Genomic DNA, 115343 nt, shown 5'->3' with positions numbered 1-115343 from the left:
CGCACCTGCGACGGGTACGGGGAAGGGGGCCGGCAAGGCTCCCTCCTCCCCTTCCGCCACTCCCTCGCCGAAGCCGTCGAAGACCACCGCGTCCCCGACGCCGAAGAAGCCGGCCCCGCAGCCGTCGAAGACCGCGCCGCCGAAGACGACGCAGCCGAAGCCGAAGCCGGCCCCCACGACCTCGAAGCCGGTCGTACGCACCGAGGCCCCGTCCCTCGTCAGCCGCGACGCGGCGGCCGAGGCGGAGGTCGTCCGGCTGGTCAACGAGGAGCGGGCCAAGGTGGGCTGCACGGCGGTGCGGTCCGACAGCGCTCTCTCCGCACTGGCGGGCGCCTTCAGCCAGGACATGGCGCAGCGCGGCTTCTTCGACCACACGGACCCGGACGGCGACACCCCCTGGGAGCGCGCCCGTCAGGCCGGCGTCACCGGTCTCGGCGGCGAGAACATCGCCCGCGGCCAGGCCGACGCCGCGGCCGTGATGGAGTCGTGGATGAACAGCGACGGACACCGCGCGAACATCCTGAACTGCGACTACACGACGCTGGGCGTCGGCGTGCACTTCGCGGACGGCGGTCCGTGGTGGACGCAGGACTTCGGCTTCTGAGATTTCCGCAGGTCAGCGACCTATGAGCTTTCGTGGGCCGTCTCGGGGCCGTCATCGGCGACCGGGGCGGCCCACACTGCGTCTACAGCGGCCCGCGTACGGGTCTGGCTCGACGGCATGAGGTGGGTGTAGGTCCGCAGCGTGAAGCCCGGATCATGGTGGCCGAGGTACTCGCTCAGGGCCGCCCCGCATCGCTCAGCCCGTCTCGGCCGCTTCATGCGGCGAGATGTTGAACATGCGCAGGGTGCCAGTGAGCTGGAAGAGCCGGCGGAGTTCGGACGGCAGGGAGCCAGCGACGTAAGTAACTCCACGCGTACCTAAGAAATCACCCAGTCGCTGCACTCGCGCGTCGGCAGCCGGCGGAACTGCGCACCGCCGGTCCGCGCCTCGACTGGCCTCGGCGTCCTCGACTGAGCCGCGCCGCTCCGCTGGAATGTCAGCGCCTGGTCTTACGATCCGGCCGTGGCGATCGAACTGAGTGACGAGCTGATCCAACTCGAAGAGAAGGCGTGGGCAGAGATCCAGGCCATGGAGCTGACGGTGGAGACCGCGGCCGCGGTGCAGGCGGCGATCACGGCGCACGCCGAGGCGACCGAGCAGTCTCGGTACGACGTCGAGAAAGAGCTGAAGAAGCGCGTGCGGCACCCGGAGCCGCCCGCGGCCGACTGATCCCTGAGCGCGGTAGGACTCTCGTCACTTCATCAAGCACCCGGCTCCGCGCGACGCTCCTGCCTTCGACCTGCTCCGCACGCGCTGCGCCGACGCCCGCCCCTGCAAGTCGGGACAGGCCCGAGGGCATGAGTCGAGCCCCAACGGCCCGCGGTTTCCATCTGTCCCCGATATACCTCCGGCGGGGCCTCAGGCTCCGGGATGGGAGTTGGGGCGAGTGGCGGGTTGCGGACGTTTCCCCGGGTCCGAGTGTTGATGGCGATATTTGAAATTGGCTCTGACCGCAGTTCCGTGAAACCTGGCCATGACGTCGGTGATGGCCAGGGTCCCACTCCTGGACCGCGCTCCTCGCCCTTCGGGCGGAGGCGGATCGTCCGTGGAGTTGATCCGGGCTCGTGGGTTGCCCAGACACTGTGGAGGCATGACAACCCATACGGCGCACCTCGACACGACAGCGACAGAACGGCCCGTTCCCCGGTGGGCTGCTGCCGCAGCCCATGCGATGCCCTTGGTCGCGCTGCCTGTGTGCCTGTGGCGTCTTCCCATCGCCTTCGGCTACGGCATGGGCGGGGAGGTCCTGCCGCCGTCCCCGTGGAACATTCCCTACGTCGTCGGACTCAGCGTTCTGTCCGAGATATTCGCCCTGCTCAGCCTCGGCCTGGTCCGCCGGTGGGGCGAGGTCGTGCCCACCTGGGTCCCCAAGTTGGGCGGCAGACGCATCCCGCCCTTCGTGGTCATCCTCCCTGCGACGACAGGCGGCCTCTTCTTCTCCGCCCTGATGGTCCACTGGGTGTTCGGGGCCTTCCGCCTGGGCGGTGCGGACGGCTTCCCGTACGCCGAGGGGTGGGACGTGCTGGCGATGACGGTCAGTGGTCTGTTCACGTTGTGGGGCCCTCTACTGCTGGCCCTGGCGTTCGCGTATCACCGTCGCCGGCGCTCTCACTGAGCTGCCACCAACGCCATTCACGGAATCGCGGTAAGCCCAACGGGCGCTCGGGGCGGCCTCAGAGTTGCTCGGCTTGATTCCCCAGACCCGCGCCGACTTGCTGTGGTCGGCTTCTCCCTGGGCGCCTCCCGCGGACGGGCCTTGCCGGGCTACGGCAGGTGGAGGGTCACGCAGGTGGGGCCAAGCGATGAACGGGCCTGGCAGGTCACTTCGCCGCCCGCGGTGAGTGCGCTGACCTGGACGCCCAGGCGTTCTGCGGGACCGTGACGGGCACGCTGACCCTCTGGTCGACCTCGCCCTTGTCGTTGGGGCAGGGGCGCCCGTTACCGCCTGCCGCCTCGGCTGCGCCGACGACGGCGGCCGTTCGGGCCTAGCCCGAAGGGGCGTAGACCGAACGGGCGGCCACAGATCGTGAAGGTCACCGTTCCAACCCGGTAAATCCGTCCTCTACAGCGGCATCCCCACGAGAAAAGGGCCAAGGAGCGGGCAGCCCCGGTTTGTTGAGAACCGAACAAAGCGGGCGTGGAGTAGCCCTGGTCGTTTCCACCTTCGGCTTCGTAGCCGACGGACGTACGCGAGGAAGGGCCCCGTCACCGGGTGGTGACGGGGCCCTTCGTCCGTGGCGCGGTCGGTGACCGGTCTGTGGCGCGATGGGCGATCAGGCGGCGGCGCGGCCGGCCGCGAAGGTGCGGGCGGTCTCGGCGACGCGGCGGCCGAGGTGTTCGGCGGTGGCGAGGTCGGCCTTGTGGACGCCCTCGGGGCCCAGGTCGTTGTGGGTCTGGGCGGCCGCGCCGGAGAAGAAGCCGAGGCGGTTGATGTCGTTCTCGGACGCCGCCGAGGTGTTCCAGCCCGGCTTCAGGCCCAGGTTGACCCAGGTCATGCCGTGCTGGGCGGCGAGGGTCTGGAAGAACTGCAGGGTGTGCAGCTTGTCGCCGCTCTTGGAGGCGGAGTTGGTGAAGCCCGCGGCCAGCTTGTCGATCCAGGAGTCGGTGAACCAGCGCTTCGAGCTGTCCTCGGCGAACTTGTGGAACGCGCCGGACGCCGTACCCATGTAGGTCGGCGAGCCGAAGACGATCGCGTCGGAGGCGTCGAGCAGCTCCCACTGGGCGTCGGTGATCTCGTCGACCTTGATCAGGTGGACGGTGGCGCCCGCCTCGGCGGCGCCGGCACGGACAGCCTCGGCGACGACGGCGGTGTGGCCGAAGCCGGAGTGATAGGCGATGGAGACGACGGGCGTGGACATGGTGGGACTCCTCATCGGCAGGGGGAACGACAAGAAGTAGAGCACTAACTTTCAGAAAGTGCAATCTCCTGGTTAGCGCATGCCAGCGGTAAGCGCTGTGCCGAGTATGGTAGAGGCATGACTGACGACCTCGTGTTCAACGTGTTCGCCCGGGCCTGTACCTCGCGCGAGACGCTGGAGCATGTGACCGGCCGGTGGGGCACCCTCACCCTCGGCGCGCTCCACGAGGGCACGTTCCGCTTCAACGAGCTTCGCCGCCGGGTCGACGGGGTCAGCGAGAAGATGCTGTCGCAGACCCTGCACGCGCTGGAGCGCGACGGGCTCGTCCACCGGGAGGCGCAGCCGACCAACCCGCCGCGGGTGGACTACCGCCTGACGCCGCTGGGCCGCGAGATCGCGGAGCGGCTGCGCGCGCTGATCGACCTGGTCGAGGGCCGGATGCCGGAGGTCCTCTCGGCGCGCGAAAGCTACGACGAGGAGCGCGCCGCTCCCGCGAACGTCACGCCGTAGCGCGGAAGGTCACGCCGTAGCGCCGAAGCTCAATGCCCTGGCGCGGAATGATCACGCCGTAGCGGAAGCTCACGCCGTGGCGCGCGGCGGGCGCTGACAGCGCGGGCAGAAGTAGCTGGACCGGTTCATCCACGGACGGCGGCGCATCGGTGTGCCGCAGCGGCGGCACGGCTCGTCCTCGCGCCCGTAGGCGTCCAGCGACCGGTCGAAGTAGCCGGACTCGCCGTTCACGTTCACGTAGAGGCTGTCGAAGCTGGTCCCGCCCGCGGCGAGGGCCGCGTTCATGACGTCCCGTACATGGCCGAGAAGCTCGGCGGAGCGCGGCCGGGTCAGCGTGGCGGTGGGACGTTCGTAGTGCAGCTTGGCGCGCCACAGCGCCTCGTCGGCGTAGATGTTGCCGACCCCGCTGATCAGCGTCTGGTCGAGCAGCGCGCGCTTGACGGTCGTACGGCGCAGGCGGAGCGCCGTCTGGAAGGCCGCGTCGTCGAACGCCGGGTCCAGCGGATCGCGGGCGATGTGCGCGATCACATCGGGAAGGCCGTCCGCCGTGTTGTCGTGGAGCGAGAGCCCGCCGAAGGTGCGCTGGTCGACGAAGCGCAGCTCGGTGCCGAGGTCGTCCTCGAAGCGGACGCGGATGCGCAGGTGTTTCTCGTCGGGGGCGTCCTCGGGCTGGACGAGCAGCTGCCCGCTCATGCCGAGATGGCCGAGGACGGAGACGTCGGAGTCCGCGAGCGGGATCCACAGATACTTGCCGCGCCGGCGCGCGGTCCCGAAGCGGTGCCCCTTGAGCCGCGCGGCGAAGTCCGATCCGCCGGCCGGGTGCCGGCGCACGGCCCGCGGATGCAGCACCTCGACCTCGCCCACGGTGCGCCCGCCGACCCAGCGCTCAAGACCGCGCCGTACGACCTCGACCTCGGGCAACTCGGGCACAGGACTCCTCCGGAGGGGTACGAGAACGATGCCCGAAGCCTACCGCTCGGACGAGCGGCCCCGGGGCGACGGGAACCGCCCCCTCGACCGGTCCCGAGCGGCCCCGACCGGGCCCGACCGACGCCGAGCCGGGACGGTCCGCACCACATGGCGCCCGGGCACGCGAACGACCCCGCCCGGGACCCTGTGCAGGGTTCCGGGCGGGGTCGTCGAAGAAAGAGGGCCTCAGGCCGGAGTCTGATCGGCGGGCGAAGAGGTGTCGGCGACCTCTTCCGTTCCCGCCTCGGCCGCGGCCTTCGCCGCCGCCGCGCGCTCGTCCGCCGCCGCGCGAATCGCGCGCCAGGCGGACTCCGCCGCCTGCTGCTCGGCCTCCTTCTTGCTGCGGCCGGTGCCGGTGCCGTACGAGACACCACCGACGCGGGCGGCAGCAGTGAAGGTCTTCTCGTGGTCCGGACCCGTCTCGGTGACGAGGTACTCCGGAACACCCAGACCCTCGGCCGCGGTGAGTTCCTGGAGGCTGGTCTTCCAGTCCAGTCCTGCACCGAGGTTCGAGGACTTCTCGATCAGCGGGTCGAAGAGCCGGTGCACCAGCTCCGAGGCCGCGTCGAGGCCCTGGTCGAGATAGACCGCACCGATCACCGCTTCAAGGGTGTCGGCGAGGATGGACGCCTTGTCCCGGCCACCCGTGCCCTCTTCGCCCCGGCCGAGCCGGATGAAGGAGCCGAGTTCGAGGCCGCGGCCGACCTCCGCCAGCGCACGCGAGTTGACCACCGCGGCCCGCAGCTTGGCCAGCTGGCCTTCGGGCAGGTCGGGGTGGGTGCGGTACAGCGTGTCCGTGACCACCAGGCCGAGCACGGAGTCCCCGAGGAACTCGAGACGCTCGTTGGTGGGCAGACCGCCGTTCTCGTACGCGTACGAGCGATGCGTCAGCGCACGCACCAGAAGGGCGGACTCGAGCTGATACCCGAGCCGCCCTTCCAGAAGCGTGTGGGACGAGGCATTGTCCGTCTTGTTGGACTCAGACATTGCGCCTCTCACCAGCCACTCAGACCGAGAGGACCTGGCGCTTGTTGTAGGTGCCGCAGCTCGGGCACGCGATGTGCTGCTGCTTCGGCTCCTGGCAACGCTCACACGAAACCAGGGTGGGGACCGCAGCCTTCCACTGCGACCGGCGGTGGCGCGTGTTGCTGCGCGACATCTTCCGCTTCGGAACAGCCACGGCTACTTCTCCTGCTTCTCGTCGACGCCAGCTTCGGCGCCGCTCATGTTGTCCTTCTCATCGGTTCCCAGCGAACCGGCGAGTCCCTGCAGTGCCGCCCAACGAATGTCGACGGCGTCGTGGTGGTGGTCCGGGTTCTCGTTCAGGTTGGTTCCGCACTGGGAACACAGACCCGCACAATCCTCCCGGCACACCGGCTGCATCGGCAGTGCGAGCACCACCGCATCACGCAGCACGGGTTCGAGGTCGAACATGCCGTCCTCGAGGGGGATCATGTCCTCGTCGTCCTCGGCTTCGTCGTCCGCGGCCGCCTTGGAGCGGCCCCGGTCGTCGGAGTCGGGGTACGAGAACATCTCCTGGAAGTCCACGTCGAGCTCGAGCTCGACGGGCTCCAGACACCTTACGCACTCCCCCTCGGCCGATGCACGGGCGGTGCCTGTGACGAGCACCCCTTCCATGACCGACTCGAGGCGGAGGTCGATTTCCACCGGCGCGCCTTCCGGCACACCGACGACCCCTTCGACACCGAAGTTCTTGGGGGCCTCCACCGAACGGGAGATCCGCTGCAGGGCACCAGGACGCCGCCCCAGCTCGTGTGTGTCGAACACGAGGGGGTTGCGGTGGTCGAGGCGCGTGCTCAGGGCTCTTCCTGCTTTCGGATCGTGAGGGGGCTGCCGTGTTCGAATCGAGAGACGAAGCGGGCAGCATGGATCGCGGGCATACGCGCGACCGAAGAGCCAGGATACTGGACGCTTCGCCCAGGGCCCAATCCGGCCTTGGCCGACCTCGCTCAGTGGCCTTGGCCGTGGCCCTGCTCGTACTGCCGCAGCTGCTCCAGGTCGATCATGCTCGTGTCGAAGAAGCTGGTCTCGTCGAGCGCGGCGGCCTGCGGCTGCTGGACCTGGGGCTGCTGGTCGTAGCTGTACTGCTGCTGATACGCGTAGGGGTCCTGCTGGTACGCGTACGGGTCCTGCGCATCGTAAGGCGCGGCGTAAGCCGCTCCGGTTGAGCCGTTGCCTGCAACGGAGTAGGCGTCCTGCTGCTGGGGCTGCTGGTACCCGTACGGGTCCGGCTGCTGCGCCGGGATCTGCGGGGCCTGCTGCATGACGGGCTGCTGCACCGGCGCGGGGTCGGCGAGCTCCGCGAGCCCGGCCAGGTAGTCCGCGTCGCTGGTGTGCACCGCGCCGCCCGCCGCGTCCTGGGCCGCCATGTGCGCGCCGAGTTCGTCGGTGGCGATCCGGCCGTGCAGCTTCTGCCGGCCGCGGCCGACCGCCTCCAGGGTCTTGGACAGCACGGCCTCGAAGGCGCCCAGCTTGGCGTCGACGTACTCGTCGGCCCGGTGGATCAGGGTCTGCGGGTCCGCGCTGTACTCGGGGGCGTCCTCGTCGGCGTAGCCCTGCTCGTCCAGGCCGGGGCCGCGGCCGAGGAGCTTCTCGCGGCCGCGGTCGACGGAGCCGATGGTCTTGTTGAGGACGACCTCGAAGTTGGCGAGCTTGGAGTCGACGTAGTCGTCGGCCTCCGCCCTGATCTCCTCGGCCTCCCGGCGGGCCTCGGTGAGGATCCGGTCGGCCTCGTCCTGGGACTGGCGGGCGACCTGGGTGTCGGAGATCAGCGAGCCGCGCTCGGCGTGGGCGGCCTCGATGATCCGCTCGGCCTCCTGCCGGGCCTGCTCGACCATCTGCTCCCGGCCCCCGATGAGCTCCTGGGCCTGGGCCAGGGAGCCCGGCAGGGCCTCCCGTACCTCTTCGAGCATGGCGAGCAGCTCGGCGCGGTTGACCACGCAGGACGCCGACATGGGCATGGAGCGGGCGTTTGTGACCGTCGAAACGATCTCGTCGAGCTTCTTCTGCACGTCCACCGGGTGCTCGCCACTCTCTACAGCTGGATGGAGACGGACGGGACGACTGTAAGGGCAGTCGTCCCCCGTCCGACACCAGGTGACGGACCGTCAGCGACGGTCGCTCGGGGTCACTGCTGAGCGCGCTGCTCGGCGAGGCGCTCGGTGAGCCTGCCGAGGACGGCCGGCGGCACCAGGTGGGAGACGTCGCCGCCCCAGGCGGCGACCTCCTTGACCAGGGAGGACGACAGGAAGCTGTACGTGGGGTTGGTGGGGACGAACAGCGTCTCCACGCCAGAGAGCCCGTTGTTCATCTGCGCCATCTGCAGCTCGTAGTCGAAGTCGCTGACCGCGCGCAGGCCCTTGACGATGGCGGGGATGTCGCGCTGCTTGCAGAAGTCGACGAGCAGGCCGTGGAAGGACTCCACCTCGACGTTGCCGAAGTCGGCCGTGACCTCGCGGATCAGCTCGATCCGCTCGTCGACGGTGAACAGCCCCTTCTTGGACTGGTTGATCATCACCGCGACATGCACGACGTCGTACAGCTTGGAGGCGCGGGCGATGATGTCGAGATGTCCGTTGGTGATGGGGTCGAATGACCCCGGACAGACGGCGCGGCGCAACTTGGGTCCCTCGCTCTCCGGTCCGGTCATCGTGCGTCTTCGCACGTAGAGGCGGCGCGACCGTACCAAAACGTTCCCTCGCCATAGCGACGGGCCCGCAGTGGCTCGAAACCGGCCGGCCAGCCGAATTCCCCGCCTCGGGTGCTGCGCTCCACGGTGACGAGAGCGTCCTCGCCGATCCAGCCCCCGGAGCGGAGTGTGAGGAGTATCTCGCGAAGATCGTCGTCCGAGACGGCGTACGGGGGGTCGAGGAAAACCAGGTCATAAGGGGCGGCGGGGGCCGGTCCCGTCACGATCTGTTCCGCTTTGCCCGTACGCACCTCGGCGCCGGGCAGCCCGAGGGCGCGCACGTTCTCGCGGACGGTCTTCGCGGCGCGGGCGTCGGCCTCGACCAGGAGGGCGTGGGAGGCGCCGCGGGAGAGCGCCTCGAGACCGACGGCGCCCGAGCCCGCGTAGAGATCGGCGACCCTGGTGCCGTCGAGGGTGCCGAGGAGCGACTCCCAGGTGGAGAAGAGGCCCTCGCGCGCCCGGTCGGAGGTGGGGCGGGTGCCGGTGCCGGGGGGCACGGCCAGTCGGCGTCCGCCGGCGGTACCGGCGATCACGCGGGTCATGGGAGTCCTCGTCCTTCGCAGAGTCTGTGCCTCCACGATATGGCGGGTGGGGCGGGTCTGACGTCACCCCTTCTCCAGGAACTCCTCCCGCTCCTTGTCCAGGAGGGCGTCCAGGGCGGTACGCAGCTCGGGGTGGTCGGTGAGGTCCGGGTCGGCGAGGACGACGGCGGTCGCCTCCTCGCGGGCGGCGGCGATGACCTCCTCGTCCTCGATGACGGTGAGCATCCGCAGCGAGGAGCGGACGCCGGACTGGGCCTGGCCGAGGACGTCTCCCTCACGGCGCTGCTCCAGGTCGATCCGGGAGAGCTCGAAGCCGTCGAGGGTGGACGCGACGGCGGCGAGACGCTGCCGGGCCGGACTGGCCTCGGGCATCTCGGTGACGAGCAGGCAGAGGCCGGCGGCGGATCCCCGGCCGACGCGGCCGCGGAGCTGGTGGAGCTGGGAGACGCCGAAGCGGTCGGCGTCCATGATCACCATGGCGGTGGCGTTGGGGACGTTGACGCCGACCTCGATGACCGTGGTGGCGACCAGGACGTCCACCTCGCCGGCGGCGAAGCGGCGCATGACGTCGTCCTTGTCGTCCGGGTGCATCCGGCCGTGCAGGACCTCGACGCGGAGTCCGGCGAGAGGTCCCTCGGTGAGCTGCTCGGCGATCTCGACGACGGCGAGCGGCGGGCGCTTCTCGGCCTCGTCCTCGGGGGACGGCTTCTTCTTCGACCCCTTGCCGTTCTCGTCCTCGCCGTCGCCGATGCGCGGGCAGACCACGTACGCCTGGTGCCCGTTCTCCACCTCCTCGCGCACCCGCTCCCACGCGCGCGTGAGGAAGTGCGGCTTGTCGGCGGCCGGCACGACATGGCTGGCGATCGGCGAGCGCCCGGCGGGCAGCTGATCGAGGACGGAGGTCTCCAGGTCGCCGAAGACGGTCATGGCGACCGTCCGCGGGATGGGGGTGGCCGTCATGACGAGCAGGTGGGGCGGCTGCTTGCCCTTGCCCCGCAGGGCGTCGCGCTGCTCGACGCCGAAGCGGTGCTGCTCGTCCACCACGACCAGACCGAGGTCGTGGAACTGCACCTTGTCCTCGATCAGCGCGTGCGTACCGATGACGATCCCGGCCTCGCCGGTGACCAGGTCGAGCAGGGCCTGGCGGCGGGCGGCGGCGCCCATCGAACCCGTGAGCAGCACGACCTTGGTGGCGTGCTCGGCCCCGCCGAGCATCCCTCCCTCGGCGAGTTCGCCCATCATCTCGGTGACGGACCGGTGGTGCTGCTGTGCGAGCACCTCGGTGGGCGCGAGCATCGCGGCCTGTCCCCCGGCGTCCACGACGGCGAGCATGGCGCGCAGCGCGACCATCGTCTTACCGGACCCGACCTCGCCCTGGAGGAGGCGGTGCATGGGGTGCTCGGTGGCGAGGTCGTCGAAGATCTCGCGGGTGACCTTCTGCTGGCCGTCGGTGAGCGTGAAGGGCAGCTTGGCGTCGAAGGCGTCGAGGAGGCCGTCCGGGACGGGTCTGCGGGCGACGGCGGGCAGTTGGGTGTCCGCGTACCGGCGGCGGGCCAGGGCCACCTGGAGGACGAAGGCCTCGTCCCACTTCAGCCGCTGCCTGGCGTCCTCGATGTCCGCCTTCGTGCGGGGGCGGTGGACCTTCTGGAGCGCCTCCGGCAGGTCGGTGAGGCCGCGGCCCTCGCGCAGGGCGGGCGGCAGCGGGTCGGCGAGCCCGGCCCAGCCGGTGGCGGCCAGGGAGTCCAGGGCGATGGAGACGGACTGCTCGATGGTCCAGGACTCCAGTTGCTTGCAGGCGGGGTAGATCGGCAGCAGCTCGTTGGCGAACGCCCTGACCGTCTCGTCGCTGCTCTCGGCGTCCAGGAGCTTGTACTCGGGGTGGGTGAGCTGGAGCTTGCGGTTGAAGACCCCCACCTTGCCGGCGAACATCCCGCGGCGGCCCGGCAGCAGCTCCTTCTGGTGGAAGTGGACGGCCCGGCCGAAGAAGACCAGCTGCATCCGGCCGCTGCCGTCGGTGATCGTGACCTCCAGGCGCTGGCCCTTGCCCCGGCCGCCCTTGTTGAACGTCAGCAGCCGGGCGTCGGCCACCTGCGCCACCACCGTGACGTGCTCGTCCAGCGGCAGGTCGGCGAGGGCGGTGAGCTCGCCGCGCTCGGCGTACCGCCGGGGGTAGTGGTGGAGGAGGTCCCCGACCGTCCGCAGGTCGAGGTGCTCGGCCATCACCTTCGCGGTGGCGGCGCCGAGGAGGTTCTTGAGGGGTTCGTCGAGCACTGGCACGCGTTCCATTGCACACCACTCCACCGACACTCGTCCCGCAGGCTGTGGATATCCCCTGGTCACGTCGGCGCCGTGATGCCTAGGATGACGCTTCTCCCCCTCCTCCGCCGCGATCACCGCCTGCCGGGATCGCCCGACCCGCGCCGTCGCCCGTCCCCCCACCGGCGCAGCGACGATGACTGCTGATCAGACACCGCACACCTTCCAGGTCGACCTGCGCGGCCTCGTGGATCTTCTTTCCCACCACCTCTATTCGAGCCCCCGGGTCTATCTGCGCGAACTGCTGCAGAACGCCGTGGACGCGATCACCGCGCGCCGCGCCGAGCAGCCGGACGCCCCCGCGCGGGTCCTGCTGTCCGTGGACGGCGGCGGCCTGCGCGTCGAGGACAGCGGGATCGGGCTGACCGAGCACGACGTGCACAACCTGCTGGCCACCATCGGCCGCAGCTCGAAGCGGGCCGACGCCGAGGGCATCGCGAGCGCGCGGGCCGAGTTCCTGGGCCAGTTCGGCATCGGGCTGCTCGCCTGCTTCGTGGTCGCCGCCGAGATCCGGGTGGTCAGCCGCAGCGCCCGTACGCCCGCCGCTCCACCGGTGGAGTGGACGGCCCGCGACGACGGTTCGTACACCGTCCGTACGCTCCCGGACGAGGCGCGCACGGAGCCGGGCACCACGGTCCACCTCACCGCCCGCCCCGGCGCCGGCGAGTGGCTGACCGAGGAGAAGGTGCTCTCGCTGGCCCGCTCGTACGGCTCCCTCCTCCCGTACGAAGTACGGGTCGGGGACGAGCCGGTCACCGACCTGCCCGCCCCCTGGGACCGTTCGTACCCGAGCCCGGCCGCCCGGCGGGTGGCGCTCGCGGGCCACTGCCAGGAGCTGTTCGGCTTCACCCCGCTCGACTCGATCGACCTGGATCTGCCGCTGGCCGGCATCCGGGGTGTGGCGTACGTCCTGCCGTCGGCGGTCAGCCCCGCCCAGCGCGCGGGCCACCGGGTCCACCTCAAGGGCATGTTGCTCACCGAGCGGGCGGACGGGCTCCTGCCCGACTGGGCGTTCTTCGTACGGTGCGTGCTCGACACGGACAGCCTGCGGCCGACCGCCTCGCGCGAGTCGCTGTACGAGGACGAGACGCTGGCGGGCGTACGGGACGCGCTGGGCGCGGCGGTGCGGGACTGGCTCGGTTCGTTGGCCGCGGGCGCTCCCGAGCGCCTGGCGCAGTTCCTGTCGGTGCACCACCTCGGTGTGAAGTCGCTGGCCCGGCACGACGCCGAGATGCTGCGGACGATGCTGCCGTGGCTGCCGTTCGAGACGACGGACGGCCGCCTCTCGCTGGAGGAGTTCGCCCGCCGGCACCCGGTGGTGCACTACACCCGCACGGTCGAGGAGTACCGGCAGGTCGCCGCCATCGCCTCCGCGCAGGGCATCGGCGTGGTCAACGGCGGCTACACGTACGACACGGAGCTGGTCGAGCGGCTCCCCGAGGTCCGGCCGGGCACGGCGGTCGCCGAACTCGACGCGGACACGGTCACCGCCCATCTGGACTCCGTCGACGCGGCGCAGGAGTTGGCCCTCGCGCCGTTCCTGTCGGTGGCGCGGGCCACGCTCGATCCGCTCGGCTGCGATGTGGCCCTGCGGTCCTTCCACCCGCTGACCGTGCCCGCGCTGCACCTGGACGGCCGGGCGGCCCGCCACGAACAGGCCCGGGCGGACGCCGAGGAGCAGGCGGACGACCTGTGGGCGGGCATCCTCGGCTCGCTGCGCGGCAGCGCGCCGCGGGCCCGGCTGGTGCTCAACCATCTCCACCCGCTGATCCGCCGGATCGGCTCGCTCGACGACCCGCAGCTCGCCGGAACGGCCGTCGAGGCGCTGTACGGGCAGGCCCTGCTGATGGCGCAGCGGCCGCTGCGCCCGGCCGACTCGGCGCTGCTCAACCGGGCGTTCGCCGGACTGCTCGAATGGGCCACTCACGACGGGGAGAACGAGGCATGACCCTGACCTTCCAGGCCTTGCGCGAGGCCATGCGGGACAACTACGAGCAGCCCGAGGGGCCGGCCCGCAACGACCGTGCCGAGCGGCTGCTCGCGGAGGCCGAGCGGATCGGCGAGCCGCTGGCCGTCATCGAGGCGCTCGGGCACCAGCTGCAGGTGTACAACTACAGCTCCGAGAAGGCGAAGATGTTCGTGCCCTTCTCGCGGCTCCTGCGGATGTGGGACGAGAACCCCGCGGACTTCGACGCGTACGAGTCGCACTCCCTGCACTGGGTGTTCAAGTGGGTCTCCAGCGGGATGCTCGACCAGCCGCACATCCCGCTCGCCTCGATCGAGAAGTGGCTCGGCGAGATGGAGCACCGGTACCGGCTCGCGGGGTACTCCGAGCGGGCCGTGCGGCAGGGCGAGTTCCGGGTGGCCCGCCACATCGGCGACCTGGAGCGGGCGTCCCGGGCGTTCGCGGCCTGGCTGGCGGCGGACCGCGACCGGATGGCCGACTGCCACGCCTGTGAGCTGCACGGGCAGGGCCTGTGGCGCGCGGAGCTGGGTGAGGACGAGGAGGCCCTGGAGACCTGGGCGCCGGTCCTGGCGGGCGAGCACACCTGTGCCCACGAGCCGCACGCGGTCCTGGCGTCCTCGCTGCTGCCGCTGCTCCGGCTCGGCCGGGGCGAGCAGGCGCGCGCGAACCATCTGCGCGGCTACCGCCTGGTGCGGCCGATGGAGAGCATGCGTGGTGCGGTGGCGGAGCACATCGAGTTCTGCGCGCTGACCGGGAACGAGGCGCGGGGTCTGGAGATCCTGGCGGAGCGTCCGGCGTACTTCACGGACGCCGGTGACCCGGACAGCCACCTGGACTTCCTGGCCGTGACGGCGCTGTTGACGGACCGGCTGGTGGCGCTCGGGCACGGCGAGCAGTCCGTGCCGGGCCCGGCGGGGTCGTCGTGGACGGCGCGGGAACTCGCGGGCCACGCGCGCGTGGAGGCGCTGGCGCTCGCCCGCCGCTTCGACGAGCGCAACGGTACGGACCGGGTGAGCGAGGTCGTTCGGCGGCGGATGGACGCGGAGCCGCTCCTGGACCGGCTGCCGCTGGGCGTACGGGCGGCGCGCGTGGCTCCGGCGGCGCAGGCCGTGGCATCGACGGCGGCGCCGGTCGCGACGAATGTCCCGGCGCCGGTGGGCCTGGACGAGCTCCTCGCCGAGGCGCGGCAGCTCTCCGAGGACCGGCATCCGGACGCGCGGGGCGCGTGGGAGGCCGTCGGGCGGGCCGCGGAGGCGAGCGGGGCGGACCTGGACGATCTGGCCCGGGCCGAGCTGGCGGACCACCGAGCGATGGCGCTCAGGGACGAGCCGGCGGAAGCGGCGCGCCTCTTCCGGTGGGCGGCCGAGCGGTACGAGGCGGCGGGCGAACCGGGTGAGGCGGCGGCCGCACGGGCCCGGGCCGCCTACGCGCTGGCCCTGGACGGCCGGGGCGAAGAGGCTCTGGCGGCCGTGGAGGAGGCCTGCGCCCGGCTTCTCTCCCTCCACGAGGACGGGCGGAGGGCCGACGGCCGTCAGGTGGCCGGCGGGCTGCTCAACCGGGTCCGGATCCGGATGACGGGGGTGGACGGCGAGGAGGGGGTCGAGGAGGTGGAGCGGGCGCTCGACGCCCTCGACGGCTTCATCGACCGGACCGAGGTGGACGTCCGGGTCGTCGACCGGATGGCCGAGGCCGAGACCGTACGGGGCGACCTGGTGGCGATGCGGGGCGAACTCCCGGCCGCGGCCGAGCGCTACGCCGAGGCGGCGGAGATGTTCCACAGGGCCGAACTGCCCTGGTACGCGGTCGAACCGGAGGCCCGGCTGGTCGCGGTGGCCCGCCACCTGGAGGACCACGAGACCGCCGAGCGCGCGGCACGGGCGGCACTGGAGCACGGGGCGCCGTACGTCGAGGCGTCGGGGAACACCCGGCTCCACCTCCAGCTCGCCGAAGTCCTCGCCGCGACCGGACGGTTCGCGGAGGCGGCGGATCACGCCCTGGAGGCGGCGCACTGGGCCGACGAGGCCGGCGAGAGCCGGGGCATCGGCGCGTACGCCCGGCATCAGCTGGGCGGTTGGCTGCTGCGGGAGGGGCGGACGGAGGAGGCGGCGGCGATCCTGGAATCGGTGCTGCCGGACCTGTCCGTGGAGGACCACGGCGACGGGACGGTCGTCCAGACGCTGTGGTGGCTCGGCGACTGCCTCGCGGCGCTGGACGAGCCCCGGTCCGCGGCGGAGCAGTGGCTGCGGGCGGCGGAGCTCGCGAAGGAGTGGCCGGAGCAGCGGGACCACGCGATGCTCGCGAACCTGGCGGCGCAGGCGCTGCTCCGGGCGGAGCTGAAGCCGCAGGCCGCGGCGGCGTACGAGCGGGCCGGCGAGCTGTGGCGGGAGCTGGGCGACACGGCGGCGTACGTCAGGACGCTGCGGGTCCGGGCGTGGATCGCGGGCGCAGAGGAGGGGCGCGCGCTGATGGACGCGGCGGCGGAGGCGTGCGGGTCCGACGTGGTGGAGCTGGCGGACACGTACGCCCAGGCGGCGGAGCTGCTCGGGGAGACGGACGCGCGGGAGGCGCTGTCGTACGCGAAGCGGGCCGTGTCGGCGTTCGCCTCGGCCGGCCCCGAACTCCGCGACCGGCGGACGGCGGCAGAGCTGCTGGCGGGGTGGCTCCACCTGAACCTGGGAGAGCGCGCGGAGGCGGCGGCGCTGGCGCGGGGGGTGCTCGCGGAGAACGCTGACTCGGAGGAGGCGGCGGAACTGCTGTCCCGGGCGACGTCCTGACCCACCGTGGTGGGCATCCGGTCCTCCCGCGGGCGGAACGGATGCCCCCACCCCCCGGAGGGCTACTCCACGCCGATGAGCAGCGGCGGCGCCCCGACGCCCCCGCGGTACGTCGTCGTGTCGACCGCAAGGTACGTCTCGCGGACGTGGCGTTCGAGGGCCGTCGCCAGGGTCGGCGGGGTCTCGTCCGCCACGATCAGGGTCACCAGCTCGCCGCCCGCCGAAAGCATCCGGTCCAGGACCGTGCGGGCCGTCGTCGTCAGGTCCTGGCCGATGATCGCCACGTCGCCCTCGATCAGACCGAGGACGTCCCCGGCCTGGCAGACGCCGGCCGAGGTGAAGGACTGGCGTTCGGCGACGGCGAGTTCGGCGTACCGGGTCGCCCCCGCCGCCGCCGTCATCGCCACCACGTCCTCGTCGAAGCGCCGGTCCGGCTCATGGACGGCGAGCGCCGCGATGCCCTGGACGGCGGCCCTGGTCGGGATCAGGGCGACCCTGATTCCCTCCGCGCGCACCTGTTCGGCCGCGGCGCCCGCCGTGTGCCGCAGGTCGGTGTCGTTCGGCAGGAGCACGACCTCGCGCGCGTGGGCCCGCCGGATCGCGTCGACGAGCTCGCCGCTGGCCGGCGGCTCGCCGGGCCTGGCCAGCACCGTCGTCGCCCCGGCCTCCGCGCACAGGCCCGCGAGCCCCTCGCCCGGTACGACCGCCACGACCGCCCGCTGCGTCCGCTCCCGTACCTCGGTGACACCCGAGAAGTGGGTGATGCGGATCCGGTACGGCCGGCCCGCCTCCACGCCCGCCTCCACGGCCGCGCCCGCGTCGTCGACGTGGACGTGCACGTTCCACAGCCCGTCCCCGCCGACCACGACCAGGGAGTCCCCCAGCGCGTCCAGCCGGGCCTTCAGCCGTTCCACGGCCGCGTCCTCCGCCTCCAGGAGGTAGATCACCTCGAAGGCGGGTCCGGCGGATCCATCAGCGCCGTCGGTGGGGTCGCACACCTCGTCGGCGACGATCGGCCGGTGAGCCCCGGCCGGCCGTAGCTGCGCCTCTCCCGAGACGACCTCCACCAGCGCCCCCAGGACGGCCACCAGGCCCCGCCCGCCGGCGTCCACGACCCCGGCACGTTCGAGGACGGCCAGTTGTCCGGTGGTGGCCTCGAGGGCGGTCCTGGCCCCCTCGTACGCCCCTCTGGCCACCGCCACGAGGCTTCCGCCGCCCTCGCAGGCGTCGGCCGCCGCGCCCGCCACGCTCAGGATCGTTCCCTCGACGGGGTGCGCCACGGCCTCGCGGGCCGCCCGGGAGGCCGCCGCGAGGGACCGCGCGAGGTGGTCGCCGTCCCGGCCGTCCGCGAGCACGGACGCCATGCCGCGCAGCAGCTGCGAGAGAATCGTTCCGGAGTTGCCCCGGGCGCCGATCAGGGCGCCGTGCGCCATGGCCCGTATGGCGTCGCCCGCGTCAGGGTCGTCGGCCGCGAAGGCCGCTTCGACCGCCTGGGCGGCGGATTCCACCGTCAGATACAGGTTCGTGCCGGTGTCCCCGTCGGCGATCGGATAGACGTTGATCGCGTCGATCTCCTCGCGCTCCCTGCCGAGCGCGTCCAGCGCCCGTACGCACCAGGAGCGGACCGCTGCGGCGTCGAGGGTCTGCGCGGTCTGCGGCAACGGGTGATCCTCCTGCTAGGGGGCGTCTGCGGTGAGCTCACCGCAGGGTAGACCCGCTCGTGACCTGGGCCCGGGGCGGGGGCGGCGGTGGTCATGGTAGTTTCGTTCTACGGGAGCAGCCGTTGTATGCTGCTTCGGTTGCCCGGCGAGAGTCGGGCCATTCCCCCGGCAAGCCACTTCAGAACTCTGATTCCGGTGCGCCGGATTTCACTGTAAATCTGAAGTCTTTGGAGTGACCCGTGGCTGCCAACTGCGACGTCTGCGGCAAGGGGCCGGGCTTCGGCAACAACATTTCGCACTCGCACCGCCGTACGTCTCGTCGCTGGAACCCGAACATCCAGCGTGTGCGTGCCGTGGTCGGTCGGACGCCGAAGCGGCTCAACGTCTGCACCTCGTGCATCAAGGCCGGCAAGGTCTCGCGCTAACGCCGACGTTTCGTCGTAGCGCAGCCCCTGCGGTTGCCTTGAAAGGCCGGTTCACCTAGGTGAACCGGCCTTTTGCCATGCCCGGAAACGAAACCCGCTAGGCGCGGAATCGCCAGCCGTGGTCCACGGGGCCGATCCCGGCGCCCAGCGCGAACCCGGCCGCGATCGCGCCCGTCACGTACGCCTTCGCCTCCCGCACCGCCTCCGGCACGGTCAGCCCCTTCGCGAGGCCCGACGCCACCGCCGAGGCCAGCGTGCAGCCCGTGCCGTGCGTGTGCCGGTTGTCGTGCCGGGGAGCGCGCAGCCAGTGCTCCTCACTGCCGTCCGTGAGCAGGTCGACGGCGTCCCCTTCGAGATGGCCGCCCTTGATCAGCGCCCACCGCGGCCCGTACGACAGGATCGCCGCCGCGGCCTCCCGCAGATCGGACTCCTGCTCGACGACGACTCCCGTGAGCTGCGCCACCTCGTCGAGGTTGGGCGTGGCCACCGTCGCCACCGGCAGCAGCTTCGTCCGTACGGAATCCAGCGCCGAGGCCGCGAGGAGCGGGTCTCCGTGCTTGGAGACCCCGACCGGGTCGACGACCACGGGCGTGTCCGGGGTGCCCGCGAGCAGTTCCGCCACCGTCTCCACGAGCGCGGCGGAGGCCAGCATGCCGGTCTTCACGGCCTGAACGCCGATGTCGTCGACGACGGCCCGGTACTGGGCCCGAACGGCCTCCTCGGGCAGTTCCCACGCTCCCTGGACGCCCAGCGAGTTCTGGGCGGTGACGGCGGTGATGACGCTCATGCCGTGCACGCCGAGGGCGAGCATCGTCTTCAGGTCGGCCTGGATGCCGGCTCCGCCGCCGGAGTCGGATCCGGCGACGGTGAGGACCAGGGGCAGGCTCACTCGTGCCCCCCGAAGTGGTCCCAGCCGCCCTTGCTGTGCCAGGGCGCCCCGTCCACCGTCACCTGCGGCAGCGCGGAGGGGTTGAGGACCTCGCCGATGACCTTCCAGCGGGCCGGCAGCTTCACGTCCGGCGGGAAGGTGGCGACGATCGCGTGGTCCTCTCCCCCGGTGAGCACCCACTGCAGCGGGTCCACACCCACGGCCTGGCCGATGTCGTGCATCTGGGTCGGGATGTCGATGAGCCCGGAGCGCAGGTCGATGCGGACCTTGCTCGCCTCGGCGATGTGGCCGAGGTCGGCGATGAGTCCGTCGCTGACGTCGCACATGGCGGTGGCGCCGAGCCCGGCGGCCGCGGGGCCCGCGTGGTACGGCGGTTCGGGCCGCCGGTGGGCCTCGACGAAGGCGCGCGGGGAGCGGAAGCCGCGAGAGAGCACCGCGTATCCGGCGGCGGACCAGCCGAGCCAGCCGGTGTAGGCGACGACGTCGCCGGGCTGTGCGCCGCCCCGGGTCACCGGGTCGTGGTTGCGCAGGTCGCCGAGGGCGGTGATGGCGATGGTGATGGTGTCGCCGCGGACGACGTCGCCGCCCACGACGGCCGCCCCTGCGACCTGGCACTCGTCGCGCAGGCCGTCCATGAGTTCGACGGGCCAGGTGGCGGGAAGCTCCGCAGGGACGACCAGGCCAAGGAGCAGCGCGGTGGGGACGGCGCCCATGGCGGCGATGTCGGCGAGGTTCTGTGCGGCCGCCTTGCGGCCGACGTCGTACGCCGTCGACCAGTCGCGGCGGAAGTGACGTCCTTCGAGCAGGATGTCCGTACTGGCCACCACGCGCCGGTCGGGTGCGGAGACGACCGCGGCGTCGTCGCCGGGCCCGATCCGTACCGCCGGGGTGGAGGTGAGCCGGGAGGTGAGCTCTCTGATGAGCCCGAACTCCCCCAGTTCTCCTACTGTGCCCTTCACCGCGTCTCACCTCGTGTTGTCGTGCCGGCCGTGCGCGTCGCCCGCCGCTCGTTCCACCGCTCGCTCTGCGGGTCGCGAGCCGTCACCGCGCTGGGTACCGTCAAGTAGACCGTCAACTTCTGTCGTGCGTACGCCACACTGTGGGCGCCTCGGGGCGCGCAGGTCTCCCCGCGGCCCTCGGCGACGCGGTACCGTGGCGTCCCTTTCTCCCACAAGATCCTCGTGGCCGCCCTGGAGGTTCCGTGGTACAGGCGTACATCCTTATTCAGACCGAGGTGGGCAAGGCGTCGACCGTCGCCGAGACCATCTCCAAGATCCCGGGGGTGATCCAGGCGGAAGACGTGACGGGACCGTACGACGTGATCGTCCGCGCCCAGGCCGACACGGTCGACGAGCTGGGCCGCATGGTGGTCGCCAAGGTCCAGCAAGTGGACGGCATCACGCGCACCCTCACCTGCCCGGTCGTGCATCTGTAGCCCCCGTCTACCCTTGGCCGGTGATGTCTTCCCACCGGCCCTTCGGCCTGCCCGCCGCCGCAGCAGCGGCCGTTCTGCTGCTGACCGCCGCGGGCTGCTCCTCCACGGACGCGAAGGCGTCGGTCCCGGTTCCCAGCCCTTCGGCGGAGGAGGCCGTCCTCTGCCAGGCGCTGGCGAAGGAGCTTCCGGACACCGTGGCGGGGCTGGGACGGAACGATCCGGAGCCCGAGTCCGAGCTGACCGCCGGGTGGGGGGATGCGGCGATCGTACTGCGCTGCGGCGTCCCCCGGCCCGAAAAGATGACCGATCCCCAGTCCCAGGGCATCTCCGTGAACGGCGTGCGCTGGATGCTGGAACGGCAGGAGGGCGGCGCACCCCGCTTCACCACGGTGTACCGGAAGACGTACGTCGAGGTGACGCTGGACGAGCGGTACGCGCACGACGCCGCACCGCTCACCGATCTCGCCGCCCCCGTGGCGAAGACCGTTCCGTGCGCCCTGGAACCGGAGTGCGCCTAGCCCGGAGCGCGACCGCCCCGGAGTCTGCCTAGCGCAGGCCGGTCGAGCGGGTCAGCGCGGCCTGGATCAGCCGGTCGACGAGCTCGGGGTAGCTGACCCCGCTCTCCTGCCACATGCGCGGGTACATGGAGATCGGGGTGAAGCCCGGCATGGTGTTGATCTCGTTGATCACGAACTCGCCGTCCTCGGTGAGGAAGAAGTCCGCGCGGACCAGCCCCTCGCAGGACACGGCCTCGTACGCGGCGACCGCGAGCCGCTGGACCTCAGCGGTGGCCTCGTCACCGATCGGCGCGGGCACGATCCCGGACGCCGAGTCGATGTACTTGGCCTCGAAGTCGTAGAAGTCGTGGTCGGTGACGGGCGGGATCTCGGCCGGGACGCTGGCGCGCGGGCCGTCCTCGAACTCCAGGACGCCGCACTCGATCTCGCGGCCGCGCAGCAGCGACTCGACGAGGATCTTGGGGTCGTGGCGCCGCGCCTCCTCGATGGCCTCGTCCAGGCCGGAGAGGTCGTCGACCTTGGTGATGCCCATGGAGGAGCCGCCACGGGCGGGCTTCACGAAGAGCGGCCAGCCGTGTTCGGCGGCGAACTCGACGATCTTCTTGCGGGCGGCCGCGGGGTTGTGCTCCCACTCGCGGGGGCGGATGACCTCGTACGGGCCGACGGGCAGCCCGAAGGAGGTGAACACCCGCTTCATGTACTCCTTGTCCTGGCCGACGGCGGAGGCGAGGACGCCCGCGCCGACGTAGGGGACGCCGGAGAGCTCCAGGAGGCCCTGGAGGGTGCCGTCCTCGCCGTACGGGCCGTGCAACATCGGGAAGACGACGTCGACCTCGCCGAGCGCCTTGGGCACGGAGCCGGGCTCGGTGTACACGACCTCGCGGTTGGCCGGGTCGACGGAGAGGACGACGCCGCCCTGCTCGGACTCGGTCAGGTCGGCGACGTTCGGCAGGGAGCGCTCGGCGATGGCCATCCGCTCCGGGGCGTCGGCGGTCAGCGCCCAGCGCCCGTCCGTGGTGATGCCGATGGGCAGCACGTCGTACTTGGTCCGGTCGATGGCGCGCAGGACGGCGCCGGCCGTGACGACGGAGATGGCGTGCTCGGAGCTGCGTCCGCCGAAGACGACGGCCACGCGCGGCTTGCGGGGGCTCTGGGTGTTCTCGCTCATAACGCGTTGAGCGTACCTTGCGGGTTCGTTCCGCTTAAGAGCCCCGGCCCGCCGCGCGCGTCCGGGCTAGTGCGAGTGCCCGTGCCGCCGTCAGCGGCGCTCGGACTTGGCGCTGCGGGACATCAGTTCCTTGAGGGCGACGATCGGCGGCTTGCCCTCGTGGACGATCGAGACGACCGTCTCGGTGATCGGCATGTCGACGCCGTGGCGGCGGGCCAGATCGAGCACGGACTCGCAGGACTTGACGCCTTCGGCCGTCTGCTTGGTCGCGGCGATGGTCTCCTGGAGCGTCATCCCACGGCCCAGGTTGGTGCCGAAGGTGTGGTTCCGGGAGAGCGGCGACGAGCAGGTGGCCACCAGGTCGCCGAGGCCGGCGAGGCCGGAGAAGGTGAGCGGGTCGGCGCCCATGGCGAGGCCGAGCCGGGTGGTCTCGGCGAGGCCGCGGGTGATCAGCGTGGCCTTGGAGTTGTCGCCGAGCCCCATGCCGTCGGCGATGCCGACGGCGAGCCCGATGACGTTCTTGACCGCGCCGCCGAGTTCGCAGCCGACGACGTCGGTGTTGGTGTACGGGCGGAAGTACGGGGTCATGCAGGCGGTCTGGAGCCGCTGGGCGACCGCTTCGTCGGCGCAGGCGACGACGGCGGCGGCCGGCTGCCGGGCAGCGATCTCGGGAGCCAGGTTGGGGCCGGTGACGACGGCCACGCGCGCGACGGGCACGTCGGCGACCTCGGCGATGACCTCGCTCATGCGCTTGGCGGTGCCGAGTTCGACGCCCTTCATCAGGGAGACGAGAACGGTGTCGGGGGCCAGTTTCGGCGCCCAGTCGGCGAGGTTCGCGCGCAGGGTCTGCGAGGGGACGGCGAGGACGGTGAACTCGGCGTCGCGGGCGGCCTCGGCGGGGTCGGTGGTGGCCCGGATACCCGAAGGGAGCGCGACGCCCGGGAAGTAGTCGGGGTTGGTACGGGTGGTGTTGATGGCCTCGACGAGTTCTGCGCGGCGGCCCCAGAGGGTCACCTCGCAGCCCGCGTCGGCGAGCACCATCGCGAAGGCGGTGCCCCACGATCCCGTACCGAAGACGGCTACCTTGGTCACTTCGTACCTTCCCCGGCGGCCTTGCGCCGCTGTTCCAGACGGGCCTTGCGGTGGTCGTACGGCTCGGCCGGTGCCTTCTCGCCGCGTACGTCCTCCAGGATCGCGGTGATCGCGGCCATGATGACCTCGGTCGCCTCGCGCAGCACCTCGGGCGTCGGCTCCTGGTCGTAGAAGCGCGAGAGGTCGACGGGCGGGCCGGCCTGCACGATCAGCGTCTTGCGCGGGAACAGCTGGAGCTTGTTCTCCTTGGCGTACGGCGGCATCGCGAGGTTGGCGCCCCACTGGGCGACCGGGATGACCGGGGCCTTGGTGAGCAGAGCGACGCGGGCGGCGCCGGTCTTGCCGGCCATGGGCCACATCTCGGGGTCGCGGGTGAGGGTGCCCTCGGGGTAGAAGGCGACGCATTCACCGCGCTCGATGGCGTCGACGGCGGCGCGGAAGGCGTCCAGGGCGTTGGTCGTCTCGCGGTAGACGGGGATCTGTCCGGTGCCGCGCAGCATCGTGCCGACGAACGAGCCCTTGAAGAGGCCGGCCTTGGCGAGGAAGCGCGGTACGCGTCCGGTGTTGTACTGGTAGTGCGCGTAGGACAGCGGATCCAGATACGAGTTGTGATTGACGGCGGTGATGAATCCGCCGTCGGCCGGAATGTGTTCCGTTCCGCGCCAGTCCCGCTTGAACAGAACCACCAGCGGCGGTTTAGCGATGACCGCCGCCAGGCGGTACCAGAAGCCGATTCTGCGGCGGGACACTCGTGCACCTTCCTCTGGGACTGGCGTGCAGGGGGTCAAGTGTCGCCCCATGCTCCTGGTCTGTCGAGGACACCGTACGCCCCGGGCTCCCGCCGCCGCCGGGCACCGGCCCCTCCGGCCCGTCGGACGCGCGCGGGGGGTGTCGGGCCAGAATGGGCCCCGATGAACACCGATCCGGACGACGGCTGGTCCCTGATCGTCCCCCTGAAGCCCCTTGCGCGGGCGAAGAGCAGGCTCGCCGCGGCCACCGGGGCTCAGCTGCGCCCGCGGTTCGCGCTGGCGTTCGCGCAGGACACGGTGGCCGCGGCGCTGGAATGCGGACGTGTGCGGGATGTGGCGGTCGTCACGGATGATCCGGTGGCAGCGGCGGCGTTGGCTGCGCTCGGGGCGCGGGTCGTGCCCGACTCCCCGGCCGCCGGGCTCAACGCGGCGCTCGCGCACGGGGCGCGGACGGTACGGGAGTCCCGGCCGGACGCGTGGGTCGCGGCGCTCAACGCGGACCTGCCGGCCCTGCGTCCCGGGGAACTGGCCCGGGTCCTCCACGCCGCCGGGAAATTCCCCCGGACATTTCTCGCGGATGCGGCCGAAATCGGTACGACATTCCTCTCGGCCGGCCCGGGAGTGGAATTGGCACCTGCATTCGGGGGCGCTTCACGGAGACGGCATTTGTCTTCGGGGGCGGTGGAAATCCGGCTGACCGGGGTGGATTCCGTACGCCGGGACGTGGACACCGGCGAGGATCTGGCGGCCGCGCTGGCGCTCGGTGTCGGGCCGCGGACGGCGGCCCACCGCTACCTCACGGCCGGATAGGCTGCGGCCCATGCAGGCGACCGCGTACACGTACGACCCCGAGACCCGCAGCGGCAGTGTGCTGCTCGACGACGGCACCCCGGTGGAGTTCGGGGCCGAGGCCTTCGACGCGGGCGGGTTGTTGCTGCTGCGTCCGGGGCAGCGGGTGCGGATCGAGACGGAACCCGCGGCCGGCGGCACGGGCGGCGCGGGGCTGCGCATCACACTGGTGACCCTGCAGACCCTCTGAACTCGGCGAACCGACCGCACCGGACGGCCGCCACTGGGCCGAACAGGGCGTGAACGCGCCGCGGGCCGGGCTCCCCGAGGGGAGCCCGGCCCGGCGTGTGAGTTGCCCTTGGCCCCTGCGCCGCTTACTCCTACTTCGCGGCGGTCTTCTTGGCGGTGGTCTTGCGCGCCGTCGTCTTCTTGGCGGGCGCCTTCTTCGCCGTGGCCTTCTTCGCCGGCGCGGTCTTCTTGGCGACGGTCTTCTTGGCCGCGGCCGTGGTCTTCTTCGCCGGGGCCGCCTTCTTGGCCGCCGCCGTGGTCTTCTTGGCCGCCGCGGTGGTCTTCTTGGCGGGCGCCTTCTTCGCCGTGACCTTCTTCGCGGTGACCTTCTTCGCCGGCGCGGCCTTCTTGGCCGCGGCCTTCTTGGCGGTGGTGGCCTTCTTGGCCGCGGCCTTCTTCACGGTCGCGGAAGCACCGCCGGTCAGGCTGCCCTTGGGCGCCTTCTTGACGGAGACCTCGCCTCCCTTGGGGAGCTTCTTCGAGCCGCTGACCAGGTCCTTGAAGCCCTGACCCGCACGGAAGCGCGGCACCGAGGTCTTCTTGACCCGCACGCGCTCACCCGTCTGCGGGTTGCGGGCGTACCGGGCCGGACGGTCGACCTTCTCGAACGAGCCGAAGCCGGTGACCGAAACCCGGTCCCCGCCGACCACGGCACGCACGATCGCGTCCAGCACCGCGTCGACAGCGTCCGCGGCCTGCTGACGGCCGCCGAGCTTGTCGGCAATCGCTTCTACGAGCTGCGCCTTGTTCACGTCTTCCCCTTCGGAGACATTGCCAGAACGAAAGTGTTCAAGCTTTTTCGCACGTTAGGCATGTATATACCGCAAATCAAACACGAAACGGGCTAATCACCCTAGTGCCGCAACGCGGAAGTGCCGTTGCGGAGTTCCTGGTGTCAGTCGTCTTCAGGGAATCGGCCCTCATCGAGGTCCTTCATCAACCGGTCGAGACGCGCTGCCGCGTCCGCGAGATCGTGCTTCGCCGCTGCCGTGACGACCAGCAGCTTCCGGGACAGCGCCATCCTTACGCCCTCCGGGACTTGCAGTTCACGCACTCTTGTGTGCGCTTCTTTCAATCGGGCGGCGACTGCCTCGTAGAGCTCGAGTTGGCTGTCGCGTTCCATGCACCGATTGTGCCATCTAGGGCGAGTTGTCGCCCGACAGGGTCTCAACAAGCGACTGCGCCCCCCACCGGAGGGTGGGGGGCGCAGTCATGGAAAAGCGCTGCTCAGGCCGTAATTGTACGCGGTTTGAAGGCCGGCCTTGCCGCCTCGTAGGCCGCGATGTCGGCTTCGTTCTGAAGGGTGAGGCTGATGTCGTCCAGGCCGTTCAGCAGACGCCAGCGGGCGTTCTCGTCGAGCTCGAAGTCGGCGTCGATCCCGGCCGCCAGCACCTTGCGGCGCTCCAAGTCAACGGTGATTTCGGCCGTCGGGTCGGCCTCGGTCAGCTCCCAGAGCGCGTCCACGGTCTTCTGGTCCAGGACGACGGTCAGCAGGCCGTTCTTCAGCGAGTTGCCGCGGAAGATGTCGGCGAACCGGGAGGAGATGACGGTCTTGAAGCCGTAGTTCTGCAGCGCCCAGACGGCGTGCTCACGGGAGGAGCCGGTGCCGAAGTCGGGGCCGGCCACCAGGACCGTGGCGCCCTGCCGCTCAGGGCGGTTGAGCACGAACTCGGAGTCCTTGCGCCAGGCCTCGAACAGCCCGTCCTCGAAGCCGTCGCGGGTGACCTTCTTCAGCCAGTGCGCGGGGATGATCTGGTCGGTGTCGACGTTGCTGCGGCGCAGCGGGACGGCCCGGCCGGTGTGCGTGGTGAAAGCTTCCATGGTTCCTCAGACCCCCGCGGGCGTAGCGACGTCGGACAGATCGGCCGGGGAGGCCAGGTGGCCCAGTACGGCGGTGGCGGCGGCGACCTGGGGGGAGACCAGGTGGGTCCGACCGCCCTTGCCCTGCCGGCCCTCGAAGTTGCGGTTGGAGGTGGACGCGGAGCGCTCACCGGGCGCCAGTTGGTCGGGGTTCATGCCCAGGCACATCGAGCAGCCCGCATGCCGCCATTCGGCGCCGGACTCCTTGAAGACCTTGTCCAGGCCCTCCTCGACGGCCTGCAGGGCCACCCGGACCGAGCCGGGGACGACCAGCATCCGGACGCCCTCGGCGACCTTGCGGCCCTCCAGCAGGGCGGCGGCGTTGCGCAGGTCCTCGATGCGGCCGTTGGTGCAGGAGCCTACGAAGACGGTGTCGACCTTGATGTCCCGCAGCGGCTGCCCGGCGGTCAACCCCATGTACTCCAGGGCCTTTTCGGCGGCCAGGCGCTCCGAAGCGTCTTCGTACGAAGCCGGGTCGGGGACGTTCGCCGAAAGCGGCGCGCCCTGGCCGGGGTTGGTGCCCCAGGTGACGAACGGCGCCAGCGCGGCGGCGTCGATGACGACCTCGGCGTCGAAGACGGCGTCCTCGTCCGACTTCAGGGTCTTCCAGTACGCGACGGCGGCGTCCCAGTCCTCGCCCTCGGGGGCGTGGGCGCGGCCCTTCAGGTACGCGAAGGTGGTCTCGTCGGGGGCGATCATGCCCGCGCGGGCACCGGCCTCGATCGACATGTTGCAGATGGTCATCCGGGCCTCCATCGAGAGCTTCTCGATGGCGGAGCCGCGGTACTCCAGGATGTAGCCCTGACCGCCGCCGGTGCCGATCTTCGCGATGATCGCCAGGATCAGGTCCTTGGCGGTGACGTCCTCGGGCAGCTCGCCGTCGACGGTGATCGCCATGGTCTTGGGGCGGGCCAGCGGCAGCGTCTGGGTCGCCAGGACGTGCTCGACCTGGCTGGTGCCGATGCCGAACGCCAGCGCGCCGAACGCGCCGTGCGTGGAGGTGTGCGAGTCGCCGCAGACGACGGTGGTGCCGGGCTGGGTCAGACCCAGCTGCGGGCCCACGACGTGGACAACGCCCTGCTCGACGTCGCCCAGCGGGTGCAGCCGTACACCGAACTCGGCGCAGTTCTTGCGCAGGGTCTCCAACTGGGCGCGGGAGACCGGATCCGCGATCGGCTTGTCGATGTCGAGGGTCGGGGTGTTGTGGTCCTCGGTGGCGATGGTGAGGTCGAGGCGCCGCACCTGCCGGCCGTTCTGACGCAGGCCGTCGAACGCCTGGGGGCTGGTCACCTCGTGCAGCAGGTGCAGATCGATGAAGAGGAGGTCGGGCTCGCCCTCGGCGCGCCGGACGACGTGGTCGTCCCAGACCTTCTCCGCGAGTGTCCTACCCATCGCTTTCCCTCCGGCCGACGTGATCGCCGACACAACTAGAGACCCGTTTCGCGAGCCGTTGTGCGGCCGCCTCACCAGGGTCGCAAGATCCCAGGAAAATTGAACTTGCGTTTCACAGAGTGAGACGTGAATATCGTTGCATGGACAACTCTAGCGGCGTGGGCGTTCTCGACAAGGCAGCCCTTGTCCTGAGCGCCCTGGAGTCCGGTCCGGCCACCCTCGCAGGTCTGGTCGCGGCGACGGGACTCGCACGACCCACGGCACATCGCCTCGCCGTGGCACTGGAACACCACCGGATGGTGGCTCGCGACATGCAGGGCCGGTTCATCCTCGGACCGCGCCTGGCGGAGCTCGCCGCCGCGGCCGGTGAGGACCGCCTGCTCGCCACCGCGGGCCCCGTACTGACGCATCTGCGCGATGTCACCGGCGAGAGCGCCCAGCTCTACCGACGCCAGGGAGACATGCGCATCTGCGTGGCGGCCGCCGAGCGGCTGTCCGGCCTTCGGGACACGGTCCCGGTCGGCTCCACGCTGACCATGAAGGCCGGCTCCTCGGCGCAGATCCTGATGGCCTGGGAGGAGCCCGAGCGGCTCCACCGCGGCCTTCAGGGCGCCCGCTTCACGGCGACCGCGCTGTCGGGCGTACGGCGCCGCGGCTGGGCGCAGTCGATCGGCGAGCGGGAGCCGGGCGTGGCGTCCGTCTCCGCGCCCGTACGTGGCCCGTCGAACCGCGTGGTGGCCGCCGTGTCGGTCTCCGGGCCGATCGAGCGCCTGACGCGCCACCCTGGCCGCATGCACGCCCAGGCGGTCATCGACGCCGCCGCCCGCCTCTCCGAGGCGCTTCGCCGCAACGGCTGATCCTCTCCGTCCCTCCTGCACGAATCCGGCCCACCGCTTCAACGCCGCAGCGGTGGGCCGGAGTTGTGCGTGCGTGCCCGAACAGCGAAGAAGCCCTCCCCCGAAGGGAAGGGCTTCCTCTATGCGTACCCCCGACCGGATTCGAACCGGCGCTACCGCCTTGAGAGGGCGGCGTGCTAGGCCGCTACACAACGGGGGCAAGATCAATGACCACGCGACGGAGTCGCATGATGTTACTACGCTGGCCTACCAGGACTCGAACCTAGACTAACTGAACCAGAATCAGTCGTGCTGCCAATTACACCATAGGCCACTGGTGGTTTAGACCAGTTGGTACCCCCGACCGGATTCGAACCGGCGCTACCGCCTTGAGAGGGCGGCGTGCTAGGCCGCTACACAACGGGGGCCCTAGCGATCCCACCCGGCACCAGAGTGCCGGGTGATGTCACCGCGTGTTCACCGGGAGCGACCCTGGTGATCCGCAGGATGGATCTGTACCCCCGACCGGATTCGAACCGGCGCTACTGCCTTGAGAGGGCAGCGTGCTAGGCCGCTACACAACGGGGGCTTTGCGGATGAGATCCGCGTACATGCAGATGAGCTCTGCGAGCTGGCCTACCAGGACTCGAACCTAGACTAACTGAACCAGAATCAGTCGTGCTGCCAATTACACCATAGGCCACCAAAACTCGATCCCCGTCGAGGGGGATCTTGTTCGGGTTGTGCTCCGGGGGTTTCGGCCTTTCGGCTTGCTCCCCTCGGCGCAGGAAGAACATTACCCGAAGGTGTCCGGCGCTCCAAAACGGGTATCCCCGCGCAGCAGACCGGGGAGCTGGTGGAGGTCCGTGATGCGGGTCAGCTCGGGTCGCCCGCCGGTGCCGGCGCGGTCCAGCCAGATCCCGCTGAGCCCCGCCTCGGCCGCCCCGCGGGCGTCGATGTCCGGCTGGTCGCCGACGTACGCCACCTCCTCCGGAGCCAGCCCGAGGGCGGCACAGGCGGCATGGAAGGCCTCGGCGGCCGGTTTGGCGAACCCGAGCTCCGCGGCACAGACGACGGCCTCGAAGCGGTCCCGTACGCCGAGGACGCGCAGCTTGCGGTCCTGGTTGTGGATGCTGGAGTTCGACAGGACGGCGTGACGGTAGTCACGGGCCAGGACGTCGAGGACGGGCAGGGCGTCGGGGAAGAGCTCCCAGGCGGCCTCGTAGTGCGCGATGTACCGCTCGAACCAGTCGTCCGCCTCGGCGTCGGTGAGCCCCGGCGCGGCGAGGAAGTCGCGCACCCGCTCACGCCGCTGGTCCTGGAAGTCCACCCCGCCGGCCTCGAAGCGCCTCCAGTGGACGACGGTGAGCTCCTTCCACCGCGCCAGCGCCTCCTCGACGGTGCGGTAGCGGTCGATCAGCCCCTCGACGGACAGGTGGGCGCCCAGGGCGGCCGTGTCGGCGCGGGCGTAGTCGAAGAGGGTGTCGTCGATGTCCCACAGGACGGCGCGTATGGCCATGGCTCGACCGTACCCCCGCGCCCCGGTCAGACGCGGTCGATCCGGTCCGCGGGGACGACGAAGAAGTCGGTGACGAAGCAGGTGAGCGCGCCGTCGGCGCCCCGGCCGATCCACGTCGGATAGGCGCCGTCGCCCCAGCCGGAGGTGAAGCCGGCCAGGTTGTGGCTGTTCTCGCCCTCGGCCATGAAAACCCCGGGCCCGTGGCCGACGGTCTCCATCGCCGCCCACACGGCGCCTTCCTCGTCCTCGGTGCCGGGGAAGGCGCCGTCGGCCGAGGCGTCGTAGAAGCAGCCGGTCCCGGCGTCCACGCCGTAGCCGTAGAACTCGTCCTCGCCGAGTTCGGCGATGTCCTGGCCGGGGAGAAGGGCGAGTTCCCAGGAGACGGCAGGAGCGTCACGGACGGTGAGGCGGACGGCGGCGACCCGGGTGTGCGGGTGTGGGCCGGGCTCCGCTCCGGGGCGTACGAGCGTGGCGACGGCCGCCTGCACCGCGTACCGGCCAGGAGGCACCTCGGCGGTGAAGGGCTCTGTCTCGCCGCTCCCCAGGTACACGAAGGGGTCGCAGGCGACGACGCGGCCGGTGGGCAGGGCCAGTTCGCCGACCTCGACCACGGAGATCGTCCCGGCGAGGCCGTCCTCGTACGAGAAGGAGGTGCCCGGGGTGAAGATCCGGGCGTAGTCGCGGGCGGTCATCGGCACGGCAGGGGCCTTTCGCGGTAGGGCTCGACGGGACCGACCCTAGCCAGGGGGTGCGACAACGCCGTGGGGCGGCGGCCGGAAAGTCCGACCACCGCCCCACGGGACGTGTGCGAAGGGCTCAGCCCGCCAGCTTCGCCAGCGCCGCGTCGATGCGGGCGAGGGTCTTCTCCTTGCCCAGGATCTCCAGCGACTCGAAGAGCGGCAGGCCGACCGTGCGACCGGTGACCGCGACGCGGACCGGGGCCTGGGCCTTGCCGAGCTTCAGGCCGTGCTCCTCACCGGCGGCCAGGACAGCGCTCTTGAGGGACTCGGGGTCACTCCAGTCGGCGGTCTCCAGCTTGCCGCGCGCGGTGGTGAGCAGCGCGGCCGGCTCGCCCTTCATCGCCTTGTCCCACGAGGGCTGGTCGAAGACCGGCTCGGGCAGGAAGAGGAAGTCCACGTTGGCCGTGATGTCCGAGAGGACGGTGAGCCGGGTCTGGGCGTGCGGCGCGATGGCCTCCCAGGCGGCGCTGTCGAAGTCCTCGGGCGCCCAGTTGGCGTGCGGGGCCCGCAGCCAGGGCTCGCAGGCCGCGGCGAACGCCTTCACGTCCAGCATGCGGATGTGGTCGGCGTTGATCGACTCGGCCTTCTTCAGGTCGAAGCGCGCCGGATTGGCGTTGACGTCCGCGATGTCGAACTTCTCGACCATCTGCTCGATGGTGAAGATGTCCTCGTCCGCCGAGAACGACCAGCCCAGGAGGGAGAGGTAGTTCAGGAGGCCCTCGCGCAGGAAGCCGCGCTCCCGGTAGAGGTTGAGGGAGGCCTGCGGGTCGCGCTTGGAGAGCTTCTTGTTGCCCTCGCCCATCACGTACGGCAGGTGACCGAAGGCCGGGATCTCCTTGGCGACGCCCAGCTCGATCAGCGCCTTGTAGAGCGCGATCTGGCGCGGGGTGGAGGAGAGCAGGTCCTCGCCGCGCAGGACGTGGGTGATCTCCATCAGGGCGTCGTCGACCGGGTTGACCAGGGTGTACAGCGGGGCGCCGTTGGCGCGCACGATGCCGTAGTCCGGGACGTTGTCCGGGGTGAAGGTGAGCTCGCCGCGGACCAGGTCGGTGAAGGTGATCGGCTCGTCGGGCATCTTGAAGCGGACGATCGACTCCCGGCCCTCGGCCCGGTAGCGCTCGATGCGCTCGGCGCTCAGGTTGCGGCAGGTGCCGTCGTAGCCGGAGGGCTTGCCGGCCAGCCGCGCCGCGTCACGTCGGGCCTCGAGCTCCACGGCCGTGCAGAAGCAGTGGTAGGCGTGGCCTCCGGCGAGCAGCTTCTCGGCGACGTCCTTGTAGATGTCCATCCGCTGCGACTGGCGGTACGGCTCGTGGGGGCCGCCGATCTCGGGGCCCTCGTCCCAGTCGAGACCCAGCCAGCGCATCGAGTCGAGCAGCTGGTTGTACGACTCCTCGGAGTCCCGGGCCGCGTCGGTGTCCTCGATACGGAAGACCATGGTGCCCTGGTTGTGCCGGGCGAAGGCCCAGTTGAAGAGGGCGGTGCGGACCAGGCCCACGTGGGGGTTGCCGGTCGGGGAGGGACAGAAACGTACGCGGACGTTCGCGTTAGCCACGCTTGATCACCTTGTTGGTGAGAGTGCCGATGCCTTCGATGGTGACGGCGACCTCGTCGCCGACGTTGAGGGGGCCGACCCCGGCGGGGGTGCCGGTGAGGATGACGTCGCCCGGGAGCAGCGTCATGGCCTCGGTGATGTGGACGACCAGGTCCTCGATGGAGCGGATCATGTCGCTGGTGCGACCGAGCTGGCGCTGTTCGCCGTTGACGGTCGCCTGGATGGTGAGGTCGCTCGCGGCGGCCAGGTCCAGGCCCGTCTCCACCCAGGGGCCGAGCGGGCAGCTGGTGTCGAAGCCCTTGGCCCGGGCCCACTGCTTCTCGCGCGCCTGCGCGTCGCGGGCGGTGACGTCGTTGGCGCACGTGAAGCCGAAGATGACGTCCTTGACGCGGTCGCGGGGGACTTCACGGCACATGCGGCCGATGACCACGGCCAGTTCGGCCTCGTGGTGCAGCTCGTTGGAGAAGGAGGGGTACTCGATGGCGTCGCCGGGGCCGATCACCGAGGTGGTCGGCTTGAAGAAGGCGACGGGGACCTCCGGGACCTCGTTGCCGAGTTCGGCGGCGTGCTCCGCGTAGTTGCGGCCGATGGCCACGACCTTGTTCGGGAGCACGGGCGGCAGGAGCCGTACCTTGCTCAGCGGGACCTTGGTGCCGCTCAGCTCGAAGTCGGTGTACGGGATGCCCTTGATGATGTCGAGGACCAGGCCGCCGGACTCGACGGTTCCCTCGCCCTCGACGGCGCCGAAGGCGACATTGCCGTCGATGGAGAATCTGGCGATGCGCACGAGTGCTGTCGCCCCTCACTTGTACTGGCTGGAGTCTGACGGTCCAGGCTAACGCGGTGAGGGGCGGCTCCTGCCGTATTACTGTGCGGGCTGCGGCGCCTCGGGGACGGTCATGAGGACCGTACGACGGGGGTTGGCCGTCTGCGTGGGGAGCTCGGCGGCGTGCTCCGGCTGCACGCCCCGACCGAGCTGCTCGGCGTCCTCGAGGTGGGCGAGCGTGGTGCGGCGGGGGTTGGCCGTGGAGCGGAGCAGCATCGTCGTCTTCATGTTTTCGCGAGCCTCTACAGAACGGGGAGTCGTGTAAAGCGTCAGGCTAAACGTGCAATTCCCTTCGAATGCATGGGGAAGACAACGATCTAGGTGTGAGTTTGCTCACCACCGGACGGATAATTCCGGCATTACGGACCGCGGTGCAGGGTCACGGAAACGGACATTGCGCCACTGAACGAACCATTCCGCTCCTGATCATCGCGACTGGGACACTCGCCCCACGTGACTCTTTGGGATTAATAAGTCCGATTCCTCCATGATCATCTTCTACGTGGGGTGACACGATGTTCACGCGTTGTTATGCCACCCGATGCCCGACACGCGGCCCTTGTTGGAGATCCGGCACTGTGCTGGAATTCCACGCACCGCCGCGGGTTTCAAGCCGGCGCGCAGGGGGCGCAACGCAGCGCCGGGTGAGCGGCGGGGAAGGGGGAACTGCGCCGGTCATCGACGACCACCATGGGGCGCAATCGCGTCCCGAGACGCCGACACCGTCTTCTCCGTTCACGCGGAAGGACGCCTGGTCCAGAGGTTGCGACGCTAGTGCAGGGACGATTCAAGAGGGATGGCAGCAACGCTGCCGCGGAGCAGGAGCCTCGCGCCGGGACCGACCGCGGTTCCTCGGCCCAGCACGCCCAGAAGCCGGGCCAGGGTCCGGCGGGTGAGGGCGGTGACGGCTCCGCGCGCTCCGGCGCGACGACCTCTGCCACCGAGTCCACCGACGCCGCGAAGAAGCCCAGGGCCGAGAACGAGGTCGGGCCGCGAATAGCCCTGCGCAACTGGCGCATCTCGACGCGTCTGGTCGCCCTGCTGACCCTCCCCGTGGTCGCGGCCACCAGCCTCGGCGGCATCCGCATCAGCGAGTCGCTCCAGGACATGGAGCAGCTCGACCACATGCAGCTGCTCACCAAGCTGACCCAGGAGGCGACCGACCTCGCCCAGGCCCTCCAGACCGAGCGTGACCTGTCCGCCGGTCCGCTGGCCAACGGGAAGTCGGCCGGTGACTACCAGGTCGCCAACCCGCGCAAGGCGACGGACCGCGCCCAGAAGGCGTTCATGGACGCCACGGCGGACATCCCCGCCACCGAGGGCGACGAGGCGCTGCAGAGCATCCGCCAGAACGTCAGCCAGATCGCGTCCCAGGTCGTCCAGATCGGCGGCATCCGCCAGGAGGCGTACAAGCAGGGCGTCTCCCACTCGGTGACGGTCGAGGCGTACAGCCGTCTGATCCGCTCGCTGCTCAGCCTCTCCCAGGACATGGCGCAGGCGACCAGCAACCCGGAGATGATCAAGCGCACCCGCGCGCTCGCGGCGTTCTCGTCCGCCAAGGAGTACGCCTCCGTCCAGCAGGCGATCATCGCCTCCGCGCTGCCCTCGGGCGACAGCCGGGCGGGCAAGCTGGAGCAGGGCGACCGTCTCTACGGTTACGCCGCCCAGCAGGGCGAGAAGGTCGAGCTCAAGGCCTTCGAGACCATCTACGAGTCGGCCGGTGGCGACGCCGCCGAGCTGACCTCCTCGCTCTCCACCGGCAACCCCTCCATCGAGGCCGCCGACAAGTACGCGGACCGGGTGCTGAGCAACGACACCGGCATGGCCAGCCGCACTCCCCGCGGTCACCTGAACTTCACCGACGAGTACGGCACCAAGCTCCAGGCCATGAACGTCATCGAGGAGAGCCTCCTCGGCCAGATGGAGACCAAGGCCCGTGAGCTGCGCGCGGAGTCGCAGCGCGAGGCCATCATCAACGGTGCGCTGATCCTCCTCGTCCTCGGCGTCTCGCTCATCGGCGCCTTCGTCGTGGCCCGGTCCATGATCCGCTCGCTGCGCCGGCTCCAGGACACCGCGACCAAGGTCGCCCAGGACCGTCTGCCCGAGCTCGTCAAGCAGCTCTCCGAGGCCGACCCGCAGGACGTCGACACCTCCGTCGAGTCCGTCGGTGTGCACTCCCGGGACGAGATCGGCCAGGTGGCCGCGGCCTTCGACGACGTGCACCGCGAGGCGGTCCGCCTCGCCGCCGAGCAGGCCCTGCTGCGGGGCAACGTCAACGCGATGTTCACCAACCTCTCGCGCCGCTCCCAGGGTCTTATCCAGCGTCAGCTCTCGCTCATCTCCGAGCTGGAGTCCCGCGAGGCCGACCCGGACCAGCTGTCCTCGCTCTTCAAGCTCGACCACCTCGCCACCCGCATGCGGCGTAACGGTGAGAACCTCCTCGTCCTCGCCGGTGAGGAGCCCGGCCGTCGCTGGACCCGTCCGGTCCCGCTGGTCGACGTGCTCCGCGCCGCCGCCTCCGAGGTGGAGCAGTACGAGCGCATCGAGCTGGCCGCCGTCCCGGCGACCGAGGTCGCCGGCCGCGTCGTCAACGACCTCGTGCACCTCCTCGCCGAGCTGCTGGAGAACGCCACCTCGTTCTCCTCGCCGCAGACCAAGGTCCGCGTCACCGGTCACGCGCTGCCCGACGGCCGCGTCCTCGTCGAGATCCACGACACCGGCATCGGCCTCTCCCCCGAGGACCTCGCCGCGATCAACGAGCGGCTCGCCTCGCCGCCGACCGTGGACGTCTCCGTCTCCCGCCGCATGGGTCTGTTCGTGGTCGGCCGCCTGTCCCTGCGACACGGCATCCGGATCCAGCTGCGCCCGTCGGACTCCGGCGGCACCACCGCGCTCGTCATGCTCCCCGTCGACGTCGCCCACGGCGGCAAGAAGCCCGCGCCCAAGCAGGGCCCCGGCGGCCAGGGTGCGATGCCGCAGGGTCCCTCCGCTCCCGGTGGCCGCCTGACCGGTGGTCCGGGTGCGGCCGGTGGTCTCGGCTCGGCCGGCCGGCCGGGCATGGGTGGCGCGCCGTCGGCGTCGGCCGGCCGGCTCGGCGCCGGTGCGGGTGCCGCCCGCGGTCAGGTCGGTGCGGGCAGCGGCCCGCGTGCCGCACTGCCCGGCCGGGACGGCGGACCGCGCGCGAACGGTCCGCAGGGCCAGGCCCCGGGTCAGGGCGCTCCGCAGCAGCCGCAGTCGCACTCGCAGGGTCAGCAGACCTCGCAGATGCCGCAGGTCTCCCAGGAGCCGCAGCGTCCGGGGCTCGGCGCCGGTGGGTTCGGCGGTGCGCAGAGCGCCATTCCGTCCCGTACGGATGTCTGGGGCGGCCAGGGCAACCAGGGCCAGAACGCCCAGGGCAACCAGGGCAACCAGGGCAACCAGGCCCAGGCTCCCCAGCCGCAGCAGGGCCAGGGCAACCAGGCGCCGCAGGGCGGCCGCCCCGGTCAGAACGGCGTCCCGCGCGCCGAGCTGCCCGGCGGCGCCCCGCAGCAGCAGCGTCCGCAGACCACCAGCTGGGGCAACGACCAGGCGCAGCCGGTCCGCCGCCCGCAGCAGGAGATGTCGCCGCTGGACGCGCCGCGCGGTCACGAGGAGCCGGAGACCACGGGTCAGTACGCCCGTCCGACGGCTCCTCAGGGCCCCGGTTCCACCGGTCAGTTCCCGCGCCCGGACTTCGGACAGCCGCAGCAGAGGCCCCAGCAGGCTCCGCAGGCGTACCAGCCGCAGGCCGCGCAGGACCCGGCGTCCACCGCGCAGTTCCCGCGCCCGGACTTCGGACAGCCGCAGCAGGCGCCCCAGCAGGCCCAGGCCCCGCAGGGGTACCAGCCGCAGCAGCCCCCGGCCCAGCGCCAGCGCGGCGGAAGCGACTACGGTGCGCCCCGCCCGGCCGGAAACCTGCCTCAGCAGCCTCAGCAGCCCCAGTTGCAGCAGCCCCGCCAGCCCGAGGCCCTGCCTCCGGCGAGCGGCCCGAGCGACGCCCGGACCCCCCTGTACGACACGCTGGAGACCAACTGGTTCCACGGTCAGGGTCAGGGTCAGCAGCAGGACAACGGACGGGGTGCCGTCGACCAGACGATGCAGACCCCGGCCGTGCCTCAGCAGCCCGCGTCCCCGGCCCCGCGGCGCCCCGCCGCACAGGGCGGCGACGGCGGCCAGCAGGCCGGCGGGCCCGCCTCCTGGCGGACCTCGCCCAACGACGAGCTGGTGCGCCAGGCCGAGCGGGTCCGCAAGCCCGCGGCCGGCGGTGTCACCACCTCCGGACTGCCGCGACGGGTTCCGAAGGCCAACCTCGTACCCGGGACCGCGCAGGAGCAGGCCCACACGGCCGGCCCTCAGGTCTCGCGTGCACCCGACGACGTCCGCGGCCGGCTCACCAATCTGCGCCGCGGTATCCAACAGGGCCGCCAGGCGGGCAACTCGACCACGGGTAGCTTCCACCTCGGCCCGACCCACCAGCAGGAGCGTTAGTTGAGCGCGATGAGCCAGGCGGCGCAGAATCTGAACTGGTTGATCACCAACTTCGTGGACAACACCCCCGGGGTGTCCCACACGGTGGTGGTCTCCGCCGACGGCCTGCTGCTGGCCATGTCGGAAGGTTTCCCCCGCGACCGCGCCGACCAGCTGGCGGCGGTCGCGTCCGGACTGACCTCGCTGACCGCGGGCGCGTCCCGCATCTTCGAGGGCGGTCCTGTCGCGCAGACGGTCGTGGAGATGGAGCGCGGCTTCCTCTTCCTGATGTCCGTCTCCGACGGTTCCTCACTGGCCGTGCTCGCGCACCCGGAGTGCGACATCGGCCTCGTGGGCTACGAGATGACGCTGCTGGTCGACCGGGCCGGCAGCGTCCTCACCCCGGATCTCCGTGCCGAGCTCCAGGGAAGCCTTCTGCACTAGACGCACCGACAGGGTGGCACGCCCCTCCGTGCCACCCTGGGATCACACACCGTCCGGCCGCCCCATCCGGCCCCCCACCGGCCCCATCAGACGGCAGTTGAATCCCTGCCGTCACGCCCGGAGGATTCATGACCCCGCCCCCCGCCTCTCACGATCCGTACGGCGCCTCACTCGACGCGTCGTACGGAGATGAAGGCGACCAGCCGCTGGTGCGTCCGTACGCGATGACCGGCGGCCGGACCCGGCCGCGCTACCAGCTCGCCATAGAGGCCCTGGTCAGCACCACGGCCGACCCGGCACACCTCGCGACCCTGCTCCCCGAGCACCAGCGGATCTGCCACCTGTGCCGAGAGGTCAAGTCGGTGGCCGAGGTCTCGGCGCTGCTGTCGATGCCGCTCGGCGTCGCCCGGATCCTCGTCGCCGACCTGGCGGAGGCGGGCATGGTGGCGATCCACCAGCCGGGCAACGGAGAGGCCGGCGGTACGCCGGACGTGACACTGCTCGAAAGGGTGCTCAGTGGACTTCGCAAGCTCTAGCGGCGGCGGCGCGGCCAGGTCGACCACCAGCGCGAAGATCGTGGTGGCGGGTGGCTTCGGCGTGGGCAAGACCACGTTCGTCGGCGCCGTCTCGGAGATCAACCCGCTGCGCACCGAGGCCGTGATGACCTCGGCCTCGGCCGGGATCGACGATCTGACGCACACCGGCGACAAGACCACCACGACGGTGGCGATGGACTTCGGCCGTATCACCCTGGACCAGGACCTGATCCTGTACCTCTTCGGTACACCCGGTCAGGACCGCTTCTGGTTCATGTGGGACGACCTGGTCCGCGGTGCCATCGGCGCCGTCGTACTCGTGGACACGCGCCGTCTCGCCGACTGCTTCCCGGCGGTCGACTACTTCGAGAACAGCGGTCTGCCGTTCGTCATCGCGCTGAACGGGTTCGAGGGGCATCAGCCGTACTCCCCCGACGAGGTCCGTGAGGCCCTTCAGATCGGTCCCGGCACTCCGATCATCACCACCGACGCCCGCCATCGCGCGGACGCCAAGAGCGCTTTGATCACGCTTGTGGAGCATGCGCTGATGGCACGACTCAAGTAGGCGGACGCGTACGGAAGTTGTCGTACGCCCCTTGAGGGGCGGTCTGTGTCCTTCGACACGGCCCGCCCCCGTGTTCATAACGTTTCGAATGAGAATTGTGGCTCCACGGACACCCGACGCATCCGATCGGTACCGCTGCGCTCACATGAGCCTCGCCATTTGGCGGGGCTCGTTCTTTATGCCCGTTTTATCTCGGGCCTGGATCGGTAAAAGCGGGCGCTCAGGGCTGTTTGGAAGGGACCCCCTTCACGTGCTGCAATTCATGAACTCCCGAGTAGTACGGCCCTGAACGAAACACCGGCACAACGTAGGTGCCGACGCCGAGAGGTTGTTGGTCGAGTGAGGCGAAGCAAGGAAAGCTCCGCGGAGCAGCAGGCGCGAGGCAACTTCACGCCGCCGGCACGCATGGTGGCGTCGCCCGCTGAGCCGCCGGTGACGCCCCAGGCCGGCAACGGCAAGGGCAGCCAGAGCAAGCTGTCCCCGCGTAACTGGCGAGTACCGACCAGGCTGAACGCGATCCTCCTCATACCCGTGCTGGTCGGCCTCGTCATGGGCGGCTTCCAGGTGAAGGGGTCGATCGACACCTGGCAGGAGGCGCAGAACGCCGAGAAGACGGCGCTGATCGTGCGCGCCGCCTCGGAGTACAGCCAGGCACTGCTCAACGAGCGTGACCTCACCGCCGCTCCCCTGCTCACGGCCAAGTCGGCCGAGGACCGCAAGAGCGACGAGGTCACGAAGGCGTACGCCGCCACCGACGCCGCCAAGGTCAAGTTCGACCAGGCCGTCACGAGCATGCCCGAGGGCGAGGGCCTGGAGCGCCGCCTGAAGCTGTTCAGGGACGAGGAGCCCAAGCTCGAGAAGCTCCGCCAGGGCGCGTACACCCGGGCCCTGGACCCCGTGAACACCCAGCTCGGGTACACGGGCGTCCAGCACTTCCTGATGGAGTTCTCCAACGAGCTCGGGCTCGGCACGGGCAACGTCACCGCCTACGGCCGGACGCTCTACGCCATCCAGCTCGCCAAGGCGGCCGAGTCGCTTCAGCGCTCGATCGGCATCCAGCTCCTCGTCCGGCCCAGCCAGAAGGACGAGGTCTTCGCCCAGCAGTCCGTGGCGTTCAACTCGTACAACTACCTGGAGCAGATCGCCCTCGGCGAGTACAACTCCGGTGGCACCCAGGCCGACGTCGACCGGCTGCGGCAGGTCATGACGGAGAAGGCCAAGGACGGCGCGGAGAAGATGCAGGCGGCGGGGATCACCCTGCCCAAGGGGCCCGACGGCTCCGTCTTCACCGGCGTGGTCAAGGAGATCGGTTCGGCCAAGGACGCCGAGGCGATCGCCGATCTGAAGCAGAAGGGCATCACGCCCGAGACCTGGATGGCCGTCGCCACCGGCAAGTTCGACGGCTACACGACGGTCGAGAAGGAGCTCGTCGACAAGGCCGTGACCGAGGCGGCGAACATCTCCTCGGACGCCCAGACGGACGCCTACGTCAACGGTGGCATCGTCGTCATCGCGCTCCTCACCGCCTTCATCCTGGCCGGGATGATGGCCCGCCAGATGAGCCGGTCGATGCGCGAGCTGCGCACCGCCGCCTTCGCCATCGCCGAGCAGCGTCTGCCGATGCTCGTCGACCAGCTCTCCCGTACCGAGCCGGGCCGGGTCGACACCCGCGTCCAGCCCATCCCGATCGACTCCCAGGACGAGATCGGCGAGGTCGCCCGCGCGTTCGACCAGGTCCACCGCGAGGCCGTCCGGCTCGCCGCCGAGCAGGCCATGCTGCGGGGCAACGTCAACGCGATCTTCACCAACCTCTCGCGCCGCAACCAGTCGCTGATCGAGGGCCAGCTGACCCTCATCACCGACCTGGAGAACAACGAGGCCGACCCGGACCAGCTGGAGAACCTCTTCAAGCTGGACCACCTGGCCACCCGTATGCGCCGCAACGGCGAGAACCTCCTGGTCCTCGCCGGCGAGGAGCCCGGCCGCCGCTGGGACCAGCCGGTCCCGCTGGTCGACGTCATGCGCGCCGCCTCCTCCGAGGTGGAGCAGTACGAGCGCATCGAGCTCGCCGGTGTCCCGGAGGCCGAGATCCACGGCCAGGCCGTGACCGACCTCGTGCACCTGCTCGCCGAGCTCCTTGAGAACGCCACCACGTTCTCCTCCCCGCAGACCAAGGTCCGCGTCACCGCGACCCGGCTGCCCGACGGCCGCGTGATGGTCGAGATCCACGACAAGGGCATCGGTCTGACCGCTGAGGACTTCGCGGACATCAACCACAAGCTGGCCAACCCGCCGACCGTGGACGCCGCCGTCTCGCAGCGCATGGGCCTGTTCGTGGTCGGCCGGCTGGCCGACCGGCACGGCATCCGGGTCCAGCTCCGCCCCTCGGGCGAGCAGGCCGGTACGACCTCGCTGGTCATGCTGCCGGACGCGATCACCCACGGTGGTGGTGGCGAGCAGCTGCCGGAGAACGACTTCACGGTCTCGCAGATCATCCCGCAACAGCAGCAGCACGCCTTCGAGCCGGTGCAGCAGCCGATGCGGACCGCGGCCGAGCTCGGCTTCGACGACTCCCGCTACGAGCAGCAGGGGGACGACCGGCAGCTCGACCCGGTGAACCGTTCGCTGATGCGCGAGGAGCGCCGGGCGGCCCTGGAGGCGCAGGCGCAGGGCGGTGAGCGTCCGCTGTTCCGGGACGAGGTCGACCCCTCGCAGCAGCCGTACGGGCAGCACGAGCAGGAGTACGCGCAGGACCAGGAGTACGGCCAGGAGCAGGAGTACGGCCAGGAGTACGCGTCCGACTTCGGCCGGCAGGCTCCGCAGCACGACGCCTACGACTATCCGCAGCAGGGCTACGACGGCTACGGCCAGCCCGCCGACGGGTACTCCGAGCCGAACTATGCGGAAGCCGCTTACCAGGGTCATGACAACGGCCAGGCGCAGTACGACAACGCGTACCAGCCCCAGGAACACCAGGGCGAGTGGGCGGATCAGGGTGCGTACCAGGGCGGCTACGAACAGCAGTACGGAGTACAAGCGGAATCTGCTCCCATCGCTCCCGAACCGGCTCCTGAGCGCGTAGGCTTCGACCGTCCGGGTCCGACGCCGAACCCCACCCCGGACGCCGGTCATGCCCTGACCGATGCCGGTCTGCCGCGCCGTGGCAGCACCGCCGCTCAGGCGCAGCAGCCGGTCCAGCAGCCGGCGCCGGTGCAGCAGAACCAAGCCGACGGTTCCGACGAATGGCGCTCGACGAACGACGAGCGCTGGCAGCGGGCCGAGAAGCTCCGCGACCCGAAGGCGGGCGGGGTCACCTCCTCCGGTCTTCCGAAGCGGGTCCCGAAGGCCAATCTGGTCGAGGGCACGGCGGAGCAGACCCCGCAGGGCGGCCCCCAGGTCTCCCGCGCCCCTGAGGACGTGCGGGGCAGGTTGAGCAACCTGCGTCGCGGTGTCCAGCAGGGACGCAGCGCGGGAACGGACACGAACGGATCGGGCCTCGGCCCGGGCAGTACCTACAACCAGGAGCGTTAGTGTGAGCATGAGCCAGGCGGCGCAGAATCTGAACTGGTTGATCACCAACTTCGTGGACAACACCCCCGGGGTGTCCCACACGGTGGTGGTCTCCGCCGACGGACTCCTGCTGGCGATGTCCGAGGGTTTCCCCCGGGACCGCGCCGACCAGCTGGCGGCCGTCGCCTCCGGACTGACCTCGCTGACCGCGGGCGCGTCCCGGATCTTCGAGGGCGGTGCGGTCAACCAGACCGTCGTGGAGATGGAGCGCGGCTTCCTCTTCATCATGTCGATCTCGGACGGCTCCTCGCTGGCCGTGCTGTCCCACCCGGAGGCCGACATCGGTCTCGTGGGCTACGAGATGGCTCTGCTCGTCGACCGTGCGGGCAGCGTTTTGACTCCTGACCTCCGGGCGGAGCTTCAGGGAAGTCTTCTCAACTAACAGACAGACAGTGCGTTTCGCGCCACCGCACCGTAAGGTGCGGTGGCGCGGTTCCACAGGGACATGGACCGCGAGGCAGTCGGAGGAGGAGACGTGGGTACACCCCCGGGCGGACGCCCTTACAACGGTTTTGACGGTTCGCAGCCGCACGGCGACACCACGCAGAACCGGTTCAACTTTCCCTCCGCCCCGAGCAGACAGGGCGCGTCGCAGCCCTACCAGCAGCCTCAGGCCCAGCAGCCGGCCCCGGTCGGGGCGCCGAGCGCCTCGCGCCGCGCTGCGGGTGGTTCCAGCGGTTCCGGGGGTTCCGGCGGGCACAACCCGCTGGTACGTCCGTATGCGATGACCGGCGGCCGGACCCGGCCGCGTTACCAGCTCGCCATCGAGGCGCTGGTCAGTACGACGGCCGATCCGGCCCGGCTGCAGGGGCAGTTGCCCGAGCACCAGCGGATCTGCCGACTGTGCTTCGAGATCAAGTCGGTGGCCGAGATCTCGGCACTTCTCTCCATTCCCCTCGGCGTTGCCCGGATTCTCGTCGCCGACCTGGCCGAGGCCGGACTTGTCGCCATCCACCAGCCCGGCGGCGACGAGGCCGCCGGCGGTCAGCCAGACGTGACACTGCTCGAAAGGGTGCTCAGTGGACTTCGCAAGCTCTAGCGGCGGCGCGGCCCGTTCAACCACCAGCGCGAAGATCGTGGTGGCGGGTGGCTTCGGCGTGGGCAAGACCACGTTCGTCGGCGCCGTCTCGGAGATCAACCCGCTGCGTACCGAGGCCGTCATGACGTCTGCGTCCGCGGGCATCGACGACCTCACGCACACCGGCGACAAGACGACGACGACTGTCGCGATGGACTTCGGCCGTATCACCCTGGACCAGGACCTGATCCTGTACCTCTTCGGTACGCCGGGTCAGGACCGCTTCTGGTTCATGTGGGACGACCTGGTGCGCGGCGCGATCGGCGCCGTGGTCCTGGTCGACACGCGCCGTCTCGCCGACTGCTTCCCGGCGGTCGACTACTTCGAGAACAGCGGTCTGCCGTTCGTCATCGCGCTGAACGGGTTCGACGGCCACCAGCCGTACAACCCGGAGGAGGTCCGTGAGGCCCTCCAGATCGGCCCGGACACGCCGATCATCACGACCGACGCCCGTCACCGCGCGGACGCCAAGAGCGCGCTCATCACCCTGGTTGAGCACGCCCTCATGGCCCGCCTGCGGTAACCGTCCCGACGGGTACACGTACGAAGGCCCCGCGCACCGTTCCGGTGCGGGGGCCTTTTCGTGTGCCCCACCCCCGCTTCGTGTTCCCCACCCCCGCGGAGAGCGCCCGTGCGGCACGCGGCACGGCGAAGGCCCCCGCTCCGGTCGGAGCGGGGGCCTTCGGTGCGGCGCGGGTCAGCCCTGCCAGGAGTGGGAGGGGCGGAAGCCCGACTGGCGTTCCAGGCGGCGCCAGCCGGCCGTCGAGCGGCCGTGGTGGGCCGTGACAGTGTCTTCGTCGGGTGTGGCGGCCGCGCGGGCGAGCAGCACCGCGGTGATCGCGGCCAGCTCCTCGGGGTCGGCGTGGCCCTTCTCGACACGGAGAAGGTTGGCTGTGGCAGGCGTGGTCACTTCGGTGGGCTCCTCTTACTGAGGCGGGTTGCCGTGCTTGCGGGACGGCAGGTCGGCGTGCTTGGTGCGGAGCATGGCGAGGGACCTGATGAGGACCTCCCGCGTCTCTGCGGGGTCGATCACGTCGTCGACCAGTCCGCGCTCCGCCGCGTAGTAGGGGTGCATCAGCTCGGCCTTGTACTCCTTGACCATGCGGGCCCGCATGGCCTCCGAGTCCTCGGCCTCGGCGATCTGCTTGCGGAAGATGACGTTGGCGGCACCTTCGGCGCCCATCACCGCGATTTCGTTGGTGGGCCAGGCGTACGTCAGGTCGGCGCCGATGGACTGGGAGTCCATGACGATGTACGCGCCGCCGTACGCCTTGCGCAGGATCAGGCTGATCCGGGGGACGGTCGCGTTGCAGTACGCGTACAGCAGCTTCGCGCCGTGGCGGATGATCCCACCATGCTCCTGGTCAACGCCCGGCAGGAAGCCGGGTACGTCCAGAAGGGTGACGATCGGGATATTGAAAGCATCGCACATCTGAACGAATCGGGCGGCCTTCTCCGAGGCCTCGATGTCCAGGACGCCGGCCAGCGACTGCGGCTGGTTGGCGACGATGCCCACGACCTGACCGTCCAGGCGGGCCAGCGCGCAGATGATGTTGCGGGCCCAGCGCTCGTGGATCTCCAGGAAGTCGCCGTCGTCGACGAGCTCCTCGATCACCTTGTGCATGTCGTACGGACGGTTGCCGTCCGCCGGGACCAGGTCGAGCAGGACGTCCGAGCGGCGGTCCGCCGGGTCCTCGGAGGAGACTGTCGGCGGGTTCTCGCGGTTGTTCTGCGGGAGCATCGACAGGAGGTAGCGCACCTCGGCGATGCACGTCTCCTCGTCGTCGTACGCGAAGTGCGCCACGCCGCTCGTCTCGGCGTGCACATCGGCGCCACCGAGGCCGTTCTGGGTGATCTCCTCGCCGGTGACCGCCTTGACGACGTCCGGACCGGTGATGAACATCTGCGAGGTCTCACGGACCATGAAGACGAAGTCGGTCAGCGCGGGGCTGTAGGCCGCACCACCGGCACACGGGCCGAGCATCACCGAGATCTGCGGGATGACGCCCGAGGCGCGGGTGTTGCGCTGGAAGATGCCGCCGTAGCCGGCGAGGGCGGAGACGCCCTCCTGGATACGGGCGCCGGCACCGTCGTTCAGCGAGACGAGCGGGGCACCGGCCGCGATCGCCATGTCCATGATCTTGTGGATCTTCGTGGCGTGGGCCTCGCCCAGCGCGCCGCCGAAGATCCGGAAGTCGTGCGCGTAGACGAAGACCGTACGGCCCTCCACCGTGCCCCAGCCGGTGATGACACCGTCGGTGTACGGCTTCTTCGCCTCCAGGCCGAAGCCCGTGGCGCGGTGTCGGCGCAGCTGCTCGACCTCGTTGAAGGAACCAGGGTCGAGCAGCAGCTCGATCCGCTCGCGAGCGGTCAGCTTGCCCTTGGCGTGCTGGGCCTCGGTGGCCCGTTCGCTCGGTCCGCGCCGAGCCTCCTCGCGCAGGGCGTGCAGCTCGGCCACTCGGCCACGTGCGTCAGTCGGCTCGCTCGGGATCTGGTCCACAACGGTCATGTACCGACCCTACGAAGCCGACCAAGGAAATCCCGCCGTCGACTCCGTACAGTCTCCCGCGTCGATTCCTGGTGGAGTAAGACAGAACCGGCGGCAGGGAGGGTCGAGTCAACAGCCAGACACCCCTCGTGTTTGTAGGATTCCTATACAAGCACTTCGCAGCGGTGTGTGGCCCCCGCGGTACCGGGGGTGATCCGCAGCCGCAGTGAGCGGCCGGTGGCGAGCACCTCCACCGAGGGGTCGTGGGCGAGCACGCGGCGGACGGGCTGGTCCCAGACGAGCTCCAGCGGCTGCCCGGTGCGCTGCGGCTCGCCGATCCGGAGATCGAGGACCGAGCGCCGGCGGCGGACCAGGACACTGGCCGGGGCCGTGACCGTCAGGCGCCCCACCGTACCGGCCCGCCACAGGTTCGCGGCCGTGAGTCCGAGGGACGGAACGCTCACGGCCTGCCGGTCGGCGGAGTTGTCCAGGATCGTCAACCAGCCCTCGTCGGCGGCGCGGGCGGCCAGCGTGCGCCGGGAGGCGCCCGGCATGAGCAGATAGACGTACGAGGCGTCGGCCGGGTCCGTGCCGTGGTCGAGCCACAACGTCTGGTAGGTGCGGGTGCGGGTCTCGGTGGAGCTGGTGGTGTTGATGTCGCTCCAGGCGCCGGTCCGTTCCTCGCGCAGGGTCCGGAGGTTCGCCGCGCCGTGGGGGAAGACCCAGCCGCCGTGTCCCTCGAGGTGCGCCCAGCCCTCGCCGGTGGTGAGCGCCTGGGCCCCTCCCCCACGGCCGTCGGCGTGGGAGGTACCCGCATCGCCGAGGTTGCGGTTGTCGACGACGGTCTCGACGGGGACGCCGTCGGCGGCGGTGATCCCGGCCCCGAGACAGATGACGGCGTCCGCCGCGCAGAACCAGGACTTGCGGGCCTCCAGGGTGGAGCCGAGGCCCTTGAGGTGCTGCCCGACGGCCGCGAACTCGCCGTCGGTGGCTCCGCCCACCCAGGTCACGGCCGGCTTCGGGGCACCCCACTCCCCGCCGGCGCGGTCGGCGAGGCGCTTGGTGGAGACGGTGGTGCCGGGGAGACGGTAGGGGTCGACAGTGGGCCAGAACCAGTCGGTGTACTGGCCGCCCTGGTCGGGGGTCCACCAGGAGAGCATTCCGGCGCCGGTGTGCCAGCCGCGCGGGTTCTCGCCGTTGCCGCACTCGTAGTACGAGATACGCTCCGAGGCCATGGCGATGTTGGCGGCCCAGCCGGGGCGGCGGTGGACGGCCCGGTCCATGGCGGCGAACAGCCTGTGCCCGGTCGGCTCCGGGGCTGCCGGGACGGGCGCCTCGGCGACGGCGTGCAGCCGGGCGAGGTCGGCGACGCCGAACTGACGGGCGGAGAGGATCGGGGAGACGGTGTCCCGCTCGATCCAGCCCTTCACGCGCGCGTGCCACCGCTCGCGCTCGGCGGCGCTCGCGCCGCCGGCGAGCAGGGCGATGGCGGCGATGATGCCCTGGCCGTGGAAGTGGTCGGAGCGCATGACGCGGCGCTCGTCGTTCTTGAGGTAACCGCGGCTGATGGCACGGCCGTTGACGCTGTCCATCATCAAGCCGTCGTAGATCAGGGGCGCGTAGGCCTTCTCCACGCTGTCGAGGATGATCTGCCGGTTCGGGTCGGCCACCGCCCAGCTGGAGCCGGCGAGGAGGGTGAAGAGGCGGCCGAGGCCGTCGAGCATGACCTGTCCGTACGTGCCGGAGTAGGCGACCCAGGTGTGCTGGACGAACGAGCCGTCGGCGTAGAGGCCGTCGCCCTTGGTCACGTACGGGAAGACGGGCGAGAGGGCGTCACGGGCGAGGGCGATCTTGGCGGGGTCGGCGCCGAGGATGCCGCGCAGGGCGACGGAGCGGCAGAGGTCGACGCGGTTGGCGCCGGTGGAGGTGCCGCTGTAGTTCGTGAGCATCGAGTCGGGGACGAAGTGGTCGACGGCGGCGCAGGCGGCCGCTGTGCGCTCGGGGCCGAGATGCGGGTGGAGCGCGGCGACGATGTCCATGAGGAGGCGGGGGCTGCCGATCTGCCATTCCCACCAGTTGCCGTACCTCTGCGTGCCCGCCTTGTAGATCCGCGCGGAGAGGTGGTCGAGGCCCCGCAGGACGTCGGCGAGCAGCGTCGCGTCGCCGGTGAGCCCGGTGCCGGGTTGCACATACGCCTGCGTCATCGTCCACAGGCGGCTGTAGCTCTGGGTGATGCCGGACGGCGGGTCGAAGGTGTAGCCAGGCCAGAGGGAGGTGTCGGTGGGGGCCATGGACGCCCGGAACGTGCGGGCGAGTTCGCCGGTCTCGGCGAGGCGGGAGGCGTACGGCTCGGCGCCGGCATCGAAGCCGGCGCCGAGCTGGATGTCGAGCCAGCGCAGCCGCAGCGCCTCGAACTCCCCCTCCGCGGCGTGTGCGAGAGCGGGAAGTCCGAGGGCCGCGGCCGCGCCTCCTGCGGCTGCGGCGGTCAGGAAGGTGCGGCGGGACCAGAAGGGAACGGGCACGGGAGCCTCCCGGGGGGAAGTGGTGTAGACCGGTTGGCGCCCGGTGTAACACCCGTTCTCCGACGCAATCAATGAGCACGACACCCTCGGATGGAAGCGCTTTCCCCCGCTAACCGCCGCAGTGGAACCGCGCGTTCCCCCAGTCCGCGTGATCGTTGCCGTTCCCGTCGCCGCCGTCCGCGACCACCAGGTCGACATAGGACGCCCCGATGACGTCGGCGGTCAGCGACCAGGCCGGGTCGGTCGCCTTGAGGACCGGCGACGTCACCTTCTCCGTGCCGTCGGCGCGCACGCTGAACCGGACGGTGCCGCGGGTGGCCTGGACGTCGTCCACGCCGACCTCGGCGGTCAGCGAGGTGCACTTCCCGCCGAGGTAGTAGCGGACCGTGGCCGGAGCGTGGGTGCCCAGGCCCTTCGCGTACGCCACTCCCCCGATCCTGAGCGGGCTGCCGTCGCCGGTGCCCGTCTCGCCGTTGGACAGGTCGCGCTCGACCGGCCCCCAGCCGTTGGCGGCGGACGTCCAGTCCAGGTCGCTCGCCCAGCTGTCCGTGGTGGGCGGCGGGGGCAGCGTACGGACGGAGGTCGCGGCGGTCAGCCTCCGCGCCTCTCCCCCGACGGTGTACGTGACCGTCGAGCGGAGCGGGTACGTCTGGTACGCCGCGTCCACCGGGGGCGTCACCTTCCAGGTGGCGGTGGCCTGTTCGCCCGCCGCGACCGTCCCGAGGGCGACGGGTCCGGTCGGCTCGGCGGTCCAGCCCGCGGGGAGTTCCAGGGCGGCCGTGGCGCCGGCGACGGCGTTCGCCTCGTCGTTGGCGAAGGTGGCCGTGACCTGGTTCGGGCGGCCCGGCTCCAGGGTCTCCGGGGCGGCCAGCGCGAGCGTGCCGCAGGCCGCCTTCTCCGGCGCCGGACCGAGGTCGGTGACGGTGAAGCCGTCGAGGACGAAGTCGGCGCCGTCGGGGGCGTCGCCGCGCTTGCGCAGTCCGGTCCAGGTGTCGCCGCAGCCGGCCGTCACGGTCTCCTCGAAGCGGCCGGTGGTCCGCTGCTGTCCGAGGGGTGTGCGACGGGTCTCGACGGAACCGCTGCCGTTCGTACGGTCGTAGCCGGTGACCCACTCGTACGCGCCCGCGTGGCTCGACTGGTAGTCGTACGCGACGCGGTAGGTGTGCCCGTCCTTCATCGGGACGGTCCAGGGTGCGGTCCGGTAGACCAGGCCGCTGTTCTCGTCGTGGGACTTCAGCGACTCGGCGCCGCCGATGACGTCGTCGACGAGCTTTCCGTTCCAGCCGGCCTGGGTGTACGGGGCGTGCAGCTGGGCGATGTGCGTGCGGGGGTCGGTGGTGCCGCCGGAGTCGCCCTTGAGAAAGGGGCCCCAGCCCTGGTCGACGGCCTCGAAGTCCTCGTACGCGAGCGTGCCGGCCTTGACCGCGGGACTGTTCGCGACGATCCGGACGTCGTCGATCCGGACGGCCGCCGGACTTCCGCTCGCTGCCTCGATCCTGAGGGTGGTGGAGCCGCTGCCGGGGGCGGTGAAGGTGACCTTGGCGCGCTGGAGGCGGGTGCCGTTCCAGTCGGATGCGGCGACCCGGTCCTCGACGGCCGAGCGCTCGACGGTGACGGACCTCCCGCCGACGGACAGGGTCGTCGGGCGGGTCTTCCCCGGCTCGACCTCGATCAGGGCGGAGGCGGTGTACCGCTTGCCGGGGGTGAGACCGGTGATCTGCTGCCGTACGGACGCCGTCGCGGAGCCGGTGAGCTGCCCGCTGTTGCGGCCCTGGGTGTCGGTGTCGCGGGCGACGGTCCCGGCCTTGGTCCAGGCGCCGAGCCTCGCGTCGTTGAAGCCGGGGTCCTTGACCGGGGTGCCTTCGCCCCAGCGGGGATCGCGGGGCTCGGGGGCGACGTTCGGGTACAGGACGTAGGGCTGTCCGGCGGCGGCGTCGAGGGTGACCCTTCCGCCGACGGGGCGTACGGTCGCGGTCTTCACGCGGCCGTTGTCGGTGAGCTTGTACACGCTGTACGAGCCGGTGCCCGCGACGGCCCACGTGGTGCGGCCGCCCGCCTTGTTGTAGTGGTACAGCTTCGTGCCGCCGTCCCACGGCAGCAGGTAGTTCTCGCCGTCGAGGACCTTGCGGCCGTTCTCGTAGAAGGTGCGGCGGCCGTCCTCGACGGTGCCGCGCACCCCGCCCGTGAAGCTGAGGTCGTTGCCGTTCCAGCGCGTGATCCGCTGCTGCTGGAGGTACTTGGCGGGGAGGTTCTTCTGCCAGATGTTGGCGTAGAAGTGGTTCCAGTCGGTCTCGCCGGTCCAGCCCTCGAAGTCTTCGAGGGCGGTCTGGCCGAGGACCGGGTGGTTGTTCCAGATGTCCTTCTCGCCGTTGCGGATGAAGCGGATGATCTGCGAGTTGAGGCCCTTGTTGGTGGCGCCGCCGTAGTTCAGGTCGTTGGCCCAGTGGGACCAGAGGGAGGCCCGTTCGAACTTCTCGGACCACTCGGTGGCGACGTTCCAGCCCTGCGCCTGCACGGCCTGCATCGTCTTGTCGGCGATCCAGCCGTGCGTGTAGTAGACGTCGATGTAGAGCATCGACAGGTTGGGGTCGGTCTCGTCGCGCAGCTGCTGGAAGCGGCGGGCGAGGTCGCCGCTGTTGATGTCCCGGCGCTGGTCGATGTAGTAGCTCTGGTTGAGCCAGTTCCAGCCGGGCTTGGTCTTGTCGACGAGGGTCTCGCTGAAGTTCTTCGCCTCGGGGTACGACTCCGTGGCGTTGACGTGGACGCCGAAGCCGGCGCCCCACTTCTTGCCCTCCCTCAGCAGCTTGTTGAGGTCGTCGAGGCCGCCGGCCCGCTTGTTGTAGTTGCCGCCGTAGTCGGGGTGGGCGGAGTCGTGGCCCTCGGAGCCGTACCCCTTGAGCAGCGCGAACTGGCCGAGTCCGTCGGTGGCGAGCGAGATCCGCTTGACTTCGTCGAGGGTGCGCAGGAAGGGGTGGGTGGCGTTGGAGGCGAAGTTGAACGGGATGTGGGCGACGACCCGGCCGGGGGTCTGCTCGCTGCCCGGAGCCTTGACGCCGATCGTGCGGAAGGCGAGCGCGCCGTCCTGCCAGTCGGTCTTCCCGTCGGCGTTGGCGTCGGGGGTGACGACGACCTTGGCCCAGGGGAGGTTGTCGCCGCTCTCGGGCCGGGTGGCTCCGGCGCCGCGGTAGGTCCACTGTCCCGACCAGACGCCGACACGGGTCTCGGTCGCGGTCCTGCGGGCCTGGTGCCAGAAGCGCGCGCCGTCACGGGCGCTCGGTCCCGAGGGCTTGTCGTAGCTGGAGTTGGACTCCACGGCGGCGGCGAGCTGCCCGGTGTTGACAAGTGCGTAGCTCGCCCCGACGGCCGTGGCTTCGGCCGGAGTGGCGTCGGTGACCTTGGCGAAGACGTCGGCGGTGCGGGTGGAGTCGGGGTCGAGCCGGGTGAAGGCGGTCTCGGCCCCGGTGTCGGACGAGCCGACGGAGACGAGGTCGTGGCCGGGTATGTCGAGGGTGCCGACCCGGAAGGCCTCGGTGTCGCGGACGGCGGTGACCTTGAAGGTGGTGGCCCGGCCGCTGACGCTCAGGGTCGCGTCGATCTCGACGCCCGTCAGGGCGGGGAAGGCGAGGGTGTACGCCGCGCTGGTGGCGGTCAGCACGGGGGCGCCCTTGGCCTGCACCGCGTACGCCGTGCCGTTGAGGACGATCTGGGTGACCGGGGCCGTACTCCCGAGGAGACGGGCGCCGGTGGCGCGGTCGGTGTACGAGACGACGCGCGGGAAGTCCTCGGCGACGGTGACGGAGAGCTGGTCGGAGCCGATGACGGCTTCGGCCGTACGGGACACGGGGGCTTGTGCGAGGGCCGGTCCGGACAGGGCGAACACGGCCGACGAGGCGACGGCGAGCGCGCAGGCCGCACGGATTCTTCGCGACTTGGGGAGGGACATGGGGACTAGTTGGCCCGGGCCGCGCGACACCGTCAACGAGATCGCGCCCCGGCGGCCCCACCAGTCCAAGAACCCCCTTCGGTTAGTCCAAGTGACCGCCGAAGGGGGCTTCTTGGTGCGGGAACGACCTCAGCAGCCGCCGCAGTTGTAGTAGGTCACGTCCCAGTGGTTGCCCTCGTCGGCGTAGATGTTGCCGGCTCCGGACTTCCACTGCGGAGCGCCGTCGCCGCGCACCCCGATGTAGGTGAAGGTGTTCTTGATGTAGTTCCCGATGCAGGTGTACTTGCTGTAGTCGAGCTTGTAGCCGTTCCAGTGCGAGTACGTGCCGCCGGCGTGGCCGGTCTCGGTGCCGCCGGTGATGTTGAGCGCGCAGCCGCTGGCGCTCTTGAGGGTCTGGGCGCCCTGCGCGGTGGCGAGGTTGAGCTGCTCGAACGACGTACACGTCGGGTTGTTGCGGTCGGAGCAGCCGCCGGACGAGGACCAGGTGATACCTGAGCTGCGGAACATCGAGGTCGCGGTGGCGTGGCTGATCTTGGTGGCGGCGTGTGCGTCGGTGGCGCCGGCGAGGACGCCGACCCCGGGGGCGAAGAGGGCGCCGAGGACCAGGGCGAGCGCGGTGAGGACGGAGCGGAGCTTCATCGGGGGGTTGCCTCCTGCTGATGACCGTGACGGATGGGGACGGCGGTGCAGGTGGAGCAGACCGTGCTGATCGAGCAGTGAGATGGTGCCGCAGTTCTACGCGCGTCCGCCAGAGGGCGTCGGACACCGTCCGGATGAACTTCTTCCCTAGATGTTGAAACTTGAACGGAATAGGTCTATGGTCGATCTCGTTGAACCTTCAACAAAGCTCGCACCTCGTCCCCAAGGAGCACGTCATGGGCATCTTCAACCGCAAGGCCAACGAGACCGCCACCGCCGTCGCCACCCTCCCCGTCGACCCGGCCCTGGCCGCGCTGACCGGCGACTACACCATCGACCCGGCCCACAGCAGCATCGGCTTCACCGTCCGTCACGCCATGGTCACCAATGTGCGCGGCACCTTCGCCGAGCACGAGGGCACGCTGAAGCTGGACGGCTCGAACCCGGGCGCGTCCGCCGCCGCCATCGACGTCAAGATCGCCTCCATCGACACGGGCATCGCCGACCGCGACGGCCACCTGCGCAGCGGCGACTTCTTCGACGCCGAGCAGTTCCCGCTCATGACCTTCCGCTCCAAGGAGGCCGAGCAGCTGGGCGGCGACAAGTACCGCGTGACCGGAGACCTCACGATCAAGGACGTGACGAAGCAGCTCGCCATCGACCTGGAGTTCAACGGCACGGCCACGGACGTCTACGGCAACGAGCGCGTCGGCTTCGAGGGCTCGGCCGAGATCCTGCGCTCCGACTGGGGCCTGACCTGGAACGCGGCCCTGGAGACCGGTGGCGTCATGGTCAGCGACAAGGTGAAGCTGAACTTCGACATCTCCGCGATCAAGAACGCCGCCTGAGCCCCACGGGACCCCGCCCGGGCTCCCTGAGCAGACACGAGCGCGCCCGCCTCTCCGTTTCGACGGAGGGCGGGCGCTCGGCGTTTTCCGGGACGGGTCAGGCGGCCTCGGCCGCCGCCCGCACCACCGCCGGGATCAGCCGGTCGTTCTCCGGAGCGCCGGGGCCGGACATGAAGCCGAAGCGGCGACGGGTGTAGCTGTACGCGAGGCCGGTGGACGGGTCCGCGAAGGCCTGGGAGCCGGGGGCGCCGCTGTGGCCGATCGCGGCAGGGGTCAGGGCGGGGTGGCGGGTGGCCAGCGGGACGAAGCCCAGGCCGAAGGCGTTCTCCTCGCCCGTCACCAGGTCGGTGCCCGAGGAATGGATCCGGGCCACCTCGGCAAGGGTGTCCGGCTTCAGGAGCGGGGCCCGGCCGTCGAGCTCGCCGGCGATCGCCGCGTACATCCGCGACAGGCCCCGCGCGGAGCCGATGCCACCGCCGGAAAGCGGCGCCTTGGCCCGTACCGTACGGGAGTTGGCATACGCGACCAGGTCCAGCGGCGGGTCAACGTGGCAGCCGAAGGCGATGGCCATGAGGCTGTCGGGGGCGATCGGGTTCGCCTCCAGCAGGGCCTGCTGCGCGGGGGTCGGCTTCAACGGCAGCGCGGCGCGGAAGCGGGGCTCCAGCTCCTCGGGAAGCCCGAGGTAGTAGTCCAGGGCGTACGGGGCCCGGACCCGCTCCTCGAAGTGCTCCTGGATCGTGCGCCCGGTGGCCCGGCGTACGACTTCGCCGACCAGCGCGCCGATGACGAGGGCGTGGTAGCCGTGGCCGGAGTCCGGTTCCCAGAAGGGGCGCTGCCCCGCGAGCCGTGTGGCGATCACCCGGTCGTCGGCGACCTCGTCGAGCGTGAGACCGCCGTCGGTGTTGAGCACACCCGCGCGGTGGGCCAGAAGCTGGCGCAGGGTGATTCGCCCCTTGCCCTCGGCGGCGAACTCCGGCCACCAGAAGGCGACTTCGCGGTCCAGGTCGAGCACGCCGTCCTGCACGAGGAGCGCGGCGACCAGCGCCATCGCGCCCTTGGAGGAGGAGTAGAGGCCGAGCAGGGAGTCCCCCTCGACGCCGTCGCCGCCCCACAGGTCGACGACCTGCCGCCCCTGGTGGTAGACGGCCAGCTGAGCCCCGCCGTCGCTCGCCTCGTTCGCGACGACGGTCGCGAACTCCTCGCGTACGGACTCGAATCCGGGCTCCACGGTGCCGTGGACGTCACTCATCGCTGTCTCCCCCTCGATGGCTCCACTGCGGTCGCCGGGAAGAACGATCACCGGCACCGGATTCTTCCCAGGGCGTTGTCAGTGGGTGTCGCTAGCTTCGGATTCATGGAATTCCGTATCGACAGCAGCGAATTGACCGACGCCGTGGCCTGGGCCGCCCGGGTCCTGCCCGCCCGGTCGCCCATGCCCGTGCTCGGCGGGCTGCTCCTGGAGGCGAGTGGCGGCCGACTGCGGGTCTCCGGCCTCGACTACGAGGCGTCGGCGCGCATCGAGGTCGAGGCGGACACCGCGCGGGAGGGCAGGGCGCTGGTCCTCGGGCGGCGGCTGCTCGACATCTGCAAGGTGCTGCCCCGAGGCGTGGTGGAGTGCGCGGTCGAGGGGGCGCGGCTCTCCGTGACGGGCGGGGAGGCCCGCTTCGGGCTCTCCCTGCTGCCGCTGGACGACTATCCGGCGCAGCCCGGGCTGCCCGCGTTCCGGGGCGTGGTGGACGCCGAGGCGTTCGCGGTGGCCGTCGGACAGGTGGCTGTCGCGGCGGGCCGTGACGACTCTCTGCCGGTCCTCACCGGGATACGGCTGGCGCTCGACGGGACGACGATGACGCTGGCCGCGACCGATCGCTACCGCTACGCGGTCCGCACGCTGGAGTGGAAGCCCGAGGGCGCGGACGGGGGCGGCGCGGGGGACGGCGAGGGCGCGGACAGGGGCCTGGCGGGGGACGGGGAGGGCGCGGACGTGGTGGTACCGGCCCGCCGGCTGACCGAGATCGCCCGCTCCCTGACGTCGGCGGGGCCGGTCCGCCTCGCCCTGGACGGCGGTTCGATCGGCTTCGAGAGCGAGGGGACGCGGACGACGACCCGTCTGCTGGACGGCCGGCTCCCCCGCCACGACAAGCTCTTCTCCCTGGGCGAGCACGCCGTCGCCGTGACCGACCGGGCGCCGCTGCTCGAGGCCGTGAAGCGGGTCGCGGTGGTCGCGGAGGGCGACAGCCCAGTCCAGCTCGCCTTCGCCGGCGACACCGTCCAGCTCCAGGCCGGGTACGAGGACGACGTGGCCTCCCAGCGCCTCCCGGCGCTGCTCGAGGGCTCGGAGTCGATGACGGTCGCGTTCAACCCCGGATACCTCCTGGACGCACTCGGCTCCTTCGACTCCGAGTCGGTCCGCTTCCATCTCATCGGCCCGGGCCAGCGGGCCCTGATCACCGACCGGCCGGACGGGGTCCACCAGCATCTGCTGATGTCGGTGAAGCCCCTGGTGTAGCCCCACCGGCCCTCCGATCACCGTCTCCTCCCATCGTCTCCTCCCAACGTCTCCCCGGGTGAACGTGCGTGCGGCTGCACGCCGACTGACTGCGCGCCACAGCCGCGGGGTTGTGCCCACGGGGTGATGCCGACGCCCAAGTGGAGTCCACGAGTGGTGGACGTCTCACCGCAGGCACAGGCTGACGTACGCATGCCCGCCCCGATCACGCGGCGGCGGGCGGAGCCACTCCGCGTCGTCCCGGCCGGGGCGGGCGGGAACGTCGGAGAGACGGGATCACATGACGGAACAGGACATCGGTCCGGGCTGCCCGCCGTCCGTTCACCAGGGCGGCAGGTCGGTACGAAGGTGGGCGCAACACCGGTACGCACGGCGACGCTCCCGGCGCGCGCGCACCACTGCGGCGCTCGTCGCCGCGGGTCTGGCCTTCCTCGGAACGGCCGGCACGACACCGAACGGTGCCGCGTCACCCCCTCCCACCGGGCCCCATCCGGGAGGTCCGGCACGGTTCGTGCCCGGTCCCTGCCCGCAGACGCCCGAGCCCGAGCCGATCCCCGGACGGTGCGGGCTCCTGGAGGTGCCCGAGAGCCGGTCCCACCGCGGCGGGCGGACCATCAAGCTGACCGTCGCCATCATTCCGGCCACGTCGACGAAGCCCGCCAAGGACCCGGTGGTGTTCATGGAGGGGGGTCCCGGCGGCGACGCGATCGGGGCCATCCCCTTTCTGATCGACTCCGGCGTGAACCGGGATCGCGATCTCATCGTCATGACCCAGCGCGGCGGGCCCTACTCACAGCCGTACCTCGCCTGCCCGGAGATCGACCGGTTCAGCGCGGACGCCGTGGGGCTGCCCTACGACGCGCCCTCGACCGGGCGGCTCCTGGTGAGCGCCGCCAAGGAGTGCAGAGTCCGTCTGACCGCCGACGGCATCGACCTGCGCGCCTACAACACCACCGAGAACGCCGCGGACTTCGCCGCCCTGCGCAAGGCGCTGGGCATCAAGAAGTGGAACGTCTACGGGTACTCCTACGGCACCGACCTGGCGCTCACCTACCTGCGCCGGCACCCCCAGGGGATCCGCTCGGTGACGATCGACTCGGTCGTGCCCCCTCAGATCGTGAGCCTGCCGTGGGCCTGGGACAGCGCCCAGGAGGGGATCAACACGATCTTCGCGGCGTGCGAGGCCCAGCCCGCCTGCAAGAGCCGCTACCCGGACCTCTCGCGCAAGCTGACGGAGCAGGTCCGCCGCCTCGAGGCGAACCCCCTCACCCTGACCGTGCAGCCGCCGGGGGGAGGGAGCCCGGTGAAGGTCGTCCTCGACGGGGGCACACTGGTGAACCTGCTGGTCACCAACGGCGGCGCCCTGCCGTCCGCCGACGTCCCCGCGGCCATCGACGAACTCGCCCGCGGCAATCCGGAGCGCTTCGCGCGGGCACAGGCCGCCGGCGCGGGTACGCCCGTCGTCGCCCAGGCCCACGGTCTGACGCATTCGGTGGTGTGCAGCGAGTGGGCGCCGGGCTTTTCGGAGTCCGACGTCCTCGAGGCGGGGCGCCGGGCGTTCCCCGGGTGGCCGGACACGGTCCTGGCCCACGCACCGCAGCTTCCCTTCGAGTACGACCTGTGCCGTGTCTGGAACGTCCCGGACCGCACCGCGATCCAGCGCGTGACCACCTACAGCAAGGTGCCGACGCTGATCATCTCCGGAACGTTCGACGCGAAGACGGGGGCGAGCTGGGGGCCGTACGCCGGTCGCACGCTGCCCTGCTCGACGGCCGTGCAGATTCCCGGGATCGGCCACTTCGTGGTTCCCCAGTCGCCCTGCGCGCAGAGCGTCCTGGCTTCCTTCCTCGCACGTCCGACCGCGCCCGACACCGGTTGTGTGGCGGGGCTCGCGCCGAAACCGTTCACCATCACCCCTGACCCGGAGAGAACATGATGTCCCTCTGCCCTCCCCGCCACCGGCGCGCGTTGCGCCGGCTCCCGGCCACGCTGGCCGGGGCCACAGCCGGCGCCCTCGTCGTCGGCCTCGCCGCGATGCCCGCACGAGCCGAGGGCGGCGACGGAGGGCCGCTCGGCACGGTCGCCCGGACGGCGGGAGGCGCCCACTTCGAGCCGGGCCCCTGCCCGAGGACGGCCGACCCGATCCCGGCCCTCGAGGACGCCCGCTGCGGAACGCTCACCGTTCCCGAGAAGCGCACCCATCGCAAGGGACGGAAGAAGATCACCCTGGCGGTCGCGATCATCCCCGCGGCCACCAGCAGACCGGCACCCGACCCGATCGTGTGGCTCGCCGGCGGACCCGGCGACGACGCGGTCTCCGAGATCCCGATGGCGCTCGCCGGCGGCCTGAACCGCGACCGCGACGTGATCTTCATGTCCCAGCGCGGCACCTACTCGGCCGACCCGGAGCTCACCTGCCGGAACGTCGACGAGTTCGCCGCGAACTCCCTCGATCTCGTCTTCGGTGCGCCGTCCACGGGGCGCCTGCACGTCGAGGAGACACGGAAATGCCGTGAGCAGCTGGTGAGCCGCGGGGCCGACCTCAGCGCCTACAACGGCACCGAGAGTTCCGCCGACTACGACGACCTGCGCAAGGCCCTGGGCATCAGGCAGTGGAACGTGTTCGGCATCTCCTACGGCACCGACCTGGCGCTCCAGTACATGCGTCTGCACCCCAAGGGCATCCGGTCGGTCGGCATCGACGGCGTCCTGCCGCCGTCCCTGGCCGGCGGGGCCGTGACCTGGAAGGCCGCACGCGAGGGCTTCGACAGCATCTTCAAGGCGTGCGCGGAGCAGCCCGCCTGCAACACCCGCTACCCGAACCTCAAGGCCACCTTCGAGCGGCTCGTGGTCGAGCTCGAGGCCCGGCCGGTCACCACCACCGTCACGGTTCCGGGCCACCCGGAGCCGGTGAAGGTCGTGATCGACGGCGGGCTCCTGGTGAACTGGCTGACCTTCGCCAGCCATCTCGCGGCCGGAGTGCCCCGCTCCATCGACGAACTGGCCCACGGCAACCCGCAGCGGATCGCCGAGCAGTACGCGGGCGGAAAGCTCAGCCCGCAGGCCATCGGCAGGGTCTCTCACGGGCTCGTCTTCGGCGTCTTCTGCAGGGAGTGGACTCCGTTCGAGAGTGAGGAGGACGTGATCCGGGCAGGGCGGCGCCTCTTCCCGTCGTTCCCCCGCTCGGTACTGGCCAACGCGCCGCTTCTCAGCTGGATGCACGCGGACTGCCGTGCCTGGGACGTCCCCCCGGCCCACCCCTCGATCCGGCAGCGGACGTACAGCGACATCCCGACCCTCGTCCTGTCCGGCGGGTTCGACTCCCAGACCGCGCCGAGCAGCGGGCCGTACGCCGCCCGCACGCTGAGCCGGTCCACCGCCGTCACGGTCCCCTACGTCGCCCATGTCGTCTTCGCCGACTCGCAGTGCGCGCAGACGATGACCGTCTCGTTCTTCGACCGTCCGAACGCGCCGGACACGCGGTGCCTCGCCGGTCTCCAGCCACCTCAGTTCGAGATCGCGCCGTGAGGCGGCCGGGGGCGGCCGTCCTCACCGGCCAGGTGCACCGCCCGGGTCGGGCGGCCTAGAACCCGCCGCCCCCGAAGTCCCCGCCGCCTCCGAAGTCGCCGAAGCCACCGCCACCGCCGTAGTCGCTGGACCCGAAGTCTCCGGAGCTGAACTCGGCTCCGGAGACGTCGCCGCCCTCGAACTCCCCGCCGCCGTACTCGGAGGCGTAGGCCGGGGTGGCGAGCATCGAGCCGAGCATGGTGCCGACGAGGAGACCGGGGAGCATGCCGCCGCCGAAGTAGCCGCCGGCCCAGGGGCCGTACGCCGGTCCCGCCTCCCAGTACGGGCGGCGGCCGTCGTAGGTGTCGACGGTACGGGCCAGGGGCTCCTGCCCGTCGTCGAGGCGGGCGGCGTCGGCGGCGCAGACCGGGACCTCGCGGGCGGCGCCGCCGGCCGGGGTCCAGGTCCGGTCCGCGGTCGACGGGCCGTGGCGCGGGTCGAAGAAGCAGGGGGAACGGCGCTCGGGCAGCGGCCTGGACTCGCGGCGGGCGGCCAGGACGGCGAGCGAGAAGCGGCCGTCCTCCAGCTGCTGGGTCACTCCCTTGACGTCGTGCGGATGCGTGGCGGAGCCCATCAGCGACTTGGCCTTGTCGTAGGAGTCCAGCGCGCGCTCGTAGTCGCCGCGCATGGCGTCGTCGGCGCCGGCCTCGGCCGGGTGGAAGTCGAGGCGTTCGAGCTCCTCGCCGAAGGCGGTGATGTCCTCGTCGACGACGACCCGGAGCTTGTCCAGGGCCTCGCGCTCCTCGGACTCCTTGCGGAGCCGGTTGCGGCGGACGATCGCGTACGCGCCCGCGCCGCCGGCGGCGACGAGCGCACCGAGGGTGATCAGTCCGCCGACGGGGACGCCGTCGTCCGCGCCCACCGTGCCCCAGGAGGCGGGGGCGGAGCCGGACAGGGTCGGCAGGGCCTGGTCGACGAAGTTGTTCAGCTCGGTGTTCGCGTCGACACCGGGCTGGCGTACGGAGGTGACCAGGTTGTTCACGGCGTCCGCGGACATCACCGAGCGGTCGGCGGCGGCGTCGAACCCGTCACCGAGCCGGACCGCGTACAGCCCTGTCACCCCGGTCTGGGTGCGCAGATTGCGCAGGAGGTTCTCGGGCGGATACTCGCTGGTCGCGGGCAGTACGGCGATGAAGAGCGGCTTGTCCGCGTCCTCGATCTTCTGGGCGAGGGCGTCCGCGTCGGCCGTCGAGAGCTGGTCGGCGGCGCCCGGATCGACGTACACCGGGCCCTGCTTCAGAGCCGTGGCGGCGTCCGGTATCCCGGTGATCCCGGCCCCCGCTGAGGGGGCCAGGATCAGGAGCAGCAGCAGTGCCAGCCCGGCGAGGGCCGACAGGAGATGGAACGGCCTGGTCCTCATACCATCGAAACTACCCCTAAAGGGCGATTACGAGACATAGGGGACCCGGTCGGAACGAGAGAGGGCCTACTCCGCGGGGTCGATGCCCACCCGCAGCAGCCCGTAGGTGAACGCGTCCTCCAGCGCCTGCCAGGACGCGGCGATCACGTTCTCCCCGACGCCGACCGTCGACCACTCGGCGTTGCCGTCGCTGGTGGTGATCAGGACGCGGGTCGTGGACTCCGTGCCGTGGCGCCCCTCCAGGATGCGGACCTTGTAGTCGACCAGCTCGAACTTGGCGAGCGGCGGGTAGATCCGCTCCAGGGCCACCCGCATCGCCCGGTCCAGGGCGTTGACGGGACCGTTGCCCTCCGCGGTGGCGACGATCCGCTCACCCTTGGCCCACAGCTTCACGGTCGCCTCGTTGGCGTGCGTACCGTCGGGCCGGTCCTCGACGATCGCGCGCCAGGACTCCGTACGGAAGTAGCGGCGCGGCCGCCCCTCGGCCTCCTCGCGCAGCAGCAGCTCGAAGGAGGCGTCGGCGGCCTCGTAGGTGTAGCCCTGGAGCTCGCGCTCCTTGACCCGCTCGACGACACGGCCGACCAGTGCGCGGTCGCCGCCCAGGTCGACGCCGAGCTCCTTGCCCTTGAGCTCGATGGAGGCGCGGCCTGCCATGTCGGAGACGAGCATCCGCATGGTGTTGCCGACGAGCTCGGGGTCGATGTGCTGGTAGAGGTCGGGGTCGACCTTGATCGCGGAGGCGTGCAGTCCGGCCTTGTGGGCGAAGGCGGAGACACCCACGTAGGGCTGGTGGGTGGAGGGCGTGAGGTTGACGACCTCGGCGATCGCGTGCGAGATCCGGGTCATCTCCTGCAGCGCGCCCTCGGGCAGCACCTTCTTGCCGTACTTCAGTTCCAGCGCGGCGACGACCGGGAAGAGGTTGGCGTTGCCGACCCGCTCGCCGTAGCCGTTGGCGGTGCACTGGACGTGCGTGGCGCCCGCGTCGACGGCGGCCAGGGTGTTGGCGACGGCGCAGCCGGTGTCGTCCTGGGCGTGGATGCCGAGCCGGGCACCCGTGTCGGCGATGACGGTGGCGACGACGGCCTGGACCTGGGCGGGGAGCATGCCGCCATTGGTGTCGCAGAGGATCACGACATCGGCGCCGGCCTCGGAGGCGGCGCGGACGACGTCCTTGGCGTACTGCGGGTTGGCCTTGTAGCCGTCGAAGAAGTGCTCGCAGTCGACGAAGACGCGCCGGCCCTGGGAGCGCAGGTGGGCGACGGTGTCGCGGACCATCTCCAGGTTCTCGTCCAGGGTGGTGCGCAGCGCGAGTTCCACGTGCCGGTCGTGCGACTTGGCGACCAGCGTGATCACCGGCGCGCCGGACTCGAGCAGCGCCCTGACCTGCGGGTCGTCCGCGGCGCTGCCGCCCGCCCTGCGGGTCGCGCCGAACGCGACGAGCTGCGCGTTCTTGAAGGCGATCTCCTGCTGGGCGCGGGCGAAGAACTCCGTGTCACGCGGGTTGGCGCCGGGCCAGCCGCCCTCGATGAAGCCCACGCCGAAGTCGTCGAGGTGCCGCGCGATGGTCAGCTTGTCCGCGACGGTGAGGTTGATGCCTTCACGCTGCGCCCCGTCGCGCAGCGTCGTGTCGAAGACATGGAAGCTGTCGTCGAGACGCGGGCTCTCGTCGGTCTCCGTGGTCATGACTGTGATGGCTCCTGTCGGATGTGGCTCCGGAAGGTCTGGATCCACTTGCCCCCATTCTCACGCGTCGTCCGTTTCCGGCGGTGGTGGGGCCGGAAAACGAAAAAACCTCTCGCGGGTGCGAGAGGTCTGCGCGCGGGTCTGGGGCACGGTGTCCACTGCCGCGGGGGTCGAGTCGCGGTTCAGCGGTCACTGCGGACCGGCGCGCTGCTGCCGATAATCATCGTGGTAGCAAGCACGTCGGCAGTCTGCCACACCCCTGCGCCCCGCGGGATGAAGGTCTCAGGATGCGGGCAGCGCGCGTGTCCGGGGCGGGGCGTCCTCTGTCCGGGTGCGGGGCCCCGCGAGAGGCCCGCATCCGAGGCATCGGCGGGCCGCCGCGCGGGCCTCGGGCGTCGGCTCCGGCCGGGGCAGCGGAGCCGCCCCGCCGACCCGGCCCAGGTCGATGTCCCGGGTCTCGCGTTACGGTCGCAGCATCAGGGTTTCGGAGACGAACTCCCGTACATGTGCGATGACGTGATCGCGTCCCGTGCCGGGGATGCCGACCGCGACATGGACGCTGAACCCGTCGAGCAGGGCCCGCATCCGGGCCGCGTACCGGTCGGGGTCGACCGGCCGGAACTCGCCGCGCGAGACGCCCTCGGCGATCAGCGCGACCAGGTCCCGGTGCCAGGCGCCCTCGATGGCGGCCTGCCGGGCACGGGCGTCGTCGTCGGCGTTCTGGGACCGGTTCCAGACCTCGAGCCAGAGGGTCCAGTGGGGGTCCCGGGGGCCGTCGGGGACATAGACGTCGATGTACCCGTCGAGCCGCTCGCGGGCGGTCCCCGGCCGCGAGAGCAGGGCGCTGCGCTCGGTCCCGAGCCGCCCCTCGCTCCACTCCAGGGTCTGCAGCAGCAGCTCGTCCTTGGTGCGGAAGTAGTAGAGCAGGTGCCCACTGCTCATCCCGACCTCGCGCCCGAGCCCGGCCATGGTGAGCCCCTCGAGCCCACGCGCGGCGATGGTGTCCATCGCGGCGGCGAGAAGCTCCTCGCGGGGCGGGGCGGGGTGGTTGCGGCGCCGGGGGGAAGCGGATGAATTCGGGCTGATGCTGCTCACTCGTACGTTCTACCCGATCGGCCCGGGGTCGGTGTCCCGGACCCATGCGTCCATGCGTGCCCGCAGCTCCCGGACCTGGTCGGGGCCGGGCTCTCCGGCAGCGGCCTCGGCGAACTGCGCCGCACCGAACGCGCCGTCGACCACGAGGCCGAAGTCCTCCGCGGAGAGCTCCTCGGCGAGCAGCGCGGAGAGCGCCTGGAGATCGCCCTCGAACACCCCGTCGCGGTCCATCTCGCGCAGGCGGTGGACGGTCCGGACGAGGTCGGGGCGCAGGGTCATCCAGCCGCGGGACGAGGCGATCTCCCGGTCCACGCGCTCCATGAACCAGCGCATGACCTCGTACGGGACGTGGTGGCGACCCGACGCGGGGTCGACGCACACGGTCGGCTCCCGCGCCGGGTCCTCGTCCGGCACGATCGCCGTCACGAGGGTCCGGTCGTCGGCGACGTGGTCCAGCTCCAGGTACCAGGCGTCGTCCGGTACGGAGTACATGATCTGGATCGCGTAGTCGGCACCCTCGTGCGTGATCACTGGCATGGCCGCAGGCTGTCATACAGCCCGCGGCCCGCCCATCGGATTTCAGACCTTCGGCTGCTGCTGCGTGATGCAGTGGATGCCGCCGCCGCCCGCGAAGATGGTGCGGGCGTCCACCAGCGTCACGATCCGCTCCGGGAACAGCCGACGGAAGATGCCCGCCGCGATCTCGTCGTTCGGGTCGTCGAAGCCGCAGAGGACCACGCCGCCGTTGCACAGGTAGTGGTTGATGTAGGAGTAGTCGACCCAGTCGCCCTCCTCGTCCTTCAGGACGGTGGGGGCCGGGATCTCCACGACCTGCAGCGTGCGGCCCTTCGCGTCCGTCTGGCGGTTCAGCAGGTCGACGTACATCCGGGAGCGCTCGTAGTCGGGGTGGGCCGGGTCCTGCTGGCTGTGGACGACCACGACGCCGGGCTTGGCGAAGGCCGCCACGATGTCCACGTGGCCCTGGGTGCCGTAGAGGCCGTAGTCACCGGTGAGGCCGTGCGGCAGCCAGATCGCCTTCGTCGTGCCGAGCTTGGCGTGGATCTCGGCCTCGACCTGCTCGCGGGTCCACTCCGGGTTCCGGCCGGCGCCGAGCTGGACGGTGTCGGTCAGCAGGACCGTTCCCTCGCCGTCGACGTGGATCGCCCCGCCCTCGTTGACGAGGGGGGAGGACAGCACGGGGACTCCGGCCACGTCCGCCACATGGCGGGCGATCTTGGAGTCGTGCTCCCAGCGGGCCCAGTCCTGCGCGCCCCAGCCGTTGAACACCCAGTCCACGGCGGCGAGCTCGGAGCCGTTCGTGACGAACGTCGGGCCGATGTCCCGCATCCAGGCGTCGTCCAGTTCGCGCTCCACGAGCTCGACGTCCGGGCCGAGCAGTTCGCGCGCGGAGTCCAGCTGGCCGGGTCCGACCACCATGGTCACCGGCTCGAAGCGGCGTACGGCACGGGCCACGGAGGCCCACGCGGTGCGGGCCTCGGCCAGCTCCTCCTCGTTCGTGAAGGTGGGGTTGGGGCTGGGCCAGGCCATCCACGTGCGCTCGTGCGGGGCCCACTCGGCCGGCATTCGGAAGGTCATGGGAGGAGTCCTCAGAGGAAGTAGAGACGGTTCAGGGAGATGGAGTCGGCCGGCTCGGAGCGGATCGGTTCGCCGTCCAGCGACACCAGTCCGGTCCGGCCGTCCACCCCCACCTGTCCGATACGGGAGTTCAGGAGCAGGTCGCCGGGGCCGATGCCGCGGGTGCCGCGGACGGCGACCCGGCGGCGTCGGGTCGGCATCCGGTCGGAGCCGAGGTCGACGGCGGCCTGGGCGACGAAGGCGACCGAGATGTCGGCCGGGGTGGCGCCGTGGGCGCCGAACAGCGGTCCGAGGACGAGCGGTTCACAGGTGTCGGTGGCGGCGTTCGGATCGCCCACGACCCCCCACGCGGGGAAGCCGGACTTGAGCACCAGCTGCGGCTTGGCGCCGAAGAACTCCGGCCGCCACAGCACGATGTCGGCCATCTTGCCGGCCTCGATCGAGCCGATCTCGTGTGCGAGGCCGTGGGCGATCGCCGGGTTGATGGTCAGCTTGGCCATGTAGCGCAGCACGCGCGCGTTGTCGTCGTGCGCGCCGTCGCCCTCGAGCGGGCCCAGCTCGGCCTTCATCTTCCCGGCCATGGCGAAGGTCCGGCGTACGGTCTCGCCGGCCCTTCCCATCCCCTGCGCGTCGGAGGAGGTGATCCCGATCGCGCCGAGGTCGTGCAGGACGTCCTCCGCGCCCATCGTCCCGGCCCTGATCCGGTCGCGCGCCATGGCGGCGTCCCCGGGCAGGTCGGTCTTCAGGTCGTGGACGGAGACGATCATCCCGTAGTGCTCGGCGACCGCGTCACGGCCGAAGGGCAGCGTGGGGTTGGTGGAGGAGCCGATGACGTTCGGCACCCCCGCCATCTTCAGGACGTTGGGCACATGCCCGCCGCCGCAGCCCTCGATGTGGAAGGCGTGGATCGTCCGGCCGTCGAGGACCCTGAGCGTGTCCTCGACGGAGAGGCATTCGTTCAGGCCGTCGCTGTGCAGGGCGACCTGGACGTCGTGCTCCTCGGCCACCCTGAGCGCCGTGTCCAGGGCGCGGGTGTGCGCACCCATGTCCTCGTGGACCTTGAAACCGGACGCGCCGCTCTCGGCGAGGGCCTCGACCAGCGGGGCCGCGTCCGAGGAGGAACCGCGGCCGAGGAAGCCGATGTTGACGGGCCAGGCGTCGAAGGCGTTGAAGGCGTGCTTCAGCGCCCATGGCGAGTTGACGCCAACCCCCCAGACAGGACCGAACTCCTGTCCGATGATGGTCGTGACACCCGAGGCGAGGGAGGCCTCCATGATGCGCGGGGACAGCAGGTGGACATGGGTGTCCACGGCGCCGGCGGTGGCGATGAGGCCCTCGCCGGAGACGATCGACGTACCGGTGCCGACGACCACGTCGACACCGTCGAGGGTGTCGGGGTTCCCGGCGCGCCCGACGGCGTGGATCCGGCCCTCACGAATACCGATCGACACCTTGCGGATGCCCTGAACGGCGTCGATCACCAGGACGTTGCTGATCACGACGTCGCAGGTCTCGCGGACGGCCGCGGCCTTCAGATGAAGACCGTCACGGGCGGTCTTGCCGAAGCCGGCGAGGAACTCGTCGCCCGGCCTCTGCGAGTCCGACTCGACCCGGACGACGAGCCCGGAGTCGCCCAGGACGACCCGGTCGCCCGCGCGGGGGCCGTGCACCGATGCGTACTCGTACGGGTCCATCACTCGCCCTCCTTCATGGGCTGCACTCCCAGGTAGCCGCAGGCCGCGGCGCGGCGCAGGGCCTCTTCCTTCGCGCCCGGCGCGTCCAGCGGGCCGTCGACCAGGCCCGCGAAGCCGATGGCGACGCGCGCGCCGCCGATGGGGACGAGGCCGACCTCGGCCTCACCGCCCGGATCGAAACGGAACGACGCCCCGGCGGGGATGGCCAGCCGCATGCCGTAGGCGGCGGCCCGGTCGAAGTCGAGGCGCGGGTTGGCCTCGAAGAAGTGGAAGTGGGAGGTCACGCTGACGGGGACGGTCGCGGTGTTGCGGACGCTCAGGGTCAGGGCCGGCGACTGCTCGGCCTCGGTGGGGCCCGGCAGCAGCGCGCCGGGGGCGCCGTCACCCAGGTTCCCGCCGCCGATCGGGTCGGAGACGACCGCAAGCCGCGAGCCGTCGTCGAAAACGGCCTCGACATGCACTTCGGTGACGACATCGGCCACACCCGGCAGCACGTCGTCCGGGCCGAGCACGGACCGGGCGGCGGCGATCGCCTCGGCGAGCCGGCTGCCGTCGCGGGCCGCCTCGCAGACGGTGTCCGCGATGAGGGCGGTCGCCTCCGGCACATTGAGCCGCAGGCCCCGCGCCCGGCGGGCCCGGGCGAGCTCCGCGGCGCCGAAGATCAGCAGCCGGTCGCGCTCCGTGGGGGTCAGTCGCACGTCAGAAACACCTCCTGTTTGAGCACCACTCTAAACGCTGAAACCTTCACATCCAAGCATTGACGTGGTCCACTGGCATGGGTCACATTGAGCGCCGCTCAAAATCTCTCCCACCCCCCACCCCGCCCCTCTTCCCCGCAGGGAGTGCCCATGCCGATAGAACAGCGCGGAGTCGACACCATCCCCGAAGCGGAACGCACCAGCGGTCCGCGTGACCTCCTGTCGATCCTCCTCGGCTCGAACCTCTGCCTCGGAGTGATCGTCTTCGGCTGGCTGCCGGTCTCCTTCGGCCTCGGGCTGTGGGCGTCGGTGACCTCCGTCGTCACCGGCACGCTCGTCGGCGTCGCCGTGACCGCCCCGCTCGCGCTCGTCTCACTGCGGACCGCGACGAACCTCTCCACCTCCAGCGGCGCCTTCTTCGGCGTACGCGGCCGGCTCGTCGGTTCCGTGGTCGGGCTGCTGCTCTCCCTCGGCTACACCGCGCTCACCCTGTGGATCGGCGGGGACGTGGTGGTCGGCACGCTCGCCCGGCTCACCGGACTGCCGACCGGCGACACCATGCACGCGGTGGTGTACGCGGTGCTCGCCGCCTGCACGGTCGTCTTCGCGGTCTACGGCTACCGGCTGCTGCTCCAGCTCAGCAAGGGGCTCGCGATCGGCATGACCCTGCTGCTCGCACTGGGCCTGGTCGCCTACGCGGGCGACTTCACCGCGGCGCCGGTGCCCGAAACCCCGTACCTGCTCGGCTCGTTCTGGCCGACCTGGGTGCTCTCGGCGGTCGCCGCCGGACTCAGCGGGCCGGTCGCCTTCATCACCCTGCTCGGCGACTACACCCGCTACATCTCCCCGGCGCGGCACAGCTCGAAGAAGGTCCTGCGCACCACGTGTATCGGCCTCACCGCCGGCCTGTTGATCCCTCAGCTCTTCGGTACGTACACGGCGTTGGCGGCGCGCGGTGCGCTGGACTACGCGGGCCCGCTCGTCGCGGCCTCCCCCGCCTGGTACGTGGTGCCGCTGCTGCTCGCGGCGACCGCCGGCTCGGTCGGCAACGCGGGCCTGATGCTGTACTCGATGGGCCTCGACCTGGACGCGATACTGCCGCGCGCGACCCGGGCGCGGGCGACGCTGGTGGTCGCGGCGGTGGCGACGGCCTTCGTCTTCCTCGGCCACTTCGCCTCGGACGCGCAGTCCGCGATGACGTCGTTCGTGCTGCTGCTTACGGCGATCGGCACGCCCTGGGCGGTGATCACCCTGATCGGGCACGCGCGCTGCAAGGGCACGTACGACCCGGAGGCGCTCCAGGTCTACAACCGCCGGGCGCGGGGCGGCGCGTACTGGTTCACGGCCGGGTGGCACCCGCGGGCGACGGCGTGCTGGGCCGTGGGGGCGGGCGTGGGCCTCGCCGCGGTCTCGACGCCCCTCTACGAGGGACCGCTGCTCGCCCTGACGGGCGGGATCGACTGCAGCTTCATCCTGTCGGGGCTGGTGGGCGGGGCGCTGTACGCGGTGCTGACCCCGGGCCGCGCTGCGGCGCCCGTGCGGGTACAGGAACCGGAGCAGGAAGCCGCCGCGGCCTGAGCGGCGCAGGCCAAGGCGAAGGCCCCCGGTGCGTGGCTCGCCGCCACGGCCCGGGGGCCTTGTCGATCAAGGGATGCCCTAGCCCAGCTGGTGGGTCCAGCCGTGGACGTCCTCGGCCTTGCCGGTCTGGATGGCGAGGAGCGCCTCGCGGAGCCTCATCGTGACCTCGCCCGGCTGCCCGCCCGACTGCTGCCACTCGCCACGGCCCGACTTCACGACGCCGACCGGGGTGATGACCGCGGCCGTGCCGCAGGCGAAGACCTCGGTGAGCGTGCCGTTCTCGGTGTCGGCCTTCCACTGGTCGATGGAGACGCGGCCCTCCTCGGACGCGTAACCGAGGTCCTTGGCCAGCTGCAGCAGCGAGTCACGGGTGATGCCGGCGAGCAGGGAGCCCGTCAGCGTCGGCGTGACGATCTTGTCGCCGTACACGAAGTACAGGTTCATGCCGCCGAGCTCCTCGACCCACTTGTGCTCCACGGCGTCGAGGTAGGCGACCTGGTCGCAGCCCTTCTCCGCCGCCTCGGCCTGGGCCAGCAGGGAGGCCGCGTAGTTGCCGCCGGTCTTGGCGTCGCCCATACCGCCGGGGACCGCGCGGACGCGGTCCTCCGAGAGCCAGATGGAGACGGGCTTCACGCCACCGGGGAAGTACGGTCCGGCGGGCGAGGCGATGACGACGAAGAGGTACTCGTTCGCCGGCCGCACCCCCAGCCCGACCTCGGTCGCGATCATGAACGGACGCAGGTAGAGGGACTCCTCGCCGCCGTGCGCCGGGACCCATGCCTTGTCCTGCTGGACGAGGACGTCGCACGCCTCGATGAACGTCTCGACGGGCAGCTCCGGCATGGCCAGCCGGTGCGCGGAGGCCTGGAAGCGCCGGGCGTTGGCGTCGGGGCGGAAGGTGGCGACGGAGCCGTCGGGGCGGCGGTACGCCTTGAGGCCTTCGAAGATCTCCTGCGCGTAGTGCAGGACGTTCGTGGCCGGGTCGAGGGAGAGCGGGCCGTACGGCACGAGCTGACCGTCGTGCCAGCCGCGGCCCTCGGTCCACCGGATGGTCACCATGTGATCGGTGAAGTGGCGGCCGAATCCCGGGTTGGCCAGGATCGCCTCGCGCTCCGCGTCGGACAGCGGGCTGGAGGAGGGCTTGAGCTCGATCGTGGGCGTCGTCATGAGTGCTTGTCCTTCACCGGTTGTGTGTGACGGACCGCGCTCACGCCGCTATCAGTGCTCTGCTAGGACGTCCGAGCTTTCCCGCATGCCGCGGCCCCACGTTCGATTATCGCCCGTGGGGGACGGTGCACGGAAACGGCGTGCATGCGATCCATGAGTTGATGGTGGCACCCCACGGCCGCATAGGTACAGCCGCCGGGTGCTCGATGCGACCCGGCGGCTGTGTGACGTCAGTCGACGGGTCAGCTCGCTACGCGTACGGCGAGCGCGTCGCCGATCTCGTCCGTGGTGCGGACGGAGTCGCCGCGCTCGGTCAGATCGGCGGCGACGGCGGCCTCGATGCGGGCGGCCTCGGTCTCGTGGCCGAGGTGGCGCAGCAGGAGGGCGACGGAGAGAACGGTGGCCGTCGGGTCGGCCTTGCCCTGGCCCGCGATGTCCGGCGCGGAACCGTGGACGGGCTCGAACATGGACGGGAACTCGCCGCTCGGGTTGATGTTGCCGGAGGCGGCGACGCCGATGCCGCCGGAGACGGCCGCGGCGAGGTCGGTGATGATGTCGCCGAAGAGGTTGTCGGTGACGATCACGTCGAACCGCTCGGGCTGCGTGACGAGGAAGATCGTCGCCGCGTCCACGTGCAGGTAGTCGGTGGTGACCTCGGGGAACTCCTCGGCCACCTTGTTGAAGATGTTGGTCCAGAGGTGACCCGCGTACGCCAGGACGTTGTTCTTGTGGACCAGCGTCAGCTTCTTGCGCGGGCGGGCCTGGGCGCGGGCGAAGGCGTCGCGGACGACGCGCTCGACACCGAACGCCGTGTTGACGGAGACCTCGGTGGCGACCTCGTGCGGGGTGCCGGTACGGATCGAGCCGCCGTTGCCGGTGTACGGGCCCTCGGTGCCCTCACGGACCACGATGAAGTCGATCTCGGGCTGGCCCTTGAGCGGGGTCGACACGCCGGGGAGCAGCTTCGACGGACGCAGGTTGACGTGGTGGTCGAAGAGGAAGCGGAGCTTCAGCAGGAAGCCGCGCTCCAGCACACCCGACGGCACCGACGGGTCGCCGATCGCGCCGAGCAGGATGGCGTCGTGCTGCTTGAGGGCCTCGGCGTCCGCGTCGGTGAGGGTCTCACCGGTCGCGTGGTAGCGCTTGGCGCCGAAGTCGTACTCCTTCGTCTCCAGCTTCACGTCCTGCGGGAGCGCGGCGGCGAGGACCTTGAGGCCCTGGGCCACGACCTCCCGGCCGATGCCGTCGCCGGGAATGACTGCGAGATTGATGCTGTGAGACATGTCGGCACCCTACTCCTCGTCCCAGCGTCTGACACTCATTGTCCACGATACGGACGCGTCGGCCGAGTCGCCGATTTCTTTGAATTTCGTTCATCCCGAGTCTGGCGCGCGGCCGTAAGTTACTGGCAAGTTGCGCGCCATGACTGAGGACACCCCACGCTTCGGGATCCCCGAAGCCCTCGCACGTCGCATGTCCATGCCGGAGCAACACGAATATCTGCGCGCCAGGTTGACGCGCCGTCGGATACTCGCCGGGTCGGTGGCCGGCGCCGCCGCGGCCGGGACGGGGCTGCTCGCCGGGAGCCCCGCGGCGGCCGCCACGCCCACCCTGCTCACGGCCCCCGCCACCACCGCCGTCGACGGGAAGCTGGTCGCCCCGTTCGGCCGCCACCTCGCCTTCGGCGCGGACCCGAAGACCGAGATGCGGATCTCCTGGCAGGTGCCCTTCGCCGTCACCCGCCCGTACGTCCGGGTCGGCCCGCATCCCTGGGAGCTCGGGACGCGGATCGAGGCCGAGGTGCGCGCGCTGCACACGCCCTCCCTCTCCCGGAAGCTGCCGGCGGTCGACCAGTACTACCTGCACGTCGGCCTGGACGGGCTGCGGCCCGGCACGACGTACTACTACGGCGTCGGCCACGACGGCTTCGACCCGGCCTCCCCGGAGCGGATGGGGACCGTCGGCTCCTTCCGTACGGCTCCGGCGGCCCCCGAGTCCTTCGTCTTCACGGCCTTCGGCGACCAGGGCGTCAGCTACCACGCGCTCGCCAACGACCAGCTGATCCTCGGCCAGAACCCGGCCTTCCATCTGCACGCCGGCGACATCTGCTACGCGGACTCCACCGGGCAGGGCAAGGAGTCGGACACGTACGACGCCCGCGTCTGGGACCAGTTCCTCGCCCAGACGGAGAGCGTGGCGGCACGCGTCCCGTGGATGGTGACGACCGGCAACCACGACATGGAGGCCTGGTACTCGCCGAACGGCTACGGCGGCCAGTCGGCCCGCTGGGCGCTCCCCGAGAACGGCCCGGACCCCGCGCTCGCGCCCGGGGTGTACTCCTTCACGTACGGCAATGTCGGTGTCGTCGCGCTCGACGCCAACGACGTCTCGTACGAGATCCCGGCCAACAAGGGCTATACGGAGGGTCGCCAGACGGCCTGGCTCGACCGGCGGCTCGGCGAGCTGCGTGCCCGGCCGGAGATCGACTTCGTGGTGGTCTTCTTCCACCACTGCATGTACTCGACGTCGACGCACGCCTCGGACGGCGGGGTGCGCGACGCGTGGCTGCCCCTGTTCACCAAGCACCAGGTGGATCTGGTGATCAACGGGCACAACCACGTCTACGAGCGCACGGACGCCGTCAAGGGCGGCGAGGTGGGCAGGCCGGTGCCGATCGGCGGCACGACCGACCCGACGCGCGACGGCATCGTGTACGTCACGGCCGGCGGCGCGGGCAAGGAGCTGTACGGCTTCGGGCTCGGCGTCCGGGACAGCTACGAGGGGCATGTCCACGACCACGAGCACATCGTGACGTACCACTGGACGAAGCTACGGCTGCCGGACCCCGACACGGTGGAGTGGTCGCGGGTCCGCTACACCGGCTTCTCGTTCCTGGCGGTGGAGGCGGTGGCGGGGGCGTCGCCCGTGCTGAAGGTCTCCGCGCTCGCCGAGAGCGGCGAGCGCATCGACCACTTCGAGGTCAGGCGGACGGCCTGAGCCAGGCCCCGGGACCTGGGCGCCTGAGCGTCTAGTGGCCCGTGGAGCCGCCGTTGTCACGGCGGTCGAGGGCTCGCTGGAGGGCGGCGGCGGCGTTCTTGCGGGCGTCGTCGCTGCTGGGGCGAGTGGCGGAGTGGCGGACGCGACGTGCGGTCTGAGCGGCCATGAGGGATCGACTCCTTGAGATCAGCGTGATCGAAGGCGCCGGAGGGGGCGGGGAGCGCCGCCGCAGGGGTTGCCTGCACAAGGGCGTCGCGCTCTCGACCGCCCTTCGCTTGATGAAGCGGGACGTTCGGCTTCTACAAAGCTAGGACAGGCAGCCGCATCTGTCTCCACAATTACTCGGACTTCCTACTATCTGAGACGGCGATCGGCTCACACCGGCTGCCGGGCGGCCCGCAGCTCGCGGATCAGTGCGCGCACGGCGAGGGATCCGGCCAGCTCAGGGGTGGTGACATAGCCGACGGACCGGGTCGGGCGGTCCGGACCGAGATCGGTGATCTGCACCGAGGGCGGTGCTCCGACCAGGGAGAGTTCCGGCATCACGGCCATGCCGAAACCACTGCTCACCATCGAGAGCACTGCTCCGTCGTCCTCGGCCTCGACGGTCGCGGCCGGCAGCCAGTCCTGCGCCGCCCACCACTCCCGGGTGTAAGAGGTGCAGTTCTCCGTCCAGTCCACGAGCGGCAGCGAGCGCGGCGCCGCGTGCCCCGCCGGGTGCACCAGGGAGTACCCCTCCTCTACCAGCACGCCCCCGACGAGCTGCGGCGGTACGGGCGAGGTCGTCCCGATCGTCGCGATCCCGAGGTCGGCCCGCCCGTCCAGGACCTCGCCGGCGGTCCCGCGCCCCACCTCCCGTACGATCCGCACCTCCGGGGTGATCTCCGGATGACGGGCCGTCAGCCGTTCCAGGGCGCGCGGCAGCAGATGCAGGGCGGCGCTGCGGAAGGCCGCGATCCGCAGCGGCCCGGCGGCGACCGTGCCCGTCTCGGCGCCCCGCACCTCCGCTCCCATCACCTCGAGGAGCCGCAGCACGCGCCGCGCATGGCCGAGGGCCCGCTCCCCGGCGGCGGTGGGGGTGGCCCCGGTCCGCCCCCGGTCGAAAAGGACCGCACCCAGCTTGCGTTCGCTGGTCCGTACGGAGTGGGAGACGGCGGACTGCGTCATACCGAGCGCCACGGCCGCGGCGGAGAAGCCGCGCTCGCTCCCGACGGCGAGAAGGACGCGCAGTTCGTGCGGCGCAAGGTCGGTCATGGCAGCTCTCACCTCGGACTATGAGCGAGTTCGATGGATCGGCGCGATCCATCGAAGCAACCTACTGCCCGCCTCGCGGATTCCTTCCTACGGTCTCCCCCATGACGCACGACACCCTGACCCACGGCACGACGACCCGCGGCGCGATGGCCAACAGCCCCATGACCCACGGCCCGACGGCCCGCGGCACGATGATCACCGTTCAGCAGACGGCCCGCCCCGACGGCTTCCCCACCCCCGCCCACTTCGCCTTCGTCGAGTCCCCCGTCCCGGACCCGGCGCCCGGCACCGCGCTTGTCGAGAACCTCCTCTGGTCCGTGGACCCGTACCACCGCGAGGCGATGGACGGGGAGTTCCTGTGGACCCTGCACTCCCCCATGGAGGGCCGCACCCTGGGCCGGGTCGCGGAATCCCGGACCCCCGAGCTCTCCCCCGGCGACCTCGTCCAGCACCGCAAGGGCTGGCGCACGCACGCCGTCGTCCGGCCGGACGAGGTGCGCCCCGTCCCGGACTTCGACGGCGTTCCCCTCACCGCGCATCTGAGCGTGCTCGGCGGTACGGGCCTGTCGGCGTACGTCGGGCTGACCCGCATCGTGCGGCTGCAGCCGGGTGAGGACCTGTTCGTCTCGGCCGCGGCGGGCGGGGTCGGCACGGCGGCCGGCCGCTTCGCCCGGCTGCTGGGCGCCGGGCGGCTCGTCGGCAGCGCGGGCTCGGCACGGAAGGTCGCGTACCTCACCGAACAGGTCGGCTTCGACGCGGCCTTCGACTACCACGACGGGCCGGTCTCCGAGCTGCTCGCGGAGGCGGCACCGGACGGCCTGGACGCCGTCCTCGACGGGGTGGGCGGGGATCATCTGGAGGCGTCGATCGCCTCGCTGCGCGAGTACGGCCGGATCGCCTGGGTCGGCGCCGTCGCGCAGTACCACTCGCTCTCCACTCCCCCGCCCGCCCCGCGCAACCTGTTCGAATTGGTGGAGAAGAGCATCCGGCTCGAAGGGTTCCTGGTCCGCAACCACCTGGACGCGCAGGCGGAGTTGTATGAGTTCGCCGTACCGCATCTGCGCAGCGGGCGCCTGCCGCTGGACGTGACGGTCGTCGACGGCTTCGAGCACATCGTGGACGCCTTCCTCGGGATGCTGCGCGGGGAGAACATCGGGAAGATGCTGGTGGCCCGATCCAGCTAGCCACTCTAGCTAGGTTGCATTCCTATCTAGCTGGTGCTGGAATACAGGCATGGCCGCAGACCGCAGATCAAGTTGGCTCAAGGGCGTCCTCGACCTCCTCGTCCTCTCCTGCCTCACGGAGGGCGAGGGCTACGGGTACGAGATCTCCAAGGCGCTCGCCGAGGCGGGGCTCGGAGAGATCAAGGGCGGGACCCTCTATCCCGTACTGAACCGGCTGGAGGAAGCCGGTCTGGTGGAGGCCGAGTTCCGGGCCGCCGAGCGCGGGCCGGGGCGCCGCTACTACCAGCTGACCGAGCAGGGCCGGAGCCACCTGGCCACCGAGAGCGGGGCGTGGCTGACCTTCCACACCGCCGTACAGACCATGCTGAAGACCGGGGGACACCGATGAGCACCCAGCACACCGAGCCGAGCGCCTACTTCGACGAACTCTCCGCCGCGCTGCGCGGCGCCGGTGTCCCGGCGGAGCAGATGGCCTCCACCGTCGCCGAACTGCGCGGGCACCTCGCCGAGACGGGCTCGTCGCCGGAGGAGGAGTTCGGCCCGGCCGCGGACTTCGCGGCGCGACTGGGGGGTACGGCGCCGGTGGCGGCGGAACCCGCCGAAAAGGCCGAGACCTGGCTGTGGACGGCCGACATCTACAACGACCGGCGGCTGCTCGCCCTCCACGGCGACCAGGGCTGGGAGGTCGAAGGGCTCGACACGCTCGGCCGGTTCAAGTGCCGACGGGTGCCCGGCGCCGCCCTGCGCTGGGAGTACCGCCGCGAGCTCATCAGCGGGAAGCGGCGCGCCGAGGTGCTCGACCGGCTGACGCCGGAGGGCTGGGAGATGTGCGGGGAGTGGACGGTCTTCGCGTACTTCAAGCGCCCGAAGGCGGCGAGCGAGGGCCCGGCCGCGGCTCTCGACACGCTGCCCGCGCGGCCCGGCCGGTGGCTCTTCCTCAGCCGCAAGGGCAAGCTGCTGGTGGCGGTCTGGCTGCTGATGGTCATCGGCGCGGTCTCGGTGTCCCTCGTCGACGTCTTCGACATGCCGCCCTACACGGTGGTCTTCGTCTCGCTGTTCGGCCTGGTGGGCGCGTTGATCGGCCTGAAGCGGGACGCGATCAAGGGCTGCCAGGGCTGAGACCGGCCCGTCACGGGGTCAGAGCACGTCGCCGTCGCGCCAGTCGAAGAGAAGCGCGGCGGCGGGGTCCGGCAGCGGCCGCCCGCCCGCGGGCCGGAGATATGTGGACCCCTCCTCGTCGGGCAGGCGGACGATCCCCTCGGGGCCGAGCACCTCGATCCGCCCCTTCCACGGCTCCCAGCCGCGCGCCAGATAGAGCGCGGCGCCCTCGTCCGAGGCGGACAGCGCCCCGAAGGCGTACGCGCCGTCGATCACCCGCTCCAGCTCGGCCATGACGAACCCCGCGAGCCCCTGGCGCCTCCGGTCGGCGCGGACGCCGACGGCTTCGACGTAACCGACGCGGTGTGAACGGCCGTTGTGGAGGACGCGTCGCATGACGACGCTGCCGTGGGCGGCGATGCCGCGCTCGTCCTCGATCCAGGCATGGATGCCGCCGAGGGCGTGGTCCCAGTCCTCGTCGGCGAAGTCGCCGTCGAAGACGGTGTCGAGCATCTGCCGTACGGCGTGCAGACGTTCGGCCCCGATTTCATGGGTGGCTGCGGTCGTCACGGTCATACCTCCAGTCTCCCCCAACTCGAACATAACCACCAATCAATTATTGACAGGTTAGAGCAGAAGCTGCTTCACTCCCCTCCATCACCACTTAAATCGCTTTGAGGGGTTAGACATGTCTCGTGTGCAGCAGGTCCACCACCGCACCACCACCGTCCGCGGACACGAGATCTTCTACCGCGAGGCCGGCCCCGCCGACGCCCCCGTCCTGCTTCTGCTGCACGGCTTCCCCACCAGCTCGCACATGTTCCGCGACCTGATCCCGCTCCTCGCCGACGGCTACCGGCTGATCGCCCCCGACCACCTGGGCTTCGGACGCAGCGCCGCCCCCTCGTCCGCGGAGTTCGACTACACCTTCGCCGAACTGGCCGCGCTCACCGTCGAGTTCACCGAGGCCCTGGGCCTCGACCGCTTCGCGCTCTACATCCAGGACTACGGCGCCCCCATCGGCCTCCGCCTGGCCCTCGCCCACCCCGAGCGCGTGACGGCGATCGTCACCCAGAACGGCAACGCCTACGAGGAGGGCCTCGGCACCGACGCCTGGGCCCCGGTCCTCGCGCTGATCGCCGACCGCACCCCCGAGACCGAGGAACCCGTCCGCGCGATCCGCTCCCTCGACGGCATCAAGTGGCAGTACGAGACGGGCGTCCCGCCCGAGTCCCGCGACCTCCTCAGCCCGGACGCCTGGCACCACGACGCCGCCCTGATGTCCCGTGAGGGCCAGGACGGCATCCAGCTCGACCTGATCGCCGACTACGGCTCCAACTTCGCGCTCTACCCCGCCTTCCACGCATACTTCCGCGCCACTCAGGTCCCCCTCCTCGCGGTCTGGGGCAAGGGCGACGAGGTCTTCGTCCCGGCGGGCGCCGAATCCTTCCGCCGCGACCTGCCCGACGCGGAGATCCACCTCCTCCCGACGGGCCACTTCGCCCTGGAGACCCACGCGCCGGCGATCGCCGAGCTGATCGGCGAATTCCTCGAACGGACTGTCGAAGACGCTGTGTAGGGTGAAATGGATTGGCGCCAATCTCAACGGGGGTGGATATGGCGTTCGACGACGAGTGGTCGCAGATCAAGACCGAGACGACCACCATGCGGCTCAACCAGCTCGACGGGGGCGGAGGCGGAGGCGGGGGAACGTCGCAGCCGGACCTGAAGACCGCCCCGGCCGAGAAGAAGGCGGCGGCCAAGGCCATCCACGAGATCCTCGAACCGGACACGACGAGCGCGGGGGATCACGCCGACGCGTCGACCACGGCCGCGAAGACGGAGTTCGCGGGCTGGCAGACGGCCTCCGCACTGAAGACCGTCGAGGAGACCTGGGCCGGCCAGGTGAAGATGCTGCTCGGACGCCTCGGCGGCGAGAAGGCCGCGCTCGGCGGATCCGGACTCTCCTTCCAGGCCCAGGAGTTGAGAACCCGCGACGGTTTCCAGCCGCTGGCGCCGGGCCCGAAGGAGCAGTGAGGCGGCTGTGCTCACGTATCACGAGGTCATGACGACCGATTTCGGCAAGCTCGCCACCGCGGCCACGGCGTGGGACGGAATGGCGGACAAGTTCGAGACGCTGGAGACGACGTACGAGAAGAAGGTCCAGTCGACCACCACGAGCGGCATCTGGCTGGGCCAGGCCCAGCAGGTGGCCGGACCGAACTTCGCCGTCACGCGCAACGAGTACAACAGCGCGCAGATCCAGGCGCGGACGGTCGCCATGCTGCTGCGCGAGGCGAGCACGCTCTTCACCGAACTGAAGGGCAAGGTGAAGGCGGCGGTAGACGAGGCGGTGGCGGCCGGGATGAAGGTCAGCGAGGGCGGGATCGCCTCGTTCGACTTCTCCAAGGTCGACACCCAGGACGCACGTGCCATCCGGCACGATCCGGATCTCCCGGAGGTGGAGCGTTCCTGGACGCGGAAGATCCAGCAGGCCGTGGACGCGTTCGACGAGGCCGACAACGGGGTGAAGCTCGCCCTGATCGACGCGGTGACGGACACCGACTTCCGGGACGGCACGTTCGGCGGCTTCAACGGCAGCCGCCCGTACGCCTCCCTCAAGGAGGCGGCTGCCGCGGAGAACATGCCCAAGGACCGGGCGAAGGTCGCCGAGTGGTGGAGCAAGCTCGACCCGGTGACGCGGGGGATCCTGCTGGAGGAGCGGGGCGAGGAGCTGAAGAAGGCGGGGGTTCTGGACGCCTTCAAGTACAAGTGGCAGAGGCCGGACGTGGGTGCCGGACCGTTCGGGGTGGAGGAACCGACGGCGCGCGACTACTGGATCCTCTCCCAGGCCAAGATGGTCCAAGGTGGCGGTGACGCCTACGGGCACAGCATGGCGAGCCGCAACATGGCCCACTATCTCGGAGCGACAGGAGAACCGCTGATCCTGGATGTGGACCGGCTCCTCCAGGACGAGCCGCAGTTCAAGACCTCCATCGAGGGCAAACACATCGGCGCCAACCAGGCGGCCTGGCGGCAACAAGCCCTGGACGCCTACGAGAAGTCCGGAGGGAAGCCGGTGGCCATCCCGGTGGAGAGCAAGGCTGTCGGCCAGGAATTCCTGCACGAATCCGACTGGTACTACGCGGTGAACGGGCACCAGCAGAACGTCTCCGGATTGGTCACCGTGACCCCCGGCGCGGACGGCAAGCCCAAGGTTTCCCTCGACTACCAGGTCAACATCTGGGACCGGTACAACTGGGACGAAGGGAAGTCGGTCGACATCGGCCCCATACACATCCCCGACACTGACATGCAGCGGCTGCACACCACCGGACTGGCCCAGGAGTACGACATGCGTGGCTCCAGTTCGGTACGCCACCAGGATCTGACTGACGGGCCCGGCCCGGGGTCGGTGCCTGAGGTCGACCCGGGTCGGGACCACACGCGCAAGGACCCGGAGCGGGGCCGGGAGGAGAATCGATGAGCGCGTCACGTCTGGGACGGAGCGTGGCTGCAGCTGCCCTCGTCGGGCTGCTCGCCGCCTGTTCGACCGGACCGGACGACCGGTCCGGAGGGAGTCGTTCGGAGGAGTGGGACAAGAAGGCCGGAGCGCCCGAGGCGGCGGCGTTCATGAAGGTCGACGTCCCCGCCGACGCCACCGAGGTCAAGGGTGCTCGACGGTGGAGCTTCCAGAACACCTCGTACCTGCTGGCGTTCGCCACAACCCCTGAGGCGGCCGAGGACATCGGGAAGCAGTTCGAAGGGCAGGGGCCGCTGGAGGAGAGAGCTCCTCTCGCCACACCAATCCCTCCCGGCACACCCTTCGCCCACCTCGGGCTCCCCGAGCCGGACACCGTGCAGGGTGTCCGGTGGGCCGGTGTCTGCCCGCCCTGCGTCAAGGACAAGCAGCGCAAGCACATCCAGTGGATCGAGGTCTACCTTGAAAAGCTGGACGCCGACCGCACCCGGGTCTACCTGCGCGCCTGGTAGACCCCCCGCACATGAGAACCGCCCCCGTCCTGGTTTGGGGGTCCAGGAGGGGGGCGGTGTCGGGGGGCCTCGGGGAGGCCGGGGGCGTCAGCCCATGTGGGGGTAGCCGTACTCGGTCGGCGGGACCAGCGTCTCCTTGATGGCGCGGGTCAGCGTCCAGCGCATCAGGTTCTGCGGCGCGCCGGCCTTGTCGTTCGTGCCGGACGCGCGGCCGCCGCCGAAGGGCTGCTGGCCGACGACGGCGCCGGTCGACTTGTCGTTGATGTAGAAGTTGCCCGCGGCGTAGCGGAGCTTCTCCATCGTGTACGCCGTGGCGGCGCGGTCGCCCGAGATGACCGAGCCGGTCAGCGCGTAGTCCGAGACCGACTCCATCTGGGTCAGCATCTCGTCGTACTTGTCGTCCTCGTAGACGTGGATCGCGAGGATCGGGCCGAAGTACTCGGTCGTGAAGACCTCGTTCGCCGGGTCGGAGCACTCGATGACGGTCGGACGGACGAAGTAGCCCTCCGAGTCGTCGTAGGTGCCACCGGCCACGATCGTGCAGGTCTCGTCGGCCTTCGCGCGGTCGATCGCGGCCTTGTTCTTGGCGAACGAACGCTCGTCGATCACGGCGCCGATGAAGTTCGTCAGGTCGGTGACGTCACCCATCTTGATGCCGTCGACCTCGGCCGCGAACTCCTCCTTGAAGCCCGAGTTCCAGATGGAGGCCGGGACGTACGCACGCGAGGACGCGGAGCACTTCTGGCCCTGGAACTCGAAGGAGCCGCGGGTCAGGGCGGTCTTCAGGACGGCGCGGTCGGCGCTCGGGTGGGCGACGACGAAGTCCTTGCCGCCGGTCTCACCGACGATCCGCGGGTAGGAGCGGTACTTCTCGATGTTGGTGCCGACCGTCTTCCACAGGTGCTGGAAGGTCTTGGTCGAGCCGGTGAAGTGGATACCGGCGAGGTCCGGGTGGTTCAGGGCCACCTCGGAGACGGCGATGCCGTCGCCCGTCACCAGGTTGATGACGCCCTTGGGCAGACCGGCCTCCTCCAGGAGCTCCATGAGGAGCACGGCGGAGTGGGTCTGGGTCGGGGACGGCTTCCAGATCACCACGTTGCCCATGAGGGCGGGGGCGGTGGGCAGGTTGCCCGCGATGGCCGTGAAGTTGAACGGCGTGATCGCGTAGACGAAGCCCTCCAGCGGGCGGTGGTCCAGTCGGTTCCACACGCCCGGGGAGTTCGCCGGCGGCTGCTCGGCCAGGATCTGGCGGGCGTAGGCCACGTTGAAGCGCCAGAAGTCGACGAGCTCGCACGGGGTGTCGATCTCGGCCTGCTGGGCGGTCTTGGACTGGCCGAGCATGGTGGAGGCGGCCAGCGTCTCGCGCCACGGGCCGGCCAGCAGCTCGGCGGCGCGCAGGATGATCGCGGCGCGGTCGTCGAAGGACATCGCGCGCCAGGCCGGGGCGGCGGCCAGGGCGGCGTCGATGGCGTCCTGGGCGTCCTGCTGGGTGGCGCCGGCGAAGGTACCGATGACGGCCTTGTGGTTGTGCGGCTGCACGACGTCGACGCGCTCGCCACCGCCCATGCGCTTCACGCCACCGATGGTCATCGGCAGGTCGCGCGGGTTGTCGGCCAGCTCCTTGAGCGCGGCCTCGAGGCGGGCGCGCTCGGGGGAACCGGGGGCGTAGCTGTGCACCGGCTCGTTGACCGGAGCGGGGACCTGGGTCACAGCGTCCATGAGTCTCGTAACTCCTTTTGAGGGGTGGGCTCAGCCCTTGGTGAGGATGGAGCGGGCGAAGAAGAGCAGGTTGGCCGGCTTCTCCGCGAGGCGGCGCATGAAGTAGCCGTACCAGTCGGTGCCGTAGGCCGTGTAGACGCGCATCCGGTGGCCCTCGGCGGCGAGACGGTTCTGCTCCTCGCTGCGGATGCCGTACAGCATCTGGAACTCGTACTCGTCCAGCTTGCGCCCCGCACGGCGGGCGAGCTCCTGGCCGATGGAGATGAGGCGCGGGTCGTGGGAGCCGATCATCGGGTAACCCTCGCCCTCCATCAGGACCTTCATGATCCGGACGTAGGCCTTGTCGATCTCGGGCTTGTCCTGGATGGCGACGGAGGCGGGCTCCTTGTAGGCCCCCTTCACGATCCGGACGCGGGAGCCGTTCGCGGCGAGACGGCGGGCGTCCTCCTCGGTACGGAAGAGGTACGCCTGGATGACGCAGCCGGTCTGCGGGAAGTCCTTCCGCAGCTCCTCGTGGATGGCGAACATCGAGTCGAGGGTGGTGTGGTCCTCGGCGTCCAGGGTGACCGTGGTGCCGATCTCGGCGGCGGCCTCGACGACCGGGCGGACGTTGGCGAGAGCGAGCTCGTGGCCGCCTTCCAGCGCCTGGCCGAACATCGACAGCTTGACGGACATCTCGGCGCGGGCGCCCAGGCCCAGCTCCTTGAGGCGGCCGATCAGCTCCAGGTAGGCGTCGCGGGCGGCGTAGGACTGCTCGACGGTGGTGATGTCCTCACCGACGACGTCGAGGGTGACCTCAAGGCCGCGGCCGGTGATGTCCTCGACGATCGGGATGACGTGCTCGACCGTCTCGCCGGCGATGAACCGGTCGACGACCTGCTTGGTCCCGGGGGCGGCCGACACGAAACGGCGCATCTTGTCGCTGCGCGACGCGGCGAGGATCACGGGACCCAGCACGGGGCACCTCCAGAGGGGCAGGGTGACGAAGGGTGCCGTACCCGATCTTTCGTAAGGAATCGGGAACAGCACGGAGAACCACCGTGAAACCTAAGGATCGCTCCGATCCTCTGCCATCGACAGCTGTCACGCATCCGTGGGCGGCATCTCAGACATATGTATGAGGGGGGTGCGAGAATGGCGCCGTGAAGGGCGATTACCAAGAACTGGTGGACGAGATCTCCGCTCTGCTGGGAGCGCCGGCGACACTCGAGAACCGCGATTTCGGGCTGATCGCCTTCGGGGCCCACGACAGCGACGACGACGCCTCGATGGACCCGGTCCGCACCCGCTCGATCCTGACGAGGAAGTCGACGCCGGCCGTCCGCGCCTGGTTCGAGGGCTTCGGCATCACCCGGGCCACGGGCCCGGTCCGCATCCCGGCCGCGCCGGACGCCGGGGTGTTCCGGGACCGGATCTGTCTCCCCGTACGCCACCGCGGCGTCGTCCTCGGCTACGTCTGGCTGCTCGACGCCGAGCCCGGCCCCCCGCCCGACCGGCTGACCGCGGCGATGGAGGTCGCGGCCCGGATCGGCGACCTGCTCGCGGACGAGGAGCGGGCGGGCGCGGACCTCTCCCGGGAGCTGCGGGCGGCCCTGACGGCCGAGCGCGGCTGGCAGTACGACATGGCCCTCGCGGCCCTGCGCACGGCACTGGGGCCGGACGCGGAGGGGCTGCACGCCGTGGCGTGCGTGGCGCCCTGGCCTGACGAGGACAGCCCCTCGGCCCGCGCGGTGCCGGCCGCGGCGGCGCTCTGCACGGTGCCGTGGCAGGCGCCCACCCCTGCCCCCGCCATGACGCCCGAGACCGCTGCGGCCGAGGGCTCGCGGGCGCTCGCGGTGCTGGTGCGTCTGCGGGCCGCGGACAATCTCGCGCCCGCCGCGGCGGCGGCCGGGCGGCTGCGGGATTCCGCGGGCTCGGGGGTCACCGCGGGCCTGGGAGCCGCAGCGGGCCCAGGGGCCGTCGGGGACGCGGGCGCGGTCGCGGGCATCGCCCTTCCGCGCCGGGGCCTCGCCGATCTGGACACCGCCTGGCGTGAGGCCGCGGCGGCCGCGCGGGCCGCGGCCGCCCAGCCCGGACTCGGCCCGCTCGCCGAGTGGTCGGCCATCGGCCCGTACCGTCTGCTCACCGCCCTACCCCGGACCGCCCCGGACCCGGCGGTCCGCGCCCTGCTCTCCCCCACCCACACCGAACTGGCCCGCACCGCCGAGGTGTTCCTCGACAACGCGGGCCAGGCGGGCCGCACGGCGGCGGCCCTGGGCATCCACCGCCAGACGCTCTACTACCGCCTCTCCCGCGTGGAACAGCTGACGGGGCTCGACCTGGACGCGGGCGAGGACAGGCTGCTGCTGCACATGGCGCTCAAGGCGGCGAAGTTGTAGTCAGCCTGGCGGTTGTCCTCGCCCCCGGGGATTTCTCGGGGTTCCGGGGGGATGTTCTCGGGGTCGTCCCCGATACCCCCGGGCACCTGGCGGCCGTACCGTCGTAGGTAGTTGGGGGGAGGCCCATGAAGGCAATCGTTCAGGACCGGTACGGCTCGGCCGAGGTGCTGGAGTTCAAGGACATCGAGACGCCGGTGCCCAAGGACCGCGAGGTGCTCGTACGGGTCCACGCGGCGTCGGTCAACGCGCGCGACTGGCATCTGATGCGTGGCGACCCGTATCTGGCCCGACTGGTGCTCGGAGTGCGCAGACCGAAGGCGAAGATCCTGGGTACGGACTTCGCCGGCCGGGTGGAGGCGGTGGGCCCGGGGGTGACGCGGCTGCGCCCCGGTGACGAGGTGTTCGGCGAAGCCGAAGGGGCGTTCGCGGAGTACATGTGCGCCTCCGAGGACGTCGTGGAGCGAAGACCGGCCAACCTGACGTTCGAGCAGGCGGCGGCCGTACCGCTGGCGGGCACCACCGCCCTCATGGGGCTGCGCGATCTGGGACGCGTGCAACAGGGTCAGAAGGTGCTGATCAACGGTGCGTCAGGAGGCGTGGGGACCTTCGCCGTCCAGATCGCGAAGGCCCTCGGCGCGGACGTCACCGGTGTCTGCAGCACGCGGAACGTGGACCTGGTCCGCTCCCTCGGCGCTGAGCGTGTCGTCGACTACACCCAGGAGGACTTCACCACCGGCCCGGAGCGCTACGACCTCGTGTTCGACCTGGTGGGCAACCGTTCGCTGGCCGAGTACCGTCGCGCCCTGTCCCCCACCGGGACGCTCGTCCTGTCCGGCGGCGGCGTCTTCGAAGGGGGCAGCCTGGTCGGGCCGATGGGGCTTCTCCTCAAGGGGCAGGTGCTGTCCCCCTTCGTGCGCCACCGGCTGCTCGTGCTCTCGGCCTCCCCCGGCGCGGAGAAGCTCGCGGCCCTGCGCGACCTCGCCGAGAGCGGAAGCATCACACCGGTGATCGACCGTACCTATCCGTTGAGCGAGGTGGCCGAGGCCATCCGCTACGTGGAGATCGAGCACGCGCGCGCGAAGGTCGTCGTCAGTTCCCCTCCCCCATCAGGACCTTGAGCCCCTCGGTCAGGTCGTCGGCCGTCGGGGCCGTCTCCGGGTCCACCATCCACTGGATCATGACGCCCGTCGCGAGCGCCTGGCAGAGCAGCCCGGCCACCCGCGCCTTCTCCGGGTCCGCCTCCGGGTCGAGGCCGAGGAACACCTCGGCCATGCCCAGTCGGCCCTCGCGCTGGGGTTCCTTGATGACCTCGCGGAGTTTCTCGTCGTCGTCGAGGCGAGTGACGACCTCCATCTGGAGCTTCCAGACCGGCCGGCTGGCTTCCGCGGCCGCGATGACCTGTTCCCAGACGGCGTGGAAGCGCTTGTACGCGTCGGCCGGCAGCTCCTTTCTGTCCTCACCGCTGCCCGCCGGACCGACCTCGTTGCCCCACTCCTCCGTGAGCGCGAGGAACGCCTGCTGGAGCAGGGCCTCCTTGGAGCCGTAGTGGTAGCCGATGGAGGCCAGGTTGGTGCCCGAGGCGGCGACGATGTCGCGAGCCGTCGTGCGGGCGTAGCCCTTCTCCAGGAGGCAGCGCTTGGCGCCTTCGAGCAGATCTTCGCGATGTCCCATGACAGCACTGTACCCGGCCGCTAGACAATCGTGTAAGACGACTGTCTAGCGAGCCGGGTACGGATACTCGTACGGATGCCCTGGATCAGACCAGGTTGACCGAGCGGGCCGAGGTCGCGCCGATCTCCTCCGAGATCTCGGCGAGCACCGCCGGCGGGACCGTGTCGTCCACGGTGAGCAGGACCAGCGCCTCGCCGCCCTCCTCCGAGCGCGACACCTGCATGCCCGCGATGTTCAGACCGGCCTCGCCGAGGATCCGGCCCACCGTGCCGACGACACCCGGGCGGTCCTCGTAGCGCAGCACGACCATGTGGTCGGCGAGCGCGACGTCCATGTCGTAGTCGCCGACCGCGACGATCTTCTGGAGGTGCTTGGGGCCAGCCAGCGTGCCGGAGACCGCGACCTCCTCGCCCTTGGCGAGCGTGCCGCGGACGGTGACCACGTTGCGGAAGTCGGGCGACTCGCTGCTCGTGGTCAGACGGACCTCGACACCGCGCTCCTGGGCGAACAGCGGGGCGTTCACGTACGACACGGTCTCGTCGACCACGTCCTCGAACACGCCCTTGAGCGCGGAGAGTTCGAGCACCTTCACGTCGTGCTGGGTGATCTCGCCGTACACCTCGACGTCGAGCCGCGCCGCGACCTCGCCCGCCAGCGCGGTGAAGATCCGGCCGAGCTTCTCGGCGAGCGGCAGACCCGGCTTGACGTCCTCGGCGATGACACCGCCCTGGACGTTGACCGCGTCCGGCACCAGCTCGCCGGCGAGCGCGAGGCGCACCGAGCGGGCGACCGCGATACCGGCCTTCTCCTGGGCCTCGTCCGTGGACGCGCCGAGGTGCGGGGTGCAGACGACCTGGTCGAGCTCGAAGAGCGGGGAGTCCGTGCAGGGCTCCTTCGCGTACACGTCGAGGCCGGCGCCGGCGACCCGGCCCTCCTTGAGCGCGGAGAACAGCGCCGCCTCGTCGACGATCCCGCCGCGCGCGGCGTTGACGATCCGGACGCTCGGCTTGACCTTGTGCAGCGCCTCGTCACCGATGAGGCCGATGGTCTCCGGGGTCTTCGGCAGGTGGACGGTGATGAAGTCGGCGACCTCCAGGAGCTCGTCCAGGGCCAGCAGCTTCACCCCCATCTGGGCGGCACGGGCCGGCTGCACGTAGGGGTCGTACGCGACGATCTTCATACCGAAGGCGGACATGCGCTGGGCGACCAGGACGCCGATGCGGCCGAGGCCGACGACACCGAGGGTCTTCTCGCTGAGCTCGACGCCCGTGTACTTGGAGCGCTTCCACTCGCCGTTCTTCAGCGCGGTGTTGGCCTGCGGGATGTTGCGCGCGGTGGCGACGAGCAGACCGCAGGCGAGCTCGGCGGCGGTGACGATGTTGGAGGTCGGGGCGTTCACGACCATCACGCCGGCCTTGGTGGCGGCGGAGACGTCGACGTTGTCCAGGCCGACACCGGCACGGGCCACGACCCGGAGCTTGTTGGCGGCGGCGATGGCCTCCGCGTCGACCTTGGTCGCGGAGCGGACCAGGATCGCGTCCACATCGGCGATGGCGGGGAGCAGCTCGGCGCGGTCGGCGCCGTTGCAGTGCCGGATCTCGAAGTCCGGGCCCAGTGCGTCGACGGTGGCGGGCGACAGCTCTTCAGCGATGAGTACGACGGGTTTCGAGCTCACGTGAGTCCTCACAGATCCAGTGCGGACGGCCGTCCCGACGGCCGCAGGCGGTGGAGGGGGCTTGCCGCGTGAAAGCGCACGACGCTGTGGGCCTGAACGCGAATGTTGTTGAGCAGTGTAGTGGTGCGTCGGCGCAGTTCATGCGCCTCGTTGGAAGGATCACCCGTCCGTGGTTGGACGGCCTGTCCAACGGTGTGGCGCGGGGCCGGACACAGTGTCCGGCCCCCCGCCCGAAGGCTTACGCCTCCTCGTCGTTCACCCAGCTCATGAGCTTGCGCAGCTCCTTGCCGGTGGTCTCCAGGAGGTGCTTCTCGTCCTGGGTCTTGTACTCGTTGTACTTCTTCAGGCCGCCGTGGTACTCGTCCATCCAGTTCTTGGCGAAGGTGCCGTCCTGGATCTCCGTGAGGACCTTCTTCATCTCGGCCTTGGTGGCGTCGGTGATGATCCGCGGGCCGGTGACGTAGTCGCCCCACTCGGCGGTCTCGGAGACCGACCAGCGCATCTTCTCCAGGCCGCCCTCGTACATGAGGTCGACGATGAGCTTCAGCTCGTGCAGGCACTCGAAGTAGGCGATCTCCGGCTGGTAGCCGGCCTCGACCAGGGTCTCGAAGCCCGCCTTGACCAGCGCGGACGCGCCACCGCAGAGGACGGCCTGCTCACCGAACAGGTCGGTCTCGGTCTCCTCGGTGAAGGTCGTCTTGATGACGCCGGCGCGGGTGCCGCCGATGGCCTTGGCGTAGGAGAGCGCCAGGGCGAAGGCGTTGCCGGTCGCGTCCTGCTCGACGGCGGCGATCGCGGGGACGCCGCGGCCCTCCTCGTACTGGCGGCGGACCAGGTGGCCCGGGCCCTTCGGGGCGACGAGGGCGACGTCGACGCCCGCCGGGGGCTTGATGAAGCCGAAGCGGACGTTGAAGCCGTGCGCGAAGAAGAGCGCGTCGCCGTCCTTCAGGTGCGGGGCGATGGAGGCCTCGTAGACCTGGGCCTGGATCGGGTCCGGGATCAGGATCATGATGACGTCGGCCTCGGCGGCGGCCTCGGCGGGCGTCACCACGCGCAGGCCCTGCTCCTCGGCCTTGGCCTTGGACTTGGAGCCCTCGTGCAGACCGACGCGGACGTCGACACCCGAGTCACGGAGCGACAGCGCGTGGGCGTGGCCCTGGCTGCCGTAACCGATCACCGCGACCTTGCGGCCCTGGATGATGGACAGGTCGGCGTCGTCGTCGTAGAACAGCTCGGCCACTGGGAATCTCCTTGATGTGCTGGTGTTGCATCCCACCGTACGGCGGGGAGCGGGAGGGAGGTTTTCGGGTCTCGCCAGGCGGACCGCCGGACGGACCGGCGTTCGCACGTGGTTGACGTCAGGCGCTGCGGTCGAGGGCCCGCAGGGACCGGTCCGTGATGGACCGGGCACCACGCCCTATGGCGATCGTGCCGGACTGCACGAGCTCCTTGATGCCGAACTGCTCCAGCATCTTGAGCATCGCGTCCAGCTTGTCACTCGAACCGGTGGCTTCGATGGTGACCGCCTCGGGCGAGACGTCCACGGTCTTGGCGCGGAACAGCTGGACGATCTCGACGATCTGGGAGCGGGTCTCGTTGTCGGCGCGGACCTTCACCAGGACGAGCTCGCGCTGGATCGCGGCGCTGGGCTCGAGTTCGACGATCTTCAGGACGTTGACCAGCTTGTTGAGCTGCTTGGTCACCTGCTCCAGCGGCAGGTCCTCGACATTGACCACGATGGTGATGCGGGAGATGTCGGGGTGCTCTGTGACACCGACGGCGAGCGAGTCGATGTTGAAGCCGCGGCGGGAGAACAGGGCGGCGATCCGGGCCAGGATGCCGGGGGTGTTCTCCACCAGGACGGAGAGCGTGTGCTTGGACATGTGCGTCGTTCCTCTTCCTACGGCTCTCGGTCTCAGTCGTCTTCGTTGTCGCCGAAGTCGGGGCGGACGCCCCGGGCGGCCATGACCTCGTCGTTGGAGGTGCCGGCGGCGACCATGGGCCACACCTGGGCGTCCTCGTGGACGATGAAGTCGATCACGACCGGGCGGTCGTTGATGGCGTTGGCCTCGGCGATGACCTTGTCCAGGTCGGCCGGGTCCTCGCAGCGCAGTGCGACACAGCCCATGGCCTCGGACAGCTTGACGAAGTCCGGGATACGGGTGCCCTTGCGGGGGGCCGTGCTCGCGCCGACCTGCGAGCCGGCGGCCTCGTGGCCGGTGTCGTCGGCGTGCAGGACCGTGCTGGAGTAGCGCTGGTTGTAGAAGAGGGTCTGCCACTGGCGGACCATCCCGAGGGCGCCGTTGTTGATGATGGCGACCTTGATCGGGATGTTGTTGAGCGCGCAGGTGACGAGCTCCTGGTTGGTCATCTGGAAGCAGCCGTCGCCGTCGATCGCCCAGACCGGGCGGTCCGGCATACCGGCCTTGGCGCCCATGGCGGCCGGGACGGCGTAGCCCATCGTTCCGGCGCCGCCGGAGTTCAGCCAGGTGGCCGGCTTCTCGTAGTCGATGAAGTGCGCGGCCCACATCTGGTGCTGGCCGACGCCGGCCGCGTAGATGGTGTCGGCCGGGGCGAGCTGGCCGATGCGCTGGATGACCTGCTGCGGCGAGAGGCTGCCGTCCTCCGGCAGGTCGTAGCCGAGCGGGTAGGTCTCGCGCCAGCGGTTCAGGTCGCTCCACCAGGCGGTGTAGTCGCCCTTGCTGCCCTCGCTGTACTCGGCCTGGACGGCCTGGACCAGGTCGGCGATGACCTCGCGGGCGTCACCGACGATCGGGACGTCGGCGGCGCGGTTCTTGCCGATCTCGGCCGGGTCGATGTCGGCGTGGACGATCTTGGCGAACGGGGCGAAGCTGTCCAGCTTGCCGGTGACGCGGTCGTCGAAACGGGCTCCGAGGGCGACGATCAGGTCGGCCTTCTGCAGCGCGGTGACGGCGGTGACCGCACCGTGCATGCCCGGCATTCCCACGTGCAGCGGGTGGCTGTCGGGGAACGCGCCCAGCGCCATCAGGGTGGTGGTGACGGGGGCGCCGGTGAGCTCGGCAAGGACCTTCAGCTCGGCGGTGGCGCCGGCCTTCAGGACGCCTCCGCCGACGTACAGGACGGGGCGCTTGGCCGCGGTGATCAGCTTGGCGGCCTCGCGGATCTGCTTGGCGTGCGGCTTGGTCACCGGGCGGTAGCCGGGCAGGTCGGTCTGCGGCGGCCAGCTGAAGGTGGTCTTCGCCTGCAGGGCGTCCTTGGCAATGTCGACCAGGACCGGGCCGGGGCGGCCGGTGGAGGCGATGTGGAACGCCTCGGCGATCGTCTTCGGGATGTCCTCGGCCTTGGTGACCAGGAAGTTGTGCTTGGTGATCGGCATCGTGATGCCGCAGATGTCCGCCTCCTGGAAGGCGTCCGTGCCGATGGCCTTGGAGGCGACCTGGCCGGTGATCGCGACCAGCGGGACGGAGTCCATGTGGGCGTCGGCGATCGGGGTGACCAGGTTGGTGGCGCCCGGCCCGGAGGTCGCCATGCAGACGCCGACCTTGCCGGTGGCCTGGGCGTAGCCGGTGGCGGCGTGGCCCGCGCCCTGCTCGTGGCGGACCAGGATGTGGCGGACCTTCTTGGAGTCCATCATCGGGTCGTACGCGGGGAGGATGGCGCCGCCCGGAATACCGAAGACGGTGTCGGCCCCCACTTCCTCGAGAGAACGGATGAGGGACTGCGCACCCGTGACGTGCTCGACGGTGGTGGCGGACTGTCCGCCGCTACGGGCCCGCGGCTGCGGATGGTGCCCGGTGGCCTGCTCGGTCATCAGCATTCTCTTCTCGAAGCAGAGGGTTTTTGCGAGGGTTTGGGGGGAGCCGGTGCAACAAAAAACCCCTCGTGCCGGGAGGCAAGCGAGGGGAGCGCGTCGGTAGCGTTCTAAGCCGGGCCTTCGATGGCCCGCGCTTCAGCCGACGCGCTTTCCAAGTACGAGAATTCGGGTGCGCATGGCACTGACCCTCCCCCCGACGCACCATCAGTGTCAAGTGGGTGGGACAGGCGTCTCATTATTTGAGCGGAATGGGGGACGGCTTCCGGCCGGAATCGCCTCTCCACCGGGGACGGGGTACTCGTCCCGGACGAGCGCGCGGCGCAGCCGGTACTCGTCGAGCGGGCCCGAGAAGGCCATGCCCTGGCCGTGCGTGCAGCCCATGGCGCGCAGGGCGAGCACCTGCTCGGGGACGTCCACGCCCTCGGCGACGGACTGCAGCCCGAGGTCGGAGGCGATCCGGAGCAGCCCGCTGGTGATCTTGCGCAGCCGGGCGGACTCGACCACGCCCTCGACCAGACCCCTGTCCAGTTTCAGTACGTCGACGGGAAGGCGCCGCAGCGCGTTGATGGCCGCGTGGCCGCTGCCGAATCCGTCCAGGGCGATCCGTACGCCGAGGCGGCGCAGGGCGACCAGTCGCTGCTCCAGGTCGTCGAAGGAGACCCGGGGGTCGCTGTCGGCGAGCTCGATCATCAGGGATCCCGAGGGGAGCCCGTGGCGGGTCAGCAGCGCCTCGACGGTGCCGAGCGGCAGGGAGCGGTCGAGGAGCCTGCGGGCGGAGAGCCGCACGGAGACCGGGGTGCGGTGGCCGAGTCCGGCCCGTTCGGCGGCCTGCTCCACGGCCTGCTCGAGGAGCCAGCGGCCGAGCTCGGCGACTCGCTCGCTGTCGTCCGCGACGCGCAGGAACTCGGCGGGGGTGAAGAGGATGCCCTGTGCGGAGCGCCAGCGGGCCTGGGCGGCGACGGCGGTGATGCGGCCGGTGGTGAGGTCCACCACCGGCTGGTGGAGCAGGGCGAACTCGCCGTCGTCGAGTGCGGTGCGCAGCCGGGTGGCCAGTTCCGTCCTGCGGACGACCTCGGCCTGCATCTGCGGGGCGTACATCTCGACGCGGTCCTTGCCGGCGGCCTTGGCCCGGTACATCGCCAGGTCCGCGTTGCGGAGCAGCTCTCCCGCGCTGATGCCGGGCTCGGCGAAGGCGACGCCGATGGAGGCGGCGACCCGTACCTCGTTCCCGCCTTCGAGGCGGTACGGCTTGGAGAGGGTGAGGCGCAGCCGATCGGCGATCTCGTGGACCTGGCACTCGCGGGCCGTCCTGTCCCGTCCGCCGTCGCCGAGGATGAGCGCGGCGAACTCGTCGCCGCCGAGGCGGGCGGCGGTGTCCCCGGCCCGTACGGAGTCCTGGAGGCGGCGGGCGGCCTGGACGAGGAGCTCGTCGCCCGCCTGATGGCCGAGCCGGTCGTTGACGCCCTTGAAGCCGTCGAGGTCGATGAAGAGCACGGCGGTACCGGGGTCGGAGGAGCGGCGGCCGGTGAGGGCCTTGCGGACGCGCTGGGTGAACAGGGCCCGGTTGGGCAGGTCGGTGAGCGGGTCGTGCTCGGCGTTGTGCTGCAACTGCGCCTGGAGGCGGACCCGTTCGGTGACGTCCCGGCTGTTGAAGATCAGCCCGCCCTGGTGGCGGTTGACGGTTGACTCGACGTTGAGCCAGTCGCCGCGGCCGGAGCGGAAGCGGCACTCGATCCGGGTCGTCGGCTCCTCCGAAGGAGAAGCGGCCAGGAACCGGCGCACTTCGTGGACCACGCCGCCGAGGTCCTCGGGATGGATGAGGGAGGCCAGTTCCTCACCGATGAGATCCTCGGCCTCACGCCCGTAGACCCCCGACGCGGCGGGACTCACATAGCGGAGTATGCCGGTGGGTGCGGCGATCATGATGACGTCGCTGGAGCCCTGCACCAGGGACCTGAAGTGGTTCTCCTTCTGGGCCAGTTCGTGAGTGAGGGCGATGTTGTCGAGGAGCATGATGCCCTGCCGGACGACCAGAGCGAGGACGACCGTACAGCCGGTGAAGACGACCACGCGGTCCACTCTGCGTCCCTCGACGACGTTGTACAGGATGCCGAGCGTGCAGACCGCCGCGGCGAGATACGGGGTGAGGGCGGCCAGCGAGCCGGCCACGGGGCGGCTGGGGAGGCGCTGGCCGCGCGGGGAGGAGGCACCCTCGACGGTCCGGCGCACCCCCCAGGGGGCGTACGCCAGGAGCAGCGATCCGGCGAACCAGCCGGCGTCGAGCAGCTGCCCGGAGGTGTAGTTCTCCCGCAGCAGCGGGGAGGTGAACAGGGCGTCGCACAGCACGGTGAGAGCGAGGGCGGCGATGGCCGTGTTCGTCGCGGAGCGGTTCACGTTGGAGCGGCGGAAGTGCAGGGCCAGGACCATGCTGACGAGGACGATGTCGAGCAGCGGGTACGCGAGGGACAGGGCGGCCTGGGCGACGCTCTCGCCCTGGAAGTGCGCGGTGTGCGCGAGGGCGAGGCTCCAGGAGAGGGTGAGCAGCGAGCCGCCGATGAGCCAGGCGTCGAGCCCGAGGCAGACCCAGCCGGCCCGGGTGACGGGCTTCTTGGCGAGGACGAGCAGGCCGACGATGGCGGGCGGGGCGAAGAGCAGGAAGAACAGGTCGGCGAGGGAGGGGCTGGGCACCTCTCGGCCGAGCACGACCTCGTACCACCCCCACACCGCGTTCCCGGCGGCGGCCATCGTGGAGGAGAAGGCGAACAGCAGCCAGGCGGGGCGGAAGCGGCTCTCGCGGAGACGGGCGTAGAGAAAGCAGGAGACGCCGGCGGCGAGCGCTGCCGCGCTCAGACCGAAGTCACCCATGACGAGCGCCAGTTGCTCGGACCCCCAGCCGAGCGCGGCTCCTGTCGCGTAGCCCGCGCAGATCAGGCCGAGGACGACCTGGGTGATGACCACACCGTTGTCGGACCGCGTCGGATCCGGACCGCGGGCGCCGCCCGCGCCACCACCCGCCCCCTTCGCCGGGGTGCTGCCGGCCGTCGGGCCGGGGGCCGCGACACCGGCCGGCGCACTGCCGCCCGTAACGGCGCCCGCGGAGACGGGGCTGCGGCCGATGAGCGCTCCAGGGGCGGTCACCGGGGTTCTCCTGCGCGCACGGTCGCCCTCGGGCGCCTCCTGTGCCGGAATGGAGCGCGCGAGGGTCGTCGACGGCGGCCCCGCCGCGTCGGATCGTCGGTCCATCGGCCGTACTTCACCCGTCGCCCCCCTCGGATTCTGATGACCCGTCACTTCGCTCCCCAGCGCCATCCCGTGCTCGACGCAGCCCCCCGCTCCGGGACGATACACCAGGACCGTCACTCAGGGACAGGGGTGCTGTACTCTCAGTGACGGCCCGGGGGCTCACGGCGGGCGCACCGAGGGGGCGCGCGCCGGGGACGGCGGCTCAGGTGGTGGTCAGGACCACGTTCGCCAGCCGCTCCCCCGCCGCGAACCGGGTCAGCTGGGCGGCGATCAGCCGCTTGGCACGGGGCATGAACGCCGAAGTGGAACCGCCGACATGAGGACTCACCAGGACACCGGGAGCGTGCCACAACGGGTGGCCGGGCGGCAGCGGTTCGGGGTCGGTGACATCGAGCGCGGCGGTGATCCGGCCGCTCTCGACCTCCTTGAGCAGCGCGGCGGTGTCCACCACGGGACCGCGGGCGACGTTGACGAGAAGCGCCCCGTCCCGCATCCGTGCGAGAAACCCCGCGTCGACGAGGTGCCGGGTCTCCGGCGTGAGCGGAGTGGAGATCACGACGACATCCGCCTGCGGCAGCAGGGCGGGCAGGTCGGACAACGGCTGCACGGGCCCGCGCTCCGTGGTGCGTGCGGAGCGCGCGACGCGCGCCACCCGCGCGCACTCGAAGGGCACGAGCCGGTCCTCGATGGCGGCGCCGATCGACCCGTACCCCACGATCAGCACGGACTTGTCTGCGAGGGCCGGATAGAAGCCGTCCCGCCACTCCTCCGCGTCCTGGCCGCGCACGAATCCGGGGATCCCGCGCAGCGAGGCGAGGATCAGGGCGAGCGTCAGCTCGGCGGTGCTGGCCTCGTGCACACCCTTGGCGTTGCAGAGCTCGACACCCGGGGGCAGCGAGCCGAGTCCGGGCGTCACATGGTCCGTGCCCGCCGACAGCGTCTGCACGGCGCGCACCGAGGTCATCGCGGCGAGCGGCCGGACGGCGATCTCCGAACCCTTCATGTACGGCACCACGTAGAAGGCGCAGCGCGCCGGATCGGCGGGAAAGTCCGGACCGCCGTCCCAGAAGCGGTAGTTGAGCCCCGACGCGCCCGGCGCGGGAAGCCCTTCGATCTCGTCCGCGGGAATCGGAAGCCACACGTCAGCGGTCGTGTCATCGAGTGTCATGACCGGGAGGCTATGCGAAGAATCCCGCTCACCATTGGTTACTTTGGGGGACGGCACAGGGAGGGGTACCGGCAGGTGGAGCGCAGGACTATCGGGGCGGCGGCGCTCGACGTGGGCGCGGTCGGCCTGGGCTGTATGCCGATGAACTGGGCCTACAGCGGCTCGCAGCAGCGCGGCGACCGGTCGCTGCGCACGGTGCACGCGGCGCTGGACGCCGGGGTGAGCCTGCTCGACACCGCGGACATGTACGGACCGTTCACCAACGAGCTGCTGGTGGGCCGGGCGCTGAAGGAACGCCGGCCCGAGGCGTTCGTGTCGACGAAGTGCGGTCTGCTCGTGGGTGACCAGCACGTGGTGGCCAACGGCCGGCCCGGGTACGTACGGCGGGCCTGCGACGCCTCGCTGCGGCGGCTGCAGACGGATGTGATCGATCTCTACCAGCTGCACCGGGCGGACCCCGAGGTGCCGGTCGAGGAGACCTGGGGCGCGATGGCCGAGCTGGTGTCCGCGGGCAAGGTGCGGGCGCTCGGGCTCTGCGCGGTGGGGGCCCGGGCGGCCCGGCGCGGCGGAGTGGCGCACATGTACGAGGGAACGATCCGGCAGCTGGAGCGGATCCAGCAGGTCTTCCCGGTGAGCGCGGTGGAGGCCGAGTTGTCGGTGTGGTCGCCCGAGGCGCTGGAGCGGCTGCTGCCGTGGTGCGAGGCGCGGGGTGTGGGGTTCCTGGCCGCGATGCCGCTGGGGAACGGATTCCTGACCGGGACGCTGACGCCCGGCGGCGGCTTCGAGCCGGACGACCCGCGGGCCCGGCACCCCCGTTTCACCGCCGAGATGATGGCGGCCAACCAGCCGCTCGTGGCCGGTCTGCGGCGGGTGGCGGCGCGACACGGCGAGGAGGTCACTCCGGCGCAGGTGGCGCTGGCGTGGGCGCTGGCTCAGGGGCCGCACGTGGTGCCGATCCCGGGGGCGAAGCGGGAGTGCTGGGCGGTGGAGAACGCGCGGGCGGCGGAGCTGGTGCTGACGGCGGCGGATCTGGCGGAGATCGCGGGGCTGCCCGCGCCGCGGGGATCCTGGGACTGAGGCCGGAAAGAGGCAGGGAAGAAGCCGGGAGACCGAGCGCGGGAACGTGATCGGGCCGGGCGGTGTATCAAGGGTAGTGATCGCCGTTCGAAGGGATCGGGACCATGGGCCGAGCGCGTGTGGGAGCTGTGTGGGCCGCCGTCGTACTGGGGCTTGTGACGGGGTGCTCGTCGGGTGGGGGGTCGGCGTCCCCACCGCCGCCGTCGGAGTCGGGGGCGGGGACGGGGACGGGGAGTTCACCGGCCGCGGTGCGGGTCGCCGGCACGCTCACCGAGGATCTGGAGTCGCCGTGGGGCGTGGCCGCGCTGCCCGGCGGTGATCTCCTCGTCGCCTCGCGCGACGAGCGGACGATCACCCGCGTCGACGCGAAGACGGGGAAGAAGACACTGGTCGGAGAGGTTCCGGGAGTCGTTCCCCGCGGCGAGGGCGGGCTCCTCGGCCTGGCAGTGCGGGACGGCCAGGTGTATGCGTACCTCACGGCGGAGTCGGACAACCGCATCGTCCGGATGCGGTACGGAGGCGGGGACGCGGACCGGCTGGGTGCACCGGAGGTGGTCCTCTCGGGCATCCCGAAGGGCGGTGTGCACAACGGCGGGCGGATCGCGTTCGGCCCCGACGGGATGCTGTACGCGGGGACCGGCGAGCGGGGCGAGACGGGTCTCGCGCAGAGTGTGGAGTCGCTGGGCGGCAAGATCCTGCGGATGACGCCGGAGGGGAAGCCGGCGCCCGGCAATCCGTTCCCCGGCTCGGTGGTGTACTCGTACGGTCACCGCAATGTGCAGGGGCTGGCCTGGGACGCGGACGGACGGCTGTGGGCGGCCGAGTTCGGCCAGAACACCTGGGACGAGCTGAATCTGATCCAGCCAGGCAAGAACTACGGGTGGCCGAAGGTGGAGGGCTCGTCGGACGTGTCCGGCTTCGTGAACCCGGTCGCCCAGTGGAAGACCTCCGAGGCCTCGCCGAGCGGTATCGCCTACGCCGAGGGTGCGATCTGGATGGCCGGGCTCAGAGGCGAGCGACTGTGGCGCATCCCGCTCTCCGGGGCGGAACGCGCGGGGGAGCCCGAGGCGTTCCTCGTGGAGGAGTACGGCCGCCTGCGCACGGTCCTGGCGGCGGGCGACGGCCGGCTCTGGCTGACGACGAGCGAGACCGACACCCGGGGCACGCCCGGGCCCGGCGACGACAAGATCCTCCGGCTGGAGGTGACGTAGGGGGCGGACACGATGTTCAACCTGGCGGAAGAGCTCTTCGCACCGGGCCGCAAGCACACCGAGGACGAGCGGCAGCGACTCGCCCTGACCAGGGAGGACCAGGGCGACGGCGATCCCGCGCGGGGGCCGATCGACCTCAGCTCGGGCCGAGTGACGATACGCGTCCCGGGCCCGGCGTCCCCCGAGGACGAGGACGAGGACGCTCAGGACGTCGAGCCCGAGGGCCTCGGCTCTCAGGAGCGCGACGCCTAGGGCGCCGCCCCCAGTGCCCCGGCCCGGGACCTCGACGCCTAGGCCGCCGACCCCAGCGTCCCGGCTCCCGGGGCCTTGGCTCCCCAGGGGGCCGAGCCCGCGGGCCTCGGCTCCGGGGATGCGACGCCCACTGCGCCTACCCCGGCGCCCCGCCCCAGAGCCCGACCCCTAGGCCGTCGGCTCCAGGAGGCGGAGACGGTGGGCCAGGGCGGCTGCTTCGCCTCGGCCGGCGACTCCCAGTTTGGCGAGGATGTTGGAGACGTGGACGCTCGCCGTCTTCGGGGAGATGAAGAGCTCCTCTGCGATCTGGCGGTTGGTGCGGCCGGCGGCCACCAGGCGCAGGACGTCCTGTTCCCGGGGGGTCAGGCCGAAGGCGTCGTCCCCCGGCTCCGGCTCCGGCGCGCGGTCCGGGGTGGTGAGCGGGAGGCGGGCGCGGGCGGCGAGGAGTTCGACGTCCTCGCGGAGCGGGTGCGCGCCGAGCCGGACGGCGGTGGTGTGGGCCTCGCGCAGCAGCGCCGCGGCCTCGTCGCGCCGGCCGCCCTCGGCGAGGAGGGCGTCGGCGAGGCGGTGCCGGGCGAGGGCGAGCGGATAGGGGCGCTCCACCTGCTCGTAGGCGGCGACGGTCTCGACCCAGCGCTCGACGGGCCGGCGGTCCTCCGCGCGGTCGAGCTCGGCCGAGACGTACAGGGAGTAGGCCGCCCAGATCGGGGCCGGGATCGCCAGCTCCCGTGCGCAGCGACGGATCAGGGCGATCGCCTCCCCGCGGCCCTCCTCGGCGGCGGGCAGGCCGAGCGCGTCGGCCTCGGCGGTGGCGGCGGCGAGGAGGAGCGGCCAGCCCTCGCGGTGGGTACCGGGCGGGAAGCCGGTCTCCGCCGCTGCGGCGAGCACGGTCCGTACGTCCTGGATCCGGCCGCTCGCGGCGGCGATGCTCAGTTCGACCTGGCGCATCGGGACCGTGTACTGGGGCATCGGGTCGGCCTCGCCGAAGTGCTCTCGGGCCAGCTCGAGTTGAGTGACCGCTGCGGCCATATCGCCCCGGGCGAGAGCGAGTTGGGCGAGCCTGAGCGCGGCGGAGCCCCGCGGCTTGGAGCGGGTTCCGGCGCGCTCCAGCCACTCGCAGTTGCGCTGGGCCTCGTCCCAGAGGCCGAGGGAGAGCTGCGACTCGGCCTGGTTGGCGCGGATCCAGCCCTCGCTGTCGAAGAGTCCGTGGTCGCGGGTGAGCCGGATGCCGTCCTCGGCGACGTCGACGGCCTCCTGGGAGCGGCCGAGGTTCTCCAGGACATGGGAGAGGTTGACGTGGGCGCGGGAGGACTCGTGGTGGAGGCCGAGGGCGCGGGTGCGGGCGCGGGCCTCGTGCAGGGCTGCGAGTCCGGCCTCGCGGTCGCCCGCGGAGACCTGGAGGGTGCCGAGGGTCACGCGCGCGCTGAGCTCGATCGACTCGTCCTTGACGAGACGGGCGTACTCGACGGCCCGCTCGGCGGCGGCGAGGCTTTCCGGGCCGGGCTTGTGGAGCATGCCCCAACCCGCGGCCACGACGAGGATGCGGGCGTGCACGGCGGACGGGGGAAGGCCCTTGACGAGTTCCTGTGCGGTGGCGATCTCCGCCCAACCGTCGGAGCGGCCGAGGCCGGAGACGATGCGGGAGCGTTCGGTCCAGAACCAGGCGCTCCGCAGCGGGTCGCGGTCCTCGCCCTCCTCCCCTTCGAGGAGCCGCAGCGCCATCTTGCCGATCTTCAGGGCGCGTTCGCGCTCCCCGCACAGCCGGGCGGCGTACGCGGCCTCGGCGAGCAGGTCGAGATAGCGCAGCGGGGTGGTCTCGGGGTCGCAGCCGCACGGAGGGTAGGCCTCGGCGTAGTCCATCGGCCGCAGGGAGCCGCGTACTTCGGCAGGGACCTCGTCCCAGAGTTCCATGGCCCGTTCGAGGAGCCGCAGTTGCTCGGCGTAGGCGTAGCGCTTGCGGGTCTCGACGGAGGCGCGGAGGACGGCCGGCAGCGCCCGGGCGGGGTCGTGCGCGTGGTACCAGTAGGTGGCGGTCCTGGTCGCCCGTTCGTCGGCCCGGACGAGCGAGGGGTCGGCCTCCAGCGCCTCGGCGTAGCGCCGGTTGAGGCGGGAGCGTTCGCCGGGCAGCAGGTCGTCGCTGACGGCCTCGCGGACCAGGGAGTGGCGGAAACGGTAGCCGTCGCCGTCGGGGACGGCCTGCAGGATGTTGGCACCGACGGCGGCGCGCAGCGCCTCGATGAGGTCGTCCTCGGAGAGCCGGGCGACGGCGGCGAGCAGCGCGTACTCGACGGTGGAGCCGCCTTCGGCGACGATCCGGGCGACCCGCTGGGCGTCCTCGGGGAGCGTCTCGACCCGCACGAGCAGCAGATCGCGCAGGGAGTCGCTGAGAGAGCCGGGGGCGCAGCCGGACTCGTGGGAGACGACGAGTTCCTCGACGAAGAAGGCGTTGCCGTCGGAGCGGTCGAAGACCTCGTCGACGAGGGCGGCGTCGGGTTCGGCGGCGAGGATGCCGGTGAGCTGGCGGCGCACCTCGGCGCGGGTGAACCGGACGAGTTCGATGCGCTGGATGGTCCGCAGCCGGTCCAGTTCGGCCAGGAGGGGGCGCAGCGGGTGGCGGCGGTGGATGTCGTCGGCGCGGTAGGTGGCGACGACCACGATCCGGCCCCGGCGCAGGGTGCGGAAGAGGTAGGCGAGGAGGTGCCGGGTCGACGCGTCGGCCCAGTGCAGGTCCTCAAGGACGAGCACGATCGTACGGTCGGCGGCGAGCCGTTCCAGGAGCCGTACGGTCAACTCGAAGAGGCGGGCGGTGGAGTCCTCGTTGGAGGGCTCGTGGCTTCCGACGTCGCCCAGTTCGGGGAGGAGACGGGCGAGTTCGCCCTCCTGCCCGGCGGCGGCGGCCGCCAGTTCGTCGGGGAGCCGACGGCTCAGCGAGCGCAGGGCGGTGGAGAAGGGCGCGAACGGCAGCCCGTCCGCGCCGACTTCGACGCAGCCCCCGAGCGCGACGTACGCGCCGCGGTCGCAGGCCACGTCGACGAACTCCTCGATGAGCCGCGTCTTTCCGACGCCGGCCTCGCCGCCGACGAGCAGGGCCTGCGGCTCGCCCTCGCCGGCGCGGGCGAGCGCGTCGGTGAGGGCGGTGAGTTCGCCGGCCCGGCCGACGAAAACGGGACTGACTGACCTGGTCTCCACGGCGCCGAGCATCGCACAGCCGTCCAGAGTTGCGCTCATACGGGGGTCACGCGGCCCGGACGAAGCGGCCGCGCTCGGCTCCCACCCGCCCTTCGGAGTCGTGGTCGCCGGACCGGGCGGCCTTCGCGGCCCGCCGCGCCTTGACGGCCTGGCGCGACAGGCGCTGGGCGGCGGCCTCACGGACGAGCTCGGCGTGGTGCAGGCGGTGCAGTTCGTACGCGAACATCTTGTTCTCCCTGGTGTCGGTATCGCTCCTTGCGATGCCTCTACTTTCGTCGCCCAGGGGGTGCGGCCACATCGGGAGAGTGCCGCATGTTCGGGGTACGGGGGGCCTTAGGAGGTCCTGGGGAGGTACCTAGGACGCCGTCGGCAGACTCAGGAACAGGTCGAAGTACATGCCCGCCGACAGGAAGAGTCCGATTCCGCCCAGTACGGCGCCGGCGACGGCCACGGCCCGGACCCACACGGGCCGCTGCGGGCGGGTGAGGACGACCACGGCGGTGATCAGGGCGAGCAGCGCGAAGATGCCGTTGACGACGGCGGTGGTGTGCCAGGCGTCGCCGTAGATCTCGGAGATCTGCTGGGCGGCCGTGCCGCCCTGGGCCTTGATCTGTCCGATGAGCGTCTCGCGCTCGCTCGCGACCTTTCCGACCCAGGTGCCGGTCAGCGCGGCGAGCCCGAGGGCGGCGGACACGACGGCCGCGGCGCCCGCACCGACACCGGAGGGGGGCGCGGGGACCGCGCCGGCTCCGGCTTCGTCCAGGTCGTCCAGTTCGTCGAGCTCCTCGTCGAGGGCGTCGGCAGCCTCGACATCGTCCGTGGTCTCCTCGGCCCGTACGGTCTCGTCGGCCCGTACCGTCTCGTCGGTCTCTACGGTCTCGTCAGTCTTGGCATTCATGAGCCGCACGCTAGGTGCCCCTGATGAGAGGGATCTTAAGAAGGCGTCGCATGGGGGTCGGAGAAAAAACTTCGGCCGGAGGCGAATCCTCTGGGGACCTCCCTGTCTCTTATCCGTGTACCGGCCGAACGGGCCGGCGGAACCGGGAGGAAACACCATGATGGTCACCGGCCTCGTCGTGATCGGAGTCCTGCTCGTGGGCGCGTGCAGCTGGCACCTGATGCGTCGCTACAGGAGCCGAAGCTGATCAGTGCCCGTGCGCGAGGGCGCCTTCCGGATATGAGTCGCAGATGAACCAACGCTTCCGCTGGCCGGACGAGCGGCTGATCAAGGCCGCTCAGGACGGCGACGTCACATCGCTCACCACCGTTGTCATGGAATCGCAGCCGCATGTGCGCAAGTTCGCCCTGTCGCTGTGCGCCTCGCCGCAGGACGCGGAGGACGCGGCGCAGGAGGCGCTGATCATCCTCTACCGGAAGATCGGCAGCCTGCGGGCCACTGGCGCGCTTGCCTCATGGATGTTCCGGATCGTGCGCAACGAATGCCTCCGGCAGGTACGGCTGCTCGTCTCGCGGAGCGACGAGGCGTCGGCCGGACCGGAGGCAGCCGCGGAACCGTCCGCCGAGGACGCGGCGCTGCACAGGCTGGAGGTGGAGCGGATCGCGGCTGCGGTCGGCGCCCTTCCCCGTGACCAGCGGCAGGTCCTGATCATGCGGGACGTCCAGGGCCTGCCCGGCAGGACCGTCGCCCATTCGCTCGGTCTGAGCAACGCCGCGATGAAATCGCGGCTGCACAGAGCACGCGCGGCACTGCGGCACGCACTGGCCGCGACCGACCACGCACCCGACCACGCACCCGATCGAGCCGTCGACCCACCAGCCGGAGGAGACCCACGACCGTGAACACCTCGAACACCGTGAAGCCCGCGCAGGGCGCGAAGCCCCGGGCCGCCGCACCGTCCGCGGCGCCCGAGAGGGACTTCGCCAGCAAGTCCGTCCCGCGCCACCTGGCGCGCGGCGCCATCGGCTTCGGGCTGATCATCGGCTCGATCGCTCTGGTGCCCGTCGCCGGCCCTGCCACGCTGCTGGCGGCCCCGTTGGCCCTGATCGCCTTCCGGGGCTGCCCCACCTGCTGGATGGTCGGCCTGGCGCAGACCATCTCCCGCGGCCGTCTGGAGCGCCAGTGCGTGGACGGCGTCTGCACCCTCGCCAAGGCGCACCCGGCGGCGACACGGACGAACAGGAGCGCGTGACCGGAGGGAGCGGGTGACCGGAGGCCCTAGGAGCCCTGCGCCTGTCCGGCTCTGAGGGCCTTCCACTCCGGTGCGAGCACCGACCAGACCTCCATGTCCAGGCGCTCGCCCCGGTAGGGGTAGCTCTCCCGCAGCACGCCGTCCTTCGTCATGCCGAGTCGCCGGGCCACCGCGATGCTGGCCTCGTTCTTCGAGGACACCAGCCACTCGACGCGGTGGATGGCGCGTTCCCCGATCGCCCAGTCGATGATCGTCCGTGCGGCCCGGGTGATCAGGCCCTTGCCGACCGCCGAGGGCTCCAGCCAGCAGCCGGCCTCGGCCGTACCGAGGTTCACGTCCATGGTGCGGAAGAGCACGCCTCCGACGAGGGTGCCCTCGGTCCAGATGCCGTAGATGCGGCCGGTGTCGCTCGCGGCCTTCTCGGCGTACGCCTGGAGGAAGGAGCGGGTCGAGTCGAGGTCCTTCGTGGCGTCGGCGAGGGCGATGTACCGCCCTACGTGCTCACGGCCGCGGTCCATGTGGGTGAGGAACTCCTCGGCGTGCCAGGGCTCCAGTGGCCTCAGCTCGGCGCCGTCGTCACCCAGCGATATCGCGAACATCCTCGTTGTCCTCCGCCGTCGAAACCGTCACACGCTGTGTGGGGATCTTCGCACGGGCGTCGGCGGCGGCGCGGCTCTCCGGGGGTTCGATGCTGATCCGGGGCAGCCGGCGGTCGAGCCAGCGCGGCAGCCACCAGTTCGCCCCGCCGAGCATGTGCATGAGCGCGGGGACGAGCAGCGTACGGAGGACGAAGGCGTCGAGGGCCACGGCGGCCGCGAGCGCGATGCCGAACATCGCGATCACCCGGTCGCCCGAGAGCACGAAGGCGAGGAAGACGGAGATCATGATGACCGCCGCGGAGTTGATCACGCGGCTGGTCTCGGCGAGCCCAACCCGGACCGCCCGCCGGTTGTCGCCGGTCTCCAGCCACTCCTCGTACATCCGGCTGACCAGGAAGACCTGGTAGTCCATCGAGAGCCCGAAGAGCACCGACACCATGATCACGGGGAGGAAGGGTTCGATCGGGCCCGCGCTGCCGAGCCCGAGCAGCTCGCTCCCCCAGCCCCACTGGAAGATCGCGACGACGATCCCGAAGGCGGAGGCGACCGCGGCCACGTTCATCAGCGCGGCCTTCAGGGGGATGCCGATCGACCGGAAGGCGAGCAGGAGCAGGAGACAGCCGAGCGCGATGACGACGCCCACGAAGAGCGGCAGCTTGCCGACGATGATCTCGGCGAAGTCGTCGTACGAGGCGGTGACCCCGCCGACGTGCACGTCCAGCGAGGTGGCCTGCTCGGTCGAGGGAAGGACGTCCTGGCGCAGCCGGTCGACGAGCTCGCTGGTGGCCTTCGACTGGGGCGAGGAGTCCGGTACGACGGTCAGGACGGCCGTGTCCCCCGCGCTGTTGTACGTGATCGGCGAGACGGACTCGACGCCACGGGTGTTCGCCAGCTCGGCCGGCAGCTCCCCGATCGCGACCCGGTCGTCGGCGCCGTCGATCTGCGCGACGAGGGTGAGCGGCCCGTTGACGCCGGGCCCGAAGCCGTCGGCGAGCAGGTCGTACGCCTTCCGCGTCGTCGCCGTGCCCGGGCCGTTGCCCTGGTCGGAGGTGCCGAGGTGGAGCGAGAGGGTCGGCAGCGCCAGGACCAGCATGACGACGGCCGCGACGCCGCCGAGGAGCTTGGGGTGGCGCTCGACGAAGGCGGACCAGCGGGCGGCGAAGCCGGTCGGCAGCTCGGGCTGCGGGCCGTGCTCGGCGAGGTGCCGCCGCTCGCGCCTGCTGAGCGCCCGCATCCCGATGAAGGAGAGCAGCGCGGGCAGCAGGGTGACGGAGGCGGCGACGGTGAGCACCACGGTCAGCGAGGCGGCGATGGCGACGCCGTTGAGGAAGCTGAGCCTGAGGATCAGCATGCCGAGCAGGGCGATACAGACGGTCGCGCCCGCGAAGACGACGGCCCGGCCGGTGGTAGCGACGGCGATCTGGGCGGATTCGGCGACCGGGAGCCCGCGTTTGAGGCCCTTGCGGTGCCGGGTGACGATGAACAGCGCGTAGTCGATGCCGACGCCGAGACCGATGAGCAGCCCCAGCATGGGGGCGAAGTCGGCGACCGTCATGACGTGCCCGAGGAGCGCGATCCCGGAGTACGCGATGCCGACGCTGACGAGGGCGGTCGCGATGGGGAGGGCGGAGGCGGCGAGCGAGCCGAAGGCGAGGAAGAGGACGACGGCCGCGACGACGACGCCGACGGCCTCGGCCATGTGCCCGCCGGGGGCCTCGGTGAGGGCGATGGCGCTGCCGCCGAGTTCGACCTGGACGCCGTCACCGGCGGCCGTGCGGGCCGTGTCGACCACGGCCTGGGCCTGCGCCTTCGGGATGTCGTCGGCCTGCTCGTGGAAGGTGACGGCGGCGTAGGCGGTGTGGCCGTCGTCGCTGATCTGCGCCTGGGCGGCCGGGCTGTCGCCGTACGGGGAGGTCACGGAGGCGATGCCGGGCAGTTCGGCCACCTCGTCGAGCATCTCGGTCATGCGCTGCTCGATGCCGGTGGCGCGGACGCTGCCCTGGTCGGTGTGCCAGACGATGGTGTCGTTGTCGCCGCCGGCGCCGGGGAAGCCCCGGTCGAGGAGGGCGGTGGCACGGCCGGACTCGGTGCCCGGTACCTCGTAGTCGTTCGAGTACGCGTTGCCCGCGACCGATGCCCCGGCGACGGCTCCGCCGAGGGCGATGAGCCAGAGCAGAACGGCGACGAGGCGGTGCTTGATGCACCACCGTGCGATGGCTGCCAAAGGGGGTGCTCCCTGGTGGGTGGTTCGTGGATCTTTACCGGGGAACAGCCCGCAAAGAACGCATGACCTGATGAGGCCACTGTTGCAGCCTTAAGAGATCCTTTGCCCCTTTCGTGGTGTTACTCACAGCGATGCGCGGAAGCTCAGGCCTTTGGACCCGGGCCCCCGCGCACGCACCGTGTACGGGATGTCTCAGCCTGAGACGCTCGCGCGGCCGTTCTCGATGTGACCCATCAGCCGCCGGCGGAAGCCGCCGGGCGCCGTCACCTCGAGGTCGTACCAGCCGTGCGCGTCGGCGGCCGAGTGGACGAGGGTACGGCTGCGGCCGGGCTTCACGGTGACGCTGCGGGTCCAGTCGTCGAGGTCGTCCTCATCGACGTAGCCGAGCGGCCGGACGGTGAAGGAGACCGCGGTCTTTCCGGTGTTGCGGACGGTGATGTGCAGGTCACGGTCGTGATGGTCGATGTGCGAGGCGACCTCGGCGCCGCCCGCGGCCGGCCCCTCGAACTCGCGGCGGAAGCCGTTCGGACCGGTGATCGTGAAGCGGTAATGATCACGCGTAAGGGGTACCGCCCATTGCGCCGTGCCCCTTACATCCTGGTGCTGGGGAACGGCGAACTCGCCGGCGTACGGATAGAGCGCGAAGTGGGCGCTCGCCTTCCCGCTGTTCTTCAGGGCGACGGTGATCTCCTTCTCCCCCACCTGCGCGGCGGCGTCCGGCTGGTACGGCAGCGGGCGGGCGGGGCGGGTGCCCGGCTCCTGCACCGGCATCTGCTGGACGAGCGGGGGCTGCGGCCGCCAGCGGCCGGAGAACGGCGGGATCGGGCCGGGCTGCTCGACCTCGGGCTGCCGGTGACCGCGGCGGAAGTCGAAGGCGGAGGTCAGGTCGCCGGTGACGGCGCGGCGCCACGGGGTGATGTTGGGCTCCTGGATGCCGGTGAGCTTCTCCAGGAAGCGGACCACGGAGGTGTGGTCGAAGGTCTCGGAGCAGACGTAGCCGCCGATCGACCAGGGGGAGACGACGAGCAGCGGGACGCGGATGCCGAGGCCGGTGGGCAGGCCCTTCCAGCGCTCGTCGGTGTTGTCGGTGGGCGGGACGGGCGGCGGCACGTGGTCGAAGAAGCCGTCGTTCTCGTCGTAGTTGATCAGCACGACGGTGTGGCGCCACACGTCGGGGTGCGAGCCGAGGGCGTCGAGCACCTTGTAGACGAGGGTGGCGGAGGCGATCGGCGAGGAGGAGCCGGGGTGCTCGGAGTCGATCGCGCTGGGGACGAGGTACGAGACCTCCGGCAGCGTCCCGGCGGCCACGTCGGCGCGGAAGGCGTCGGCCAGCTTGCCAGTCTCGACGCGGCGCAGCCCGCGCTCGAAGAGCGAGCGCTCGGCGTCGGTGAGCGTCGCCACGCCGTCCTCGAGGGCGGCGAGGAGCCCGGCCCGCTCGGCGGGGTCCTCCGTGTCGCGGACGGCGGCGTAGAAGGACTCCATGAAGGTGTGCCCGCCGGTGGTGGCCAGCGCCTTGCGGGCGATCTTCTTGAAGGTGGTGAAGAACTCGATGTTGTTGTCGGTGAAGTTCTCCCACTCGGTGTACGTCTGCCAGGTCCGCCCGGCCGCTTCGAGGCGCTCGGCGTAGGTGGGCCAGGAGTAACCGGGGTGGGTGCCCTCGGCGTACGCGGCGTTGGTGACGGCGCGGTTGCCGTCGGCCTCGAAGCCGGTCCAGCCGGACCACAGATGGTTCCGGTTCGGGCTCGTCGAGGTGTGGATGGAGGAGTGGTAGGCGTCGCAGATGGTGAAGGTGTCGGCGAGTTCGTAGTGCAGCGGGATGTCCTGGCGGTCGTAGTACGCCATCGTCGCCGCGGTCTTGGCCGAGACCCAGCCGTCCATCCACCCGTCGCGCCAGGCCTTGGCGCCGCCGCTCCAGGAGTGGTCGAGGTCGCCGATGTACTGGAGGTCCTTCTTCTGGGTCTCGGCGGCGCCCCGGATCGGGAACGGCAGCACGGTCCGGCCGAGCGCGGCCGGCTGTTCGAAGACCGGCTTGCCGGAGGGGAGCTCGACGGCGTTGCGGTCGCCGAATCCGCGGACGCCGCGCAGGGTGCCGAAGTAGTGGTCGAAGGATCGGTTCTCCTGCATCAGGATCACGACGTGCTTCACCGCCGACATCCCGCCGGCCGGGGGCCCCGCGGCCATCGCCGCCTGCAGCGAGGGCGGGAGCAACGACCCTGCGGCGGCGACGCCGAGGGCGCCTCCGCCCAGCGCGAGGAGCCTTCTGCGGGACATCTCGGGTGACACGAACGACCTCCAGACGACGGCCAATGGTTCGCCTTCGAGCCATTGGGTGGTACGCCGGGGACGGTAGTGAGACCGGATGACGGAGAGAAGACCCGGCGACGGCGCGGTGGTGAACGTCCATCAGGCCGTCACGGAAGTCCAAGCGATTTCAGGCCACGCGGCTGAAGCGGCTCGGCTCAGGCCACGCGGCTCCAGCGGCTCGGCTCAGGCCACACGGCTCCAGCGGCTCGGCTCAGGCCACGCGGATCGGGGCACGCGGATCGGGGCACTCGCATCGGGGCACTCGCATCGGGCCGCTCGGATCGGGCACCGAGCGAACAGGGCGGCGCCCCGGGTCGTGGAACCCGGGGCGCCGCCCTCGTACGCGCAGGAGTACGGGATCAGCCCTCGCTGACGCCCAGCTTCTCCAGGATCAGGTCCTTCACGCGCGCCGCGTCCGCCTGGCCGCGGGTGGCCTTCATGACCGCGCCGACCAGGGCGCCGACCGCGGCCACCTTGCCGCCGCGGATCTTGTCGGCGATGGCCGCGTTGGCCGCGATGGCCTCGTCGACCGCCGTGCCGAGCGCGCCCTCGTCGGAGACGACCTTCAGGCCGCGCTTCTCGACGACCTCGTCCGGGCCGCCCTCGCCGGCGAGCACGCCCTCGATGACCTGGCGGGCCAGCTTGTCGGTGAGGTCACCGGAGGTCACCAGCTCGGTCACCCGGGCGACCTGCGCCGGGGTGATCGCCAGCTCGTCCAGGGCCGTGCCCGACTCGTTGGCGGAACGGGCCAGTTCGCCCATCCACCACTTGCGGGCCTGGTCCGCCGGAGCACCGGCGTCCGTGGTCGCGACGATCAGGTCGACGGCGCCGGCGTTGAGGATCGACTGCATGTCGTGCTCCGACACGCCCCACTCCTCGCGGAGCCGGTTGCGGCGCACGCGCGGCAGCTCGGGCAGCCCGGCGCGCAGCTCCTCGACCCACTCACGGGCCGGGGCGACGGGGACGAGGTCGGGCTCCGGGAAGTACCGGTAGTCCTCGGCGTTGTCCTTGATCCGGCCGGAGGTGGTGGAGCCGTCGTCCTCGTGGAAGTGACGGGTCTCCTGCACGATCGTGCCGCCGGAGGCGAGCACGGCCGCGTGGCGCTGGATCTCGAAGCGCGCCGCCCGCTCCACCGAACGGAGCGAGTTGACGTTCTTCGTCTCCGAGCGGGTGCCGAAGACCTGGGTGCCGTGCGGGCGCAGCGACAGGTTCACGTCGCAGCGCATCTGGCCCTTGTCCATCCGCGCCTCGGACACGCCCAGCGCGCGGATCAGCTCGCGCAGCTCGGCGACGTAGGCCTTGGCGACCTCGGGGGCCCGGTCGCCCGCGCCCTCGATCGGCTTGGTGACGATCTCGATGAGCGGGATACCGGCGCGGTTGTAGTCGAGCAGCGAGTGCGAGGCGCCGTGGATACGGCCCGTGGCACCGCCGATGTGCGTCGACTTGCCGGTGTCCTCCTCCATGTGGGCGCGCTCGATCTCCACGCGGAAGATCTCCCCGTCCTCCAGCTGGACGTCCAGATAGCCGTTGAAGGCGATCGGCTCGTCGTACTGCGAGGTCTGGAAGTTCTTCGGCATGTCCGGATAGAAGTAGTTCTTCCGGGCGAAGCGGCACCACTCGGCGATCTCGCAGTTCAGCGCGAGACCGATCTTGACGGCCGACTCGACGCCGATCGCGTTGACGACCGGGAGCGAGCCGGGCAGACCGAGACAGGTGGGGCAGGTCTGCGAGTTGGGCTCGGCGCCCAGCTCGGTCGAACAGCCGCAGAACATCTTGGTCTTCGTACCGAGTTCGACATGGACCTCCAGGCCCATGACGGGGTCGTACGCAGCGAGCGCCGCGTCGTACGACAGCAGTTCAGTGACGGTCACGGTGAGACTTTCCCTCTCAGCCCAGCAGGACGTCGTCGTCGCCCAGGCGCTTCAGCTCCCGGTAGAGGATCGCCAGGCCGGTAACGATGGCGGCGGCGGACACGGCGGAGTCGATCAGCCGCAGCATGTCGTGGTCGTTGCGGGCCATCTTGGCCTGCTTCGCGACGCTGATGGCACCGAACGCGGTGGTCGCCAGCGAGACGTAGACGCCGGTCTTGGACTTCTTGAAGTTCTTGGCCTTCTTTGCCATGGCACTCATAGCGACGGAGCCTCCTCAAGCAGCGGGTGCCCCCACTTTTCCACGAAGGCGGCCTCGACGGCGGCGCCGACCTTGTACAGCCGGTCGTCCTTCAGGGCGGGGGCGATGATCTGCAGGCCGACCGGCAGACCGTCCTCCGGCGCGAGACCGCAGGGCAGCGACATGGCGGCGTTGCCGGCCAGGTTGGTCGGGATGGTGCACAGGTCCGCGAGGTACATCGCCATCGGGTCGTCGGCGCGCTCGCCGATCGGGAAGGCGGTGGTGGGGGTCGTCGGGGAGACGATCACGTCCACCTGCTCGAAGGCCTTCTCGAACTCGCGGGTGATGAGGGTGCGGACCTTCTGGGCCGAGCCGAACCAGGCGTCGTAGTAGCCGGAGCTCAGCGCGTACGTGCCCAGGATGATGCGGCGCTTGACCTCGGGGCCGAAGCCGGCCTCACGGGTGAGGGCGGTGACGTCCTCGGCCGACTTGGAGCCGTCGTCGCCGACCCGCAGGCCGTAGCGCATGGCGTCGAAGCGCGCCAGGTTGGAGGAGCACTCGGAAGGCGCGATCAGGTAGTAGGCCGAAAGGGCGAGATCGAAGGTCGGGCAGTCCAGCTCGACGATCTCGGCGCCCAGCGACTTCAGCAGCTCGACGGACTCGTCGAAGCGCTGGACGACGCCGGCCTGGTAGCCCTCGCCGCGGAACTGCTTGACGACACCGACGCGCATGCCGGAGACGGAGCCGTTGCGGGCGGCCTCGACGACCGGCGGGACCGGGGCGTCGATGGAGGTCGAGTCGAGCGGGTCGTGCCCGGCGATGGCCTCGTGGAGCAGCGCCGCGTCCAGGACCGTACGGGCGCAGGGGCCGCCCTGGTCGAGGGAGGAGGAGAAGGCCACCATGCCGAAGCGGGAGACCGCGCCGTAGGTCGGCTTGACGCCGACGGTGCCGGTGACGGCGGCGGGCTGGCGGATCGAACCGCCGGTGTCCGTGCCGATGGCGAGCGGGGCCTCGTACGAGGCGAGGGCGGCGGAGGAGCCACCGCCGGAGCCGCCGGGGATCCGGGTCAGGTCCCAGGGGTTGCCGGTGGGGCCGTAGGCGCTGTTCTCGGTGGAGGACCCCATGGCGAACTCGTCCATGTTGGTCTTGCCGAGGATGACGACGTCGGCGGCCTTGAGCCTCTTGACCAGGGTCGCGTCGTACGGCGGGATCCAGCCTTCGAGGATCTTCGAGCCGACGGTCGTCGGGACGCCGACGGTGGTGAAGATGTCCTTCAGCGCGAGGGGGACACCGGCCAGCGGGCCGAGCTTCTCGCCCTTGGCGCGCTTCTCGTCCACGGCGCGGGCCTGGGCGAGGGCGCCCTCGCGGTCGACGTGCAGGAAGGCGTGGACCTTCTCGTCGACGGCCTCGATGCGGGCGAGGTGGGCCTCGGTCACCTCGACCGCGGTGAGCTCGCCGGCGGCGATCTTCCCGGCGATCTCGGCGGCCGTGAGCTTGATGATGGTGCTGTCCGTCATGTGATTAGTCCTCCCCCAGGATCTGCGGCACCTTGAAACGCTGCTGCTCCTGGGCCGGGGCGCCGGAGAGCGCCTGCTCGGGGGTGAGCGACGGACGGACCTCGTCCGCGCGCATGACGTTCGTCAGCGGCAGCGGGTGGGAGGTCGGCGGTACGTCTTGGTCGGCGACCTCGGAGACGCGGGCGACCGCGCCGATGATGTCGTCGAGCTGACCGGCGAAGTGATCGAGCTCTTCGCCCTTCAGCTCCAGACGCGCCAGCCGTGCGAGGTGGGCGACCTCCTCGCGCGTGATGCCAGGCATGCGATCCTCACGGGGTGTTTGTTGGTGTTGGCCCAATCCTATGGGGCCCGCACCGCTACCCGTGAAACGGTTTGCCTCGGGGTGCCCGGGGAGCCGCCACCTCCTCCATCTCGACAGGCCCGCGCGCTCAGCTCGAATGGCTGGTACGGCGACGCGTTCTGGCCGATCCGCGGATCGAGACCGTC

101 protein-coding genes, 5 tRNA genes and 1 pseudogene (1 of these 107 running past the window's edge) are annotated in these 115343 nt (G+C 70.9%); 40 read left to right on the top strand and 67 right to left on the bottom strand.

Going from position 1 to position 115343, the window contains the following annotated elements; genetic code table 11:
• Positions 1-604: the 3' portion of a CAP domain-containing protein gene (locus tag ABZ939_RS09015; RefSeq protein ID WP_361850897.1), read on the top strand. It extends 197 nt beyond the left edge of the window; 604 of the gene's 801 nt are visible here — the last part of the coding sequence; its start codon lies beyond the left edge, outside the window; its stop codon occupies positions 602-604.
• Positions 605-624: 20 nt separating this feature from the next.
• Here ABZ939_RS09015 and ABZ939_RS09010 read toward each other — a convergent pair.
• Positions 625-786: pseudogene (locus ABZ939_RS09010) on the bottom strand (site-specific integrase); the annotation flags it as partial.
• Positions 787-1066: 280 nt separating this feature from the next.
• Here ABZ939_RS09010 and ABZ939_RS09005 point away from each other — a divergent pair.
• Positions 1067-1273, top strand: coding sequence for a hypothetical protein (locus ABZ939_RS09005; protein ID WP_361850895.1), 207 nt, complete (start codon positions 1067-1069; stop codon positions 1271-1273).
• 502 nt (positions 1274-1775) lie between these two features.
• Positions 1776-2219 carry a hypothetical protein gene (locus ABZ939_RS09000; protein WP_361851303.1) on the top strand — a complete coding sequence of 148 codons (444 nt, stop codon included), beginning with the start codon at positions 1776-1778 and terminating at the stop codon, positions 2217-2219.
• Between the two features lie 658 nt (positions 2220-2877).
• On the opposite strand, the gene ABZ939_RS08995 is transcribed toward ABZ939_RS09000, so the two are convergent.
• The gene (locus ABZ939_RS08995) at positions 2878-3462 is read right to left on the bottom strand and encodes a flavodoxin family protein (RefSeq protein ID WP_361850893.1); all 585 of its coding nucleotides are present in this window, start codon (positions 3460-3462) and stop codon (positions 2878-2880) included.
• A 117-nt stretch (positions 3463-3579) separates the two neighbouring features.
• Here ABZ939_RS08995 and ABZ939_RS08990 point away from each other — a divergent pair, with 117 nt between their 5' ends.
• Positions 3580-3972, top strand: a complete 393-nt coding sequence (locus tag ABZ939_RS08990) for a helix-turn-helix domain-containing protein (protein ID WP_361850891.1) — start codon at positions 3580-3582, stop codon at positions 3970-3972.
• A 69-nt stretch (positions 3973-4041) separates the two neighbouring features.
• On the opposite strand, the gene mutM is transcribed toward ABZ939_RS08990, so the two are convergent.
• From mutM to recG, 8 genes are all read right to left on the bottom strand, one after another.
• Positions 4042-4902 carry a bifunctional DNA-formamidopyrimidine glycosylase/DNA-(apurinic or apyrimidinic site) lyase gene (mutM, locus tag ABZ939_RS08985; RefSeq protein WP_361850889.1) on the bottom strand — a complete coding sequence of 287 codons (861 nt, stop codon included), beginning with the start codon at positions 4900-4902 and terminating at the stop codon, positions 4042-4044.
• A 225-nt stretch (positions 4903-5127) separates the two neighbouring features.
• Positions 5128-5928: a ribonuclease III gene (rnc, locus tag ABZ939_RS08980; RefSeq protein WP_361850887.1), complete on the bottom strand. Its 801-nt coding sequence runs from the start codon at positions 5926-5928 to the stop codon at positions 5128-5130.
• 19 nt (positions 5929-5947) lie between these two features.
• Complete coding sequence (rpmF, locus tag ABZ939_RS08975; RefSeq protein ID WP_030496967.1) at positions 5948-6121, bottom strand: 50S ribosomal protein L32; 174 nt, start codon at positions 6119-6121, stop codon at positions 5948-5950.
• A 2-nt stretch (positions 6122-6123) separates the two neighbouring features.
• A complete protein-coding gene (locus ABZ939_RS08970; RefSeq protein WP_361851301.1) occupies positions 6124-6762 on the bottom strand; it encodes a DUF177 domain-containing protein in 639 nt (212 codons plus the stop codon).
• 149 nt (positions 6763-6911) lie between these two features.
• Positions 6912-7979, bottom strand: coding sequence for an ATP synthase F0 subunit B (locus tag ABZ939_RS08965; RefSeq protein ID WP_361850885.1), 1068 nt, complete (start codon positions 7977-7979; stop codon positions 6912-6914).
• Between the two features lie 110 nt (positions 7980-8089).
• Complete coding sequence (coaD, locus tag ABZ939_RS08960; protein ID WP_361851299.1) at positions 8090-8581, bottom strand: pantetheine-phosphate adenylyltransferase; 492 nt, start codon at positions 8579-8581, stop codon at positions 8090-8092.
• Positions 8582-8607: 26 nt separating this feature from the next.
• Positions 8608-9192, bottom strand: a complete 585-nt coding sequence (gene rsmD, locus ABZ939_RS08955) for a 16S rRNA (guanine(966)-N(2))-methyltransferase RsmD (protein WP_361850883.1) — start codon at positions 9190-9192, stop codon at positions 8608-8610.
• Positions 9193-9255: 63 nt separating this feature from the next.
• A complete protein-coding gene (recG, locus tag ABZ939_RS08950) occupies positions 9256-11478 on the bottom strand; it encodes an ATP-dependent DNA helicase RecG (protein ID WP_361850881.1) in 2223 nt (740 codons plus the stop codon).
• Between the two features lie 166 nt (positions 11479-11644).
• On the opposite strand from recG, the gene ABZ939_RS08945 reads away from it, so the two are divergent.
• On the top strand, positions 11645-13456 hold the full coding sequence (locus ABZ939_RS08945; protein ID WP_361850879.1) for an HSP90 family protein: 1812 nt from the start codon (positions 11645-11647) through the stop codon (positions 13454-13456).
• Entirely contained in the window at positions 13453-16248 is a 2796-nt protein-coding gene (locus ABZ939_RS08940) for a tetratricopeptide repeat protein (RefSeq protein WP_361850877.1), read from the top strand. The genes ABZ939_RS08945 and ABZ939_RS08940 overlap by 4 nt, the downstream gene beginning before the upstream one ends.
• Positions 16249-16310: 62 nt before the next feature.
• On the opposite strand, the gene ABZ939_RS08935 is transcribed toward ABZ939_RS08940, so the two are convergent.
• A complete protein-coding gene (locus ABZ939_RS08935) occupies positions 16311-17909 on the bottom strand; it encodes a DAK2 domain-containing protein (RefSeq protein ID WP_361850875.1) in 1599 nt (532 codons plus the stop codon).
• A gap of 239 nt (positions 17910-18148) precedes the next feature.
• On the opposite strand from ABZ939_RS08935, the gene rpmB reads away from it, so the two are divergent.
• Positions 18149-18334: a 50S ribosomal protein L28 gene (gene rpmB / locus ABZ939_RS08930; RefSeq protein ID WP_003957616.1), complete on the top strand. Its 186-nt coding sequence runs from the start codon at positions 18149-18151 to the stop codon at positions 18332-18334.
• Between the two features lie 97 nt (positions 18335-18431).
• On the opposite strand, the gene thiD is transcribed toward rpmB, so the two are convergent.
• A complete protein-coding gene (gene thiD, locus ABZ939_RS08925; protein ID WP_361850873.1) occupies positions 18432-19223 on the bottom strand; it encodes a bifunctional hydroxymethylpyrimidine kinase/phosphomethylpyrimidine kinase in 792 nt (263 codons plus the stop codon).
• Positions 19220-20182: a thiamine-phosphate kinase gene (locus ABZ939_RS08920; protein ID WP_361850871.1), complete on the bottom strand. Its 963-nt coding sequence runs from the start codon at positions 20180-20182 to the stop codon at positions 19220-19222. The genes thiD and ABZ939_RS08920 overlap by 4 nt, the downstream gene beginning before the upstream one ends.
• Before the next feature lie 242 nt (positions 20183-20424).
• Between ABZ939_RS08920 and ABZ939_RS08915 the strand changes: the two genes are divergently transcribed.
• Entirely contained in the window at positions 20425-20658 is a 234-nt protein-coding gene (locus ABZ939_RS08915) for an Lrp/AsnC ligand binding domain-containing protein (protein WP_028802415.1), read from the top strand.
• A gap of 23 nt (positions 20659-20681) precedes the next feature.
• On the top strand, positions 20682-21176 hold the full coding sequence (locus ABZ939_RS08910) for a DUF3515 domain-containing protein (protein WP_361851297.1): 495 nt from the start codon (positions 20682-20684) through the stop codon (positions 21174-21176).
• Positions 21177-21204: 28 nt separating this feature from the next.
• Here the strand turns inward: ABZ939_RS08910 and ABZ939_RS08905 are convergent, their stop codons facing one another.
• From ABZ939_RS08905 to ABZ939_RS08895, 3 genes are all read right to left on the bottom strand, one after another.
• Entirely contained in the window at positions 21205-22344 is a 1140-nt protein-coding gene (locus ABZ939_RS08905; RefSeq protein ID WP_361850869.1) for a D-alanine--D-alanine ligase family protein, read from the bottom strand.
• A gap of 90 nt (positions 22345-22434) precedes the next feature.
• Entirely contained in the window at positions 22435-23436 is a 1002-nt protein-coding gene (locus tag ABZ939_RS08900; protein ID WP_361850867.1) for an NAD(P)H-dependent glycerol-3-phosphate dehydrogenase, read from the bottom strand.
• Positions 23433-24185, bottom strand: coding sequence for a lysophospholipid acyltransferase family protein (locus ABZ939_RS08895; RefSeq protein WP_361850865.1), 753 nt, complete (start codon positions 24183-24185; stop codon positions 23433-23435). Before ABZ939_RS08895 ends, ABZ939_RS08900 begins: the two co-directional genes overlap by 4 nt.
• 162 nt (positions 24186-24347) lie before the next feature.
• Here ABZ939_RS08895 and cofC point away from each other — a divergent pair, with 162 nt between their 5' ends.
• Positions 24348-24995 (top strand): 2-phospho-L-lactate guanylyltransferase, encoded by a 648-nt coding sequence (gene cofC / locus ABZ939_RS08890; protein ID WP_361850863.1) that lies wholly within the window; start codon positions 24348-24350, stop codon positions 24993-24995.
• A gap of 10 nt (positions 24996-25005) precedes the next feature.
• Complete coding sequence (locus ABZ939_RS08885) at positions 25006-25224, top strand: hypothetical protein (protein ID WP_361850861.1); 219 nt, start codon at positions 25006-25008, stop codon at positions 25222-25224.
• Positions 25225-25354: 130 nt separating this feature from the next.
• Here the strand turns inward: ABZ939_RS08885 and ABZ939_RS08880 are convergent, their stop codons facing one another.
• From ABZ939_RS08880 to leuC, 4 genes are all read right to left on the bottom strand, one after another.
• On the bottom strand, positions 25355-26014 hold the full coding sequence (locus ABZ939_RS08880) for an HU family DNA-binding protein (protein ID WP_361850859.1): 660 nt from the start codon (positions 26012-26014) through the stop codon (positions 25355-25357).
• Positions 26015-26157: 143 nt separating this feature from the next.
• Positions 26158-26385: a hypothetical protein gene (locus ABZ939_RS08875; protein WP_361850857.1), complete on the bottom strand. Its 228-nt coding sequence runs from the start codon at positions 26383-26385 to the stop codon at positions 26158-26160.
• Positions 26386-26489: 104 nt separating this feature from the next.
• Positions 26490-27083 (bottom strand): 3-isopropylmalate dehydratase small subunit, encoded by a 594-nt coding sequence (gene leuD, locus ABZ939_RS08870; protein ID WP_361850855.1) that lies wholly within the window; start codon positions 27081-27083, stop codon positions 26490-26492.
• Positions 27084-27089: 6 nt separating this feature from the next.
• Positions 27090-28514, bottom strand: coding sequence for a 3-isopropylmalate dehydratase large subunit (leuC, locus tag ABZ939_RS08865; RefSeq protein WP_361850853.1), 1425 nt, complete (start codon positions 28512-28514; stop codon positions 27090-27092).
• Positions 28515-28654: 140 nt separating this feature from the next.
• On the opposite strand from leuC, the gene ndgR reads away from it, so the two are divergent.
• A complete protein-coding gene (gene ndgR / locus ABZ939_RS08860; protein WP_005311436.1) occupies positions 28655-29371 on the top strand; it encodes an IclR family transcriptional regulator NdgR in 717 nt (238 codons plus the stop codon).
• A 126-nt stretch (positions 29372-29497) separates the two neighbouring features.
• Here the strand turns inward: ndgR and ABZ939_RS08855 are convergent.
• The 10 genes from ABZ939_RS08855 to ABZ939_RS08810 form a co-directional block, all read right to left on the bottom strand.
• Positions 29498-29570: transfer RNA gene (locus ABZ939_RS08855), tRNA-Glu, on the bottom strand.
• A 42-nt stretch (positions 29571-29612) separates the two neighbouring features.
• Positions 29613-29684 (bottom strand) — tRNA-Gln (locus ABZ939_RS08850).
• Positions 29685-29702: 18 nt separating this feature from the next.
• Positions 29703-29778: transfer RNA gene (locus ABZ939_RS08845), tRNA-Glu, on the bottom strand.
• Between the two features lie 88 nt (positions 29779-29866).
• Positions 29867-29939: transfer RNA gene (locus tag ABZ939_RS08840), tRNA-Glu, on the bottom strand.
• A gap of 42 nt (positions 29940-29981) precedes the next feature.
• A tRNA-Gln gene (locus ABZ939_RS08835) sits at positions 29982-30053 on the bottom strand.
• Positions 30054-30146: 93 nt separating this feature from the next.
• Complete coding sequence (locus ABZ939_RS08830; RefSeq protein WP_361850851.1) at positions 30147-30869, bottom strand: HAD family hydrolase; 723 nt, start codon at positions 30867-30869, stop codon at positions 30147-30149.
• Between the two features lie 26 nt (positions 30870-30895).
• Positions 30896-31567: a DUF4241 domain-containing protein gene (locus tag ABZ939_RS08825; RefSeq protein ID WP_361850849.1), complete on the bottom strand. Its 672-nt coding sequence runs from the start codon at positions 31565-31567 to the stop codon at positions 30896-30898.
• 118 nt (positions 31568-31685) lie between these two features.
• Positions 31686-33161 carry a glutamate--tRNA ligase gene (gene gltX / locus ABZ939_RS08820; RefSeq protein WP_361850847.1) on the bottom strand — a complete coding sequence of 492 codons (1476 nt, stop codon included), beginning with the start codon at positions 33159-33161 and terminating at the stop codon, positions 31686-31688.
• Positions 33154-33948 carry a fumarylacetoacetate hydrolase family protein gene (locus tag ABZ939_RS08815; protein ID WP_361850845.1) on the bottom strand — a complete coding sequence of 265 codons (795 nt, stop codon included), beginning with the start codon at positions 33946-33948 and terminating at the stop codon, positions 33154-33156. The genes gltX and ABZ939_RS08815 overlap by 8 nt, the downstream gene beginning before the upstream one ends.
• Positions 33949-34026: 78 nt before the next feature.
• A complete protein-coding gene (locus ABZ939_RS08810; protein ID WP_361850843.1) occupies positions 34027-34215 on the bottom strand; it encodes a hypothetical protein in 189 nt (62 codons plus the stop codon).
• Positions 34216-34761: 546 nt separating this feature from the next.
• Here ABZ939_RS08810 and ABZ939_RS08805 point away from each other — a divergent pair.
• The 8 genes from ABZ939_RS08805 to ABZ939_RS08770 all read left to right on the top strand — a co-directional run bounded on the left by ABZ939_RS08805 (position 34762) and on the right by ABZ939_RS08770 (position 45188).
• Positions 34762-38493 (top strand): nitrate- and nitrite sensing domain-containing protein, encoded by a 3732-nt coding sequence (locus ABZ939_RS08805; protein ID WP_361850841.1) that lies wholly within the window; start codon positions 34762-34764, stop codon positions 38491-38493.
• A 9-nt stretch (positions 38494-38502) separates the two neighbouring features.
• Positions 38503-38916: a roadblock/LC7 domain-containing protein gene (locus tag ABZ939_RS08800; RefSeq protein ID WP_030325548.1), complete on the top strand. Its 414-nt coding sequence runs from the start codon at positions 38503-38505 to the stop codon at positions 38914-38916.
• A gap of 128 nt (positions 38917-39044) precedes the next feature.
• On the top strand, positions 39045-39452 hold the full coding sequence (locus ABZ939_RS08795) for a DUF742 domain-containing protein (protein WP_361850839.1): 408 nt from the start codon (positions 39045-39047) through the stop codon (positions 39450-39452).
• Positions 39433-40017, top strand: a complete 585-nt coding sequence (locus ABZ939_RS08790) for an ATP/GTP-binding protein (protein ID WP_361850837.1) — start codon at positions 39433-39435, stop codon at positions 40015-40017. Before ABZ939_RS08795 ends, ABZ939_RS08790 begins: the two co-directional genes overlap by 20 nt.
• A gap of 339 nt (positions 40018-40356) precedes the next feature.
• Positions 40357-43548, top strand: coding sequence for a nitrate- and nitrite sensing domain-containing protein (locus ABZ939_RS08785; RefSeq protein WP_361850835.1), 3192 nt, complete (start codon positions 40357-40359; stop codon positions 43546-43548).
• A 7-nt stretch (positions 43549-43555) separates the two neighbouring features.
• A complete protein-coding gene (locus tag ABZ939_RS08780) occupies positions 43556-43969 on the top strand; it encodes a roadblock/LC7 domain-containing protein (RefSeq protein ID WP_147980024.1) in 414 nt (137 codons plus the stop codon).
• Between the two features lie 93 nt (positions 43970-44062).
• Complete coding sequence (locus tag ABZ939_RS08775) at positions 44063-44626, top strand: DUF742 domain-containing protein (RefSeq protein WP_361850833.1); 564 nt, start codon at positions 44063-44065, stop codon at positions 44624-44626.
• Complete coding sequence (locus tag ABZ939_RS08770) at positions 44607-45188, top strand: ATP/GTP-binding protein (RefSeq protein ID WP_050791473.1); 582 nt, start codon at positions 44607-44609, stop codon at positions 45186-45188. The genes ABZ939_RS08775 and ABZ939_RS08770 overlap by 20 nt, the downstream gene beginning before the upstream one ends.
• Positions 45189-45362: 174 nt before the next feature.
• Here ABZ939_RS08770 and ABZ939_RS08765 read toward each other — a convergent pair whose 3' ends face one another.
• The 5 genes from ABZ939_RS08765 to ABZ939_RS08745 form a co-directional block, all read right to left on the bottom strand.
• Complete coding sequence (locus ABZ939_RS08765) at positions 45363-45575, bottom strand: acyl-CoA carboxylase subunit epsilon (RefSeq protein ID WP_361850831.1); 213 nt, start codon at positions 45573-45575, stop codon at positions 45363-45365.
• A gap of 15 nt (positions 45576-45590) precedes the next feature.
• Positions 45591-47174 (bottom strand): acyl-CoA carboxylase subunit beta, encoded by a 1584-nt coding sequence (locus tag ABZ939_RS08760; RefSeq protein WP_361850829.1) that lies wholly within the window; start codon positions 47172-47174, stop codon positions 45591-45593.
• A 143-nt stretch (positions 47175-47317) separates the two neighbouring features.
• Positions 47318-49675, bottom strand: a complete 2358-nt coding sequence (locus ABZ939_RS08755) for a polysaccharide lyase 8 family protein (RefSeq protein WP_361850827.1) — start codon at positions 49673-49675, stop codon at positions 47318-47320.
• A 109-nt stretch (positions 49676-49784) separates the two neighbouring features.
• On the bottom strand, positions 49785-53618 hold the full coding sequence (locus ABZ939_RS08750; RefSeq protein ID WP_361850825.1) for an endo-alpha-N-acetylgalactosaminidase family protein: 3834 nt from the start codon (positions 53616-53618) through the stop codon (positions 49785-49787).
• A gap of 129 nt (positions 53619-53747) precedes the next feature.
• Positions 53748-54257, bottom strand: coding sequence for a hypothetical protein (locus ABZ939_RS08745; protein WP_361850823.1), 510 nt, complete (start codon positions 54255-54257; stop codon positions 53748-53750).
• A 236-nt stretch (positions 54258-54493) separates the two neighbouring features.
• Between ABZ939_RS08745 and ABZ939_RS08740 the strand changes: the two genes are divergently transcribed.
• Positions 54494-55105, top strand: coding sequence for a YceI family protein (locus ABZ939_RS08740; protein ID WP_361850821.1), 612 nt, complete (start codon positions 54494-54496; stop codon positions 55103-55105).
• A 97-nt stretch (positions 55106-55202) separates the two neighbouring features.
• Here the strand turns inward: ABZ939_RS08740 and ABZ939_RS08735 are convergent, their stop codons facing one another.
• The gene (locus tag ABZ939_RS08735; protein ID WP_361850819.1) at positions 55203-56354 is read right to left on the bottom strand and encodes a serine hydrolase domain-containing protein; all 1152 of its coding nucleotides are present in this window, start codon (positions 56352-56354) and stop codon (positions 55203-55205) included.
• 105 nt (positions 56355-56459) lie between these two features.
• On the opposite strand from ABZ939_RS08735, the gene dnaN reads away from it, so the two are divergent.
• From dnaN to ABZ939_RS08720, 3 genes are all read left to right on the top strand, one after another.
• A complete protein-coding gene (gene dnaN, locus ABZ939_RS08730; protein WP_361850817.1) occupies positions 56460-57611 on the top strand; it encodes a DNA polymerase III subunit beta in 1152 nt (383 codons plus the stop codon).
• 511 nt (positions 57612-58122) lie between these two features.
• The gene (locus ABZ939_RS08725) at positions 58123-59547 is read left to right on the top strand and encodes an alpha/beta fold hydrolase (protein WP_361850815.1); all 1425 of its coding nucleotides are present in this window, start codon (positions 58123-58125) and stop codon (positions 59545-59547) included.
• Positions 59544-61139 (top strand): alpha/beta hydrolase, encoded by a 1596-nt coding sequence (locus ABZ939_RS08720; protein ID WP_361850813.1) that lies wholly within the window; start codon positions 59544-59546, stop codon positions 61137-61139. The genes ABZ939_RS08725 and ABZ939_RS08720 overlap by 4 nt, the downstream gene beginning before the upstream one ends.
• 55 nt (positions 61140-61194) lie before the next feature.
• Here ABZ939_RS08720 and ABZ939_RS08715 read toward each other — a convergent pair whose 3' ends face one another.
• The 7 genes from ABZ939_RS08715 to ureA all read right to left on the bottom strand — a co-directional run bounded on the left by ABZ939_RS08715 (position 61195) and on the right by ureA (position 69304).
• Positions 61195-62538, bottom strand: a complete 1344-nt coding sequence (locus ABZ939_RS08715) for a hypothetical protein (protein WP_361850811.1) — start codon at positions 62536-62538, stop codon at positions 61195-61197.
• A 66-nt stretch (positions 62539-62604) separates the two neighbouring features.
• Complete coding sequence (gene cimA, locus ABZ939_RS08710; protein WP_361850809.1) at positions 62605-64221, bottom strand: citramalate synthase; 1617 nt, start codon at positions 64219-64221, stop codon at positions 62605-62607.
• A gap of 462 nt (positions 64222-64683) precedes the next feature.
• Positions 64684-65307 (bottom strand): TetR/AcrR family transcriptional regulator, encoded by a 624-nt coding sequence (locus ABZ939_RS08705; RefSeq protein WP_361851295.1) that lies wholly within the window; start codon positions 65305-65307, stop codon positions 64684-64686.
• 18 nt (positions 65308-65325) lie between these two features.
• Entirely contained in the window at positions 65326-65853 is a 528-nt protein-coding gene (locus tag ABZ939_RS08700; protein ID WP_361850807.1) for a hypothetical protein, read from the bottom strand.
• A 42-nt stretch (positions 65854-65895) separates the two neighbouring features.
• Positions 65896-66912, bottom strand: a complete 1017-nt coding sequence (locus ABZ939_RS08695) for an agmatine deiminase family protein (RefSeq protein WP_361850805.1) — start codon at positions 66910-66912, stop codon at positions 65896-65898.
• An 11-nt stretch (positions 66913-66923) separates the two neighbouring features.
• Positions 66924-68606, bottom strand: a complete 1683-nt coding sequence (locus ABZ939_RS08690; protein WP_361850803.1) for an urease subunit alpha — start codon at positions 68604-68606, stop codon at positions 66924-66926.
• Positions 68606-69304 carry an urease subunit gamma gene (gene ureA, locus ABZ939_RS08685; RefSeq protein WP_361850801.1) on the bottom strand — a complete coding sequence of 233 codons (699 nt, stop codon included), beginning with the start codon at positions 69302-69304 and terminating at the stop codon, positions 68606-68608. Before ureA ends, ABZ939_RS08690 begins: the two co-directional genes overlap by 1 nt.
• A 150-nt stretch (positions 69305-69454) precedes the next feature.
• On the opposite strand from ureA, the gene ABZ939_RS08680 reads away from it, so the two are divergent.
• Positions 69455-70882: a cytosine permease gene (locus ABZ939_RS08680; RefSeq protein ID WP_361850799.1), complete on the top strand. Its 1428-nt coding sequence runs from the start codon at positions 69455-69457 to the stop codon at positions 70880-70882.
• 78 nt (positions 70883-70960) lie between these two features.
• Here the strand turns inward: ABZ939_RS08680 and ABZ939_RS08675 are convergent, their stop codons facing one another.
• Together ABZ939_RS08675 and ABZ939_RS08670 are read right to left on the bottom strand one after the other, a co-directional pair.
• The gene (locus ABZ939_RS08675) at positions 70961-72049 is read right to left on the bottom strand and encodes a branched-chain amino acid aminotransferase (protein ID WP_361850797.1); all 1089 of its coding nucleotides are present in this window, start codon (positions 72047-72049) and stop codon (positions 70961-70963) included.
• Positions 72050-72291: 242 nt separating this feature from the next.
• On the bottom strand, positions 72292-73332 hold the full coding sequence (locus ABZ939_RS08670) for a 3-isopropylmalate dehydrogenase (protein WP_361850795.1): 1041 nt from the start codon (positions 73330-73332) through the stop codon (positions 72292-72294).
• A 139-nt stretch (positions 73333-73471) separates the two neighbouring features.
• Between ABZ939_RS08670 and ABZ939_RS08665 the strand changes: the two genes are divergently transcribed.
• Complete coding sequence (locus ABZ939_RS08665; RefSeq protein ID WP_361850793.1) at positions 73472-75046, top strand: metallophosphoesterase family protein; 1575 nt, start codon at positions 73472-73474, stop codon at positions 75044-75046.
• A gap of 31 nt (positions 75047-75077) precedes the next feature.
• Here the strand turns inward: ABZ939_RS08665 and ABZ939_RS08660 are convergent, their stop codons facing one another.
• Together ABZ939_RS08660 and ABZ939_RS08655 are read right to left on the bottom strand one after the other, a co-directional pair.
• Positions 75078-75212 (bottom strand): hypothetical protein, encoded by a 135-nt coding sequence (locus ABZ939_RS08660; protein WP_284440302.1) that lies wholly within the window; start codon positions 75210-75212, stop codon positions 75078-75080.
• A gap of 209 nt (positions 75213-75421) precedes the next feature.
• On the bottom strand, positions 75422-76300 hold the full coding sequence (locus ABZ939_RS08655) for a LysR family transcriptional regulator (protein WP_361850791.1): 879 nt from the start codon (positions 76298-76300) through the stop codon (positions 75422-75424).
• 161 nt (positions 76301-76461) lie between these two features.
• Here ABZ939_RS08655 and ABZ939_RS08650 point away from each other — a divergent pair, with 161 nt between their 5' ends.
• From ABZ939_RS08650 to ABZ939_RS08640, 3 genes are read left to right on the top strand one after another with little or no spacing between them, the layout of a single operon-like run.
• Positions 76462-77484 (top strand): NADP-dependent oxidoreductase, encoded by a 1023-nt coding sequence (locus ABZ939_RS08650; RefSeq protein WP_361851293.1) that lies wholly within the window; start codon positions 76462-76464, stop codon positions 77482-77484.
• Between the two features lie 49 nt (positions 77485-77533).
• Positions 77534-77872 carry a PadR family transcriptional regulator gene (locus ABZ939_RS08645; RefSeq protein ID WP_361850789.1) on the top strand — a complete coding sequence of 113 codons (339 nt, stop codon included), beginning with the start codon at positions 77534-77536 and terminating at the stop codon, positions 77870-77872.
• Complete coding sequence (locus ABZ939_RS08640) at positions 77869-78603, top strand: hypothetical protein (RefSeq protein ID WP_361850787.1); 735 nt, start codon at positions 77869-77871, stop codon at positions 78601-78603. Before ABZ939_RS08645 ends, ABZ939_RS08640 begins: the two co-directional genes overlap by 4 nt.
• Positions 78604-78621: 18 nt before the next feature.
• Here the strand turns inward: ABZ939_RS08640 and ABZ939_RS08635 are convergent, their stop codons facing one another.
• On the bottom strand, positions 78622-79158 hold the full coding sequence (locus ABZ939_RS08635) for a GNAT family N-acetyltransferase (RefSeq protein WP_361850785.1): 537 nt from the start codon (positions 79156-79158) through the stop codon (positions 78622-78624).
• A gap of 112 nt (positions 79159-79270) precedes the next feature.
• On the opposite strand from ABZ939_RS08635, the gene ABZ939_RS08630 reads away from it, so the two are divergent.
• From ABZ939_RS08630 to ABZ939_RS08615, 4 genes are read left to right on the top strand one after another with little or no spacing between them, the layout of a single operon-like run.
• A complete protein-coding gene (locus ABZ939_RS08630; RefSeq protein WP_361850783.1) occupies positions 79271-80161 on the top strand; it encodes an alpha/beta hydrolase in 891 nt (296 codons plus the stop codon).
• A gap of 38 nt (positions 80162-80199) precedes the next feature.
• Positions 80200-80619 carry a hypothetical protein gene (locus ABZ939_RS08625; RefSeq protein ID WP_361850781.1) on the top strand — a complete coding sequence of 140 codons (420 nt, stop codon included), beginning with the start codon at positions 80200-80202 and terminating at the stop codon, positions 80617-80619.
• 28 nt (positions 80620-80647) lie between these two features.
• Positions 80648-82069, top strand: coding sequence for a hypothetical protein (locus ABZ939_RS08620; RefSeq protein WP_361850779.1), 1422 nt, complete (start codon positions 80648-80650; stop codon positions 82067-82069).
• 23 nt (positions 82070-82092) lie between these two features.
• Positions 82093-82575 (top strand): hypothetical protein, encoded by a 483-nt coding sequence (locus ABZ939_RS08615; protein ID WP_361850777.1) that lies wholly within the window; start codon positions 82093-82095, stop codon positions 82573-82575.
• Positions 82576-82662: 87 nt separating this feature from the next.
• Here the strand turns inward: ABZ939_RS08615 and pruA are convergent, their stop codons facing one another.
• Positions 82663-84294 carry an L-glutamate gamma-semialdehyde dehydrogenase gene (gene pruA, locus ABZ939_RS08610; protein WP_361850775.1) on the bottom strand — a complete coding sequence of 544 codons (1632 nt, stop codon included), beginning with the start codon at positions 84292-84294 and terminating at the stop codon, positions 82663-82665.
• A gap of 30 nt (positions 84295-84324) precedes the next feature.
• Complete coding sequence (locus ABZ939_RS08605) at positions 84325-85251, bottom strand: proline dehydrogenase family protein (RefSeq protein ID WP_361850773.1); 927 nt, start codon at positions 85249-85251, stop codon at positions 84325-84327.
• 185 nt (positions 85252-85436) lie between these two features.
• On the opposite strand from ABZ939_RS08605, the gene ABZ939_RS08600 reads away from it, so the two are divergent.
• Together ABZ939_RS08600 and ABZ939_RS08595 are read left to right on the top strand one after the other, a co-directional pair.
• Positions 85437-86672 (top strand): helix-turn-helix domain-containing protein, encoded by a 1236-nt coding sequence (locus ABZ939_RS08600; RefSeq protein ID WP_361850771.1) that lies wholly within the window; start codon positions 85437-85439, stop codon positions 86670-86672.
• A gap of 125 nt (positions 86673-86797) precedes the next feature.
• Positions 86798-87790, top strand: a complete 993-nt coding sequence (locus ABZ939_RS08595) for an NAD(P)-dependent alcohol dehydrogenase (RefSeq protein ID WP_361850769.1) — start codon at positions 86798-86800, stop codon at positions 87788-87790.
• Here the strand turns inward: ABZ939_RS08595 and ABZ939_RS08590 are convergent.
• The 7 genes from ABZ939_RS08590 to ABZ939_RS08560 all read right to left on the bottom strand — a co-directional run bounded on the left by ABZ939_RS08590 (position 87762) and on the right by ABZ939_RS08560 (position 98225).
• Positions 87762-88343, bottom strand: a complete 582-nt coding sequence (locus ABZ939_RS08590) for a helix-turn-helix domain-containing protein (RefSeq protein WP_361850767.1) — start codon at positions 88341-88343, stop codon at positions 87762-87764. The two genes, ABZ939_RS08595 and ABZ939_RS08590, sit on opposite strands and share 29 nt — an antisense overlap.
• An 85-nt stretch (positions 88344-88428) precedes the next feature.
• A complete protein-coding gene (gene serA, locus ABZ939_RS08585; RefSeq protein WP_361850765.1) occupies positions 88429-90018 on the bottom strand; it encodes a phosphoglycerate dehydrogenase in 1590 nt (529 codons plus the stop codon).
• 238 nt (positions 90019-90256) lie between these two features.
• Positions 90257-91258, bottom strand: coding sequence for a ketol-acid reductoisomerase (gene ilvC, locus ABZ939_RS08580; protein ID WP_137993188.1), 1002 nt, complete (start codon positions 91256-91258; stop codon positions 90257-90259).
• A gap of 118 nt (positions 91259-91376) precedes the next feature.
• Positions 91377-91901, bottom strand: coding sequence for an acetolactate synthase small subunit (ilvN, locus tag ABZ939_RS08575; RefSeq protein WP_019889675.1), 525 nt, complete (start codon positions 91899-91901; stop codon positions 91377-91379).
• 32 nt (positions 91902-91933) lie between these two features.
• Positions 91934-93811, bottom strand: coding sequence for an acetolactate synthase large subunit (locus tag ABZ939_RS08570; RefSeq protein ID WP_361850763.1), 1878 nt, complete (start codon positions 93809-93811; stop codon positions 91934-91936).
• A gap of 213 nt (positions 93812-94024) precedes the next feature.
• On the bottom strand, positions 94025-97057 hold the full coding sequence (locus tag ABZ939_RS08565; RefSeq protein ID WP_361850761.1) for an EAL domain-containing protein: 3033 nt from the start codon (positions 97055-97057) through the stop codon (positions 94025-94027).
• Between the two features lie 202 nt (positions 97058-97259).
• Complete coding sequence (locus tag ABZ939_RS08560) at positions 97260-98225, bottom strand: 2-hydroxyacid dehydrogenase (protein ID WP_361850759.1); 966 nt, start codon at positions 98223-98225, stop codon at positions 97260-97262.
• 75 nt (positions 98226-98300) lie between these two features.
• Between ABZ939_RS08560 and ABZ939_RS08555 the strand changes: the two genes are divergently transcribed.
• The 3 genes from ABZ939_RS08555 (at position 98301) to ABZ939_RS08545 (ending at position 100765) form a co-directional block, all read left to right on the top strand.
• On the top strand, positions 98301-99302 hold the full coding sequence (locus ABZ939_RS08555; RefSeq protein WP_361850757.1) for an aldo/keto reductase: 1002 nt from the start codon (positions 98301-98303) through the stop codon (positions 99300-99302).
• A 104-nt stretch (positions 99303-99406) separates the two neighbouring features.
• Positions 99407-100513, top strand: coding sequence for a PQQ-dependent sugar dehydrogenase (locus ABZ939_RS08550; RefSeq protein ID WP_361850755.1), 1107 nt, complete (start codon positions 99407-99409; stop codon positions 100511-100513).
• A 12-nt stretch (positions 100514-100525) separates the two neighbouring features.
• A complete protein-coding gene (locus ABZ939_RS08545; RefSeq protein WP_361850753.1) occupies positions 100526-100765 on the top strand; it encodes a DUF6191 domain-containing protein in 240 nt (79 codons plus the stop codon).
• Between the two features lie 168 nt (positions 100766-100933).
• On the opposite strand, the gene ABZ939_RS08540 is transcribed toward ABZ939_RS08545, so the two are convergent.
• The 3 genes from ABZ939_RS08540 to ABZ939_RS08530 all read right to left on the bottom strand — a co-directional run bounded on the left by ABZ939_RS08540 (position 100934) and on the right by ABZ939_RS08530 (position 104852).
• Positions 100934-103993 carry an AAA family ATPase gene (locus ABZ939_RS08540; protein ID WP_361850751.1) on the bottom strand — a complete coding sequence of 1020 codons (3060 nt, stop codon included), beginning with the start codon at positions 103991-103993 and terminating at the stop codon, positions 100934-100936.
• 7 nt (positions 103994-104000) lie between these two features.
• Complete coding sequence (locus ABZ939_RS08535) at positions 104001-104180, bottom strand: hypothetical protein (RefSeq protein ID WP_361850749.1); 180 nt, start codon at positions 104178-104180, stop codon at positions 104001-104003.
• A 129-nt stretch (positions 104181-104309) separates the two neighbouring features.
• Positions 104310-104852: a hypothetical protein gene (locus tag ABZ939_RS08530; protein WP_361850747.1), complete on the bottom strand. Its 543-nt coding sequence runs from the start codon at positions 104850-104852 to the stop codon at positions 104310-104312.
• A gap of 290 nt (positions 104853-105142) precedes the next feature.
• Here ABZ939_RS08530 and ABZ939_RS08525 point away from each other — a divergent pair, with 290 nt between their 5' ends.
• Positions 105143-105754 (top strand): RNA polymerase sigma factor, encoded by a 612-nt coding sequence (locus ABZ939_RS08525; protein WP_361850745.1) that lies wholly within the window; start codon positions 105143-105145, stop codon positions 105752-105754.
• 14 nt (positions 105755-105768) lie between these two features.
• Positions 105769-106104 (top strand): hypothetical protein, encoded by a 336-nt coding sequence (locus ABZ939_RS08520; RefSeq protein ID WP_361851291.1) that lies wholly within the window; start codon positions 105769-105771, stop codon positions 106102-106104.
• Between the two features lie 26 nt (positions 106105-106130).
• On the opposite strand, the gene ABZ939_RS08515 is transcribed toward ABZ939_RS08520, so the two are convergent.
• The 7 genes from ABZ939_RS08515 to gatC form a co-directional block, all read right to left on the bottom strand.
• Complete coding sequence (locus tag ABZ939_RS08515) at positions 106131-106703, bottom strand: GNAT family protein (protein ID WP_361850743.1); 573 nt, start codon at positions 106701-106703, stop codon at positions 106131-106133.
• Positions 106681-108927 (bottom strand): MMPL family transporter, encoded by a 2247-nt coding sequence (locus tag ABZ939_RS08510; protein WP_361850741.1) that lies wholly within the window; start codon positions 108925-108927, stop codon positions 106681-106683. Before ABZ939_RS08510 ends, ABZ939_RS08515 begins: the two co-directional genes overlap by 23 nt.
• Before the next feature lie 192 nt (positions 108928-109119).
• Entirely contained in the window at positions 109120-111210 is a 2091-nt protein-coding gene (locus ABZ939_RS08505) for a phosphocholine-specific phospholipase C (RefSeq protein WP_361850739.1), read from the bottom strand.
• A gap of 380 nt (positions 111211-111590) precedes the next feature.
• The gene (gene gatB, locus ABZ939_RS08500) at positions 111591-113102 is read right to left on the bottom strand and encodes an Asp-tRNA(Asn)/Glu-tRNA(Gln) amidotransferase subunit GatB (RefSeq protein ID WP_361850737.1); all 1512 of its coding nucleotides are present in this window, start codon (positions 113100-113102) and stop codon (positions 111591-111593) included.
• A gap of 16 nt (positions 113103-113118) precedes the next feature.
• Positions 113119-113361, bottom strand: a complete 243-nt coding sequence (locus tag ABZ939_RS08495) for a hypothetical protein (RefSeq protein WP_361850735.1) — start codon at positions 113359-113361, stop codon at positions 113119-113121.
• Positions 113358-114857, bottom strand: coding sequence for an Asp-tRNA(Asn)/Glu-tRNA(Gln) amidotransferase subunit GatA (gene gatA, locus ABZ939_RS08490; protein WP_361850733.1), 1500 nt, complete (start codon positions 114855-114857; stop codon positions 113358-113360). The genes ABZ939_RS08495 and gatA overlap by 4 nt, the downstream gene beginning before the upstream one ends.
• Before the next feature lie 4 nt (positions 114858-114861).
• Positions 114862-115158, bottom strand: coding sequence for an Asp-tRNA(Asn)/Glu-tRNA(Gln) amidotransferase subunit GatC (gene gatC, locus ABZ939_RS08485; protein ID WP_015036350.1), 297 nt, complete (start codon positions 115156-115158; stop codon positions 114862-114864).
• Positions 115159-115343: the final 185 nt, after the last annotated feature.

It is taken from the genome of Streptomyces sp. NPDC046712 (genome assembly GCF_040645695.1).
In the GTDB taxonomy this organism is placed as follows: Bacteria; Actinomycetota; Actinomycetes; order Streptomycetales; family Streptomycetaceae; genus Streptomyces.
Note: the sequence above shows the minus strand (reverse complement) of the source record. Positions and strands in the feature narration are given on the sequence as shown.

Bases quoted from the DNA above. Each gene is read 5' to 3' on its own strand.
- ABZ939_RS08525 (WP_361850745.1), top strand. From the start codon at position 105,143: ATGAACCAACGCTTCCGCTGGCCGGACGAGCGGCTGATCAAGGCCGCT.
- ABZ939_RS08795 (WP_361850839.1), top strand. From the start codon at position 39,045: ATGACCCCGCCCCCCGCCTCTCACGATCCGTACGGCGCCTCACTCGAC.
- ABZ939_RS08665 (WP_361850793.1), top strand. From the start codon at position 73,472: ATGACTGAGGACACCCCACGCTTCGGGATCCCCGAAGCCCTCGCACGT.
- ABZ939_RS08995 (WP_361850893.1), bottom strand. From the start codon at position 3,462: ATGTCCACGCCCGTCGTCTCCATCGCCTATCACTCCGGCTTCGGCCAC.
- ABZ939_RS08535 (WP_361850749.1), bottom strand. From the start codon at position 104,180: ATGTTCGCGTACGAACTGCACCGCCTGCACCACGCCGAGCTCGTCCGT.
- ABZ939_RS08700 (WP_361850807.1), bottom strand. From the start codon at position 65,853: ATGCCAGTGATCACGCACGAGGGTGCCGACTACGCGATCCAGATCATG.
- ABZ939_RS08695 (WP_361850805.1), bottom strand. From the start codon at position 66,912: ATGACCTTCCGAATGCCGGCCGAGTGGGCCCCGCACGAGCGCACGTGG.
- ABZ939_RS08750 (WP_361850825.1), bottom strand. From the start codon at position 53,618: ATGTCCCTCCCCAAGTCGCGAAGAATCCGTGCGGCCTGCGCGCTCGCC.
- ABZ939_RS08545 (WP_361850753.1), top strand. From the start codon at position 100,526: ATGTTCAACCTGGCGGAAGAGCTCTTCGCACCGGGCCGCAAGCACACC.
- ABZ939_RS08875 (WP_361850857.1), bottom strand. From the start codon at position 26,385: ATGGAACGCGACAGCCAACTCGAGCTCTACGAGGCAGTCGCCGCCCGA.
- rnc (WP_361850887.1), bottom strand. From the start codon at position 5,928: ATGTCTGAGTCCAACAAGACGGACAATGCCTCGTCCCACACGCTTCTG.
- ABZ939_RS08620 (WP_361850779.1), top strand. From the start codon at position 80,648: ATGACGACCGATTTCGGCAAGCTCGCCACCGCGGCCACGGCGTGGGAC.
- leuD (WP_361850855.1), bottom strand. From the start codon at position 27,083: ATGGAAGCTTTCACCACGCACACCGGCCGGGCCGTCCCGCTGCGCCGC.
- ABZ939_RS08780 (WP_147980024.1), top strand. From the start codon at position 43,556: ATGAGCCAGGCGGCGCAGAATCTGAACTGGTTGATCACCAACTTCGTG.
- ABZ939_RS08830 (WP_361850851.1), bottom strand. From the start codon at position 30,869: ATGGCCATACGCGCCGTCCTGTGGGACATCGACGACACCCTCTTCGAC.
- ABZ939_RS08595 (WP_361850769.1), top strand. From the start codon at position 86,798: ATGAAGGCAATCGTTCAGGACCGGTACGGCTCGGCCGAGGTGCTGGAG.
- ABZ939_RS08735 (WP_361850819.1), bottom strand. From the start codon at position 56,354: ATGAGTGACGTCCACGGCACCGTGGAGCCCGGATTCGAGTCCGTACGC.
- ABZ939_RS08675 (WP_361850797.1), bottom strand. From the start codon at position 72,049: ATGACGACGCCCACGATCGAGCTCAAGCCCTCCTCCAGCCCGCTGTCC.
- ABZ939_RS08745 (WP_361850823.1), bottom strand. From the start codon at position 54,257: ATGAAGCTCCGCTCCGTCCTCACCGCGCTCGCCCTGGTCCTCGGCGCC.
- ABZ939_RS08680 (WP_361850799.1), top strand. From the start codon at position 69,455: ATGCCGATAGAACAGCGCGGAGTCGACACCATCCCCGAAGCGGAACGC.
- ABZ939_RS08570 (WP_361850763.1), bottom strand. From the start codon at position 93,811: ATGACCGAGCAGGCCACCGGGCACCATCCGCAGCCGCGGGCCCGTAGC.
- gatA (WP_361850733.1), bottom strand. From the start codon at position 114,857: ATGACGGACAGCACCATCATCAAGCTCACGGCCGCCGAGATCGCCGGG.
- ABZ939_RS08650 (WP_361851293.1), top strand. From the start codon at position 76,462: ATGACCCACGGCCCGACGGCCCGCGGCACGATGATCACCGTTCAGCAG.
- ABZ939_RS08885 (WP_361850861.1), top strand. From the start codon at position 25,006: ATGCAGGCGACCGCGTACACGTACGACCCCGAGACCCGCAGCGGCAGT.
- ABZ939_RS08945 (WP_361850879.1), top strand. From the start codon at position 11,645: ATGACTGCTGATCAGACACCGCACACCTTCCAGGTCGACCTGCGCGGC.
- ABZ939_RS08560 (WP_361850759.1), bottom strand. From the start codon at position 98,225: ATGACACTCGATGACACGACCGCTGACGTGTGGCTTCCGATTCCCGCG.
- pruA (WP_361850775.1), bottom strand. From the start codon at position 84,294: ATGGACGCTGTGACCCAGGTCCCCGCTCCGGTCAACGAGCCGGTGCAC.
- ABZ939_RS08550 (WP_361850755.1), top strand. From the start codon at position 99,407: ATGGGCCGAGCGCGTGTGGGAGCTGTGTGGGCCGCCGTCGTACTGGGG.
- ABZ939_RS08630 (WP_361850783.1), top strand. From the start codon at position 79,271: ATGTCTCGTGTGCAGCAGGTCCACCACCGCACCACCACCGTCCGCGGA.
- ABZ939_RS08635 (WP_361850785.1), bottom strand. From the start codon at position 79,158: ATGACCGTGACGACCGCAGCCACCCATGAAATCGGGGCCGAACGTCTG.
- ABZ939_RS08940 (WP_361850877.1), top strand. From the start codon at position 13,453: ATGACCCTGACCTTCCAGGCCTTGCGCGAGGCCATGCGGGACAACTAC.
- leuC (WP_361850853.1), bottom strand. From the start codon at position 28,514: ATGGGTAGGACACTCGCGGAGAAGGTCTGGGACGACCACGTCGTCCGG.
- ABZ939_RS08660 (WP_284440302.1), bottom strand. From the start codon at position 75,212: ATGGCCGCTCAGACCGCACGTCGCGTCCGCCACTCCGCCACTCGCCCC.
- ABZ939_RS09000 (WP_361851303.1), top strand. From the start codon at position 1,776: ATGCCCTTGGTCGCGCTGCCTGTGTGCCTGTGGCGTCTTCCCATCGCC.
- ilvN (WP_019889675.1), bottom strand. From the start codon at position 91,901: ATGTCCAAGCACACGCTCTCCGTCCTGGTGGAGAACACCCCCGGCATC.
- ABZ939_RS08760 (WP_361850829.1), bottom strand. From the start codon at position 47,174: ATGACCGTTGTGGACCAGATCCCGAGCGAGCCGACTGACGCACGTGGC.
- ABZ939_RS08530 (WP_361850747.1), bottom strand. From the start codon at position 104,852: ATGAATGCCAAGACTGACGAGACCGTAGAGACCGACGAGACGGTACGG.
- ABZ939_RS08990 (WP_361850891.1), top strand. From the start codon at position 3,580: ATGACTGACGACCTCGTGTTCAACGTGTTCGCCCGGGCCTGTACCTCG.
- ABZ939_RS08565 (WP_361850761.1), bottom strand. From the start codon at position 97,057: ATGGACCGACGATCCGACGCGGCGGGGCCGCCGTCGACGACCCTCGCG.
- cofC (WP_361850863.1), top strand. From the start codon at position 24,348: ATGAACACCGATCCGGACGACGGCTGGTCCCTGATCGTCCCCCTGAAG.
- ABZ939_RS08720 (WP_361850813.1), top strand. From the start codon at position 59,544: ATGATGTCCCTCTGCCCTCCCCGCCACCGGCGCGCGTTGCGCCGGCTC.
- ABZ939_RS08515 (WP_361850743.1), bottom strand. From the start codon at position 106,703: ATGTTCGCGATATCGCTGGGTGACGACGGCGCCGAGCTGAGGCCACTG.
- ABZ939_RS08645 (WP_361850789.1), top strand. From the start codon at position 77,534: ATGGCCGCAGACCGCAGATCAAGTTGGCTCAAGGGCGTCCTCGACCTC.
- ABZ939_RS08540 (WP_361850751.1), bottom strand. From the start codon at position 103,993: ATGAGCGCAACTCTGGACGGCTGTGCGATGCTCGGCGCCGTGGAGACC.
- ABZ939_RS08640 (WP_361850787.1), top strand. From the start codon at position 77,869: ATGAGCACCCAGCACACCGAGCCGAGCGCCTACTTCGACGAACTCTCC.
- gatC (WP_015036350.1), bottom strand. From the start codon at position 115,158: ATGCCTGGCATCACGCGCGAGGAGGTCGCCCACCTCGCACGGCTGGCG.
- ABZ939_RS08495 (WP_361850735.1), bottom strand. From the start codon at position 113,361: ATGAGTGCCATGGCAAAGAAGGCCAAGAACTTCAAGAAGTCCAAGACC.
- ABZ939_RS08800 (WP_030325548.1), top strand. From the start codon at position 38,503: ATGAGCCAGGCGGCGCAGAATCTGAACTGGTTGATCACCAACTTCGTG.
- ABZ939_RS08690 (WP_361850803.1), bottom strand. From the start codon at position 68,606: ATGGACCCGTACGAGTACGCATCGGTGCACGGCCCCCGCGCGGGCGAC.
- ABZ939_RS08590 (WP_361850767.1), bottom strand. From the start codon at position 88,343: ATGGGACATCGCGAAGATCTGCTCGAAGGCGCCAAGCGCTGCCTCCTG.
- cimA (WP_361850809.1), bottom strand. From the start codon at position 64,221: ATGACCACGGAGACCGACGAGAGCCCGCGTCTCGACGACAGCTTCCAT.
- ABZ939_RS08740 (WP_361850821.1), top strand. From the start codon at position 54,494: ATGGGCATCTTCAACCGCAAGGCCAACGAGACCGCCACCGCCGTCGCC.
- dnaN (WP_361850817.1), top strand. From the start codon at position 56,460: ATGGAATTCCGTATCGACAGCAGCGAATTGACCGACGCCGTGGCCTGG.
- ABZ939_RS08910 (WP_361851297.1), top strand. From the start codon at position 20,682: ATGTCTTCCCACCGGCCCTTCGGCCTGCCCGCCGCCGCAGCAGCGGCC.
- recG (WP_361850881.1), bottom strand. From the start codon at position 11,478: ATGGAACGCGTGCCAGTGCTCGACGAACCCCTCAAGAACCTCCTCGGC.
- ABZ939_RS08810 (WP_361850843.1), bottom strand. From the start codon at position 34,215: ATGAAGACGACGATGCTGCTCCGCTCCACGGCCAACCCCCGCCGCACC.
- ABZ939_RS08905 (WP_361850869.1), bottom strand. From the start codon at position 22,344: ATGAGCGAGAACACCCAGAGCCCCCGCAAGCCGCGCGTGGCCGTCGTC.
- ABZ939_RS08655 (WP_361850791.1), bottom strand. From the start codon at position 76,300: ATGACCGACCTTGCGCCGCACGAACTGCGCGTCCTTCTCGCCGTCGGG.
- rsmD (WP_361850883.1), bottom strand. From the start codon at position 9,192: ATGACCCGCGTGATCGCCGGTACCGCCGGCGGACGCCGACTGGCCGTG.
- ndgR (WP_005311436.1), top strand. From the start codon at position 28,655: ATGGACAACTCTAGCGGCGTGGGCGTTCTCGACAAGGCAGCCCTTGTC.
- ABZ939_RS08670 (WP_361850795.1), bottom strand. From the start codon at position 73,332: ATGTCTCACAGCATCAATCTCGCAGTCATTCCCGGCGACGGCATCGGC.
- ABZ939_RS08715 (WP_361850811.1), bottom strand. From the start codon at position 62,538: ATGAGGACCAGGCCGTTCCATCTCCTGTCGGCCCTCGCCGGGCTGGCA.
- ABZ939_RS08625 (WP_361850781.1), top strand. From the start codon at position 80,200: ATGGCGTTCGACGACGAGTGGTCGCAGATCAAGACCGAGACGACCACC.